Consider the following 114,595-nt stretch of genomic DNA (forward strand, 5'->3'; position numbering starts at 1 on the left):
TACAGTCCTTTTAATTGTTCGTCTATATAACTTCCCTTTTCTTCTTTCAATGTTTCAAGGTCTAGTTCTTTGGTTACTTGTTTTGGTAGATAGTATTTTATGAAGTCTTTTGTTATTTCTTTGTCTCCAAATGCGTATTTAAAGAATGCGTCATGTGGATTGTCTTCTTCCCCCATTTCTCACCTCTATTATACCAAATTTTTATTAAAAAACTATTTATGCATATGTTTGTATAATTATATCTGTTTTTGTCAAGTGAGAAAAATATGTAGGGGTGCCCCTTGTGGGTACCCGTGTAAAATGCGTTAAAAATATATTTATTTTTTCCCATCCTCAAAGAATTTGAACACTCTTTAATTTTCTTCGAAAATTGACTTATTAGATCTCTCCATGCGATGCTGGCGCATCTTAGTCGAGATGACATACGAAAAGATTTTTAATAATGTTTTTTCCAACAACCAGCAACAAACAACAGAAATTGTGAAACAATTTCTATCCTTATGTCACTCTGATCCTGTTGAAGAGTCTATTTTTAGCTAAATTAAAATTTGCTACCAAACTTTACTTTTACACATTAATAATGAATAATTATGGTTTATTTGTAAAAAAAAAGATTATATAAAAACGCTCATACTAAAAATTGATATGAGCCATTAATTAATCACCTTTATTTTCATAAAATTTATTAATATTTAAAGTGGGAATAATCAAAGGCGGAAAGCCTGACATAGAAGTAATATTTGTAATTATATTCCTAATGTAAGGAAATAAAATAGCCATTGCATTTTTCTCAAATATTTCTTTATCTTCTATATTTTCAGAAAACTCAAAAATCCCCCTAATAGCTAAACTTAATTCAAAAGGAGCATTAATTTCATTTTTAAAAACATCTACAATAACCAATAAATTCATAGAATTATTATTATATTCTACTTCTTTATTAATATCAAAATCAAACTTAATTCTCTGATGATTTGAAATATTTTTAATTTTAAAGTCTATATTTTCTACTAAATATTTTTTAAATTGAAATATTGATGTATTATTCATTCTAAGCTGCCTTACTCAGGTCTTCATTCTTCTTATATTTTTCTATATTTTCATCAAATGATATTTCCATATTATACATTTCATAATTTGTATTCCAAAAATTATCATATAATTCATCATTTTCTTTAAAATCAATTCCAAAGCTTTCCATTTCTTCTTTTAACTCTTTATTGGATAATGTGTCTAAATATTTAATAAAATCATCTATATTATTAATCATAAAAATACCTCCTCTATAGTAACATTTTCATTATTTATAATATCTGTTCTTTTTATACAAACTTGAATATGATGTTTATTGATTCTTGTAAAATCTTCTTCGCTCAAACAATTCAAATAATCATTTTTTAAATCAAACACTGCTGAAACAAGTTTAATTTTTCGATTCATAGAACAATAATAATCAATTATGTAACCGTCATAAGGCTTTTTAATATTAGGTATTTCTTTCTCATTTTTAAATCTTTCTTCAAAATACTTCAAAAGTTTTATATATTGATCTCTATCTTTTACCTTTAACAAATCAAATACTTCATCCTCTTCTAAATCTAAAATTAGTTTAATAACAAAAATACTATCTTCTTTATCTTTTCTGATATTATATTTGGCCCAATTTTCAGCTTCTTTTTCATCATCTCTAAAAAAGTAAATCCCACTTCCTAAATAATGCCTATAACCTTTACTATAATAAAATTTGTTAGTTTCATTATATTTATCTATTTCATATTTATTAGTTCCTCTAAATAAAAGATAATTCATAATTTATCTCCAATTAAATTATAATATAATATATTATACATTAAAAATAATAAAATTTTAAAATTTACTATCATTTAGTAGAAATCTTTGATTTCTACTTCTAAAGTTTTAAATCCCCCTAAATGTATTAGGAAAAGCTCTTATGCTCTTGATTTTCCTCCAAATTCCAACTTCATATCCTTCCAACAAAAATGCACTGTCACTCTGAGCCTGCCGAAGGGTCTAAATTCGCTCTGTCACCCTGAGATTGTTGAAGAACCTGTATGCACTGTCACTCTGAGCCTGCCGAAGAGTCTAATACTTTGTCACTCTCAGCTTGTAAAGGGTCTAAATTATCCATTAGAATTATAAATTTTCCTATAAACCTCTCTAATATCATTAACCCTGTCCTCTCTTGCCACCAAAATCCCGTTCTCCGTTTCTATAATCACAACATCGTCCACCCCAACAACTCCAACATTCTTGTTCGACTTAACAAAAACATTCTCGCTGTCTACAAGATGAACATTGTCTTTTCCGTCTGAATATCCTTCCATCTCTCTAACAGATACCCAGTTCCCAACATCAGACCATTCATAATCTGCCATAATAGTAAATACTCTTTCAGATTTTTCCATCAAAGCATAATCTATGCTTATCTTTCTTATATCCGAATACACTTCTCTTATCTCTTCTACATCTCTTGGGTTAATATCCTTCAATGTATTATATATATCTTCATTATATCTTTTCATCTCTTCTAAAAACACATCTTTCTTCCATAAAAACATCCCGCTATTCCAATAATAGTTCCCTTCTTTCAAATATTCCAACGCTGTTTCATGATTTGGTTTCTCTCTGAAGTTATCCACTTTCATAACTCCACTTCCAACTTCTTCCCCTGCTTCTATATACCCATATCCTGTTTCTGGTCTTGTTGGTTTTATTCCCATAGTAACCAAACCATTGTTTTCTTCTGCTGCCTTTATTCCTCTTTCTACTACTTCCCAAAACTTCTCTTTATTTGGAATATAATGGTCTGCTGGTAAAATAAACACTACCTCGTCTTCTTCTGCCACCAAAGAACCAACAAAACAAGCTGGTGCTGTGTTCCTTGCAACAGGTTCAAGAATAACGTTACCAATGCCCAACTCTGGTAATTCTTTCAATGTTTGTTCCCTGTGTTTTTCTGCAGTAACAACAAAAATATCTTTTGGTTCTAATCTATAATTCAACCTTTCAAACGTTTCTCTTATTAATGATTTATCCGAAAATATCTCTAAAAACTGTTTTGGTTTTTCTGGAGTACTCAACGGCCAAAATCTTTCTCCAGATCCACCTGCTAATATTACTGCTTTCATATTCTAGACCTCCTGTTTTTTATCTCTGTCTATTTAAAAAGCACCTGAATTTTATTCAGATGCTTTGTATTTAGTTTAATGAAAATCTTTTTAACTTTCTATATAATAAATAGAATAATACAACAACACCGATTATTCTAATGGATAAATATTCTTGAAAAACTATAAAAAATATAGTTATAGAAAAAGAACTTATAATAGCGAACAAATGGAATTTTAACCCAAAAACCTTTGTTTTTATAACCCTTGTAGTGAAAATATAATGAAAAATAAATAAAAACATATACGATATTAAAGTAGTATATGCAGCTGCAATATAACCGAATCTAGGAACTAACCAAAAATTTAACCCTACATTTATTCCAGCAGATAACATTGTACCAAAGGATATTAGAGAAGTCTTTTTTAGAAAGAATTCTACATTAACTTCAAAAGTATATAAAAACTGAAAATAAATCCCTAAAAAAACTATAGGTAAAATAATTAATCCTTCCCAATAACTTTCATCAGCCATTATTTTTACTATTTCTGGACTTAATAAAAGCAATAACCCAAATCCAATAGTAAAAATATCCCTAAACATTTTTCCTTTATTTTTTATGTTAACATAATCTAATTTTTCCATCTTCTCATAAAACCAAGGAACCCATGCTGTATTGGTAGAAGCTAACAAAACAGTCACTATCATACTCAAATTATAAGCAAATGAATAAATTCCTGTTTCTGCACTTCCTACATATCTATCTATGACTATTCTATCAAACTGTGAATTGATTATATGAGAAATATTATGAGGTATTAATGGTATAGATAAAGATAAAGCAAATTTCCAATATTTAAAATCAATTAATTTTTTACCTTTAATTAGTATATAAAAAAGAAATATAATTCCTACTATAAAAAGTGGAGACATCTGACCTATTATTCTTCCATAATATTTATTTTGATCAAAAACATAAATAATTAAATATATTGAAATTCCGACAGCTATCAATGCTTTTAAAATCGTTATTATTGAGGTTGTTTTATATTTATATTCAAACCTGAATTTAGATAAAGTAAAATTCAAAACAAAAGTAAAATATGATCCAAAAATCATAAGATAAAAAAGTGTTTTTTCTAAACCTATCAATTTAGATAAATAATCTGAAAAAATAAATGATAAAGATAAAAAAATTGAAAATATAATTAAACTCAAAAATAAAATCGAAGAAGCATATTCGTCATATTTTTCTTTAAATTCTGTTTTTCCTCTTCCTACACTCCCCATTAAGTCTAGACTTATAATAACTGAAAAAATTCCTACCCAAGAAGTAAATAATGAAACAATTCCATAATCTTCAGTATTCAAAAGCCTTGTAAATATTGGCAAAGTCAAAAATGCTATTCCTTTAGTGAAAAAGTTGGTAATAGTATACCAACTTCCAGCTTTAACAACTTTATTACCAAACAATTTTTTAAAATCCATCTAAATTCCCTCTTATTCTTCTAAATTATTAATAAGCCTATACTTCAACTCAGCAAGTTTCCAATCAGTTTCTGTATCAATATCCTGCACTTCAATGTTATCAAGTATTATGGGATAAGATTTTTCCATATATACTTTATTCTGTATATAAAATTCTTTTACATCAAAAAAATAAAATTGACCTGCATCATGATATGTTTTTTCTAAATCTTGGGATCTTTTATTCATATTCTCTGGCCATTTCATTTTTAGATATCCATTTTCTATCCTTAATGATCTCTGAATTGGAAAACTATATTCTGTTACTGTGAAAACAGTATCAACATTTTTTTCTTCTAATATTTCGTTTGCTTTTTTAAGTTTTTGTTCATCAACAAAAGGTGCTGTAGGTAATATCATACAAACTTTATCAAAATCTATACCCTTATTCTTATAATTTTCTAGAACTTCTTTTGCTACATCTATTAATGGAGCATGATCATCTGCAGATTTTTCGCTTCTAAGAAAAGGTACCTTAGCTCCATATCTTTTTGCTATTTCTGCTATTTCTTCACTGTCCGTAGATACCATGACTTCATCGAATATATCACTTTTTATTGCTGCTTCTATTGAGTATGCTATTATTGGTTTACCTAAAAAATCTCGTATGTTTTTTTTTGGTATCCTTTTACTTCCACCTCTTGCTGGTATTATGGCTATTTTTTTCATTTTCATATCTCTCCTATTATTTCTTTGGCTATTCTTTTTGCTCCTTGTCCGTCAAAAAGATTAAATAATCGCTTTATTTTTGTATTTTCTTTGCTTGTTATCTTTAATATATCTTTTTCTAAATCATAATAATTTATTTTATCATAATTACCTAAGTTTTTTATTCCATAATCCTCTAATTCTTTTGCTATTAGTTTTTGGTTATCTGCTAGTGTATATATTATTGGTGTTTTATTTAGTGTCATTATTTCATATATAGTAGAACCAGCTGCAGTTAATATATAATCAGAACTTTGAATATAATTTTTTAATGACTTTGGTTTGTATATTATCTCATAATTATCGTCATTCTCTATTTCTTTTTCTATTTGTTGTATGTATTCTTTTTCATACATAGGACCTATTATTATTTTTTTGTTCATCTTCAATTCTTTTAATGATTGGATAAATTTAATCATTATTTGGTTGAAATCTGCTCCACCAGTCGTTATCATTAATGATTCTTTTTGTTTTGATTTTTCTGTTTTTTCGCTATTATACCAATACTCTTCTCTCATTACTAAATAATTAGGACCCAAAAAATGTTTTTCTTTGTTTGAATAGTTTAACTTTTTTGCATGTATATTCCCATTTATTATTACATCTGGTATTTCAGAGTTGTATATATCGTTGTTATCGTCAAATATTATGAGTTTTGTTATTTGTTTTAAATGTTTTAGATATCCATCATTTGCAAGATATGAGTCGAATATTATTATATCTGTTTTTTGATCATTAATAGTTTGAATATCTTCTTTGTTAAATTTATCTGAGCTTATGAATTTGTAATTATTTTTTTGTATTAGTTCTATTGTTTCTTTGTTGGATATGAAGATAATTTCTATATCATTTTTTTCTACTTTTTTATTTTCATCTTTTATTGCTTTTGCTAATGATAGGCATCTGTATACGTGACCTAAGCCTATGTTTTTTCCACCATTTGTTCTAAATACTATTTTCATTTTTCCACTCACTTTTATAACATGCCATTCTTATTACATCACGAAATTTTCCATTTTTAAATATTTCTTCTTTAAAAAAACCTTCTTGTTTAAATCCTATTTTTTCGTATAGTGATTTTGCTCTTATATTATCAGAAAATAACTCTAAATATACTTTCCTTATTTTTAAATTACTAAATACATAATTTAATAATAATTTCGAAGCTTTATAAGCTATTCCTTTCCCTGAATATTGAGGCTCTAAGGCTATTCCATATTCACACTTTTCATTTAAATAATCTATTTTTGTAATATTTATTATTCCAACTTTTTCATCTTTATTTTTTATTATTAGATGTATATCGTTTTTATTCATTTGATTCAACCATTTTATGTGTTCAAAATCATATATTGGAGGGTTACTAAATAGGTTTTCATTTATTTTCTTTGTGTTTCTAATATTTATTATATATTCTGTATCTTCTTTGCTTATTGGAATTAATTCTATTTCTTTATTTTTTAACATTTTACCCCTCCATTTCTATTTGGCTTAATTTTAACGGTTCTCCTTTTTTCATATCTTTTTTAGCTCTTTTTCCTATTATATTCTCGTAATATTTTGGATGTAATCCGTATCCTGGTCTAACTGATCTTATGTTGTTTTCGGTTATTTTATCCCCTTTTCTAATATCTTCATTTACAAATAAAGACCTCATAAGTTCTCTACTTTTTTCTTGTTTTTCATATAATTCATAATTTACTTTTCCTATTGCTTTTTCTGCATCTCTTACAGAATCTACCATTTGTTTGAATTCTTCTGGTTCTAATGAGAAGCTTGAATCTGGTCCCCCAAGTTTTCTATCCAAACATATATGTTTTTCTATTATTTTTGCTCCAAGAGCCACTGCGGTTATTGGAGTCACTATTCCTGGTGTATGGTCAGATAAACCAGATACTATATCGAATGTGTCTCTCATATTTGGTATTGTTTTTAAGTTTGCCTGTTCTATTGGTGCAGGGTATGAACTCGTACATTTTAGTAATGCTATTTCTTCTACTTTGTTTTTTTTCATTGTTTTTATTGCCAGTTCTATATCTGATATTTCTGCTACTCCATTTGAAAATATTATTGGTTTTCCTTTTTTTGCTATATAGTCTATTAAGGGTATATCATTTATTTCAAATGATGCTATTTTATATACAGGTACTTTCATTTCTTCTAAGAAATCTACAGATGTTTTGTCAAATGGGGTTGAGAAGAATTCTATCCCTTCTTCTCGGGCTATTTTTTGTAGTTTTGGTTGCCATTCCCACGGTGTATACGCTTCTTTGTATAGGTCGTATAATGTTTTCCCATCCCATATTGTTCCTTGTTTTATTTTGAAGTATTCATTTTTTACGTTCATTGTTATTGTATCTGGTGTGTATGTTTGTAGTTTTATCGCATCTGCTCCTGCTTTTTTTGCTTGTTTTATTATTTGTACTGCTTTGTCATAATCTTGTAGATGGTTTGCACTCATTTCCGCTATTATGTATGTAGGTTCGTCTCCTCCAACTTTTCTGTTTCCTATTTTGAATTCTTTCATTTGAGATACCCCCCTCTTTATGCTAAAAATAAGGCGATGTTTTCGCCTTATTTTGTTAGTTCATTTATTGTTTTTATTACATATTCTTGTTCTTTTTCTGTCATTTTTGGATACATTGGTATGGATATTTCTCTTTCGTAGAATTGTTCAGATTTTGGATAATCTCCATATTGGTATCCGTAATTTTCTTTGTAGTATGGTTGTGTGTGTACTGGTATATAGTGTACCTGTACATATATTTCTTTTTCTCTTAGTTTTTCAAATATTTCTTTTCTTTTTTCTTTTGGTACTTGTATTGGATATAGATGGTACGCGTGTCTGTTATTTTTATCTTTTGGTGGTGTTTGTATGTTTGGATTATTTTTGAATGCTTCATCATATTTTTCTGCTATTTCGATTCTTCTTTTTATGAATTGTTCTATTTTTTTTAGTTGACTTGAACCTAATGCACATTGTAGGTCTGTTATTCTGTAGTTGTATCCAAGGTCTTGCATTTCATAGTACCATGGACCTGGATTATAGCTCATGTTTTCTTTTGTTATCCCGTGTGTTCTGAACATTTTCATCTTTTCGTAGTATTCTTTGTGGTTTGTGGTTATTATTCCACCTTCACCTGTCGTTATGTGTTTTACTGGATGAAATGAGAACATCGTCATGTCTGCTTGTGACCCTACTTTTTCTCCATTTCTTTCTGCTCCAAGCGCGTGTGCTGCATCTTCTATTACTACTATGTTGTGTTTTTTTGCTATTTGGTTTATCTTTTCTATGTCAACCGGATATCCTGCATAGTCTACAGGTACTATTACTTTTGTTTTTTCTGTTATTTGCTCTTCTATTTTTTCTATATCTATACAGTATGTTTTTTCATCTATGTCTACAAATTTTGGTGTTGCTCCAATGTATATTCCTGAGTTTGTTGAAGCTACGAATGTTATGGGTGATGATATTATTTCATCTCCTTTAGTTACTCCTGTTGCATACATTGCCCCATGTAATGCTGATGTTCCTGAATTAAATGCTACTGCATATTTAGCTCCAACGTATTCAGCTATTTCTTTTTCAAATTGTTCTATGTTTGGACCTTGAGTTAACCAATCACCTTTTAACACTTTTTCCACTTGTTTTATATCTTCTTCATCTATCCATTGCTTCCCATATGGTATTCCCATTTTTATCATCCTTTTATTCAAGATTTAATTTTCCTAACCTTTTTTTCAATTCTTCTACTGATAACCATTCTTCATTTGTTCCTGAATTGTATTCAAATCCATCTTCTATTGGTTTCCCACCTTCTGTAAAATATTTTTCACTGTTCCACCAATCAAAATGTGGATATATTATATAATGATTTTCATATTCATATGTGTTTCTTGAATCATCTTTTGTTACCATTACTTCATGTATTTTTTCTCCCTCTCTTATTCCTACTTCTTTTAATTTACAATCTTTTTTCATCGCTTTTGCAAGATCTGTTATTTTAAATGATGGTATTTTTGATATGTATGTTTCTCCACCTTTTGACTCTTCTAATGCTTTGAATACTAATTTCACTCCTTCTTCAAGTGTTATCCAGAATCTTGTCATTCTATAGTCTGTTATTGGTAGTTCATTTTTTCCACTTTCTATTATACTTTTGAAGAATGGTATTACTGATCCTCTACTTCCCGCTACATTTCCATATCTTACTACTGAAAATATTGTTCCTCTTTCTCCTGAATATGCGTTTGCCGATATGAATAGTTTATCTGATACTAACTTTGTCCCTCCATATAGGTTTATTGGGTTTACTGCTTTGTCTGTTGATAACGCTACTACTTTTTCTACTCCTCTGTCTAATGCTGCATCTATTATGTTTTGTGCTCCATGTATGTTTGTTTTTATTGCTTCAAATGGGTTGTATTCACACGCTGGTACTTGTTTTAACGCAGCCGCATGTATCACTATATTTACTCCATAGAATGCTCTGTATAATCTATCTTTATCTCTTACATCTCCTATGAAGAATCTTAATTTTGAGTATTGTTCTTTTGTTAGTTCTTTTGAAAATTTTTGTTTAACTAATCCTTGTTTGTATTCATCTCTTGAATATATTATTACTTTTTTTGGTTCATAATTTGCAAATATCATTTCTATGAATTTTTTACCAAAGCTTCCTGTTCCACCTGTTATTAATATTGTTTTATTGTTCAGCATCATCTAAACCTCCGTTAAAAGATTCTTTCAATATTCTCTTATAGTTATCATTTTTTATATCATATATTTTTTTATTGTATATCTCTTTTAAAGTATACTTTTTCTTGTTCATTAGATAAAAGGCTTCATCTAGAAAAGTTAATATAAAATTTATTTCATCAGGTGTTTTTACCTTGTCAAATCCCCAGTAATAATTACATATCTCTTTTTGTTCTCTAGTAATTTCAAAATTAATTTTTGAAAAAGCCTTGTATAATTTATTTTTTATTTTTTCAGTTGATTCAAAATCTCTATCACCAAATTCTTTTTTGTAATCTTTTTCTGAATTAGCAATGACTTTTAATTCTTGCTTATAAATATATTGTGGTCTATTTAAATAGTTAACGTACCCTATATGAGTTCCAATATTATTTGAAATAACGAAATCTGATAATAATATGTACTTTTTTAAATTATTTAAAAAGTACTTGTTTTTTTTATGACCAGCTGTAATAACATTGAAATCTTCTTTTTTATAAACCTCATCTAATTTATTATTGATGTCTACCCAATAAAGGCAAATATTGACTGTATCAAAATTATAAGCTTTTTTTATTTTTTTTATTAAATTTATAAAATCTTTAATATTATATCTCCACTCTATAGACTCTATTGAGTGTGAAGGGAAAACTAATAAATTTTTACCATATTTTTCTTTTTCTTTTTGAATAAAATTCATATTTATTTTTTTTGAATAATGTATATAAGGTCCTATATCAAATATAAATTTATTTTTATTAAGCAGAATTTTTTTTCTATATTCACTTAACGTTATAATAGCAGGGAGAAAAGAATTGCTCGTTTCGAATTTATTATAATGATTACCGATATATAGCCCATGTTCTATTGAAGCTTTAATAGATTTATTATTTTTACTATAAATTTTCAGGTTTTCTGAATTGCCATAAGCTTCGTTCATATGATATATTTCTTTTTTAAAGTTGATTGGTTCTTTTATTTTTTTATTATTTTTATAATTTGAAAAAAACGTTTTTATTTTAATCAAAAAAGTTTTTGTCTTATAATACCTTAATCCATCTTTAAATATTAACTTTAGTAACTTATCTATAATCTTATTTATTTTTACCACTTCCATTTATAAAAATATTTTAAAAAGTAAAAAAAGATTTTATATTTTAGTTCAATATTATTTTTAATTTCAAGAAACTTTTCAAAATGATATTCTTTAATCTTATTTTTATCAATTGTATTTTCTTTAAAAAATTTAAAAGCAGAAAGAAATAATCTTGAATAAAAATTTTTTAACATTTTATTTTTATTTTTTTTGTATAGCAAATAATTTCTATAAGATGAAATTAATAATCCTTCATATCTTTTCAAATCTTTGTTGTTTTCTGTTAACGAGTTTTGATTATGCGTTCTATAATAGAAAGTTTTATTATAGAGAGAAATTTTATTCGCTTTTAAAATAACTTTTGGTGTAAATTCATTATCTTCATGAAGAATACCTTTATAAAAAAACAGATCATTATTTATTAAAAAGCTTCTTTTATAAACCCTTGAACATGCTGATACAATTAAATTATTATTTTTAACAAGAACATTAAAAAATTCTTCACCATTTAAAATTTTTTTATTTAGTTTATTTTGTATTTTTTTCTTAATATAATAGCCAAGATATTTTAATTCGTTTTTTGAATAATAGTTTATAATTCTTCCTTCAATAATATCTAAATTTTTATTTCTAGCATACTCTACCATTTCTATTAAGTTTTCCATATTAATAAAATCATCAGAATCTAAGAAAAAAATGTAATGACCTTTGGCCAAATTAATACCTCTGTTTCTCGTTTCTGATAAACCCTTATTTTCTTGATTATATATTCTAATATTATCATATTTATTATATTTGTTAATAATTTCTAATGTTTTATCCTTAGAACCATCATTTATAATGATAATTTCATATTCATATTGATAACCTATTATAGAATGTATACATCTATCTATAAATTTCTTTGCATTATAAGCTGGGACAATAATACTTAATTTCATATCTATATCCTTTCATTAATTTTAACGTTAATTAACCCACTTGACAATATAAACCAAAAAATAATCGCACCTTTTGGCAAAATAAAAAAGCCAATAAATAAGCTATAAATAATAACTAAAAAACTATATTTTTGATTATATGATCTATATCTTCTAATAAAAAAATATCCAATAATTATTATTATAGAAAAAGATAGAAAAATACCTAAAGTCGAAAACATAGCGCTAAAATAATTAAAAGTGCTAATTACCCAAGAATATCCTAAGTCAGAAGTAAACATATTAATTTTGTCTCTCAAGTTTGTAGGATTTGTAGGAAATAAAAATGATATAGGATTTAAAATAATTGCAAAATCAGGTATATTCCTCCAAGATCCAAAAGCTTTATTAATTAAAAAAACAATGTTTAAAGAATTTATAGAGTTAATTTGATCAATAATTTTGCTTATCCTATCAGAAAAAACAAAAAATCCACTGATGAAACTGGTAGAAATTATAAAGGTATTAAATATATCTAATTTTGAAAACAATAAAAAAACATAAGGTAATATAACTAAAACTGAAATACTTTTAGTGGCAATAACTATCAAAATTGCAAATATAAAAGTTTCTCTTTTTATTCTTATTTTCTTTAAATAACTTTCACAATTTATATAATAACCATGTTGGAGAAAAATATAAATAAACAGCGGCAATGCCATGAATGAAGGTTCAATTTGAAAACCTGCACCTCTTAAATTTCCAAACCTCATTATTGGGAATAAATTAACCCATAAATCAGAAGAAAACCACTGTATATAGGAAATTAAAACCGTCAATGGAAATATACTTCTATTTAATTTAAAAATACTATTTTCAAAAAATATATTTTTATCTTTTTTTAAAGGGTATATAAAAATTGAAATTCCTATAATTACAATCATTAAATTGAAAATATAGTATTCAATAGAAGGGATTAAAAGTCCTATAAAAAAAATTAAAAACCATGGTTTCTTAGTTAGTAAAACTAATAGAAATATTTGTATTAAAAAAGTTAATGTAAATGGATTTGGCAAAAAAGATATAAAAAACACCTGAAAGTTAATATATATTAATATAGATATTGTTAAAAGAGATATTATTTGTATATTTCCAAAAAATTTTCTAAGCATTTTTAGATATTAAACCCTTCATTAAATTAATTTGATTTTTATAATAAAAATTATCCATGAAATAATTTCTACAGTTAGTTTTTATGTTATTATCTTCAATTATTAAATCTATTTTTTTTAAAATCTCTTCATTAGTTCCTCTCTCAAGAACAAAGCCATTATAATTATTATTAATAAATTCTTTAAAACTTCCTATATTAGAAGCCAAAGAAGCTGTACCAAACATCATAGCTTTTGCCAAGACTCCTGATTGAGTAGATCTTGAATAATTATTCCAAACAGCATAACTTTTTAAATATCCTTCATTAATTTCTTCGTTAGTTAAAGGTTTACCATGCTTTACTTTCACTATACCTTTATTAATTAAGTTCTGTATTTTGTTTATATTATAATCATCAACTTTTCTTCTAGAATATATCAAAAATTTGAGATTGGAGTTTTTTTTATTCGCATAAGTACAAAAGTCTATAAATTTTGAAATATTTCTATTTTTTGTAGCTGTACCGATAAATGAAAAATATTCTTTTTTCGTATTTTTTATTTTATTTATACCGCATTCATCATCAAATATTAAAGGAAAAAAAGAAACATTATTATTATATTTAAAATCATATTTTTTATACATTTTAAGAGCATATTGAGAAGGAACCAATATTTTATTGCTGGCCTTCAACATTTTCTTATTGTAATAATGAGCTCCATACATTTTCAGAGAATTTTTAAAAGATTCTTTTAAATATTTTTTAATTCCATCCCATGGTTCATGAAAGTTATAAATAATATAACTATTTTTATTTATCTTATTTGCGAATTTATGATTAAGAATACTAGGATTTTGAAATAAATAAATATCATAATTATATATATCTTTATCTGTGCTATAGTAGATAATATTTTCTATATTTTCATCTTTTAAATATTTTTTATACTTTTCATCTAGTAATAAAAAAACCTCAGAATATAGACTAAAAAAAAGCTTATAGAAAGCTATTAAATGAGATATATGCCCAGGTGAAAATTTTAATGAAACTACCGCTACTTTTTTATTTTCCATCCTCAATCCCTCTCATAAAGATCTCTTGTGTATACTTTATCTTCTACTTCTCTTAGTTCTTCGTGCATTCTGTTTGTTATTATTATGTCCGATCTTTTTTTGAATTCTTCAAAGTTTTTTATTACTTCTGAATTATAGAATGTTTCTTCTTTTAATTCTGGCTCATATACTACTACTTTTATTCCTTTTCCTTTTATTCTTTTCATTACTCCTTGTATAGATGATTGTCTAAAATTATCTGAGTTTGTTTTCATTGTTAGTCTGTATATTCCAACTGTTTTTGGATGTTTTTTTATTATCATGTCTGCTATGTGGTCTTTTCTTGTTCTATTCGCATCTACTATTGCAGATATTATGTTGTTTGGTACGTCTTCATAGTTTGCCCTTAGTTGTTTTGTGTCTTTTGGTAGACAGTATCCTCCATATCCAAACGATGGGTTGTTATAATGACTACCTATTCTTGGATCAAGTGATATTCCTTCTATTATGTGTTTTGTGTCTAGCCCTCTTATTTCTGCGTATGTGTCTAGTTCGTTGAAGAATGCTACTCTCATTGCAAGGTATGTGTTGGCAAAAAGTTTTATAGCTTCTGCTTCTGTTGAGTCTGTGAATAGTGTTGGTATTTCTTTTTTTATCGCTGCTTGTTGTAGTAGTTCTGCGAATTTTTCTGCTCTTTTGCTTTGTTCTCCTATTACTATTCTAGATGGGTATAGATTGTCGTATAGTGCTTGTCCTTCTCTCAGAAACTCTGGTGAGAATATTATGTTTTTTGTGTTGAATTTTTCTCTTATTTCTTTTGTGTATCCAACTGGTATTGTTGATTTTATTATCATTGTTGCTTCTGGGTTTATTTCCAACACATCTGTTATTACACTTTCAACACTTTTTGTGTTGAAGTAGTTTTTATCTGGGTCGTAGTCTGTTGGTGTTGCTATTATTATATATTCTGCATCTTTGTATGCTTTTAGTTTATCTATTGTTGCTGTTAGGTTTAGTTTTTTTGTTTTTAGATATTCTTCTATTTCTTTGTCTGATATCGGGGATTTTTTGTTGTTTATCATGTCTACTTTTTCTTTTATTATGTCTAGTGCTACTACTTTATTATGTTGAGACAATAACACTGCTAATGATAACCCCACATATCCTGTTCCTGCTACTGCTATTTTCATTTGGCTTTACCTCCGAATCTATTTGATCTTTAGTATTTTTGACATAATGTCTGTAAATAAATAAAAAGAGCTTTTGATTACTCCAAACTCTTCTGATTTTCTATACATTTCCCAATTGTATTTAATTAAATCCATTTTATTAGAAGATATAGAATCATTTCTAATTATATACTTGGTTAAAACTTTATTTAACCCATATCCTTTAGAATGATTTTTTAATATCTTCAGCCACATAGCATAATCTTGTCTTTTTCTAAGATCAGGCATAAATATTTTCCCTAAATTTTTTTGATTGTATATTACCGTTGAAGTTCCTATATGGTTATATAATAATTGTTTTTTGTATGTAAGAATTTTTGGTGTTCTAATTTTTCTTAATTCATTTCCTTTTTCATCTATTTGAATATAATCAGTATATGAAAAATTGTAGTTATTTTCTAACATAAAACTTATTTGTTCTTTTAATTTGGTTTTTTCCCAAATATCATCAGAATCAATAAAAGCTATAAAATTACCTTTAGCATTTTCTATACCAACATTTCTTGCTACTGCTGCACCAGAATTTTTCTCAAGATTTATTAATTTAATTCTTTTATCTTGATTTTGATATTTTTTAATGATTTCAGGCCCTTTATCTTTTGAACAATCATTTATAATTATAAGTTCCCAATTATTATATTCTTGATTAATAACAGATTCAATTGTATTTGAAATATATTTTTCTGCATTATATAATGGAGTTATAATGCTTACAAGAGGTTCTTTCTTCAACTACATTGCTCCTCTCTTCCATACTACTGCTTCCACAGTTTTTAGTATTATTTGTATATCTAAAACAGAGTTTCTGTTTTTTACGTAATAAAGATCATAACTTAGTTTTTTCTTTGATTGTTCCAAGGTTGCTGCGTATTGGTACATTATTTGAGCCCAGCCTGTTAGGCCTGGTTTTAGTTTATGCCTTGCGTAGTAGAAAGGAATCATGTCGTTGTATTCTTTTACGAACTTTAGTTGTTCTGGTCTTGGTCCAACAAAAGACATAGCTCCACGAAGTATGTCATAAAATTGTAATGTTTCATCCAATCTTATAGGTCTAATAATTTTACCTATTTTAAGAACTCTATCTTGTTCATCAGTTGCAAATTTTGCTTCTTCATTTTTTCTATTTTTCATACTTCTAAATTTATGCATTTTGAATGATTCCTCATGCAAGCCAACTCTTTCTTGAGTGAAAATAATAGGTAATTTATCTTCAAAAAATATCATAAGAGCTATTATAAGCATAAATGGTGAAAGTATTACCAAAGCAACAGAAGATATTAACATATCCAATATTCTTTTGGTTGGAGTTTCTCTGACATTTTCAAAAGTAACTCTATAATACTCATTAAATCTATCAAACACTTCAAGAGGTATTCTTTTTAAATGTTTTTCAGCCATATTAGGAAGATATTCTATTTTTATTCCTCTTCTTTTTAATTCTTTTATATTGTCAAAAACTAAATTTTCAAGTTTTGGATCTGTAACAACTATGGAATTCAATTTATTAGTAGATATTGTATTCAATATTCTATTATTTTCAAAATCAAATTCATCTGTAAGAATCTCTATCAATTTTTCAGATGATGGATTTATATATTTAACAAACTTATACTTACCATGAGTTTTTTTGCTTATTTCATCGAGTATATGACCTATTTCATTCTTTCGTCCTATTACAAGATATCTTTTTTCTGGAGCTTTTTTTATATATATCATATATTCTATTTTATGTATTGTTGGAATCAATATTATGTTGAATATAAAATTATATAAAAATACTTTTGAAATAGAATATCCCAATATAGAATGAAATAGAGTAATACCGATAATAGATACAAAATTACCGGCAATTACTCTTATTATTGTTTCATTTAAGCTATTCATAGTTTCTGTGTCATAAGTTCTGAACGCATATATTCCTATGAGAAATATTGAAGATATTATAAGTGAAGTGAGCGGGTTTAATCCAATTATTAAGTTGAAAATAAAAAACAAAATAAAATCGAGTATCTTTACCAATCTTTTCATTTGTACACATCCCATGTTATTATAAATAGTTTATAAAAAATAAAATAAATAAGTCCAAGCTAAAATTATTTTATCATAAAATTTATTTCAAATCATTACTTTACAATATTTTGACCGATTATTTATAAAAAATTAATATATCATTTGAACTGCTAATAATAAGCTATAATTAAGGTTTTAAACTTTCTATTTTATATTATATCATTTTTTTTTTGATTTTGTAAGTTTTTATTAATTATAATGTTCCTAAACATTAACTGAATATTTTATGTTTATTTTTTTATTTTATTAACATTTCTTAACAAAAATATTTTTTTTTAATTTTATATGAGATTAAAATTATTTGTATATATTAATGTGAAAAGAAATAAAAAGTATTAATAAGTTTCTATGAGATTATTATAGATTTTTTATTTTAAAATTGAGTATTTATGAGTATACCTTTTTATTAACTCTTAATCATGGTATACAAAAGTATATTTAAGAGTTATAATTTTTAATGAATGTTTTAAAGAGACGGACTTTTTTTATTCTAAAAAAGGAGGGATCTATCATTGATTAATGGTTATGAATCTTTGAAAGAGAAGCTTAAGAAATTGTCAGATGATGAATTAATTACTATTATAAGAAGTGATGATGAAAGATCTGAAATCGCCAAGAGTATTATTTTTGAAAGGTACAGGGGTTTAATCATTAAGATGGCTTATGGTATTTCAAGAAGAATTGGAACTGATTCTGAGGATTGCATAGGTAATTTTAATTATTTGCTTTTACAAGCAATAAATAGATATGATATGAAGAAGTCTAAAGATAGTTTTAGTGGTTATTTACTTTATTTTTTTAGGCTTAAGCCTATAGATGATATAGGAAAGAGAAAAGGTAGAATGGTTGGAGTTCCTCGTGAAGCTCCTTTTTATTTTAGAAATTGGGATGGGGTTATAATCAATGATGATTTGTTTGATGGTATGTAGAAATAGGCGGAGTTTATCCGCCTATTTTTTTATTAATGTATTCACTTTTTGTATTTCAATTTTCATTCTTTCATTCCAAAATAATATTTGTTCATTTTTTTCTCTATTTAAATTATATAATAAATTATTTTTTATTTCCTTTAATTTTAATATGGCTTCTTCACTAAAATTTTCTGGTTTTATATAATACATATTTTCATAGTTTAAAATTTCAGAGTTATTTTCATCATCTGTAGCTATAGTAGGTATATTTAAATAGGCTGTTTCTATTACTTGATTTCCTGTATTCGCATAATCGTTTAATATTAAAACTGTGTCACATATACTGTAATATTCTATCATTTTTTCATATTTTATTTGCCCAAGCCAAATTATATTATTATCAACTTGTAAGTTTTTAGCGTATTGTTTGACTGATTCTTGAGTTGGCCCACCAAGTCCCCCTATTAATAATAAAGGATTCAATTCTTCATCGATTGCTTGTTTTAAAAGATAAATTGCACGATCTATTCTTTTGAATGGATAAAATCTATTGAATATTCCCATGATAAAATAATCTTTATTATTGGTAATTTTGTTTCTTAAAGTTTCTATTTGATTTGATTCTACTTCTTTTTTTATTCTTTCATCAAGTCCATTAAGAATAAATAATATTTGTTCATTTTCAAATCCAAGTTTTTTTAATACTTTATCCCCTTTAGTACCATCATTTGCTATAACTACAAGGTTTGATTTTATTTCATAAGCTTTTTTATGAAATTTAGTTCTTTTAGATTCGATATTTTTATAATCGATAAATGTTCCTTGAAATCTCTTAACAAACGGTATTTTGTATAAATTGCTTATAATTTTTCCTGTTTTTACCGAAAAAACTTCATAAGAATATATTATATCTGGTTTTATGAACATTGAATATAATATAACCCTTATAGTTTCAAATAATGTATATATTTTACTAAAAATAAAATGAAATTTATTTACTTCTGATTCTGGCATTACTATTTGATTTGGTTCCGGTATTTTATATTGCTTGTTATTTTGTTTTTTTATTTTTATTAGTTTTTTTAAATTTCTAAATGAATCTAAAAAACTTGATATTCCTATAAATTTATAGTTATCATAATTATCAAAATATGAATTATCATATTTTTTATTATTTTTGGAATAAAATGCAAAATGGTATACATTATATCCTTCATCAAGATATGCTTTTAGAGTATTAAAAAAAGATTGATTGCTTGATTTAACAGATCCTATTGGTCCTGTTATAAAGAACATATTTTTATGATTCATAAGTCTGAACCTCTTCTTGTGAATTTAGATATATAAAAATTGCTTGTAATATACTAAATATATGTAGAAAAACATATATATTTGTAAATGATTCGAGTGTTATGCCTGAGATCAAAAGATGTATCATAAATATATAAAACATCATATTGAACTTATTATTAAAATTTTTAAATATTTTCCTAAAAAAATAAAAAAAGTATATTATATATAAAAATATTCCAACTGCACCAAAGTTGTTAATCCACATAACATATTGATTATCCCAAATTGGTTTTGAATTATCTACATTTCCAAAAGTAAAATTTATAAATGTTTTGAAATTATCCTTACCATAATTGTCTTCCATAGTTTGACCAATATAATAATCTTTTCTATATCCAAAAGATTTATCTTTTTTTACTAAATTTATCAATGTTTTTATGTCTAAACTATTCATTCCACCATATGTTTTATCTGTTGATCCAAGGTAAAAATTTGCACCTAATAGAAAAACAATGAATAAGATTAAAGCTTTCATTATATATTTTTTCTTTGTTTTCATTATTAGATATGTGATAAAAAATATAAAACTTGTTATCAAAAAACCAAATATTGCTGTTCTTGAAATAGTCAAGACCATTGCTCCAAGTGATATTAATATTATTAATACATATAACATTGATTTAAAAAATTTTTTTTCATACATAAATTCTAAAAGATATATATAAGCTGTGAATGAAGAAAAAATACCTGATAATGAACTTGATGTTCCTGGTTTAAAAGGTATTCTTGCTCTTATTCCACCCATTATCTGAAAAACACCATCGGCAAGTATAAATAATGCATAACTAAAAAAAAGTATTTTAATTATTTTTATAATTTTATTATGATAATTTGGAATATTTACAAGTAACATATAAAACGTAATAAATATCATAAAAAATTCTATTTGTTTAGCTAATAAAAAATACTCTTTAGTATTTAACGGAGCTTTTAATATACTAGCTATGAAAAGCCTATATGTAAAGAGTATTATTGGTATGGTCATTATTAGAAAATCTTTTTTTATCCAATTCTTATTTTTATTAAAAATTATTAATAATAAAAATAATCCTACTGTTAATAATTCTGATAAGTATATAACATCATCACCAGTTATTAAAACTGGTAACCAAAAAAATCCTATCAAAGTTATTATAGTCAATATTTTTAAATACCTCATATTTTAAACTCCATTAATTGATTTTTTCCCAACCTTTAAATTGTTTGTCATCTTTATATATTCTATAATCTAAAGGTATTATTAAATCTGTTATTAAAAATTTAAGTTTTGGAATAAAGTACATTATAATTAAAATTAAAATAAATAACAAAAAATATTTATAATTTAGCCATAAAAAAATATTTATAACTATTAATGGCAAATAATACCATCTAAGAAATTTGTGTATAAATAAAAAGAAAAAAGCTTTAAAATTGTTTACAAAAAGACTTTTCCAAAGTTTTTTATATACTTTTATACCACCTTTTATTATTCTTCTCTTCTTTGTATTATAGTTTTTTATATCTAATTTTTCTTCTTCTACTTTACAAACTATTTTATCTTGTTGAAAAACCTTTCCTTTTTTGTTTAGAACTGCTAAAGGTATATATAAGTCATCAGCTATGATATTTTGTGGTATATGATCAAAGTATGTTCTTTTTATAAACATGAATACTCCACTTGCTACAACAGATGTATTAAATTTACTTTCAAATTTTCTTATTAAAAAATCCATATTCCAATACTCATGATTCCCTGGTAAATCTTTTGTCAATATTAATGAACTTATCATTTCCTTTGAAGAATTTAAAGCTATATTTATTGCTTCATTTGTTATTATTTCTGAATCTGCATCCGTTATAAGAATATAATCTCCTTTAGAAAATTCAAACATTTTATTTATTACAGAAGCTTTTCCTGATCTTTCTAAATCCAAAACTTTTATATTATCATATTTTTCTGATAATTTTACAGACAGTTCAACTGTTTTATCAGTTGAACCATCTGAACCAATTATTATTTCTAATTTTTCTTTTGGATAATTTAAATTAAAAATATTTTTAATTTTATTTTCTATGTTTTTTTCTTCATTATAACATGGAATTAAAACACTAATAAATGATTTTGAATCATTATTTTCAGTATTAAAAATTTCATCTGAATGTTTTTTATCAAATAAATTATTAAAATAAGATAAAATTATTAAAATAGGATTTAATAATATTATTATTAAAGATAATATCTTAATGTATATCATTAAAATTTTATTTCCCTTCTTTAGAAATTATTATTTATTTATAAATATAAATTCTGAATTTTCATTTTTTTGATACATATCTATATCTTCGAGTTTAGTATCATCTTGAAGAACTAAAATGTATAATATATCTATTTGATTTTTATATATATATAGTTCTTGTTCATTATTTATATTAAATAACATTATTTTTTTATTGTCTATATTTTTTATTTCTTGAACTGTTTTTTCATATTCTGTTTCTTTGTTTAAATTTAATATTTCTAAATCTGGAATTATTTTTAAATTTTTTATTATCTCATTTTCATGTATTTTATTATCGAAAAGAATCATAATTCCGATATTTTTGTTTTTTTGATTTATTATTTCACCAACAAATTTTCTATAATCTTTTTTATTTTTTACAAAAACTTTATAATTATCATAATAATGTTGAAATTGGTATATATCTTTTATTTTTTTATCTTTTGATTCTTTATAAAAAGCAAATAATATTCCAATTATTATTCCCATTAAAATAGAGATTGCTATAGTTAAATTTACATTTGGAGATGAAGGTCTTGTTGGTATAAATGAATCTGATATTACATTAAATTTATTTTCAAATAAATCTTTTTTTAATTTTTGTTCTTCAAGAGAACTTAGTACAGTTTTATATTTCAAATCAATTATATTTTGATTCTTTTTAAGATTATAATATTCATACAGTATTGGTGATTTACTTTCTAATTCCGTATCTATGAGTTCTAACATTGATTTATATACTTGTTTTGTTATATCAAACATTTCAAGTTCTGTTTGTACTTGTAAATAATCGTTATATGTATTGCTATCTACTAAAGAAATAAATATTTGATCATTTGATAATATTTCATTTATTCTTTCACGCAATTTTTTTTGAATAACTTTTATTCTTGAATCTATTTCACTTATTTGAGGATTATTAGGCGTATTTAATTTTAATGTTTCTAATTTTATTTGTTCAGTTACTATTTGACTTTTCAAAGATTTTAATATAGGATCTGAATTTTCAATTGCTATTTCTTTCATATCTGGATTCATTGAATATATTATACTTTCTATTTTATTTTTCTTTATTTCAAGATTATTTTTTTCTATATCTAATTGTAGATATTTCATATAACTTTCAGAATAATATTTTAATAGTTCATTCATAGTACCATTATTATCAGATATTTTATTTTCGTTTTGAAATTTTATTATTTCTTTATTTATTTCATCATAATCATCAGATATTTGATCGAACATATCTTGCAATTTTTTTGAATATTCATTTATATTTTTTGTATAAATTTCTTTTGAAAAATCGATATAATAATTATAAAGCATACTAACAATTTTTTGAGCATCTGTAGCAGAAGAATCTTCATATGAAATTTTTATTATATTTGTTTTTTCAACAGGTTCTATGACTATTCTATTTTTTAAAGAATTTATAAGATCTCTTTCTGTGTAAAAATTTTTGAATAATCTATCTTTAAATCCTCTATTATTATTTGTTAATTCAACAAGATTCATTTCTTGAACAATTCTTCTAATTATTTGATCTGACTTCATTCTTTGAATTTCATTTAAAACATTATTATTGTTTAATCCTGAACTTCCAGTAAGTAATGCAATCGTACTAACACTTGATGTTGATATTGAAGATCCGGAATCATTTGTATATTCTATAACCATTTCTGAAACATAATCTGGTGTTGATATATATAGATATAAAACTGCTAATAATATTACTGCTACAAATCCTATTAAAATAGATAATTTTCTTCTTTTTAGTATCCTTTTTATATTTTCCAATGATAAGTCCATTTCTTTATTTTTCATTCAAATCCTCCCAATCTGTATATACTTCTTAATTATTATATCATTTATTTAATTATTTTATATATAACATTATTAGAACTATTAGCATACATAAACATTAACAACTTTTATATTTCAAATGAAAACTTTATTCCAAGTATGGTTTTATTTTTTATTGGTGAATATATTTTCCAATTTTCTTTTTCTTTTTTTCTTTCATCATTATAATTTGTATCTAAATTTATGATTCCAATATTATAATTTTCGATTGTGAGTTTTATTTCTATGTTTTCTTTATACAGATCTAAGCCAAATAAAAATCCATTCATATCATTTCCATAGTCAAATCCCATAGGTATTTCTATGTTGTCATATTCTGCTGTAAATTTTAATAATTTTTGCCATCTGTTGTACATCCATGTATAAATAGTATAGTATTCTATTTTTGGCGATATATATATATCATTTATTTTATTTACATATCTACCTCCAAAAGCATAAGCTATTGCTGTTGGTTTATATCCTTCTGCACCTGCTTCTGTTGCTCCAACAACTATATCATCTTGAGCATATTCAGCATATATTTGAAATCCTTTATATGGTATTAAAGATAATTCAGCTGCAAGCATTGCATTTGAATATCCTTCTCCATAGGTGTTATGAAGTATACCAAGAGGATTGATATCTACAAGATCTGGAAATTTTCCTCCTACAAGATTTATTTCAGAGAATGAGAATCTCATGAAGTCCCATGGATTAAATTCGATTGAATGTATTATATATGTCTTATATGGTTCTGAATATCCTGAATTTTTATATATTGTATTTATTAATGGAGCTCTATCTGAATTTGAGTCTATTGCAGGGTTTTGTTGTATCAATAATTCTTGTTTTGTAAGATTTGGTGAAAAAAAGTATACTCCACTTGTTATATTTATTCCTTCTGTATGATATCCAGTTGTTATTCCATTTACATATGGTAATGAATCTGAAAGATATAGACCTCTTTCAAAGTTTGACCAATCCGTTATATATTGTCCTCCAATTATGAACAATGGGTTTTGTATTATATATATAGATTTATTTTTATAATTGATTTGATTTTTGAAGTTTGTTGGATATGGTTTTATATTTGTTATACTTTTTCCTTGATATATATTTTTTATGATATTAAAATTATTTGTATTTATCGAAGCAAATATAATTATTGATGATATTATCATCATAAAAGTTATAATTTTTTTCATTTTTTGCTCCTTTTTTAAAGTTGTATATCCAAATCAAATATATAATGTATACTTATGATATTTTGATGTTTTTCATTTAGGTTGAGGTTTATATATGATAGTTTTATGTCTCCATATTTTAGTTTTATATATGTGTTTAAGTTTAGATTGTTTATCTTTCCTTCTTTATTTTTTCCATTATCATATTGTATACTTATTTTTAGGTTTTTATTCTCTATATTTAAATTCATGGCTATCATGTTTGAATCTTCTCCATATTTAAATCCAAATGGATAATTGAACATTAATCTTGCTGGTGGAGTATTAGACAGTGAAAATCCCCTGTAATAAAGTTGTTTATATGGGTCTTCATCATGGTATATATTTTTTGAAATATTATAATATTCTATTGTTGGAGTTATTTGTAAATTTAATATATCAAATATTTTATTCATTCCAAATGCAAATGATGATTTTAGATTTGAATAGTTTATAGTGTATTCTGCATACATATTTATGAATGTTTTATATTTTATATATGTTGATAAAAGTCCTGTTTCTGATTTTACTATGTCTAAAGGTGAGGGTAATCTTCCTGCTATATGATTGAGTGTTTGTAATGCATATTCAAAATTCTGATCTTCATGGTATATTTTTTGAAATATGTCATTTCTGTATGCAGAGAAATTTCCTTTTGAAAATTTATATTCATATTCTTGTTTAGATAAGAATGGAAATGATGATATGAATGCCATTTGATAATTTATTTTGCTTAGTTTTATTTTTATATTTAAATTATCATAGTATGGTGCATTATTTGATAAGGTTATTGGATATATTAAATTGCCTGATTTTATTTTGGTTCTTCCAAGTGTTATTTCATAATTTTTATCTTTATAATTTAGATATGAATTGGTTGGAAAGTCCAATGATATGTATGTAATATCTTTTAAATTATATATATTATAATTTTTATAATTATAATAAGCCGTTTCTGAAAGTCTTAAATCTGCTATAAATTGTGCATAGAATTTTTTATCATACTGACTTTTGAATCCTATGCTTATTAATTTTGCATTGTATACAGAATAATCTCTTAATATACTATCATTTATCCATTGATTTTCATACCATCCATGTGATGGTTTGTAATCATTTTTTATTCTGTTTTCATATTTTATATCTGTTCCTATATATATATAATTTTGAAACTGTGAATATATAGTTATATTGATCATAATAATCATTAAAATTATTATTCTTTTCATTTTTTGCTCCTTTAATGAGAAAGCGGCTTACAATAAAAATTGTAAGCCGAATTATTATTTTATATATGCTTTAACTATTTTAGGTTCTTTTTTTATTGTTTCTTCTATCATTTGTAATTCAGATAGTTTTTCTTCTACAAAAATTATTTTTTTATCCATATGTTCTTCATATAGTATATATGATGGACTTTCTATACTTTCAAATATTATTATTGCTTTTTCTTTAGTTTTTATATCTTCAAATTTTTGTATTTTTGTTTTCAAATTTATTTCATCTTTAGGTTCTTCAAATTCTACAGTATTATCTACTTCTTTTATTAATTCCTTTAATTTATTTATTATTCGTTTCTGTTTTGTTGAATTTTTATCTACTATTATTCCAACTTTTTTAAAATTATATTTATACATATAATTATATATTTTTTCTGCATCTTCTACTTTGTTTATATTCAAATCTATTTCTTTAAAAAGTGATTCAAACTCTCTTTTATCTTTTAATTTTTTATCTGAAGATTCTTTTATAAATACTAATAATATACCAAGAAATATACCAAGGACTAAACCTATTGCAAGTGTCAGTTTTTTATTTGGGGATATAGGTCTTTGTGGTACATATGAATCTTCTATTATGGAGAACTTTGGATTATACAATGATTTTTTTAATTGTTCTTGTTCTAATGTGTTATAAAAAATGTTATATTTGCTTTCTATTATTTTTTGCTCTTTTAACATTTGAAGATATTGATATATTATTGGTGATTTTTTATTTATTTCAGAATCTATAACTTTTAACATTTGTTGATATACTTCTTTTGTAACATCAAAAAGTTCAAGTTGTGTTTTTGTTTGTATATACTGTTGAAATTTTGTTCTATCAGTTATAGAAAGATATTTTAAATTATCATTAAGTATTTTATTTTGCTGTGTTGTTAGTTCTGTTTGAGTAATCTTTATAGAATTTTCAAGTTCTATTATTCTCGGTGAATTTGGTTGATTTAATTTTAATGTCTCAAGTTCTATTTGATAATTCACAAGTTGATTCTTTAATGAGGATAAATTTGCTTGTGAAGAAGTTAATATTATCTCTTTCATTTCTTCACTTGTTTCTATTAAAGTTTTTTCAATAGTTTCAAGAGTTATTTCGAGTTGTTGTCTATCTTGATCCATTTTTAATAGTTTTAAATAGGTATCTTCATAATACTTTATTAATTCTGTTTGTACAGCATTGTCACTTATCTTATTTTCTACTTTATAATCATATAATTGTTTTGTCATTTTATTATATTGATTTTCAAGATCATTAAATACAGATTTTATCTGAATTATCGTTTGATCTGAACGTTGTGTTGTTAACTGTTCATCATATTCAAGATAATAATCATATACCATATTAACTATAGATGCTGCTTGTGTTGGATTTTTACTTTCATAGGATATTTTTACAAAACTTGTATCTTTTATCGAAGTTATTTTTAAATCTTGTCTTAATGAATCTATAAAATCTCTTTTTTTATAATCTATTTTTCTTATCTTAGCGAGTAAACCTTTATTATTATTTGCTTTTTCAACCATATTTAATTCATCTACTATTTTTCCAAGTACATAATCCGATTTCATTCTTTGTAGTTCGTTTGGGAGATCACTTGATCCGCTACTTGGAAGTGCTATTCCAGCCATAGAGGCAAGTCCTGCATATTGACTTAATGATGATGTTGATGTTTTTCCTTGATATTCAATAGTTGTTTCTGCCTTGTAAATTGGTTTAGTAAAGAGTAATAAATATAAAACAGTTATTATAAATACTATTAGAACTGTTGCATAAAATATTCCTCTTCTCCTTTTGAATATTCTTATTATGTCTGAAAATGTAAGCTCCATCTCTTGATTTTCCATTTATTTACCCCCACTTTTTTTATGTTATTCAATTTTATCATAATGTCTTTAATTTTATTTAAAATTCTATATATTGTTTTGTTTTATATTATTTTTTTGATTAGTTTGTTAGTTAAATTTATAAACTAATAGTAAAAAACTTTATAATAATTAATTAAAGCTGAAAATAGAGAATTTTTATTCTCTATTTTTTCTTTTGTATTTTAAAAAAATGATTTTACAAAAAAAGAAATAAAATATTAATTTTATATAACTAACTTTAATCGTTCTCTAATATCTGTAACAATATTCTCCTGTTTATATTATGTTTTTTGATTAATTTTTTATTTTTTTATTTTATAAATTTTACTTATTTGTATTTTTATGTTATAATATTATTATATAAAAATTATATATATGCCTGCTTATATATTTTAAATAATTTTAAAGTGCTTTCTCAGGTTTGAGAAGGTACTTTTTTGTTATAGATGAAATGATTATTTTTAGGAGGCGTTTTTATGAATAGTATTACTGTTATTGGCGGAGGAAGTAGTGCTCATGTTTTAATACCACTACTTTCTAAAAGTGGTCTTGAAGTTAATTTGATAACTTCTAAACCATATCGGTGGAATGATGTTGTTGAATTGGAGTATCGGGATAAAAAAGGAGAGGTTATTGATAAGTTCAGAGGTGATTTGAATATTATAACTGATAATCCAAATGATGTTATTCCAAAGTCAGATATTATTATTTTATGTATGCCTGTTAATAGGTATAGAATAGCTTTGAATGATATAGGTGGTTTTATTCCAAAGGATAAGAAAGTTTTTATTGGTACTGTTTATGGTCAAGGTTTTTTTAATTTGATGGTTGATGAAATGATAGATGAATATGATTTAAAGAATGTGGTAAAATTTTCTTTTGGTTTAATTCCTTGGATTTGTAGAACTAAAGTTTATGGGAAAGTGGGTATTTTATATGGGGTTAAAGATTTTAATCTCATTGCTATTGAACCAAAATCAGAATTTGAAAGTTTGAATGATGAATTTCTTCGTTTTATAAGTGATTATTGGTTTGGAAGAGGATCTTTTAAATTATCCGATAATTTTATTTCTTTATCTTTATGTACTGATAATCAGATTATTCATCCTTCAAGACTTTATGATCTTTTTGAGGAATTTGGAGGTAAATGGAGTAATTTTGATGATGTTCCATATTTTTATAGTGATTGTTCTGAGAATACTGCCAATATTTTGAGTTCTCTTGATGATGATTATTGTAAAGTTAAAGATAAGATTAAAGATTTGTATTCTAATATGAACTTTGATTTTATGCTCGATTATTTAAGTTTTAATAGATTTTTTAATAAATCTGAAAGTAATAAAAATTTTTTGGATTCTCTTTTAAATTCTAATTCTTTGAGTAATATTGCAACTCCTGTGATTAAAGATGATGATTTTTTTGTTATTGATAAGAATCATAGATTTTTTCATGATGATATTTTTTATGGTTTATGTATGGTTAAGTATTTGGCTCAAAATTTAAATTTAGATGTTTATAATATAGATAAGTTGTTGTATTGGGCTCAAGATTTATTGGGAATTTCTTTGATAAAAAATGATAAACTCGTTTTAGACGATGTTTATAATGATAAGTTTAAATATGGTGTTTCTTTATTTATGAAATATGATAATTTAGATGATATTATTAAATAAAAAAGGGATTGTTCTTTTGAACAGTCCCTTTTATATATAGTTTTTTTCTTGATCTGGAGTTATTTTTTCATCTAATCTTAGTTTTTTTAATTCTTCAAGTTTTTCTTTTATTTGTCTTCCTTTGTATCCTTTTTCTTTGAGATCTTTTCCAGTTGTTTTTAATTTTATTTCTTTTACTTTGTTTAAGTAGTCTGTATATTCTTGTTTTTTGTTGTCTGATACTTTTATTCCTGTATATATTATTTGTTCATTATTGAATGTACAGAGTATTTCATAGTATTTTGAATTACTTATTTCTTTTTGTTCATTTATTGTTTGATAAGCTTTTTTTGCTTGATCTAATTTTTCAAAGAATTCTCCAGGTAAACCATATCTTTGTTGTATTTCTTTTAATGAATTGTTGGGAGTATATTGTAATAGTATATAGAATAATAAGTGTAATTTTCTTACTTTGTATGTGTATATTGGTGCTTTGTGTTTTATTATTTCATAGTATTCGAATAGTTTTTCTACATCTTTTTCAAGTGTTGGTGTGTAGTATGTGTATGGGAATAGATGGGTTATTATTTTGAATTCACCCATTCTTTTTATTGCTTTTAATGGGTTTGGTTCTTTTAATATTTTTTCTATTTCTTCTCTTAGTCTTGGTCCAGTAACTTTTTCAAGGTAATTACCTTCTACTGTTCTTCTTAGATAGTCTTCTGTTTGTTTATTTATTTTGAATCCATATCTTTGTTCAAATCTTATTGCTCTGAGTATTCTTGTTGGATCTTCTACAAAAGATAATGGATATAGTGTTCTTATTATTTTGTTTTCGAGATCTGATTTTGATGTGAAAAAATCTAATAGCATTCCAAATGTTTCTTGATTTATTCTTATCGCCATCGTATTTATTGAGAAGTCTCTTCTATATAGATCTTTTTTTATGGTGCTTACTTCTACTTTTGGTAATTCCGCTGGTGCTTCATAATATTCTGTTCTCGCTGTTGCTACGTCTATTCTGAATCCATCTTTGAAGTATAATGAGCATGTATTGAATTTTTTATGTGGTATATATTTTATCATTAATTGTTCTGCAACATATTTTCCGTATTTGTTGGCATCACCTTCTACTACTATATCTATGTCATAATTTTCTAAGTTTAATAATAAGTCTCTCACAAAGCCACCAACTACATATGTGTGCATTTTTAATTCTGATCCAAATGCACCAAATAATCTGAGAAGGTTCATTATTCTTTTTGGAAGTCTTTCTTTCATGAGTTGTGATATGTTGAATACATTGAATTTTTCTTTTAATATTGGATTTGGTGAGAAATCAAATACTCCACTTGATGCATGTAGTATGTCTGATCTCGTTATTATTCCCACTAATACTCCTTTTTTTAATACTGGTAATCTTCCTATATCTTCTTCTGCCATTATTTTTCTTATTTGACTTACTGATGTTTCTGTATCTACAACTTTTATTTTTTTTGTCATCACTGCCTTTATAGGGGCATTTGATAGTTTGTGTTTTATTGCTTTTTCTATATCTTTTTTTGTTACGAGGCCAACTAGTTTGTTATTGTCTATTACTGGTAGTCCTGAATGACCTGTTTGTTCCATTATATTGTATGCTTTTTCTACTTTTTGTTGTGCAAGTATTGTTCTTACTGGTGATGACATTATATTTGATGCTTTTATTACTGGTATGAATGAATTTTTTAATTCTTTTTCTATTTTGTTTATTACTTGTTGTATGTTTTTGTCTTTTACTTTGGCAGATCCAGCTTTTTTGTGTCCTCCTCCTCCAAAGTGTTCTAATACTTTATTTAAATCTATTTCATTGGTTTTAGATCTTGCTACTATGTATATGTTTTTTCCCATTCTTACTACTGTAAATAGTATGTCTGGAGTTAATGTTTCAAATATTTTATGAGTTATTATATTTAGTCCACCTATGAATTTTTCTATTTCTGAATAAGCTATTTGTACATTTAATTCATTTAGATATAGTTCTTGTATGTTGTTGTACAACATATCGAATAGTTCTCTTTGTTCTTCTGTCATTTCGAGTGCTACAAATTCTTCTACTTCTTTTAATCTTGCTCCTCTTTTTAATAATTCTGCCGCAACAAGATGATCTTGTTCTGTTGTTGTTGTATACATGAAATTTCCAGTATCTTCATGTATTGCTATTAAAAATAATGTTTCTAAGGTGTCTGGAAGATCTGATTTTTGATTTAGTAGTTGTTTTACTACAAGTGTTGTTGCAGCTCCCATTTCTTCGGAGTAATTATTTCCTTTTATATTATTTTCTCTCATTTTTGGATGATGATCATATATATCAGTTTCTATACCACTTTCTATTAGTTTTTTTATTGTTGGTGGTATTCTTTGTATATCTGCTGTGTCTACTATTACTATTTTTTGAAAGTTTTTGTTTTCTATTTGTTGTTTGTATTCTTCAAGGAATTGTTTTTCGGTGAGATAAGGGATATCATATATATTTATAAATTCTGTGAGGTTTTTAGCGGGTTCTCCTTTTATTATTATTTGTGCATCTTCATATATTAATTTTGCGGCATATGCTGCTGCAAATCCGTCAAAATCTGGATTTTTATGTGTTGTTATTATTGTTTTTAGCATTATTTTTTCTCCTTTTTTGTTCTATATTTTATTTTATCATTTTTTAATAATATTTTTATTAAAAAAAGACCTTCTCAATTTAATGAGAAGATCTTTTTTTTACTCTACAACAAGGGTGTATATTTTGAAAGGGTTGTATTCCAGCTTTATTATTCCATTTTCTTCTTTTAATTCTTGTTTATTGTTTTCTAATAGGTTTGTTTTATATATTTTTTTGTGTGGTATATTTATTTTTATTTCTGCTGTTCCAGATCCTCCAGCCATTTCTACAAGTCTTATTGTATTACCTTTTTCTTTTGCTTGTTTTATTGCTGTTATTTTTAATGTTGTTTTATTTGTTTGCATTATTGGGTTTTGTTGTATTTCTGAATTTATTTTTGTCATTAGAGGTTTGTTTAGTTTTTCTGATTCTTCTATTACTGTTTGTATATCTGAATTGTTGTGAGGGTATATTGAGTATGTAAATTCATGTTTTCCTTCATCTGCAAAGTATGCAGGGTATATTGGACCTCTTAAAAGGTTTATAGATATTTCATTTTGATTTATTTTGTATCCATATTTGGAATCGTTTAATAGTGCATATCCATAGTTGTATTCTGATAAGTCTATCCATCTGTGAGCAAGTACTTCAAATCTTGCTTCTTCCCAGCTTGTATTTGTATGTGTTGGTCTTTCTATGTATCCAGCTGATAGATCGCATTTTGCATTTCTTGTGTGTACATTGAAAGGCATTTTTGCTCTTAACATAGTTCTTCTTGTATGCCAGTCTATTTTTGTGTTTATGTCTAATCTTTCTTCTTTTAATGTGTAATTTTGTATTATTGTTGTTCCTTCTGATTTGTAGGTTACTTGTATTGTTTTTTGTATTTCTCCATCTTCTATTAGTTTTATTGAGTCGGCTTTTATTATTGTTTCATATTTTTCATAATCATGTTCTATATCCCATGCATCCCAATATGTTGGTACATCTTTGTACATGGCGAGTATGTTTCCTTTGTTTTTGAATGTTTTTCTGTTATTTGTTTTATCTGTTATTTGTATTGTTCCATCAGGATTTACTTCGAGTTTTAATTTGTTGTTTTCTATTGTTGTTTTTTGTTGTATTTTTTGTTCTTGAATATTTGTTTTATTTGTTATGTTTAGTATTATTGTCTGGAATGGTTTTATTGTTTCATCTGATGTGTATATATATGTTTCTTCATCTATTTTTTGCATTTTTAATTGTGTTCCATTTTGAGTTTCTATTATTTTTCCATTCGTTTTTGCTGTGAATTCTATTTTTCTTTCATATGATGTGTCATTTATTATTGTTATTTTTGAGTTGTTTGGTTTTGAGATAGAGTTTATTGCTTGTTTTATTATTTCATCTGCATTTTGTATTAGTTGTGTTAATTCTTTTTCTGAGTCTTGATATACTTCTTTTATTGATGATCCTGGTATTACATCATGGAACTCTGTATGTAAAAGTATTTCCCATAATTGTTGTATTTTTTGTTCTGGGTATTCTATTTCATTTTGTGCAATTACTGAGTAGTATTCAGCTTGATATAGTTTGTATTCAGCTATTTTGTGTAGATATTTTGTTTTTGACTGAGATGTGTATGTTCCTCTATGTAATTCTAAGTAGAGATCTCCATCCCATGTTGGTAGTGTTTCTTCTATTTTTAAATTTTCGAAGAAGTTTTCTACTGTGTCTATTTTTAGTTGTGGTACTCCAGCCCAATTTTTTGCTATTTCATATTTTTCTTGCATTTCATCTGTTGGACCTCCACCACCGTCTCCATATCCAAATGAGAGAAGTGTTGTGTCTACTTTATCTTTTTCTCTATGTGCTTCCCAAGTTTTTATTAGTGATTCTGGATCTGTGTTTCCATTGTATCCTCCAATTGGATTTGCATATGAGAAGTATATTACTTCTGATCCATCTATTCCTCTCCATTTGCATACATCATGTGGGAATTTGTTTTTTTCGCTCCAATTTATTTTTATGGTTACAAAGTTTTCTATTTCTGATTCTTTTAATATTTGAGGTATTATCCAATTGAATCCAAATACATCTGGAAGCCAACATGTTTTATTTTTTGTTCCAAATTCTTTTTCAAAGTATGTTTGACCATAATAGAATTGTCTTATTAAAGATTCTACATTTCCTATATTACAGTCACTTTCTACCCACATACCTCCAGCAGTTTCCCATTTTCCTTGTTTTACGAGTTCTTGAATTTTTTTGTATAGTTCTGGATATGAGCTTTTTAAGTCTTTATACATTTGTGCTGATGATTGACTGAATTTGAATTCTGGATATGTTTCTATCATTCTTACAGCGTTTGCAAATGTTCTAACTATTTTTCTTTTGGTTTCGGCATATGGCCATAACCATGCATAGTCTATGTGTGCATGTCCTATTAAGTTTAGTTTTCCTTGTTTTTGATGTTGTTTATTTAATTGTGTCATTTTTTCATCTAGTTTTTCTGCTGCATTTATTATTGTTTGTTTGTCTTCATGATTTAGTAACATACCTGAATTTTCTGGAAATTTTTCTGGATTCCATATTCCATTTACCATTTCATATATAGCTGGATTGTCTTTTGTTCCTTTGAAGTAATTTTCTGAATTTCTCGGTATATGTATTTGTTTTATTCCTTCATCTAATTGTTTTTTTATTTTTTCAGCTAATGTTTTATCTGGTGTTGCAGCCATTATTTCTATTGCTGTTTTGAATTTTAATAATGATGTTTGTATGTTTTTGTCTATTGTTAATATTTTTGATGTTGTTAATGTAGGTGTTTTTTGATGTTCTCCAAATAATTTTTTTGGTACTGTTTGTATTTTTATTTTATGTTCTTTACCATCGGCGAATTTTGTTATGTTTAATTGTCTATGGTATGGATTTATTTCTCCATATGGAAAATCGTCTATTATTACAAGACTTTCTCCACCCATCCATAGATCTAAGTATATCCATTGATCTTTTTGAGGTTTGTCTATTTTTATTGTGTTTTCAAAATATACGGGGAGTTGTTTATCATCCCATGTAAATCCTTCGTTTATGTTTTGTTTTGTTTCATCTTTTGAACTGTATGTCCAGTTGTTTAAATTTTCTCTTTTGTTTATTGTGTATGGGAGTATTTCACTTATCATTGCAAGGTATCTATCTTTTATTTGTTCTGGTTTTAAGTACATTTTTTCGCCTCCTCGTTTTTAAATGCTTGTTGATTTTCTTTTTTTTATTTGTACTGGTATTTTTATTTCTTTTTGTGTTTTTTCATTTTTTAATATTTTTATTATTGTTGATACAGCATTTTCACCTATTTGTTCAAAGTTTTGTTTTACAGTTGTTAATTCTGGATATAACATTATAGCAGTTTCTATGTCATCAAATCCCGCAACTTTTATCTGATGCGGGATGTTTATTCCGTTATATATTAATGTGTTATGAATTTTTATAGCTGTTGTATCATTACAAAAGAATATGAAATCAATTTTTTCTTCTTTTATTTTTTTTAAAAGATCATGTGTGTTTATTTCTTCTGAATCTATATTTTGTATTTGTTTTCCATATTCTTCACAGAATCCTATATATCTACTTTTTACTGATTGTATTTGAAAGTCTCCATGAGTTATGAATATTGGATTTTTTATTTTTAATTCTTTTGCATGTTGTGCCATTATTCTTCCACCTTCTTCATTATCACTCCATATCAATGGTATTTCATAATGATTGGGTAGAGGTCTGTCTACAAATACTATTGGAAAACTTTCTTTTATTAAACTTCTTAGTATTCCATTTGTTAATGATGATGTTGTCGGTTGTAATATTAGTCCATCTATTTCTTTTTCTAATAAGTCTATTATTAGTTTTTCTTCTTCTTTTACATTGAATGAATAATCTAATGCATATGTTTTTATTCCATATTTTGATGTATTTTTTATTATTCCCCTTACTATGTCATTGTTTTGTACTATTACTCCAATTTTTTTTCTTGAGAGTGGATCTGAACTCGTTACGAAAGAGCCTACACCTTTTAATTTAGTTATTAATCCTTCATGTTCGAGTTTTGAGAGTGCTTTTCTCACTGTCACTCTTGTGGTTTCAAACATGTCGGCAACTTCTTTTTCAGATGGTATTTTTTCTCCGGCTTTAATTTTTTCTTCAATTATTAATGATTCGAGGTAGTCATATATTCTTTCGTATTTTGGTTTCACCTTTTACACTATCCTTTCATACCTTGTATTTTTATTCCTTCTATTAGGTATTTTTGTGCTATTAGGAAGAATATTAGTGTCGGTATCAGTGATATTGTAGATGCTGCCATAGACCAGTTCCAATGTGTTTCATATTTTCCTTGAAATAATGGTAATCCAAGTGCAAGCGGGAATAAATTTTCATCGTTTAAGTATATTAATGGCATAAAATAGTTATTCCATGATCCGACAAATTGTTGTAATGCTATAAGAAATAATATTGGTTTAGATAATGGTAACATTATTTTTCTGAATATTGTAAATTCACTTGCACCATCTATTCTTGCCGCTTCTAATAAAGCATTTGGCACGGTTTTAAAGAATTGTCTTAACAAGAATATGAAGGCTGGTGTTCCTGTGAATGCGGGTATTATTAATGGTAAATATGTGTTTATCCAACCAAGTTTACTGAATATAACGAATGTTGGTATCATTGTCACTACCATTGGTAGCATCATGGTTCCAAGCATCATGTAAAAGAATATATTTTTGCCCCACCAGTTTATTTTTGAGAAACTATAGGCTATCATGGGACAACTTATTAATGATCCTATAACACATCCAAATGTTATTATAATACTGTTACCAAAATATTTCCAAAATGGAAAGTAATTTGTAGCCTGAACATAATTGTCCCATATTGGTTTATCTGGTAACCATTGTGGGGGAAATGCCATTATTTCGGCATCTGTTTTTAAAGATGTTGTTACCATCCATATTAATGGTAATGCATATATTATACATACTAATATGGTTATTATTCTCATTATATTTATTCTTGTTTTTTCTTTTGTTTTGGCTTTCATATATGTCACCTCTTATTTTTATCCAAAATAATTTACCCATTTTTTTGATGTTCCAAAGTATATTAATGTAAATACTATTGCTATTAGGAACATTATCCAAGCCATTGCTGATGCATATCCCATGTTCATGTATGAGAAAGCTTGTTTATAGAGGTACATTGAATATGTTAATGATGCATTATTTGGACCACCTTTTGTCATAAGCATAGGAAGATCGAATATTTGTAATGCTCCAAATGTTGCTGTTATTAAATAGAATAGAATACTTGGTGTTATTAAAGGTAATGTTATTTTCCAAAATTGTTTCCATCTCGAAGCTCCATCTATTGATGCAGCTTCATATAGTTCTTTTGGTATGTCTTTTAGTGCAGCCATCATTATTAATGCAGTTCCACCAGCACCCCATTGAGATAGTAGTATTATTGTAGGTTTTACCCAATTTGGATCATTTAACCATAATGGTCCTTCTATTCCGAATTGTGCCAATAGATTGTTTACAAATCCAAGATATGGATGAAAGAAAAATAATGATATTACAGCAAATGCATATCCAGGCACTATACTTGGAAAGTATGTTAATGCCCTGTATGTTGCAACTTCTTTGAATGGCTGTACTAAGAGAATTGCAAGACCTATTCCCACAATTAAACCCACTGGTACAAGAAATATTGTATAGAATAATGTGTTCGTTATTGATTTTAAAAATATATTATCCTGAAACATTTTTATGTAGTTTGAAAATCCTACAAATTTAGGTGTGTCTGTTATATGATACTCTGTGAATGAGTAGAATAAAGATGCACATATAGGATATAGTACAAATACTAAGAATCCTATGAGCCATGGTAATGCAAATAACAGTCCTATTGTATTTGTTCTTGTACGGCTTTTCATTTTTTTATCACCTCAGGTTTATATCTGAAGAAGAGCCCTCTCATTTAGAGAGCTCTTTTTCTATTTTTTCCATTTCATCATTTAATACTTTTTGTGCATGTTTTAATGTTTCTCTTACATCTGCACCATCTAATATTTGATCTCTTGCTTTTGTTAATTCATCCCATGCAAGTGATCCAATTGGTACTGCTGGTCTTGATTTTGCATATGGAAGTACATCTGTGAATGGTTTTAATGATGGATCTTTTTCTATTAATTTTGGTACAGCTTCTTTTATTGTTGGTAAGTATCCTCTGTCTACTGCATATTCTATTTGTCCTTTTGTTGACATGAAGTATATGAATTTTGCAGCTTCTAATGGATGATTTGCTTTTTTAGGTATTACCCAACCATGTCCACCTGCCCATGTTGATATATGATCTGGATCTGTTCCAGGGACTGGTGCTATTCCATAGTTTATACCAAGATCTTGTATTCCTCTTAATGACCAGTTTCCATCTACCATCATTCCCATTCTGTTTGCTTTGAATGGATTTAAGTCTCCCGCATTCATCGATATAAAAGCATCTAAACTATTTTTGTCATGGTTTTTTGCATATTCTTTTTGCCATTCAAATGATTTTATTACATTTTCATCTTCTGCAAATATGAATTTTTTTGTGTTTACATCATAAAATTCTCCACCAAAAGCCCATCCATATGTATATGGCCAACCTTGATATGCCCATGGTATGAATCCTATTTGTACTACTCTTCTTCCAATTTTTTTAGTTATTTTGTTTGCAAGTTCTTCAACTTCTTTTACTGTTCTTGGTGGTTTTTCTGGATCTCCACCTGCAGCTTTTATTAAGTCTTTGTTGTAGAACATTACTCTTGTATCTGTTTCAAATGGAAGTCCATATAATGCTCCATTAAATTCACATTCTGCTATTGCAAAATCAAAAAATTCATTTTTGATTTTTTTTACATCATATCCAGCTTTTTCTAATTGTACATCTATTGGTTGTACAACTTTGTTATAAGCTCTTTGAGCTATTACAAATCTGTCTATATAATATACATCAGGTACCTGTTGTGCAGCAACTGAAGCTATTAATTTTGTGTCATCTCCATCATTGTTTCCAATTGATGCCTGTAATCTTACTGTTATTCCAGGATTTTCTTCTTCAAAGTCCTTAACAAGTTTATCCAATACAGCTTTTCCCTTTGGATCAGTAATTCCATGCCATACTATTATTTCTGTTGAGTAGGCAAATATTACCATTAAAATTACTAATAATGAGAGTATCCCCTTTTTCATTATTAACACCTCCTAATCTTTTCATGTATATTTTTTCATTGAAACAGTTTTTATGCAAATTTTATCACGGTTGTATTTACTTATATATACATGTATATTTTTATTTAGAGGCTAAAATCTTTTGTTTTTTTATTTTCTATAATTAAATTAAAAAAGCGGAGATTTTATTGATGATCTCCGCTTTTTGTATGTTTTTTTATGAATTTATTTTTATATGTACATTTTTTACATAGTTCTTCTATTGCAATGTTTTGAGAAAAGTTGTCATATATAGCTTTAGATCTTTTTGAGTTGATTATTTCTGAAAATTCTTGTTCATTTAAGTTTCCAAGATTTATAATTCCATTTTCATCGAGACAACATGGAACAACTGTACCATCATTAAGTATTGCTACATGATCTCTTAGGCCATAGCAAAATCCTTTTTCTGTTTGTTGTTGTTCTGTTATATCTGGCCATTGAAATTCTTTATCATAATTTATATATATTTTGTCCTTTATTTTATAGTAGTCTCTTTCATTGTTTTTTATTGGTATTTGTATTTTGTAGTATTGTTCTATGTATTTTAATATTTGTTGTGTCTGTTGATTTTGTTTTCTCCATATTCTTAAAGATATGTAGCTATTTTTTGATGCATTTTCTATGAATTCAATTATTTGTTTTGTATATTGTTCAGAATTTATTTTATACGGATTTTGTTGCATATAGCTATGAAGTGATATATTTATTCTATATATTGCTGTGTAGTCTGTTATTTTTTTTGCTTTTTGTTGTATATTGTATCCATTTGTAGATAGTGTTATTTTTTTATTGTTTTGTTTTGCTATATCGAGTATTTTTTGTAATTCTGGGTGTAATAATGGTTCACCTTTTACATATAAGGTGTAATAGTCTGTATATTTGGATGTTTTTTGTATGTATTTTTGAAATTTTGATATTTCTATGTGTTTTTTTGGTCTTTTATCTATATTACAAAATGAACATTTTAAATCACATATATTTGTTATTTCTATGTATATTTTTTTGAATTTTTTATTTTTTATTTTTATCACCACTTTTTTATATGATATTTATTTTATCATATTATTATGAAAAACCGGCTTTTAGCCGGTTTTTTTGGTGAGATTTTGCATCTAATATATATATTTTCACAAGGGGATTATTCGTATTCTACTATTAATTTTTGATATATTATATCTAAGTATGTGAGGGAGTATATCATACTTCCTCTTACCATAGTTAAATCCCAGTCTGAGAAGTATTTTTCATATTCTGTTCCACTTTTGTTTATATAGAGTTTTGATATAGTTTCAAAATTTCTTTGATCTGATTTTCCATTGCCTATATCATAATGATCTTTACTTATCACTATATTGTCTGCATCTACAAGTGTATGTGCAAGTCCAAATGATACTGCATATATTTTTCCACCTGATATTTCTGCTCTGTATGTGAGTGGTAATAAATATGATTCTTGTGTCAATACTGCAAGTAATAGTTCAACAGGTATATGATCGAAGTATATTTCTTTTTTCCATAATTCTGATTCACTTATACTTTGATTTAGCATTATGTCGGAATGTGTGTATGTATATGCCATTTCTACTATGTATTGAGCATATTCTTTTATTTGTTGATTTGTTAGACTTTCATTTGGAGTTATTTTTGGATATGTTTTTCCAGATTCTGTATAATCTTGTCCATAGAATTTTAACCATACATCCCAAAATCTTCCCTTTTCTGATGTGTATTTTATTATTTGTTCTACTTTTTCAGTTAACATTTCTTTTTTATCGAAATTTGTTATTTTCTTAGGATTTAATTCTTCAAATGTTCTATCTGTACTTTGAGGTTTTACTGGTACTTCTTGATCTACATAGTCTATTAACCAATTTGTTGATGATCCATCATCTGCATTTTTTATTATGTTTCCAACATAATTTCTTAATCTAAAATCAGTTGGACTTAATCTTTCTCCAAAGGCTTTACTTATTGTTTCATCTAAGGTTATTTCATTCATGAAGTATTGATAGTATGCAAGTACTTGTTTAGTGTTATGCATTTGTGATTCTTTTTCTTTTAACTCTTGATATGAACATTCAGCACCTTGATTATATGCTGCATATATCAGTTTTACAAGTTCATTTCTTGAGTTTGTGTTCAATTTTGAGAACTTTATATCATCTTCATATTTCTTTAATTCTTTTTCGTTTAATATACATGAGCTTAATAAGATTAGTATACTTAGAGTAAGTAATATGTACAGTATTTTTTTCATTTATATCCTCCATTTTTATATTTTTTATCTCTATATATTATTTCTATTTATGATTTGATAACCCTTTTACGGTTTTTTTGTTTTTTCTTTATTTTTTTGCTTTTTGATTTGTTTATCTTTACTTTTTGTTTAGATATAATTTATATTTTTTTAATATATTTTTTTTGGACAATTTTAAGCATTTAAAGTCGAGATATTTTTTTTGAATAATGTAAGATTCTTATAAGCATGAGGAGGTTTTGTTTATGGAGTGGACTGAATGTATTAGTAAGGCTATTAATTATATAGAAGATAATATTACGGAAAATATTTCAATTGAAGATATTTCAAAGCATGTGATTATCTCTCCTTTTTATTTTCAAAAAGGTTTTGCAATGCTTTGTGGATTTACAGTTGGTTCTTATATAAAGAAACGTAGATTAACGCTTGCCGGCAGCGAATTAGTTTCTTCTGATAAGAATATTATAGATATTGCTTTTAAATATGGTTATGATTCACCCGATAGCTTTACAAAAGCTTTTACAAGATTTCATGGTGTTACTCCAACTTCTGTGCGAAATGGAGAAATTATGATTAAGTCTTTTGCTCCATTGAAAATAAAATTTGTATTAGATGGAGGTTATATTATGGATTATAAGATTGTTGAAAAAGATGAATTTACTATTATAGGTGTTTCTAAGGTTTTTAAATACAATGATGCAGAAAGAGAAGTTCCAAAATTTTGGAAAGATTTTTATGAATCTGGAAAGAGTAAAGTTATTACAAGTATGTATGGTATTTCTATAGATGAAAATATGAATGGAGATGAATTTGAATATTTAATAGCCGATAATTATAATCCTATTGATGATATTCAAGATGGTTTTGTTACAAAAATTATTCCTAAAAGCACTTGGGCTATTTTTGCAGAAGTTAATGCTATTGGTACTCCAGCTCCAGGGTGTACAGAACTTCCTGCAAAGTATAGGTTTTCACAGTATTTGAATTTGTTATGTGGTCTGAAATAATTACTTTGCAATAATGTTGGTGCAAGCCCAAAAGTAGCTCCATTCATAGCATTGAAATTGCTTTCAAAATTATTTGGTGTATATATTTTTTCTACTTCTACTAAGTTTTCTATGTTTTCAAGTCCTTTTTTTGTTTTTATTTTGTCATATATTATTTTTTTGTATTCATTTATTTCATCTGAAGTCCATTTATGTCCTCTCGTTTTTAATTCTGGTACTGGTGCAAGTACATATAATGTTTCTTTATCTTTTGGAGCGAGTGTTTCATCTATTTTAGTCGGTATATACATATATATTGAAGGTTCTTTTGGATCATTTCCATTGAATATGTCTGATATGTTTTTTTCAAAGTCTTCTGCAAATATTATGTTATGGAGTCTTGTATCATCACTTATTTTTTTGTTTAATCCAAGATACATTAAGAAACATGAGCATGAGTAATCCATATTTTCTATTTTTTTGTTTGTGTATTTTCCTCTATTTTTTTCATTTTTTATTAGATTTTTCATAGCATAAGGGAAATCTGCATTTACAATTATATAGTCTGATTCTATTACTTCTCCATTTATAACTATTGCTTTTGCTTTATTATTTTCTATTATTATTTCTTCTACATTTGATTCTAAATGTATTTTTCCCCCAAGTTCTTGAAATAGTTTTGCCATAGCTGTTGCCATGGTGTACATTCCACCTTTTATATACCATACTCCATATATTGTTTCTATCATAGGTATTATTGTTTATATTGATGGACCATTATGAGGTGATATTCCTATATAAAGTGTTTGAAAACTTAGCATTTTCATTAGTCTTTCATCATCTACATATTTTGATATTTCATTGTATGCATTGTTAAATGTTTTTAATTTTAGAGCATTTAAGAGTGTTTTTGGATTATAGAAGTCTTTTGCCGATCTGAATCCTTTTTCTTGTATTTGATACATTTTTCCACCTATTTTGGGATTTTTTTCAAAGATTTCAACATCATATCCATTGTTTTGAAGTCTTATTCCTGCTGCTAAACCTGCTGTTCCTGCACCAATTATTATAACTTTGTTTAACAATTTTAATCCCTCCCTGTCCCCTGTATTCATTTTTTGTTTTAATTTAAAGAAAACCTCTCTAATTTGAGAGGTTTTTAAAATTCTTTTAAGAAATGATCTATAAATTTTTTGTCATATATTATCCATTTTATTTCTTTTATATGTTCAGGATTTTGATTATCAAAGTTGTCTACAGCTTTTTTATATTGTTTTACAGCTTTTTCAATTGGATATCCAAATATTCCAGCCGATATCGCAGGGAATGCTATAGAATTTAATTGTAATTCTTCAGCTCTTTTTAATGAGTTAAAAATTGCCATATATAAGTATTCTGCTTCATCTTTGCTTCCACCATACCATATCGGTCCTACTGCATGTATTACATATTTTGAAGGTAAATCGCCAGCTGATGTTACACCTACTTCACCTGTTCTTATTTTTCCTTTTTCTTTTATGTATTGATCTGATTCTTTTTGAAGATTTCCTTTATCCGATATTATTTTTGCAACACCACCACCATGTTGTAATGTTGAGTTTGCAGCATTTACTATCGCATCTGTCTTTTCAATTGTTATATCTCCAATTATTATTTTTATTATGATATTTTTAAGTTTTATTGTTTTTATCGTTTCGTTCATATTTAATCCCCCTTTTAGAATTTTAATTACATATCTAATTCTATTATATCATTTTTTTAGTTTTGATTTTTAAGGGGATTTATTGTATTTCTTTTAATAGTATTTTTAATTTTACATATGTTTGTATATCGGGAGTTTCTATAAGATTTTGACATAATTCTGATATTTTTGTAAATCCTATTTCTTTAAATATTTTTGTATAATATTTAAATTCTTTTATAAATTCAGGGTTTAGTTTTTCTATATTGTTTATTCCTATTTCTGATATTTGTTGTAATAGTTTATTTAATTGGATTATTAATTGTGTATTATCCATTTTTTCCTCCATTGATATTGATTTACAGTAAAGTAAATCAAATAATCACTTCTGCTTCTATTTTTCTTTCATTATTTTGAAATTTCACAAGTATTTTGTCTATATTTTTTGTTTTTAGCATTTTTTCCATAATGTTTTTTTGTTCTTCTGAGTAGTTATAGTATATTGTTGTTTCTTCTATTTGTAACTCTATTCTTTGTTTTATTTCATTGAATTTGAACATTTTATTTTGAGGATTTTTTATTATATGATATTGAATATTTTGTTTTATATATTGTTTTTTTGATTGTTCTATTGTTTTGATATATTGATCTATATCTATTTTATTTTCTATTATTTGTATTTCCATTTTGTTTGAATTTAATATTTGTGTTTGATTTTTTATTTGGACCATTTGAAATTAATAATGAATAATTCCAAGAATATTTTAAATCGGCTTCATTTGTACCTATATTGCCTTGTATTGTGTTCAATGAATCATTACATATAGCAGCAGTTAAAAGTTCGCTGAGCATTGTTTTAGCTGTTCCTGGGACACCTGTTAACAGTAGTCCCCTGTCTGTTGCAAGTGTAACTATTGATCTTTCTACTATGTCATCATTTCCATATATTTTTTTGCTTATTTGTAATTTTTCATCTCCAAGTATGAATTTTTTTACAGATAATGGAGACATTTGCCACCCTTCTGGTTTGTCTTCTTTTTCATTTTTTATAAGTTTTTGTATTTCTTCTTTGTATTGTATTTCCATTGGTTGTTTTATTATTTGCATTTATGCACCTCTATATAATATTAGTCAAGTAGTAATTTTTACCACTTGACTAATTATTTTATTTTATTACTTCATCTAATTGGTTTAATACAGCATTTAGAAATTTTTTGTCTACATTTTTTATTTTATATGTATTATTTTCGTTTAGGTCATCATATAAATAGGATCCTCTTTCTATTTCTTCTTTTTTATAGAATGCAAGTTCTTCTATTTCTGTTGTTTCATCAATTCCACCTATGTATAAATCAGAACCATGTATTTGTGCTCCATATTTAAGTTCATCAAATTGTAGATGAAATCCACTATATCCACCACCATCGGTTATTGAATTTTTACTCCATCCCAATTTTTCTAATCTATTTATTAGGGTTGCAACATACATTTTTTTACCTTTATATCTTTTTAAAAAGTGTTTTTCTTGTTCTTCTTGAGTTAATTTTATTAGTTTTATGTTTAATTGATTTACAGGTTGCTCTATTTCATTGTCTTGTAAATTTTCTTTCCATTCATTTATTTGTTTTTCTGTTATATCAAATGGATGTATTAGTACTATTTGATCTTCTGATTTGAGTTTTATTTGATCATATTCTTGGTTTTCGAATGTTCCATCTTCCATATATCTGAATGTTTTTTGTATTTTTTGATTTTGGTCTATTATTCCCCATATAAGTCCTGTTGCAAATATATGCATTATTGGATTGTCTTTGAATACTTCTTTGAATGTTTTTGAATTCCATTTTCTTGTTATGAATATTGCTCTTTCTAATCTTAATTTTTGAGATTCTATAACCGTTTTTAATTGTTTTTTTAGGTTTGTAAATTCTTTTTTTGTTGTTTTTGCTATTTGTTCATCATCAGATTTATTTGGTTTTGGAAGAGTTTTTAATTTTTTTCCTTCTTGATCATATATTTGTATTGTTAGATCTTTATTTAATTTTCCTATGAATTTTCTATTTCCATAATTTAGTTCTATTTCACCTTTTGTATTGAATCCAAGATTGGGTATTACTTTATCTGAGAGTTCTTCAGAGGTTAATCCCATATTTTTAGCTGCTATATAAAAGTATTCTTTTGCAGTTTCTTTTACTTTTTTGTGTTTGTATTTTCTACTTATTGTATCGAGTTGCATCAGTGCATAATCACTTCCATGAAATGATAATGCTTTTATTCCTTCCGCTGCTATTGCACCTCTCATATTTAAAGCCCAATCGTCTATTTGTTTTTTGAATTCTATTATGAATTCATCATCACAGTTATAAACAGCAAATACCATAGCCATTTTTTCTTTTGCTTTTGCTCCATTGTTTTGCCATATATTGTATACATATCTTCCTAATGTGTTTAAATCATTTTTAGATAATTTTTCTTTTATTTCATTTGCAAGTAAAGGTAGTTCCACTTTTGGACTTAAAAGGAATGAGGATATGTAATATTTTATAACTATTTCATCTATATATTCATTTTTTTGTTCATATTTTATTTTTGGTATATCTATTATATTTAATTTTTCTAATTTTTTATCTATTATTTTTGGATTGTATAATTCTTTTATCAGATTGACTATTGAATTGTTTTTTGTATCGAATTTGTTTATTTTATTGTATGTTATAAGATATTCTAATTCTTCTTTGTTTGCTTTGGGTAATTTTTGTTTTGAAAGTTTTTGTAGTTCTTCATCATATTCATTTTTTCCTTTTAAGTTTTCTATTATTAAATCTCTGATTTTTTTGGATTTTGAATTTAATGATTCAACTATTATTTTTTTGTTTATTATTGGTTTTTTTATGTAGTAATTGAATATATCTTTGTATATTATATAATTTGTATTTTTGTTTAATTTTTTTTCTAATAGTTCATTTTTTTCTATGTATTCTAAATAATCTTTTTTTATATCATCACTTAAATTTTGAACATGTATCCAATCACTTTCTATTAAGTTTATTATATATTCTTGATTTTCACCTATTGATATTATTTGATCTATTACATTTTTTGATTGATATTTTAGTCCTATGATGTTTAATATGTATTCACTTAAGTGATAATTTAGTTTTATATAATTTCCACATATATTTGATTCTTCTAATAATAAGTAAGCTGATATTTCAAAATATAATGAGTATGATAAATCATGTATGAAATAAGATATTTTTTGATAATCATGTTCTAATATATTTTTTGTTTTTAATAATTGTTTTATTTCTTGATATTCTTTTTTTTCTTTTAATGCTTTAAATATATTGTTTATAAATTTGTCTTCAAAATATTTTATGTGTTTTTCTGTTTTTATATTTAGATCTTTTGCTTTTTTTATTAGGTATGCATGTATTATTAGTGTTTTTATCATATCTTCTTTTTTGTCAAAAGTTTTTATTATTTCTAATAGTTGTTCTATATATTCTTGATTTATCTGATGATTCATAAGTTCTTTTAATATCTTTTTTTCACCATAACTGAATATTATTACATTTTTTAAGAATGTTTTTAATAGTTTTTCATTTAATTTCATTTTTGTTGATAAGTCATTGAATTCGTTCATATAAAAATTCATTCTTTCTATTGAAGAATATGAGATATTTGAATATATTGAGTATATTGTTGTTGAGTGATTTATAAATATTTGTTGTATTTTTTCTTCTATTTCTTTTCCATGGATTTTGTTTATTTTGTATAATGTGTAAGTTATCAACATGATGAAATCTTTTTGTTTGTTTATTTTTGATAAATTTATAATTTTTTTTATTTCATCTAAGTATTTTTCATTTTGATCATGTATGTATTTTATGTATAATATTTGTATTTTTAAATCGTTTGAATTTGTTGTATTATATATTTTATCCATATTTTTTATATGTTTTTTATATTCTTTTTCATCATTTAAATTTTTTGGAATTTCTTTGTTTATAAGTATTTGTTTTGTATATTTTATTGTGTTAATTATTATATTTAAATATGTGAAGAATGTTTCATCTGTTTTTTCTATATATTCAATATCTAGATTTTCATTGCTTTCTTTCAATATTTCTAAAGCTAAGTCTACATCATTTGTAATTAAGGAAAGTATTTTAAATACTTTGTAATAGTTTTCTTTTAATTCTTCTTTTGGAGTGTATAAGAAAAAATTGAAGTATGAAAAATTTGTATTTGTTTTTATCTTATTTTTAGTTTCTATGAAATTTTCTGAATTTTTGTAGTATGATTCTAATATGTTTATTTCTTCTTTGTTGAGTTTATTTTTTATTGGTTCAAAATATTTTTCTTTATAATTCAATATTAGTAACTCCCTTTTTTAATTAAAATAATTTGTTCATGTTTATCTTTTGTTCTTTTTTTTGTTTTTCATTCAATTTTTTATAGCAGTCTCTACACACAGCTATATATTTATCAAATCCACCTATATCTATTTCTCCACCATTTTCAATGGTTTTATAAGATATAGTTCCTGTGTATTCTCCACATTCGTGACATACTGCTTTTTTCTTTATTACTTCATCTGCATATCCCATTAATATACTTGTTGTTGGAAATATATTGTTTTTAAAACTTAAGTCTAATCCTGAGCAGAATACATCTATTCCTTTATCAATTAGATTTAGTATTATGTCTTTTAATTCTTCTGATATGAATTGTATTTCATCTATAAATACTGCTTTTTCATTTCCTTCAAGTATTTTAAATATTTCTTTTGGTTCTTTTATAGGATATGCTTTTACTCTTGTATTGTTATGAGATACTATGAATGTTTCATCATATCTGTTATCTATTGATGGTTTGAAAGCTTTGTAATTCTTTTTTCCTAAATGATATATTTCAACATATGATAGTAATTCAGATGTTTTTCCAGAGTACATAGGTCCTACTATTAATACAAGTCTTCCACTTTTCATTTTATTACCCCTTTCGAATTTTTTTATTGTTTATAATTTTTATAGTCTCTTATATATATATGGTAGTAGTGATAGTGATATGATGTTGATAGTTGAAAAGTGATTCAAATTAGCTTGAATTCTTATTAAATTAAGTCTATAACTTATCAACTTATTATTATTGTTATCAACAAAAATGAGTTGATAACTTATAAGTACACTTTTGTATATTATTATCATGTTGATAGTTTTTTGTATCAACATAATTATCGACTGAGTTATCGAAAATCATGTTGATAACATAGTTATAGACATTTTTTGTTGATATTTTTTTAAATTTAAAAGTTCATAACTTATTAAATATTGTATTTGAGATATTTTTGAAAGTTATCAACTAAATCAACTTATCAACGTTGATAGTTTATAACTTAAATCTTGAATAAAAATAAAAAAAATGTAAGTATTTTATAAACTATCAAAGATTTAACCAATGTCGATAAGTTGATAAGTTTTTTTATATGTCATTTGATTAATAATTTATAAAAATTTTATTGCTATTATATTTTACAATAAAGTATGAAAAGAAACACATCATTTACATATGAAAAAAAATTCAAAAATAATTTACAATAAGTAATTTTATTCATTTTTTATTAAAAATTGATTTTTTTATTTTAAAGTTGTATAATAATATAAAGTTAAGATTATTAATTTTTTTTGAATTTTATATGTTTTGAATTAAATGAAAATTCAAAAATTAAAGAGAAAGTCATAAAAATTACTCACTAAGGAGGGATTTAAGTGAAAAAAGTACTTTTCGTGTTGGGGTTATTGGTCTTAAGTTTTTTACTTATAAGTTGTAATCCTGAAACTCAGGATAAGATTGTTGAAAACTTTTTAGTAAAAGATATTCCAGATCAACAGACACTTACCAATTATGAATTTGTTTTGAATTTAAAAGATTTTGTCGTTTATGATGAAGATTTTCCTGTAACTGTATCCAAAAAAAGTGGAGAGGGAACTTTGGATGGATATTTGTTTAAGTTAACACCTTCAGAATCAAAGACTTATGAAGTTGTTTTAACTTTTAATAGTGTTGCAGGTACAAAAGATGTTAAGTTTAATGTAAAATCATATACTAAGAATACAGAAATTATGATAAATGCTGTTGAATTTGTTTCTGGTTCTTTTAATGAAAATGTTAAATTTAGTATTTTTAATGAAAAAGAATATTTGCTTCCTTCTATGCAGTCTGTAGTAGAAGAGAATGGAGTTAAATATTATAAGGTATTAACATCTATTAATGAATCTACTGAATATGTGAATATATTAGCTAAAAAAGTTAATCATGGTCTCAGTAGAGTTCAAGGTTTAAAAGTTGAAAAGGATTCAGTTTCAAAGGTTGATATGGTTGTTATGAAATCATCTATAAATTCGAATCCTGATAATACTAAACTTGCAGATTTTAAAGTAATAATGTTTGATGAAAATGGAAAAGAAACTTTAAATGTAAATAATGGAGCAGATGTTAATGTTTATTATGATCATTATAAAAAAGGTGCTTTAAAACAATTTATAATATACTCTCCTTTACTTGATAGGATACCAGGTTCTGGAAGTATGGTTTCTGATAGATCTTCTACATATGAGGATAAAAAGATCTTTAATTTAAATACGAAACCTTATGAAGATGGAGAACATGTTCTTTATACAGTTGCATATGACCATAATAATAATAGGATAATGGATATAAAGTATGTGAATGTTACAAATAATAAAGAAGCTCTCACAAAAGACTTTATTTATAGACCTATGAATATGACAACTATAAATGCAACTACCGTTGAAAGACAGTTATATGATGTTTATTCATATACAAGAAGAATGGGTTTAGAGTTCTATTCTGATGATAATTCTATTTATTCAGAAGCAGATATGAAGGGAACAAATCTATATAATGTACTTTATTGGTTGGATTATGATTCAATAGTTAAACTTGGTGCTAATATGGTTGATACGCAAAAACCTTTAGGTTATAACATTTATAGATCATTTGATAATGGTGAAGAGAAAACTTATGAAAAGATAGGTTATGTAAGTTCTGATTTTGTTTCAGGCCTTGCTTATGACTATTATATGTACAGATTATCTCTACAATTAGATTATGCTAAATATTATTATAAACCAATGTTCGTTGATAGTTCATCAGAACTTCAACCAGGAAAAACAGCTTATTATTCTGTATCAGCTGTTTATAATGCAACAGAAGGGTATGAATCTGTACCTACATATCTTGGATCAGTTACACCTTTAGAACAATTTAATGTTGAATTGATGACACCTGCAGATAGTTCTGTTGATGTTGATAGAAATACAGCATTCATTTGGGATACTACAAATGATTTGTCTTCTGTTGATGGAACTGTTGAATATATATACAATATGTTTATTTATGATAAAACTCAAGCAAGTAATGGACTTATAACTCCACTTGAAAGTCCTACTTCTTCGGATCCAGCTTATGGCTTTGATTTATACAATATTCCTAATATAAATGGACTTGCAACTATAAACTTTACAGGAAATGTTGCAGATGTTGGAACTGGAGTTAAATGGTATAATCTTGATGAATATTCATTGAATATTACCGAATATGCTTATGATAAACTTCAAGCTAATAAGACCTATGCTTGGGGTGTAAATGTTGCATATGCCAAAGTTGAAAAAGATGAAACCGTTGTTGAAGATCAAAATTCCTCTACAAGACAAACAATAGCTCTTTCTATTGCTAATGACTATAGATTGAGAGATACAAGTTGGTCTTTAGATCCATTCCAATCATCTGAACCTGATTTGCATGCTGATTTTACAACAGGTTCATCAGATGAACAATAAAGGGGGGATTGAAAAATGAAGAAAAGCATAATTTTAATTTTTAGCATTTTGATATTGATGTTTTTGTTGAGTTCTTGTATGTTTGATAAGAAGAATAATGATGATTCAAATAGATTTAATTCTGATTCTACAGAAATAAAAACTAATATAAAACAAACTGGTGAAGAAGTAATTATTTCTTATAATGATGATTTTGATATTGAAAATTTAAAGAGTTTAGGCTTTAATCAATATATTGATTTAAAAGGAATGAAAAAATTAATAGTAAAAACTAATTATGAACCTAAAAAAGTTAAAGGAATTTTAGAAAATAATTCTGTAAATGGTGTAACAAAAATAGAACCTAATTATATTTACAAAAATGAAATGAAAGCGCCTAATTTGAATATTGAATTTGAAGATCCAGATTTAGTGAAATCACTTAATAATAATCCACTTTCAATTTATCAATGGGCATTAGATGATGAAAAAGATAAAAATGGAAATTTAATACCTGGACATTTTGATGCTGAAAATGTTTGGAAATTATCAACAGGTAGAGATGTTTTGGTTGCTGTAATAGATACTGGTGTTGATGGAAGTCATCCAGATATAAGACCTAATATAGAATTTGCATGGGATACACCTAATTCTACAGTAACTACACCTGATAAATCAAAAGCTTATCATGAACATGGAACACATGTTTCTGGAATAATTGCAGGTGTTGATAATGATACAGGTATAGTAGGTCTTGCTAAAGATGCTAAAATAATAGCGATACCTTATTTGAACGTTCCTGGTGGTATAACTTATGGTCAACTTGCTGTTGCTATTGAATGGGCAGTTGGAAAAGGTGCCAAGATTCTTCAGAATAGTTGGGGTGGACCTGGTTATGGTCAAGAATTAAAAGATATGTTTGATTATGCTTTAGAAAATGATGTATCTGTTATAGTATCTACAGGAAATACTCATATAGATGAAAATTGGGGATTCCCTAATACCATTCCTGGTATAGTTGGTGTTGGTGCAAGTGATGCAAATGGTGATTTAGCAGGATTTTCTTCAAGAGGAGATTCAGTTTCTGTAATAGCTCCTGGAGTTAAGATATTATCTACAGTAAGTAGAGGAACAGCTGGAGATTTTGAAGGTTATGCAGAAGAACCTTATCAATTTATGCAAGGTACATCTATGGCATCTCCATACGTTTCAGCTTTAGCTGCTTTATTGTATGAAAAATATCCAAATGCAACTCCTTATCAAATAAGAAAATTGATGGAAAATACAGCTTCAAATGATGGTAGCTGGAATGTTGATGATGGATATGGAGTTATAAATCCTTTGAAAGCATTAAAAGCTTCATTACCATCTGAAGAAGGAGCAAATTTTATTGTTGAAGTAACAAATTCTTTTGGTAAAGGTGTACCAGCTGCGTTTGTTTCTTTGAAAAGAAATGGCAAACCTTCATATTATGCTAAAACAGACGCAGAAGGAAAAGCAAAATTTGTTCAAATAGATCCTGATACATACGATGTTATTATTGGTGGACCTGATTATCTTGATTTGAATGCACCTAATTTGAGAATGGAAGAAGAAAGACAAATAACTGTTGATGACGTTGTTGTTGTTGATGGTGAATCAACTCAGTCTGTACAGTTTACATCAACTTTTGAAGCAGTTATAACAAAACCTCAAGCTCAAGGTGATTATACTATAAAATTAAAAGGTACCATGGGTGAAGAAATTTCAACTCATCCTATTACTGGAGATTCTGTAACTATAACAAAACCAGCTACAAGTAAATTCTTTATGGAAATAGAATCAACTAATATGCCTGAATTGCCTGCACCTAAATTAACAGACGATTTTGAAACAGGAGATTTTTCAGGTCCTACATTGGCTAGTACAGATGCAACTGTTTCAAGTTGGAAATTGGGTGGAGATGTAGATCCAGTAATAACTCCTATATTGACAGGACAAGGCTATTCTGTAGCTTTTGGTGGAAAACCTTTAAAAATTACAAATCTTACAGACGAACAAAAATCAACATTGAGTTTAGATTTAGAATTACCTGAAGCTACAAATGGATATATTTTGAATTTTATTTATCTTGTATCTACAGAAGAAGGTTATGATTATTTAACAGTATATGTTGATGGAGAAGTTAAGTTTCAAGTATCTGGTGAAAAATCTGGTGATGCTGGTGTAGCATTATCTGCTGGAGAACATACAGTAGTATTTGAATATGCTAAAGATCAGGCAACTTCTGCTGGATATGATTTAGCAGTAATTGATAATGTTTCTCTTGTTAAAATTCCAGATGATTATGAGCAGTTTAATGTTCCTGTAAGTGTAAATTTAAATGGAAATACAATTAGTTTTACACATAATTTATATAATGGAAGTACTTTAGATGAATTTGAAACAAAAGATGCTTATTGGACTGTTTTCTAATTATTTAGATATATAATTTGTTAGGGGAGATTTTATCTCCCCTTTTTAATTATTATTTAATTATTTTTTATATAATTTAATCGATCGGAGGTGAGATCATGGATATGAAATTGATTTTTTTGATCGGTGGTGTTGTCGTTTTATTAGGGGGATTGGTTTTTTTGGGTAATTTAAAAGATGATAATAGTGATAATTTAAAAAAAGAAAACCCTAAGGTTAAGACTTTTGATGTTGAGGGTGATAAGTTTGAATTGAAGGATATGAATGATATGGGAGAAGTTTTGGATTTGGATTATGAGATTGTTGATAAAAAATCAAGAAGCGAATTACCTGAAATTTTAATAGATGAGAATGGTAGGTTGATAAGTGTTTGTATTGGTAAGAAAAGTACAGGTGGTTATGATTTGAGTGTTGATAAGATTTATATTAATGATGATATTATAACTGCTGAAATTAATTTAAAGGAACCTGGATCTGAACCAGTGACACAGGCTTTTACATATCCTTGTATTAGTTTTAGAATTTTGACAGAACTCGATAAGGGTAGGTATCAGATAAAGGTTATTTTGAAAGATAAGTTGATGAATCAGAATATGTTTAAATTTTTTGATTATGAATAAAATTAAAACGGATAAGTTTATAACTTATCCGTTTTTTATGAGTTTATTTTTCAATTATTTTTAAACAATTGTTTTGAATTTTTTTAAGACTTTTTTTTAAGTTATTTTTTTCATCTTCATTAAAATCATTTAAAATTAATTCTTCTGTTTTTTCTTGCAAAGGCCATAGTTTTGAAAGTATTTCTTCCCCTAAAGGTGTTATTGCGATTTCTTTTTCATGATCAATTATTAAATTTTCTTCATATAATTTTTTTAGGAAAAATTCTAATTTTTCATCAAAATATCCAAATTGCTCTTTTATTTGTTCTTTTGATATTTTATTTTCTCTTTTTAAAACCATTAAAAAAATAATTTGATCTCCTGTATAATCACTTACTTCTTTCAGCTTTATATTAAAAGCTTTTCTTATTAATTGTGAAGTTACATTTATTTCTCTTCCAAGAGTTGAAATTATTTTTTCTGATAACATGGTTAAGATCTCCTTTAATTTTAATTCATAAATACTAATACCAGAAGCTACCCCAACATTCAATGATTCTATTTCATTTGACATAGGGATTTGAACGATATGATCTGCAGAATTTAAAACTTCTTTAGATATTCCTGAGGTTTCATTACCAACTACTAATACGATAGGTTTTTTTTCTAATTTTAAAGTAGATTGTAGTGATTTTCCATGTGGACTTGTTGCAATAATTTGATATCCATTTTCTTTTAAGTATTTTATAACATTTTTTGATGAATTAAATCTTTGAAAATTAACTTTAAAAACAGTACCTCTTGAAGCATCTATTGTTTTAGGTGTGTAAGGATCAAAATCTTCATTAGTATTTAAATAATTATTTATACCATAAGCTTTGCCAGTCCTTATAATTGTTCCAATATTTCCATAATCTTTAACATCATCGAATAAAATAGCGAAATCTTCAATTGGTTTTATTTTTTCATTTTTTTTAGTTATCCCAATACAAGGAAAACTATATTTTGTATTTGTAATTTTTTTCATTATTCCATCAGAAGTTTTATATATTTTTTCTGTATATAATTTATAGTTTTCGAAATCTTCAAACTCATTTATTATTATATACTCGATTTCTAATTTTGAATCTTTTGCCCATTTAATTTGTTCTATACCTCTTAATTGTATTTTTTCAGAATTAATTCTATTTTTAAATTTTGATAGTTCTTTTGCTTCTTGAATAATAGGATTTTTAAGTTTTTTAATAAGTTCGATCAATCTTTTTTCCTCCAATAAAAATAAAAATTCAGCTATAATAATTTTAACATTATTATAGCTGAATGATTTATTATTTTAAAATAGATTTTTGTTAAAATATAATAACTTTTTTATGAATTTATTTTTGATATTATTTCTTCTCTTGTTGGTATAGATGTTTGAGCACCTTTTTTTGTGACTGAAATTCCTGCCGATACTGCTGCGAATATTAGACTTTTTTCTATTGAATTTTTGTCTGAGAGTGCTGATACAAATGATCCATTGTATATATCTCCTGCTGCAGTTGAATCTACTGCTTTTACTTTTATTGATTTTATTGTTGATAATTGATTTTTTTCATCTATTAATAGACTTCCTTTTGATCCCATTTTCATTATTAGATTTTTTACTCCAGTTAATTTTTTGAATAATAATCCTTTTTCTCTAAGGTCTAAATCTATTTTATTTGAGACTTTTCTGAATAAATATTCAAATTCTGTTTCATTTGGAGTTAGAAAGTCTATATCTTTAAGATTTTCTATATTTGTTGCTTCTTTTGGTGCTGGATCATATATTATTTTGATGTTTTTTTCTTTTAGTTTTTTTATTGCATAGTTTATTGTTGTTTCTGGCATTTCGTTTTGTATCATACAGTATTTTATTTTGTCGGAATATTTTTCTAAAAAGTTATCAACTTTTTGTGTTGATATTTTATCATTTGCTCCAGGATGTATTATTATTCTATTTTCTCCTTCTTGTGAGACCTCTATATAAGCTCTTCCTGTGTTGGTGTCTTTTTCTATGCAGTATCCTTTTATATTGTTTTTTTTGAATTCTTTTTCTATTTTTTTACCGTATTCATCATCACCAATAACTGTACAGAAATATACTGGATTTTTTGTCAGTTTTGCCGCAGTTATTGCTTGATTGGCTCCTTTTCCACCAAAATTTGTATCTATTATATCTGATTTTTGTGTTTCACCAGGTGCGGTGAAGTGGTGTACACTTAGTACTATGTCTATATTTGTACTTCCTATAACTCCTATCATTTTTTTCCACTCTCCCGTTTATAGTTTGAATTTTTCTATCATTTCGGTTAGTTCAAATACAAGTTTTGAAAGGTTGTTTGATGATTCAGCAATTTCTTCATTTATATTTGTTTGATTTGTTGCTATTTCTTGTACTTCATCTGATGTGTTTATTGATTCTATTATCGAATTTTTTATTGAGTCATTCGATATTTTTACTTTTTGACTGTTTTGATTTAGTGTTTTTATTATTTCATTTTGCGTTTTTATTTGTTGATTTATTTTTTGTATAGAACTTAATATTTCTTCAAATGTTTCATTGGTATTGTTTATTATTTTTATTCCCGATGATACATCATCTACAGATTGTTTCATGGAGTTTTGAATTTTATTGGATTGTTTTTTGATGTTTTCTACTATTGAATTTATTTCTTTTGTGGCTTTGGATGCATCTTCTGATAGTGTTCTTATTTCTTCTGCAACTACTGAGAATCCTTTTCCGAATTCTCCAGCTCTCGCTGCTTCTATGGATGCATTTAATCCAAGTAGGTTTATTTGTTGTGATATGTTTTCTATTCTGTCTACTATTGATCCTATATTGTTTGTTAAGCTTGAGAATTCTGTTATTAATTTGTTTGAATTTTCTGTTGATTGATTTATGTTTTTTATTTGATTTATTGATTTTTCTATATTATTTTTTCCTTTGTCTGATGATGTTAGTATTAAATTTGTGTTTTGTTCTATTTTTTGTGATTGTGTATTTAATATTTTTATTTCATCTAAGAATTCTTCTAAGGTTGATTCAGAATTTTGAATTTTTTCGAGTTGTGTATCCATGGCTTGTTTTATTTTTTCTATGTTGTTTGAAACTATTTTTGAGTTTGCACTTCCTTCTTGAGTTGCAGATGAAAGTTCTTCACTGGATGATGATACTGTTTCTGAACTTTGTTTTATGTTTTCTATTATTATTGATATGTTTTTTATCATTTTGTTGAAGGATTGTGCAAGTTGTCCTATTTCATCTTTTCTTGTTTGTTCTATTTTTTGGGATAGGTCTCCATTTGATATTGATTGAGTTATTTTTACCATGTTTTTTATTGGGTTTGTTATTGTTCTCGTTATTATTATAGCTATTGTTATAACTATTACTATTATTATTATAGCTATTATTAGTAATTTTTGTATGAATGAATTTAGAGTTTTGAAAGCTTCGTTTTTATCTACTTGAGTTGTTATTGTCCATTTTTTGTTTTCGTCTATGTTCAAAAGAGAATTTGAGGTTATTAATTCTTGGGAATTGGTGTTTGTTTGTATTTTTTCATTTATTTTTTGATTTTTATAAGGTGTTTTTAGAATTGAGTTTGAGTTTGTTATATAGCTTGTATATTTTTTGTTTTCTGTATTTTGTATTATTTGATTTATTTTTTGTTCGGGTATTTCAAGCATTACCCATCCTGCAAATCTTCCATATGAGTTTATTGGAGATATTATGTATATATAGTTTTGATTTTGTATTTTTATATAGTCTGATATGTTTGTTTTTTCTTGTGATATGTCTAATAGTTGTTTTATTGTTTGATTTGTTTCGTTTATGTTTTGATTTATCATTTCATTTTGTGTCGTATTGTATAGTATTTGACCGCTTTTTTCTATTAGTATTATATCTGAATATTGATAAGATGTTATATAGTTATCGAAGAAGGGTTTGAAGTCTTTTAATGCATTTTGATAGGAGCTGCTTTCTTTTCCACCAAGTCTTAATCCACCTTTGAACATAGTGAAAGCATCTTGTGTTTCTTTTATGTTTGTTATGTGGTTTATATCTGTTTTAGCTTTGTTTAATATGTTTTCTATTTTTTGTAATTTTTCATCATTTATTGAGTTTAATGTTTGATATGTGTCGTTTTTTAATATTTCGCTTGTTTCGGTGTATTGCATATATATTAGTAAGGTTATAGGTATTATAGATATTATTAGGAATGATAGTAAGATTCTTGTAAATAATTTCATTTTCATGCTTTTACACCCCCGCTTTTGACATTAAGTCGATAGCGGAGCTAAAAATAGCTCCGCTTTTTATTTATTTTACAAGTTTTAAGTCAACAGGGAAGTATACTGTCATTGTGTTTAGATATTCTACTGCTTTTGTTACTGCGAGTCCTCCCATTTTTTCTGGTTGTTGGGCTATTGTTGCAGCCATTTCTTTGTTTTGAACAGATTTTATAGCATCTGGTACTGCATCAAAACCTACTACTACTACATTTTTTAGTTTTCCAGCAGATTTTAAAGCTTCTATTGCACCTAATGCCATTTCATCATTTTGAGCAAATACTGCATTTACATCTGGATTTGATTGTAATAGATTTTCCATTACTACTAATCCTTCTGCTCTGTTGAAGTTTGCTGTTTGTCTTGCTACAACTTTTATATCTTTGTATTTTGATATTCCTTGATCGAATCCTGCTCCTCTATCTCTTGCTGCAGATGTTCCAGGTATTCCTACTAATTCTATTACTTTTCCCTTTTGATTTAATTTTTCTGCTATAAATTCAGCAGCCATTGCTCCACCAGCTATATTGTCAGAAGCTATATGTAATAATACTTTTCCACCATTTGAGCCTCTGTCTACAGTTATTACTGGTATATTTGCATCGTTTGCTTCTTCAACTGATGATGCTATTGCATCTGAGTCTGTAGGGTTTATTATTATTAGATCTACTTTTCTTTGAATCATATCTTCTATATCATTTAACTGTTTTGCAGGGTTATCTCTTGCATCTGCAACTATTAGATCTATATTTAATTCTTCAGCTTTTTCTACTGCACCATCTTTTAATGCTACAAAGAAAGGGTTGTTGAGTGTTGATACGGATAAACCTAATGTGAATGAGAATCCAATACTCATGATGAGGGTTAAGGCTAATAATGTTAATAATGTTTTTTTCATACTGAAAACAACCTCCTTATATTAGTCTTCTTTTTCAAGAAGTACCGCTATTAGTATTATTACTCCTTTTACTGCATCTTGATAGAATGGAGATACGTTTAACAAATTCATTCCATTGTTTATGGTTCCGAGTAGCAGTGCTCCAAATAATGTTCCAAATACTCCGCCATATCCACCAGCTAATGAGGCTCCACCTAGTACAACGGTTGCTATCGCATCTAATTCATAACCTGTTCCAAATGTTGGTTGAGCAGAGTTTAGTCTTGCTGTAAGTATGATTGCACTGATTGCTGAAAATAATCCACTTATCATATATATTATTATTTTGTATTTGTCTACATTTACTCCAGATAGTTTTGTAGCTTCTTCATTTCCGCCTATTGAGTATGTATATAGTCCAAGTCTTGTTTTTTTGAGTATATAATAGGTTATGAAGAATACTATGAACATTATTATTATAGGCATTGGTATTCCAAGAAAGTCACCTCTGCCAAGAAATCTGAATCCTGAACTGAATCCTGATATCGGTATTCCTTCAGTGAATCCAAGGGTTAAACTTCTTGCTATTGCCATCATTGCGAGTGTTACTATGAATGGTTGTATTTTTCCTTTTGATATTATTATTCCATTTAATGCCCCTATTGCTGAACCAACTAATAAAGCAACTATTATTCCAAGTATTGGATTTCCAGCTTTTACAATACTTGCCATTATGACTGCACTTAATGCGAATGTTGATCCAACAGATAAGTCTATTCCACCAGTTAGTATTACAAGTGTCATTCCAAATCCAATTATTGATATTATCGATGTTTGTCTCAATATGTTTGTTATATTGTATATGCTTAAAAAGCTGTCAGATATTATGGATAGTATTATAAATATTCCTATAAAACCAACTAAAGCTGGATTTTTTCTTAAGAATGTTAAAATTTTATTTTTTGTCATTTTCTGTCAACCCCGTTCCTGCTTTTAGTATTTTTTCTGGATCCATATCTTTGGAGTTTATTATTCCAGATACTTTTCCTCTGTGCATCACCATAGTTCTATCGCATAGTCCAACTATTTCAGGAATTTCTGAAGATATTAGTATTACTACTATTCCCTGATTTGCAAGTTGATTTATGAGATTGTATACTTCTATTTTTGCACCAACATCGATTCCTCTTGTTGGTTCTACGAATATTGCAAGTTCAGGTTGTCTCATTAAGTATTTTGAGATTACTACTTTTTGTTGATTTCCACCAGATAATTTTTTTAATTTTTGTCTTTGATTAGGTGTTTTTATTCTGAATTTTTGAATTTCTTCTTGAGCTGTTTTTTCAGCTTTTTTCCAATTTATGGAGTATGAAGTTCCAAATTTTTTTATGTTTGGTAGTATTATGTTTTTTGTTATATCTAATCCTGGTATTATTCCTTGACTTTTTCTTTCTTCTGGAATTATTATTATTCCATTTTTTAACGCTTCTAAAGGATTTTTTAAATGTTTTATTTCTTTTGATTTTATGATCATTTTTTCAAATTTGTTTTTCATTATTCCAAAGAGTCCCATTGCAAGTTCTGATTTTCCACATCCAACAAGTCCCGTTATTCCAAATATTTCACCTTTTTGAATTTTGAAACTTAAGGGTTTTATATGATTTTCTACTTCAAAATTTTTTAGTTCAAATATTATTTCGTCTTCTATTTTATTGAATTTTGGATACATGTCTTTTACTTCTCTTCCAACCATCATTTTTATTAAAGTGTCTTTTTCATAGTTTTTTAGTTCACCAGATCCTATGAATTCTCCATCTCTTAATACTGTTACTTTGTCTGATATTTCATATACTTCATCCATTCTGTGAGTTATAAATATTATGGATATACCTTCTTTTTTTAGATCTTTCATTATTTTGAATAGTTTTTTTACTTCATGTTCTGTTATTGTTGCTGTTGGTTCATCCATCACTATTATTTTTGAATTGTATGATAATGCTTTAGCTATTTCTACGAGTTGTTTTTGGGATACATTTAAATTTTTTACTTTTTCTGAAGGGTCTATTTCAAAGCCAAGCATGTTTAAGTATTTTTTTGATTCTTGTATCATTTTTTTTATGTTTGTGTTGAATATGGTTCCTATTTTTTTGCCAAGAAATATATTTTCAGCTATGCTTAAGTTTTCGGCGAGCATAAGTTCTTGATGAATTATGGCTATACCTTTTTTTTGTGAGTCTAAAGGATTTTTGAAGTTCATTTTTTGATTTTCTAAGTATATTTCACCTGAAGTTGCCGTATATACACCACCAAGTATTTTTATTAATGTGCTTTTTCCAGCTCCGTTTTCTCCAAGTAATGAGTGTATTTCTCCTTTTTCGAGTTGAAAATCTACACTTTTTAATGCTTTTACACCTGAAAAATCTTTGCAGATTTTTTCCATTTTTAACAGCATTAGAATATTACTCCTGAGATTAACATTATATTTGAGTAAGGGCTGGCTTCTCCTGTTCTTATGAAGAATCTTGAATCTTTTGCATGTTTTTTAAATTCTTCATGTGTTAGTTCTTTTATGGTGGTTTTTATATTTTTTGTTATGTATTCATATTGTTCTTTGTTTTTTTCTTTTATTTCTGATGCTATTATTACTTGCTCTATTTCTAATTCTTTTAGAACTATTTGAAGCACCTCTTTGAAGGAGGGTTTCCCTTTGTCGAGTACTATATCGACATATTTTGATTCTTTTGGTATAGGATATCCCATATCAACTATTGTCAATATGTCGGTATGTCCCATTTTTGCAATTTCTGAGGATATTATTGAGTTGTATATTCCAGTTTTTTTCATCTTTTCACCTCATTTTCTTTTTAATACGCTGTTTCTTAGTATTAATTCGTTTTTGAACATTTTTATAGGGTTTTCTTTTACTTTTTTTTGTAATATTTGTATTACTATTTCTGAGGCCGTTCTTCCCATTTGATATATTGGTTGTTTTATGGTTGTCAATGGTGGGTTGAACATTGCACTGAATAGTATGTCATCATATCCTGTAACACTTACATCTTTTGGTACATTTATTTTTCTGTTTTTTAGACCTTGAATTATTCCATAGGCCATTAAATCGTTTGAGCATACTATTGCATCTGGTATTGTTTGAATTTTTTCTGCAATTCTTATTCCCGATTGGAATGTGTAATCAGCTTGTATTATTTGATTTTTTATTTTATGTTTTTTTGAAAAATCTGTAAATGCTCTGAGTCTTTCACTTGCTGAAAATATGTTTTCATCTCCGGAGATGAATATATATGTTTTATGATTGTTTTTTAGAAGATAATCGAGTAATGTAGTCATTCCTTGATAATTGTTTGATACTATGTATGATGAATTTGAGTTTTTTTCTATTCTGTCTATGTATATGATCGGAGTTTTTATTTTTTTGAATTTTTCAAGATTTCCAATACCAGCATATAGTATTGCATCTACTTTTTTTTCGAGTAGTAGTTTTACTATTTTTTCATCTTCTTTTTTATTATCTGAATTACATATTATTGTTGAATAGTTTTGTTCTCTTAGATAGTCTTCTGATCCTTTTACGAGCATAGAAAAAAATGGGTTTGATATATCTGGAATTATTATTCCTATTGTTTTTGTACTACCCATTCTCAAACTTCTTGCCAATGAATCTGGATAGTAGTTTAATTCTTTTATTGTTTTTATTATTATTTCTTTTGTTTCTTTTTTTACTGGTAATGTATCATTTAGTACTCTTGAAACTGTAGAGGTACTTACACCAGCTTTTTTAGCAATATCTTTTATTGTAATTTTTTTATCCATAAGTATTCATCCACCTTAATAATAATATACAAATATCATGCAATCGATTTCATAGAGGGATTAAAAAAATGAAAATACTCTATTGAATAGGTTTTTAAAGGATTGATTAATTTTAATAATGATATGCAATCGATTTCAGAATGTTTTCAAATTTATGTTATCATGATAATTTTTTGTTTTCTAAGTTATTTATATGTTATTGTGATTGATTATTTTTGTATAAGACTACTTATTTGCATTTATTTTATTTTTTCTTAGTTTTATTTGAAAATATTTTTACCATACTGTTTTGTATAGTTTCATGAGTTCTTTTGGATTTTCTATTTTTATATATTTACCATAATATGTTATTAAACCAAGTTTTTTTAGTTCATTTATCGATTTTGTTATGGTTATTCTTGATATTCCAAGTGCGTTTGCAATTTCTTGATGTGTGTATGGATATGGAATTATTTTGCTTTCTTGTGTACATTTTTGACCATGTTGTGCTATTAAAGCAATGAGAAAACCAGCTAATTTTCCAGTTGAGTCGTTTGATAATGAATTTACATAGTTTAAAGATATTATTCTAAATTTTCTTATTATTGAATGCATAAAACACCAGTATAATTCTTTGTCTGTGATTAACATTTCTTCTATTATTTTTCTGTTTACTGCGGATATTGATGAGTTTTCTTCTAATGATTTTACTATTCCAAAGGTTTTTTGATTATCAAAGAAATCCATTTCTCCAAATATTGTTCCAGCGTTTAATCTGTAAAAACTTATTTCCTTTCCTTCAGGAGAGTATACGAGTTTTTTGAAATAACCATTTGTTACTATGTATATGTGATTTGAGTCGCATATTTCAACTATTTGATTTTTTGAGTAATTTTTTTGTTTGCCAAGAGGGGCTATATAATTTAATAATTTATCCGTCATTTTTTCTTGTAATTTTTTACTGAACATTTTGTTGAACATATCAGCTTCTTTCATATTTTTCCCTCCATAGAATATTTTTTTTATTATACCATTTATTTTGTTTTTAAATAAAAAAATTAATCGAGCTAATTGATAAGCTCGATTAGATAATTTTTATATTTTAGTTTATATTTTTTTTAATATATTAATATATTTCATTAGTTGTGATATATAGGATTCTTTTTCGATTATATTTTTTATATATAGTTCATTTAAACCTTTTAGAGTCCAAAATATGATATTAGATTTTTCTGTTGATATATTGCATTTTTTTATGATATCAAAAAAATATGTATTTGATGTTTTGATAATATTTTCATGTATTATTTTTTCTTCTTTGCATGAAGGATATAAAATTATTTTTTCAAATAATGAGTATATTTTTGGGTTTTCTTTGTAAAAATCATATTCCCATATTGCATATGTTATGAGATCATCATATATATTATTTCCTTTAAATGAGGGCATATTTTTTAGTATTTTTTCAGTAGAAATATTTATTATATATTCAAATAATTCAAATTTTGAATCTATATATTTATACATGCCTCCTTTAGATATATCAACTTTTTTTATAATTGTATTTAAGGATGTATTTTTATAGCCATTTTTGGAGAATTCTTCAATAGAGATTTTTATAATTTTGTTTTGTTTTTCTTCTGATATATTATAAAAGGCTTTTTTCATTTGATTACTCCTTAAAAAAATTTATTATTGTATTTTCATAATTTTGTTTTTCTTCTGCCATTAATGCATGTCCGTATTCTGATTGGTATAATAAAGAGTTTTTTATTTCGGAGTTCATAAAAATAGCTTCTTTATTTCCTACTATTTTATCATTTTTTCCCCCTATTATTAAAGTAGGAGTATTTATTTTATGTATTATGTTTTCAGTATTATGATTTATACAGGCATTGATTTGTATTAAAAATCTTTCATAGTTTATATTGAATTTTAATAGTTTCATTAAAGGAAAGTATTTTCTTTGTTTTTTTAGTTCATTTTCTGTATATGAATATTCAGAAGAACTTTTCATGAGTTCATAACCGTTTTTTTCTTGAGCAAGTTTTTTCCAATAATTACATATATATTTTAATGTATCATATTTTCCAGTGAAAGTAACGGCTAAACATAATTTTTTTAATTTTTTTGGATGATTTATTGCAAAATATTGTGCTATTGCACCACCCATAGATGTACCTAATAGATTGAAATGATTTATATTTAATTTTTCTATAAAATTATTTAAATCATTTGCCATGTCTAAGGTACTATAATTTTTAGGCATATTTCTCTTTCTTGAAATTATATAGACTTTGAAATTTTTTTTGAATTTTTTTAATGAGTGAGAAAATATTAAACCTTTTCCTTTAACTGAAGAAAATCCATCATCGAGTCCAGGAATCATTATTAATATATTATCTCCTTTTCCAAAAGTTAAATAATCAAAAATATCATTTTTTATTTTTAATACTTTACTCATTTTATCCCTCCTTATAGAGACCGTATGGTCTCTATAAAAGTATATCATAAAAATATGATATTTCAAAATTATTTATATAATAAAAAAACCCCCTTTAAGGGGGCATTTGGATGATATTAATGGAGTTTTCCTCCAATTGTTTTTATATCATCTTTATACTTTATAGCGGCTTTTACTGCTGAGGTTAAGCCTATTATTATATCATTTAAGTTCATGTATGGTGTATTTCTTTTATCAATAACTTGTTCATTTATAAAAGGTACATGTATGAATCCACCTTTTATGTTTGGATATTTTTTGTTTATTAAATATAATAATGAGTACATTATGTGATTACATACGAATGTTCCCGCTGTGTTTGATATTGAAGCTGGAATATTTTGTAATTTTATTTCTTTGACCATTGCTTTTATTGGAAGAGTTGAAAAATATGCTGGATCACCATCTTCGAATATTTTTTGATCTATTGGTTGATTTCCTTCATTGTCTTTTATTCTTGCATCATCTATATTTATTGCAACTCTTTCAGGGGTTATTTCAAATCTTCCTCCAGCTTGTCCTATACATATCACTATATCAGGATTATGAATTTTTATATTTTCTTCGAGTTTTTGATAAGATTTTTTGAATACTGTAGGTATTTCTATTTTTATTATTTCTGAGTTTTCTATTTCATCTGGAAGTCTTTTTACAGCTTCATAAGCAGGGTTTATTTTTTCTCCACCAAATGGATCAAAACCTGTTATTAATACTTTCATTTTTTCATCTCCTTTTTTTAGAAAGCCCAATAATACATTAATAGTATATGAGTTATTAATAATGCTATTGCAATAGGAAATTGAGAGATTATAACTCTATTTTTATTTTTTGTTTGTAATATTGCTGCTGGAACTATATTGAAGTTTGCTGCCATTGGTGTCATCAATGTTCCACAATATCCTGCAGTTAGAGCTAATGATCCTGCAATTGCAGGGTTTGCACCTTGTGAATATACAAATGGTATTCCTATTCCAGCTGTTATTACTGCAAATGCGGCGAATGCATTTCCCATTATCATTGTGAATATAGCCATTCCAAGGCAGTAGGCTATTACTCCACCAAGTATGTTTCCTTGTTGTACAAAATTTCCTATTCCATCAGATATTACAGTTCCTACTCCGGCTTTTGTGAATAATGCACCAAGTGCTGTTAATAATTGTGGAAGTATGCTTGCAGCTCCTATCTGTAATAATAATCTTGAGCTATCGTATGTAAATTCTTTTGGTTTTGCTTTTGTTATAAAGAATGAGATTATTGTAGCAGCTAATGCACCAAATCCAAGACCAACTAAACCACCAAGTGAAGGTATTCCTTGGGCAACAGCAAAGGCTATTATTCCTATTGTTAAAGCAGGTATGAATATTTTTCCCCCAATTAATTTTGATGATTTTTCTCTGAATTCTTCTGTTGAGTTTATGAGTGAACCAAAAGTTACTCTTTTGGTTGCCGTTAATATACCCATTATTAGTATTAGTATTCCAACTATCCATGAGGGTATATATTTTCCAGCTATAAATATAAATCCAAATATTGACCAGAATAATGCAGTTTCTAATCTATGAGGGTGTTTTTTATCTTTTAAACTGTAAAAAGCCGCTGTTATTGATATTAGTCCAGATATTATATAAAATATTTCTAATAATGTATTTTTCATTTTTATTTACCTCCATTTTTTTTGGATAGTTTTTTTTGTATTTTTTTATCCAAAATATAATGTTGTATTACTCCGTATAAGAAAGCAAATATTGCTATTGGTATAGAAGCTTTTGCAACATCAAGAGGTTTTATTTCTATTCCTTGTTCTTGTAGAGTTGCAACTATTAGTAATACTCCACCTGCTGCAACGAATACATTTTGGCCAAAAAAGTTTCCAAGATTTTCTGCCATTGCGGAGAATCCTTTTATTTCGTCTTCTGTTTTTTCATCGATATCACCATAATTTTTTTCTGCAGCACCATATGCCATTGGATTTACAAGAGGTCTTATAAATTGTACATGACCACCAAGTCTTAATGAAAGAGCTGCTGCGAGTTCTCTTATTAATAAGTATATTGTTAAAACTCTTCCAGTTGTAACTGATTTCATATTTTTTATCATGTCTGCAGCCTTTTCTCTTAAACCATATCTTTCAAGTACCCCTATTACAGGAAGGGTTAAAAGAAATAATGACATATATCTCGTATCTATGAAGGTTTGACCTATTATACTTAATATTTCCATAATGCTAAGTCCACCTGTTAAACCAGTTATAACTCCAGCAACAAGAACTACGGCTATTGTATCTAATTTTAATATGAATCCTATGATTATTATCGCTACCCCAATCAGCGAAAGCATGTTGTTCCCTCCTTTTTTAGTGATTACGTTAATTTTGAGTTAGTATATTATTACAAATTATACCTCAATATTTTTTTATTTTTTGTAAAGTAGACTACAATGTTTTTTATTTTTTAACATAAAATTAGTTGCAATCGCAACTAATTTTGTGTATAATTTTTAAATAGTTGTAATCGCAACTATTTTGGCTTGTACGGAGGGATTTTTTATGGATGATTTGAAATATATAGGGAGAAGATTGTCCTGTTTATCGAGAAATTCACATCATGTTTTTTTGGATATAATAGGTAAATACAATCTTGGAAAGGGACAGATTCATTTTTTAATTTATTTGGTTAGAGAAGAGGATGGATTGACTCAAGAAGATTTGAGTCGGATATTGGAAATAGATAAATCTAATACTGCAAGAGCTATTAAGAAACTTATGAAAGAGGGTTATGTTGTTAAGAAGGTTGATGATAAAGATAAGAGAAAGAATAGAATTTATGTTACTGAGAAAGCCATTAAATATGAAAAACTCATCAGAAAAGAGATAATTGCATGGGAAAATGCTATAACTAAAGGAATTTCTGATGATGATATTGAAAAATTTTTGAATACTTTGGATATTATGATAAACAATATTTTAGAACTTAATAAGAGTGATACATGAGGAGTGTTTTTTATGACAGATAGAGAAAAGATGATGGAGAATGAATCTATTGGAAAGCTTCTTTTGAAGCTTTCCTTGCCAGCTACAATTGCTATGATGGTTCAGGCTCTTTATAATTTTGTTGATACTATTTTTATTGGTAGAGGAGTTGGAACTTTAGGAATTGCAGCTATTTCAATAGGATTTCCTATTCAAATGGTTGTTATGGCTTTTGGGCAGATGATAGGTATTGGTGGAGCTTCTATTATTTCGAGAAGTCTTGGAGCAAAAGATAAGGATAAAGCAGAGCTTACTTTTGGAAATATGGTTTCTACAGGTATTGCTATGGGTTTGATTATAACTATTTTTGGAAGTTTGTTTTTGGATCAGCTTTTATCTTTATTTGGAGCAACTGAAACTATTTTACCTTATGCTAAAGATTATATGCAAGTCATAATATATGGTAGTGTATTTTTTGTTTTGGGTATGATTTTTAATAATACCGTAAGAGCAGAAGGTGCTGCTAATATTTCTATGTTTAGTTTATTGATTTCTGCTGGTATGAATATTATTCTCGATCCTATTTTTATTTTTACTTTTGATATGGGTATAAGAGGAGCAGCTCTTGCAACTGTTATTTCTCAAATTATTGGTTTTAGTTTTTTACTTTTGTATTATCTTACAAATAAAGGTATTTTGAATTTTAATTTTAATCCGTTTAAATGGAATTTTAAGATCATTATCGAGACTTTTGCTATAGGTTCTTCTGCTTTTGCAAGACAGGTTGCAGGAAGTGTCATGGCAATAGTTTTGAATAATTTGTTAGCTGTTTATGGTGGAGATTTGTCTATAGCTATTTATGGAGTTATAAATAGACTTATAATGTTTACTTTGATGCCACTTTTTGGTGTTGCTCAAGGTTATTTACCTATTTCAGGCTTTAATTATGGTGCTAAGAAATTTGATAGGGTTAAAGAGGTCATGAGCCTTTCTATGATTGTTACGAGTATTTTTTCTACAACTGGATTTATTATTTTACAGTTTTTTCCACATTTTTTAATAGGAATTTTTAGTAAGGATTTGGAACTTATTTCTCAAGGAGCTCCAGCTTTGAGAATAGCTTCAGCTTGTATATGGGTAGTTGGATTTCAAGTTATAGGTTCATCACTGTTTCAGGCTATTGGTAAAGCTGGACCAGCATTGATTTTATCTATGTCAAGACAAATTTTAATTTTTATTCCTATGGCATTTTTAATGTCCAATTTATTTGGACTTTTAGGTATTTGGTTATCATTTCCAATTTCAGACGGTCTTTCAGCTCTTATAACACTTTATTTTGTGTTGAAAGAGAATAAGATAATGAAAACTAAAATAGCTAATGATCCAGTGTATTCTGAAAAATAATTTTTTTGTTATCATACCTTAACAGGGTATTATTTAATATATTTTTTTCCTGTGATATATTTTGTTTGATTGGATTTTTTTTGCAGGAGGAGTTTATATGTTTAAAATTTTATCTAATGAAATGATTGCTGAAAATATTTATAAAATGGATATTTTAGCACCAAGGGTTGCTAAATCAGCTAAGCCTGGGCAGTTTATCATTGTTAGAGTTGATGATAAAGGTGAAAGAGTACCTTTGACTATTTCAGATTTTGATTCTGAAAGAGGTTCTGTTCAGATTGTTGTTCAGGCTTTAGGTCATTCTACTAAGAAATTGGTTTCTCTTGGTTCTGGAGAGTTTGTAAAGGATTTTGCAGGACCTTTGGGAAATGCCTCAGATTTTATTTCTGAAGATTTTGAATTATTGAGAAATAAAAAAGTAGTTTTTGTTGGTGGTGGAGTTGGAGCGGCTCCAGTTTATCCACAAGTGAAATTTTTTTCTGATTTAGGTATTTGTACAGATGTTGTTTTAGGCTTTAAAAATGAAAATTTTGTTATTTTAAAGAATGAGTTTGAGAGTCTTAATGCCAATGTTCATTTTTGTACAGATGATGGTAGTTTTGGATTTAAAGGACTTGTTACTGATAAACTTGAAGAACTTATTAAGTCTAAAAATATTGATATTGTTGTGACAATTGGACCGATGATTATGATGAAGTTTGTTGCTGAACTTACAAAAAAATATGATATTAAAACTATAGCAAGTCTTAATACTTTGATGGTCGATGGTACTGGTATGTGCGGCGGATGTAGAGTTTCAGTTAATGATGAAATTAAGTTTACTTGTGTGGATGGGCCAGAGTTTGATGCACATTTGGTAGATTTTGACGAGGCTATGAGTAGACAATCTACTTATAAGGAAGAGGAAAATCATAAATGTAGATTGGATGGTGATTTGAATGTCTAAGATTGATAGAGTACCAGTTAGAGAACAGTCACCAGATATTAGAAGATCTAATTTTGAAGAGGTTTCTTTTGGTTATAATGAAGAGGAAGCTGTTTTAGAAGCATCGAGATGTCTGAATTGTAAAAGACCTATGTGTGTTTCTAAATGTCCTGTTTCTATAGATATTCCAGGTTTTATAAGTTTTGTCAAAGAGAGAAATTTTGATAAAGCTTATGAGATTTTGAGTAAATATACTTCTTTACCAGCTGTTTGTGGAAGGGTTTGCCCACAAGAGGTTCAGTGTGAGAGTAAATGTGTTTTGGGTATTAGAGGTGAACCTGTTGCCATTGGAAAACTCGAAAGATTTGTAGCTGATTGGGCTCTTGAGAATAATTTTAAAGTTGATTCTGATATAGTTTTCAATGGTCATAAGGTTGCTGTTATAGGGAGTGGTCCTTCTGGATTAACATGTGCTGGAGATCTTGCAAAACTTGGTTATGAAGTTACAATTTTTGAAGCACTTCATGAAGCAGGAGGAGTTTTGACTTATGGAATTCCTGAATTTAGACTTCCAAAAGATAAGGTTGTTAAGCCTGAAGTTGATAAACTTAAAGATCTTGGAGTTAAAATAGAAACTAATGTTATTGTTGGTAGAACTGTTACTATAGATGAACTTATTTCTGAAGAAGGTTTTGAAGCAGTTTATATTGGTTCAGGTGCAGGATTACCGAGATTTATGAATATTCCTGGTGAGAATGCAAAAGGAGTTTTTTCTGCCAATGAGTTTTTGACTAGAGCTAATCTTATGAAGGCTTATAGAGATGATTATGATACGCCTATAAAGCCTGGTAAAAGGACAGCTGTTGTTGGTGGAGGAAATGTGGCTATGGATGCTGCAAGAACGGCTTTGAGACTTGGAAGTGAAGTTTATATTGTTTATAGAAGAAGTGAAGAGGAACTTCCTGCAAGACGTGAAGAGGTTCATCATGCAAAAGAAGAAGGAATTAATTTTGAACTTTTGACTAATCCTGTTGAAATTTTATCTGATGAGAATGGTTGGGTTAAAGGTATTAGATGTATCAGAATGGAGTTGGGAGAAGCGGATTCTTCAGGTAGAAGAAGGCCTGTACCAATAGAGGGTTCTGAGTTTGTTATAGATGTTGATTCTGTTATTATGTCTATAGGTACTACACCAAATCCTTTGATATCTTCTACTACATCGGATATTGAGACAAATAAAAAAGGATGTATTATTGCAGATGATGATGGAAGAACATCTAAGAATAAAGTTTTTGCTGGCGGAGATATTGTTACTGGTGCAGCTACTGTTATTTTAGCTATGGGTGCTGGTAAGAGTGCTGCAAAAGCTATTGATGATATGATAAAAAATAAATAATAAATAATTAATATAGTGAACTGTTGGAATTTTTATTTTTAATTCCAACAGTTTTTTATTTTTAGTATAAAGGTGTATAATTTATTAAAAGTTTTGAAAAAATTTTATATAATTAGTAAAAAAGGGGGGAAAATATGAGTACACATCATGGAGGTCCAGTAATTTTAAAACCTATTGATGAAATTGCTAAATATATAAAAAAATTGATACCAGCAAATATACCTGAAAATTACTCTATAAATCCTATGTTTAAGGATATTGCAAATGAAAAAAGTATAAGAGAAGGTATTATTGCTTACAGGAATTTTTTATATTTATTTTGTGATCATTTAAATTCAGATGGGCATTTATATTTTAGTTTGAAAAAGAAACCAGTTAATGAAACAGATTATCCATTTTTGTATGAAATAACAGATCTTTTATCTAATATTGGTTATCATAGTAAATTATCAGATAATAATAATTCATTATTGGTAACTGAATTACCATCATTTATCGCAGTTATTGATGATAATGGAAATAAAATCAAGCCTAAGAATTCTGGAACTAAGTTGATTAAGTGTTTGAGGTTTTTGGAATTTTGTGGTTTTGTTTTTAATGGCATTGACTTAAAAGAAAAAAAGGTTAATATCTCAGATTTAGAGTTTTTAGAAGTATCATATCCAAAAAATCCTATTTTATTAACGGGATTAAAAATCATGTCTATTGCAGATATAGAATTGCGAAAAAAGAGGTATAAGCATGATTTTAATCATGATAATCTTTTAATTTGTGATTATAGATTAATAAAAACGGAAGATACTGATGTAATAGATATTTTGAAAGATTTTTTATATTCATTGCCTGAAAAAGTTCAAGAGATGTCTTTGAAGTTACATAGACATTGTATAGATATGGGAATGGTTTGTGTACCTATAATATCTATATTTGAAGTTCATTTTGCTTATTCTTATATAAAGAATAAAAATAGGAAATTATCTGTAAAAGATATATATCAAATGCGAATGTGGGAGTTTGCTTTATCTGTCAGACATGATTATTGTTTAGTTGTAAGATCTAAAAAAACAGATAAATATTTAGATGTAATTGAAAAATTTCCTTCAGTTTTGCAGAAAAAAATTGAAAAGGGATATGGTTGTGATAGAAAATTATATAATGAACCTTGTCAACGAGGATGTCAGGGATTTCGTTTTTCTTTGGATGATTCAATATTAAATATTGGTGATAGTATTGAAGTATGGCTTGATAATGAATTTTCGACTTATTTTAAAAAATGATTATTATATTGGAATTTCAATTGTGACTTTTGCACCATTGTTTGAATTTTCTAATATTAGATTCCCTTTGTGAAGATTTGTTATCATAGTTGCCGTATATAGTCCTATTCCATAATGGCCTTTTGCACTTCTACTTTTATTTTCCATATAAAATTTAGTTTTTGCGTATTTTAAAGCTTCTTTTGAGAATCCCTTGCCATTATCTATTATTATAAATTTTAAAGTATTTTCTTTTTTTTCTATATTTAATTGTATAGTAGTATTTGCTGGTGAATTATTTATAGCATTATCTAATATGTTTATTATTGCTCTGTAAAGAAGAGATTCATTTGCTTTAAATTGTATTGGGATGTTTTTTTTGTTTAGTATTATTTTTATATTTTTTACTTTTGTCAATGCTTTGGTTTTTAAGTATAGATTTTCTATAAATTTTAAAGAGTTTATTTTTTTGAAATCTATGTTTATATTTTTTTCATTTTTCGTTATGTTTAATAGTGTTTTTACATAAGATTCTATTTCTTTTGAACTTTCTAATATAGCGTTTATGTATTCTTCAAAATTTTTTTCTTGACTAATTTCTTTTAATAGTTCTGAATTTCCTCTTATTATTGTTAAGGGGGTTTTTATATCATGGCTTAGCATTGATATTTGATCATTTTTTAGTTGTTCTGTTGACCATTGCTTTTCTAAAGATTCTTTTAAATTATTTTTCATATTTTCTATAGAATCTATTATATTGTTGAATTCTTTTATTTTTGAATATTTTATTTTGAAATCTAGATTTTTTTGTTTTATTTTTTCTGTTGATTCTATGAGTGGCTTTAGTTCTTTTTTTAGATATTTAGCAAAAATCATAGATATGAGTATTATGAGTATTATTGTTTTTAGTATTATTATTATTAGAATTATTCTATCTGGGTTTGGTAGGTATTTGTTGAGTTTTTCATTTGCATAGTTTGGTTGAATATAGAATTGTATTATTAATAATTCATCTTTTCTTTTTATTAATTTATAATTTTTCTTTTTTCCCGTGTTTGTTATTTCTCCTTTAGCATATTTAATTGCTTCTTTTATTTCTTGTTCTTTCATGTTTCCTTCTTTTGGAGTTAAATCTTTTTTTAGAATTATATATGAACTGTATTTTGGTAACATTTGCTGTTGAATTTTTGGAATTTTTGATAGAATTTCTATGTTTTTATTTATTATATTTTCTGTATAGTTTGCGGGTAGTATTATTTCAGCATTTATTAATAAGTTGTATATTAAGAAGGGTATTATTACAGATATACATATTATTAGGAATGATATTATTAAATATATTAAGAATATTGATTTTAAGCTTATTGTTCTTTTTTCCATTTGTATCCTATCCCCCAAACAGTTTCAATTGGATCTATTTTAAATTTTTTTAGTTTAGCTCTTATATTTTTTATGTGTTCTGCTATTGTTGATAATTCACTTTCTCCTTCATAACCATATATTTTTTCATATATTTGTTCTTTTGAGAATACTTGGCCTTTATTTTTTGAAAGGAATTCACATATGTAGTATTCACTTTTTGTAAATGGAATTTTTTTATTATTTATTAGTATTTCTTTGCCTAATAGATCAAAACATAGTCCATTATTTTGGATTGTATAGTTTTTTTCGCGTGTTTCTCTTCTTAAATGGGCTTTTATTCTTGCTCTTAACTCATTTACTCCAAATGGTTTTGTTATATAGTCATCTGCTCCTATGTTTAATCCATATATTATGTCATTTTCCATAGTTTTTGCAGTTAGAAATATTATTGGATTATCGAATACAGTTCTTATTTTTTTACATAAAGTAAATCCATCTATTTCTGGCATCATTATATCTAATAAGATGAGATCATATTTTTTTAGATTTTTAAAATCAATCTTTTCTGGATTGCTTTTTAGTGTGATTGTATGTGAGTCTATTTGCAGTGCTTTTTGTATTAATTTTAGTATTCTTATTTCATCGTCTATAACTAGTATTTTTGCCATTTTTTATTCTCCAATTTTATTCATATGATTTTTTTCCTTCCCATTTATTGAACCAGCAAAGGGTTATAATTATTGATATTAATGTTGATATTAGAATTATTATTATACTAGTTTTTATGTTTGGGATTATATTTGTATTGTTTGTTTTTATTGTTGTTTTAAATATTATATAATCACAGAATCTCATTGCCCATGACCAAGGCATTATATGCCATATTTTGTCTCCAAGTCCTGTTTGCATTAGAGCTGATATTAGCATTCCTATTATTCCAATACCTATTGAACTTGCTTTTCCAAATTTTAAACTTATCATTAGATGTAAATTGTATAAGAATATATTTGCTGTAAATATTGATAATACTATTTTTATATAAAAAATTGTATTGAATTGTTTAAATCCAATTGCAAAGATTCCTAAGGCTAAAATTATTGATAATATAGATAGTATTAGTAGTGTTATTAATTTGCTGGTATATGATATATATTTTAATTTATTTATACAGAACATATTTTGAAAATTTCCTGCTTTTTCTTCTTGTTCTGTGATTATTCCTGTTATTATACCTATTAATAATGGAAATAATATAGTTATTATTTGTATATATATTGTTATTTTTGTGTTTGTATTAAGATTCGAGAATGAATAATATGATAAAAATGTTAAAGCCCCCAATATTGGAATTATTATATGAATATATATTATAGGAGTTTTTTTTAGTTTAAAAAAGTCAGATTTTATATTTTTTAAAAGCATTTATTTTGCCTCCTGTGTTTTGAACCAATTTGAGGTTATAAATGTTAAAATTATTAATATTAAAGTTGATAATATTATTGTTATTGGTATTGAAATAGGATTTGCTAATGGATTTCCTTTTTGTAGAGGTGTCCCATTTGGATTTATTTTTAAGAAAGCAGCCATTGAACGTGATGTTAATGTATATGGTGATAAGAACCATAATTTTGAATCCACTATTAATATATTAAGAAAAAAACCAAGTCCAAAGTTTATTAGCAATGTTCCTGCAACTTTTATTTTTTTGTATAAGAACATTGAAAATGGTATTTGCCATGATATTGTTATTATCATAATTATTGAGGCTATTAATCCTTGTGTGATTGATATATTTATCGGTAATTTTAATATATATCCTGTTATTTTTATGAGTGTTATAAGTATTATATGAGATATTAATAAATATTCTATTATTAATATTATTTTTGTTATCCATATTTTTTTAAGGTTTATATTTAATGAATATATAGCTCTATAAGAAAGTTTTTTTTCTTCTTTTTGAATTACTAATGTTGTCATCAAAGTTAGTGTTCCAGGTAATATTATTATATACCAAAAGTTGTAACTGTTTATTTCAAACCATATTGGTGATAATAATGCTATTAATATTGTTATTATTGGATTTAATATTATTAGTTTTTTTATGATGGTTCTTTTATATTTTAAATTTTCTGCTTTTAAATATTTTAACATTTTAATATCTCCTCAGAATTTTTTATTACATTCATAAATATTTTTTCTAAGTTTTCATCAGGATTTATTTTTTTGTCATATTTTAATTGACCATTGTTTATTATTCCTATGTATTGAGCTATTTGTTCTATTTCTGTTAGAATATGACTTGATATTATTACTGTTATACCTTTTGATGGGAATGTTTTTATTAAGTCTCTTAATTCTTGAATTCCTAACGGATCAAGTCCATTTGTTGGTTCATCTAATATTAATAATTTTGGTTTGTTTAGGAGTGCTAAAGCTATTCCTAATCTTTGTTTCATTCCCATTGAGAATTGTGAAGCTTTCTTTTTTTCTGTATTTTTTAGTTTAACTATTTCTAATACTTCATTGATTCTTTTTTCTGATATATTTAATAATGTTGTTCTTACTTTTAGATTTTCTTTTGCGGTTAAGTTTTCATATAAAGGAGGATTTTCTATTAAAGATCCTATGTTTTTAAGATCTTCTCTACTCCACTTTTTATCATTAAATATTATTTCTCCAGATGTTGGATTTAGTATTCCAGTTAACATTTTTAAAAATGTCGATTTACCTGCACCATTTGGTCCAAGTAAACCATAAATTGTATTTTCTTTTACGGATATTGAGATGTTTTTTACTATTTTTTGTTTTTTGAAAGATTTGCATAGATTATTTGTTTTTAATATGTATTTTTCCATTTGTTTTACCTCCGATATTTTTTGAAGTTTTCAAATGGATTATAATAATAAAGTTTAAGGATTTTATAAGGATAAAAAACACCTTTTTGATTTTTTATCAAAAAGGTGTTTTTTGTGATATTTTAAAATTTTATTGTATATATTTTTTTAGTATTGATTTTAAAGTTTTATTATTTGAGTTTATTATTTGATTATATATTGTATTTCCTTTAGAGTTTTTAAGATAAGGGTCTGCTCCATTTTTTAAAAGGTATTCAAATATTTCACAATTTTCCATTATGAGCGAAGTTTCTAAAGGAAGTCTTTGATTTGAATCTCTTTTGTTTAGGTCTATGCCATTTTTTATCATTATAGTTATTTCTTTTTTATCATTTGAAATTATTTTTTGATTTAGTATATCTATTTGATTTTCTGATAAAGCAATTATTCCAACAATAAATAATAATAACAATATAAAATATTTTTTCATGAGAAATCCCCCTTAATCATTTTATTTTAAAATTATATCTCCCGTAGTTGTTCTTATTTCTATAGTTTTTTGTCCATTGCCATATTCGAATTGTTTTTCAAAGTTTCCATAAGGTGTTTTTATATCTCCAATAGAAGTATTTATTCTTATTTTATACTGGTTTAGATCTAAATTATTTATCATTATTTCTCCAATTGTTGTAGATAATTCTATGGTTTCTGGATTATTGTTTAGGTCTATGTATATGCTTCCTGTTGTTGTATTTATCTTTAATTTATTTGTGTTTGAATTCTTTACTTTTATTTCTCCAATTGAAGTTCTTAAGTTCATTATATCTGCTTGTGTATTTTCTATTTCTTGATTGCCAGTTGTTGTTTTTGTGTATAATTTTTTAGTTTTTGTATTTGATATTTCTTGTTCTCCTGTTGAACTTTCTAGGTCTATTATTTCTGAATTTGTTCTTTCAATTTCGATGTCTCCTGTAGAACTTTTTAATTCTATTTCTTTATAAGTTGTTTCATATAGTTCTTGATCTCCTGTACTTGTTTTTATTTTTATATATTCTCCATTTGAATCGTATATTTCAATATCTCCTGTACTTGTGTCTATATCAGTTTTATAAGAGTATATATTTTTTATTGTTATATCTGATGTTGCTCCTTTTATATCCATATATTCTTGATCATAATAGGTATTTATTATAAATTCATTTTTTGGTGTATAGAAGTTAAAGAATTGTGCTCTTTTGCTTTCTATTAGATTGAATTTATTGTTTGATACATAATAATCATATTCTATTTTATCATTATCTTCATAACTGTAGAATAATTTATTATTATTTGATCCTATTATTTCTAAATCTGCTATTCCAAGATCTACTCTGATTTTTTCAAATTTTTCTAAGTTTAATTCTCCAGTTATCATTTTACTGCTATTACCTATTATTGCAATTATAGCTATTAATGAAATCATTATAATTTTTTTCATTTTTTCACCTCCAGCTTTATTTTAGTATGTATTAATTTTTTTTGCAAATGCTTTTTGATGAAAAGGCTTTTTTGAATAATTATCTGTCATTTTATGATATTTTCAAATATAATATTTTTATATATTTAAAAATTATTAATAATATGTTATAATTTAAAATGATATAAAGGAGGCGAATATGTTGAACTCTAAAAAACCCATTTTGCTTGTTGAAGATGATAGAATAGATGCTATGAGTGTAAAAAGATCTCTTCAAGAGCTTAAGATTGTTAATGATTTAATAATAAGAAATAATGGTGAAGAAGCATTGAAATATCTTCTTGATTCCGAAAATGAAATTCCTTGTATTATATTACTTGATTTGAATATGCCAAAGATGAATGGTATTGATTTTCTTAGTGAGAGAATAAAATATGATAATTTAAAATTAATACCAACTGTTGTTTTAACTACTTCAAGGGAAGAACAGGACAGAGTTAATTCTTTTTCTTTGGGAGTTTCTGGATTTATGATAAAACCTGTGGATTATAAACAGTTTGTTGATGTTATTAAAACCATAGATTTATATTGGAGTCTCAGCGAACTTCCCTGATTTAAGGGGGTTATAATATGAATTCTTTGAAGATTCTTTTTGTAGAAGATAATATAATAGATTTGAAATCTTTTAAAAGATTTATTGAAAGAAGCAATTTTAAGTATATTGTTGATTTTTCTATGAGTTATGATGATGTTGTTGATAAGCTTAAGTATAATGAATATGTTGCAATAGTTACAGATTTTAATCTTGGTATTAATACGGCTTTTGATTTTTTTGATTTTGTTGATGATATCCCAATAATAATTGTTACTGGAGCTGGTAATGAGGAAATAGCTGTACAAGCTATGAAAAAAGGTGCTTATGATTATGTAATCAAAGATATGGACTATAATTATTTTAAAACTATTGAAATAACCATAGAAAATGCGATTAAAAATAAACAGAATGAAACTGAACTTGAAAATTATAAAAAACATCTTGAATCACTTGTACTTGAGAGAACTAATAATCTTATAGAGGAAATTCATGAGAGAAAAAAAATAGAAGAATCTTTAAGAATTTTACAGGAAAATTTTAAAGATGCAAAAAATGCATTGATTCTTTCTTTAGCAGAGCTTACCGAATCTCGCGATTATGAGACGGGTCTTCATCTTATTAGAATTAGAGAGTATTGTAAACATCTTTCTATTCTTCTTTCAAAAAATTCTAAATTTAAAAGTATTATAGATACAATTTTTATAGAGGATATTTATGAATCAAGTATTTTGCATGATATTGGTAAGGTTGGTATTCCTGATTCTATTTTGCTTAAACCGGGTAAACTTACTGATGAAGAGTTTGAAGTTATAAAAACTCATACTTTGATAGGGGCACATACTCTTGAAAAAGTTATTTCTAAGTATCCTGATTTTACTTCTTTGAAAATGGCTTATGATATTGCTAAGAGTCATCATGAGAAGTGGAATGGAAGAGGATATCCAGAAAAACTTTGTAAAGAAGATATACCTTTGAGTGCAAGAATTGTTAGTTTTGCAGATGTTTTTGATGCTCTTACAAGTAAAAGGATTTATAAACCTGCATTTACTTATGAAAAAACTTTTGAAATAATGAAAGAAGATGAAGGCGAAGCTTTTGATCCTTATATTTTCAAGGTTTTTGAAGAAAATTACGATGATTTTGTTAAGATAAAAGAATTCTATAATTCAGAGGAATGATAGCATGAATAAATTTTTTGTTTTTGTTTTTTTATTTTTATTTTCTATTTTTATTTTTTCTCATGATAAAGTTTTTGAATTTTTTGTATTAAATACTAATCAAGATCTTTCTAATAGTAATGTTAATGCAATTTTAGAAGATAAAAAAGGATTTATATGGTTTGGTACTAATAATGGTCTTAATAAATGGGATGGAAATAAAATGACTGTTTATAAAAAATCGAAAGATAATAGCAATGGTATAAATGGAAATTTTATAAATGATCTCATTTTATGTGAACAAGGAAATATTGTATTAACTACAAGGGATAGTGGTATTTCTGTATACGATCAAGAAAAAGGAACTTTTAGATATTATAATGTTGAAAATGGAAAACTTCCAGATAATAATGTTACTTTTATGACTTTGAATAAAAATACTAATATATTATGGATTGTTATAAAAAATCATGGACTTTTTTATTTTGATAAAGATACTGATTCTTTTATAAATGTCGTTTTTTTGAATGATATTAATTCTGTGGCTTTTAGAGAAGATGAAGTTTGGCTTGGAACAAATTCTGGAATTAAAATATACAATGATGGTAAGATTAGAAATTTTGATTTATTAAATGGATATAAAATAAATGATATTTGTATTGAATGTGAACATTTTTATTTTGCAACCGATAAAGGACTTTTTTTCTTGGATAATGAAAATAATGAGTTAAAAAATATATTAAAAGAATTATATATTTCTACTTTATTTTTAGATTCTAAGAAAGATCTTTGGATAGGGACACATTCGAGTAGTATATATAAAATTGATATGCATTTAGATCTTGATATTATAACTTATGATCTTAAGATTGAAGATTCTATAATTAATACAAATATTATGAGTATTTTTCAAGATAGTTCTGGATTGATGTGGCTCGGAACTCAAGGTAATGGAGTTATATATTTCGATCCATATGTTGAAGACTTTAAAAATTATACAAAATCAATTGGACAATTATCTCATAATACTATTGCAGGCATGTTGGAAATTGATACAGGTCTTATATGGATAGGTACAAGAGGTGGAGGGTTAGATATTTATGATCCCGAAACTTTGAATTTTTTTGAAAATGATGAAGAGTTAATTAGTTATAATGTTTGGTCTTTAATGCAAGATTCTAAGAGAAGAGTTTGGATAGGAACTGATAAAGGGGTTCAGATATATGATCCAGATTCCTTGAAAAATATTTTGATTATAGAGGATTTGAAAAATTATGATGTTTGGGCATTTTATGAATATTCTGAAGGTATTTATTTGATAGGAACTCGTTATAATGGATTGTTTGTTTACGATTATGATAAAAGAAAACTTTTGGATAATTTTAAGTTTGATATGTATTTTAATTTCAATTCCAATACAAGTCCAAATTTTATATATAATTTTTTTAAAGATTCTAAAAATAGACTATGGGTTGGAACAGTTGGTGGAGGTATTTATCTTTTTGATATAAATAATGGATTTGTGGATATTTATAATTCTGATAATAGTAATTTTTTAACGAATGATTATGTAGTTAAAATAGATGAAATTGATGATGGAACTCTCATAATAGGAACTTATGGGGGTGGAATTAGTTTTTATAATCCAGATAATAATGAATATAAAGTATATACTGAAAAGAATAGACTGTTGAGTGATCATGTATTGGGTTTTTTGATAAATGGCGATGATATATGGTTTAGTACTAATTCAGGGCTTTCTAAATTCAATATAAAAGATGAAATTTTTATAAATTATGATTCAACTAATGGCATTCTTAATGAACAGTTTTTTGGTAAATCTTATTTGAAAGATTCTAATGGTATATTTTATTTTGGTGGAGATCATGGATTAACTGTTTTTGATCCAAATAATATAATACCTGAAGATTATGATTCTAATGTAGTATTAACTGATATTTATATTTTTAATGAAAGAATTTTTCCGGGTATTCCATATGATAATCATATTTTTTTGGAGAATAGTATTTATTATACAGATTATATAGAACTTCCTGAAAAATATAATATGATATCTTTTGAATTCTCTTCTTTAAATTTCTTATCTCAAAATGTTTATTCTTATAAAATGGAAGGTTTTGACAAAAATTGGATTTATTCTGGAAATAGAAATATGGCAGTTTATACCAATTTAAATCCTGGTTCTTATACTTTTAGAGTTAGAGGAACTGATAGATATGGTTCTTGGAGTAATAGAGAAGTTATTTTGAAAGTAAAAATAGTTCCACCTTTTTATAAGACTATATGGTTTTATCTTTTAATGATTTCTTTAATAGCTTTTTTTGTATTTTTATTTATTGAATGGAGAATTTTCAAGGTTAAAAAGTATAATGATGAACTTGAAGAAAAAGTTATGGAGAAGACTATTGAGTTGAGAAATAATAATGATAAACTTGTTCAATTGAATGATGAACTTAAAGATTTTGCCTATATTGTCTCTCATGATTTAAAAGCTCCTTTGAGGGGAATAGGACAGATAGCCCAATGGATAATTACTGATTATCATGAATCTTTAAATGACGATGGAAAAGAACTTCTTGATCTTTTGTATAATAGAACTAAGAGGATGAATACTCTTATAGAGGGTATTTTGAGTTATTCACGTGTTGGAAGACGTGTTGATGATATAGAAAAAGTAGATACAAATGAAGTTGTTGAAGATATAAGAAGTAATATTTATAATGATGAGTATATAGAAATAATTATAGATAATGAACTTCCAATTGTTGAGGTTGATAGGACTAAGATTACTCAACTTTTTCAAAATATTATTTCTAATGCTGTTAAGTATAATGATAAAGATAAATGTGTTATTAATATAGGGTGTAATTCAAAACCAGATTATGATATTTTTTATATTAAAGATAATGGTCCTGGTATAGATGAGAAGTACCATGAAAAGATTTTTAAAATATTTCAAACGCTTTCTTCTAAAGAGGATAGTGATAGTACTGGTATAGGACTTGCCATAGTTAAAAAAATAATTGATAGTTTTAATGGTAAGATATGGGTTGAATCTCAGCTTGGTAAAGGAACTGTTTTTTATTTTTCTATAAAAAACAATAAGAAAAAATGATAGATAATGATAAATTATAAAGGTGATTTGAGAAATCAAATCACCTTTATTTTTATTTTACATTCAAATATTCTATTCCAAGGTAGTATAAATTTTTCTATTTTTAACGATTTTAGGTTCATATTTTTCATCAATTTTATTTTTAAAGGTTCTAATTCTCTTAAAAAAATGTTTTTATAAAAATAATCTAAAGTTTCTTTTTTTACATCATATATATTTTCATTTTTTTCTTGAATTATTTCTTTTAAAATGCTTCTTGTTTTTGTCTGATATAGATAATCTTCTAATAAACATTCTAAAAGAAATTTTTGAGATTCTTTTTCATTATGATTATTATTACAAGCTATTATCATACTTATAATAGTTCCCAATCTATTTGAAATAGTGTTCCAAGAACTATAAAATTTGATTTTATTTAATAATTTTTTATTTATAAGAAAATTAATTAATTTTTCATTACATTTATTTACATTTAAAGCATCTAAAATATATATTTTTTTATTATTTTGAATTTCATTTAGAATAAGTTTTTTTCCATTTTCTATATTTTTGTTTATTATTATTAAAGTATTTATTGAGTTTTTTGTTATCTTTATATTGTGCATGATTAGACGTGTTTTTAAGTTTTTTTCTAAAGGTCTATCTTCATAATCATATATATTTTTTAATGTGTCTGTTTCATCTGTCAATATATTAAGATCTACGGAATTATTTTTTATGATATGAGAAAATAATTCTTGAGATATTTCATCAGCACCATTGTATATGAATGTTTTTGAATTGTAATATTTTGAATTTTTAATTAATTCTAATTCTTCCTTTTTTGTGGGGCTATGTTTAAAAGTATCTTCAACCCCAAATATAATTTTTTTTACATTCTTTTCATTTTCATATTTTAATACTTCTAAATTTATTATATGATTTCTTTTTCTAAGTTTTTTATAATCTTCTTTGAATTTTGATGGGAGATTTTCAATATATTTTTTATCTTTAGTTATAAAATATTTTTTTAATTCATTGTATAATATTTCATCTTCTTTATTTTTTACAGAAATTAGAGCTCTTCTTATTATTGAATATATGTATATATCTTTTTTATAAATTTTTATTTTTTGCAAATTTTTTAAAGCATTTTCTAAAGTTATTTTATCAAGTCTCGAATTTATTAATCCGCCATATACTAACATATCTATTGAAATTATTGCTATATCGTATTTTTGATTTTTTGACCATTCGATTATTCCATTTATATTTGCAGGAGTATAAAAATCATCAAGAAATTTTTTTGGTGGATATATTAAGGTATTTTTTGAAATTTTTGATAATTCATATACATAATCTATATTTACTGGTCTTGAGTCAAGAGGTATTAAGAGTATTCTTTTCATTTATATATAATGCCCCTTTTATCTAAAATATTTTTAATATCTTTGTATGAAGATTCTTCTATTTTAGAATTTTTAATATATGTATAAGCTATTATTCCAGCTGCTTCACCAGTAGCACATGCAAGTGGACTTGTACGAATTGCAGAAAAAGCTTCTGATGTTGCAGAAATAGCTCTTCCAGCTAAAGATATATTTTCAATAGTTTCTGGTATTAAAGCTTCAAAAGGTATATAATATTCTTCGGATGTTTTTTTTGTAATTATTTTATCTGATCCTGAATCGTGTATATCTATTGGATAAGCTCCAACTGCTATAGAATTAATATTTATATCTTTTTTTAATAAATCTTTATATTCAATAATTTTTTTCCCTTTTACATGAAAAGTTTCTCTTATACCTATTATTGAAGAGGTTTCTATTGAATTAATATTTTCAAATCCGTATATTTCATTTTTTAAAAAAGATTCGAAATTTTCAGTGTCTTTAAATGAATTTAATTGATTTTTTGTTTTTTCATATGGATTTGTTCCATCAAAATTATATCTTGAAGTATTCATCAATATTTCATCTGGAGAAAAAGGTATTTCAAAAAAAAGAAGTCTATCTCTTTTAAAATTGATATTATAATCTTTAAATTTTTTGATTTCATTAAAATATCCAGATATTGCAAGATATTCTTTTAAAGCAGTGGTATTCTCATTTAGTGTAAAATTTTTTTTATTTTTTAATACATAATCTTTAATTTTTTCTTTATTTATTCCTTTTATTTTATATACCATAGTTGAAGGTTGCGGTGTTGAATTTTGAGTTATTTTTTTTGCTCCCGCTTTCACAGAAAAGTTTCCATCTCCTGTTGCATCTATATAAAATAATGATTTTATATGTTCTTCCATATATTCATTTATTATACTTATGTAATTGATTTTGTTTTGCTCAATTTTTATTTCATTAATAATTACTCCAAATACTGTATCAATTTTATATTTTTTTATTAGATTTGATAAAACTAATTTCATTTTTTCTGGTTTGAAAGGTGTAATACTTTCAACAAAACCTATAGGATCTTTTAAATGACCGTATGTTCCCTTAACTTTTTTTAATTCTTCAATTATTTCTTGGCCTATACCTTGTATGGTTTGTCTTTTTTTACTGTGAAAAGTCATCATTGGCATTACATTACAATTAGTGAGTACTCCACCAGGATTGTTATTTTTTTCTATTATTAATGTTTTTAATCCAAGTTTTGAACAAGAGATTGCTGCAGAAATCCCAGAAATTCCACCACCAATTATTATTACATCATATTTTTTCAAGTTTTTCACCTCTTTTTTATTTTAAAGAGCTTGATATAGATATATCTATAAAATATTTTTGAAGTATTATAAATATTATTAAAACAGGAATTATTGTTAAAGTTGTTGCTGACATTAGAGGACCCCAATCGGCTGAATTTTGGCTTTTAAAAATTTCTAAACCAAGTTGCAAGGTTCTCATCGAATCATCATTTGTTATTATTAATGGCCATAAAAAATCATCCCAAGCTTGAGTGAATGTAAATATTGCTAATGCAGCTATAGAAGATTTTCCAATTGGAAAAAATATTTTAAAAAATATTATAGATTCACTAGCACCATCAATCCTTGCTGATTCTGCAAGTTCTTTTGGAATTTGTAAATAAAATTGTCTCATCATAAAAACACCAAAAGCAGACATTATATGTGGAATTATTAATCCAGCATAGGTATTAAGAAGTCCTGTTCCACCATAACCAAATAGGTTATTCCCTCCAATGAGTGGGAAATTTTTGGCAATTAAAAATGTTGGTATAAGAGTTATCTGTATTGGAATCATCATTGTTGCAAGTAATAAAAAAAACCAAAAATTTTTGTGTTTAAATTCAAGATGAGCGAAAGCATAACCAGCCATGCTACAAAATAAAACATTTATTATTACAGATAGTCCGGAAACTATAATACTATTAAAAAAATAGCCTGAAAATCCTTTTATATTTAAAACATAGTCATAGTTTTTTATAGTAAAATTTTTAATTATTAATGATGGCGGAAATGAAAATAGTTCATTATCTGGTTTAAATGAAGATGTAACTGTCCATATAAAAGGGAAAGCCATTATTATTCCAATTATTATTAATAGAATGTATAATTTTATTTTTTTTGTCAATTTAAACACCTTCATTATTTTTTGAATTTAATTTAAAACTCATAAAAGATAGGATTAAAATTATTATTCCCAGTATAAAAGACATTGAAGAAGCCATACCCATATTCATATATTCAAAAGCTTCTCTATATATTAAAAGTCCAACTGTTGTAGTTGATTCTAAAGGTCCTCCACCAGTCATAACGTACATTTCAGTAAATGATTGAAATGTACTTATTATTCCCACTATTAGTACATAAATATGCACAGGTCTTAGAAGTGGAAGAGTTATTTTCCAAAAGCTTTGTATTTCTGTTGCACCATCTAATTTAGCGGCTTCATAAACATTTTTTGAAATATTTTGTAAACCTGCAAGATATATTATCATATTCCAACCTACACCTCGCCATATTCTCATTACAGATATAGAAGATAACGCTGTCGAAGAATCAGCCAAAAAATATACAGGAGGTATATTAAATAATGATAATAAGAAATTTATTATTCCATATTCAGGATCATATAGCCATACCCATATTATGGAAACAGCAACCATTGGAGTTATTACTGGAAGATAATATATACCTCTAAAAAAACTTATTCCTTTAATTTTATTATTTATCATTATTGCAAGAATTAAAGAAATTAACATATTTAATGGAAGTACTTCTAAAGCAAATATTCCGGTCCTTAAAATAGAATTTCCAAATTCTTGTGATTTTAATAATTCAAGATAGTTTTTAATACCTATGAAAATTGGAGATGAAAATCCGTCATAGTTTGTAAAGCTAAGTATTAAAGAATAAAATATTGGAATTATTTTGAATATTATATTGTATATTATTACTGGCATTATGAATAAAATAGCTGTTTTTACTATTTTCTTTTTTGATTTTTTAGTCATTATATTCCTCCGAATAAATGACCGGAAAACCGATCATTTTATTTGAGTTTTATTATTTCATCATATGCTTTATTTAAAGCTTCTTCAGAAGTTTCAACTTTTTTAATAGCTCTTTCGAGATGTTTTATTAGAATATCTCTTGCTTGTGACCAATAAGTTATATTTGGATTTCCAAATGAAAAATAAGATCCTTCAATGTATTTTTTTATGGTTTCATCATTTGAAAATTCTGTATATAACAAGGAAGACTGTCTTGGTGGAAGTGTTCCTAAAACCTTATTAATAGAAACAATGTTATCTTTTGAAGTTAAAAAATTTAAAACTTTTATTTTTGTTTGGATTTTTGTTTTATTGTTTACTACCATGAATCCAGCAAAAGAATAAAATGTAGATTTTTTTTCTTTTTCAGGTGGAAGTAATATTTTTAATTTGTCGTATTTATCAGGAGAATATTTTTCAATATCTTTTAAATCTTCTAAAGTTAAAAAACTCATTACAGATTTTTCTGCTGCTATAGGTTTTATAGTTCCTATTGAAGAAACACCATATTCTGGGCATACATCATTTATTAAGGATGAATAATAATTTAAAGCATCAATTCCTTTTTTGTCATTAAATACTGGATCTGCATTTTTGTCAAATAATTGACCACCATTTTGATATAGAAAAGAACTCCAAACTTGTTGTAAATCTATTCCTTGAACAGGTAGTTCTAAACCAGATCTTGTGATTCTTTTACCGGTTTTTATGGTTACTTTCTCAGCAATATTTTTAAGATCATTCCAATTTAAAGGATTATTTATATTTGGTATATTATTTTCATTTAAAATATCTTCTCTTACTACAAGAAGTCTTCCACTACCGAATAAAGGTATAAAATAGTGACTATTATTGTATAATCCTGTATCTATGCTATTTCCAAAATCTTTGTAATCTTCTATATCTTTTAAATATTTATCTAAAGGGATTAAAATATCTTTTTCAGCAAATCCAGCGATAGCAGCTTGTCCGTGCATAAATATATCAGGTCCCATATTTCCAGCAAAAGATGTTGTCAATTTTGTAGATAATTGACCCCAAGGTATAAATTCAACACTTAATTTTATTTCGGAATTTTCTTTTTCAAATTTTGGTATTAATTCATCATTTACAAGATCCATTAATTCTTTTTGAGTTTCAGCAAACCAAATTTTTATTGTTTCTGAGAAACTAAAAATAGTTATAGAAATTATTAATACTATAAAAAATTTTTTCATTTTAAATCCCTCCATTTTAATATTTATAATTTTTCAATACAGTTTTTTATTTCAAAAATTTTTTTTGAGAATGTTTTTATTTCAGTTGTTGTTACTATTGGACCAATTATAAATCCTTTGGCACCTATTTTGATAAATTCTTTTAAATCATCATATTCCATTATTTTTTGTGAAGGAATATATACTGGTAATTTTGTATTTGATATAATTTTTTTAAATTTGAGAATATCTTTTATAGTATAATTTTTTCCATATTCTGATGGATTTATTATTGAAGCTTCTATTATATCTGGATTAAAATGTTCTATTTCTTTTATTAGTTCTAAATCATCGTCATAATTTATTGCAAACATTTTTTTTAATTTTGTGTTATTCATCCATATAGGATAATACTCAATATAACAATCTAAAAAATCCAATTTAAAATCTTCAAATTCTTTGATATCCTGTTTTGAACACATTAATTCAGCTCCTGGAACTATTCCAACTGGAATATTTAAAGTATTTATAATTCTTTGAGTTTCATTTTTTATTGAATTCCAGGAATCATGAATTTTTTTAGTAACTCTGTGTTTTACATTTATATGCAATTTGACAGCATCAGCTCCCATTTTTTCTGCTTCTAATGCATATTCTAAAGTGTTTTCAGGTAAACTAACTATTAAATTTCTTTTTGATAAATTTAATTCCATTATTTTTCATCTCCCATAAAATATATTTTACTAATTTGATTTTATGCAACATTTATGCAATGTTTTTTTTATTATTTAATCGGCAGAGTTTATCAACAAACTATAAAAATATAAAATTCATTTATTAGTTATTGTATTTTAAAATAAATGAATAATAATGATTACAGTATTTTTTCTTAATTTATTAATTGTTTATTAACAAATTAATAGAATTTTTTAATTTATTGAGAATATAAAAATCATTAAAAAATACTTGAATTAATAAATTTGATAGTTTATAGTGAAGTTTTTAATTAAATTAAAAGAAGATAATGAGAATGGAGAAGTTTTTAATAAAAAACTGCATGACTTTTTAACATGTCATGCAGTTTGTTTTTATTTTATTGCTATTACTTCTATTTCAACATCGGAGTCTTTTGGTAGTTTTGCTACTTGGAATGCAGATCTTGATGGATGGTTTTCCGTAAAAAATTTTCCATATATTTCATTCATTTTTGTAAAATCGTCCATATTTTTTAGGTATACTGTTGTTTTTAAAACTTTATCCATAGAACTTCCGAGTTCTTCGAGTATATTTTTTATGTTTGTTAGTATTATTAGTGTCTCTTTTTCAACATCATTTTTTACCATTTCTCCTGTTTCCATATCAACAGGTAATTGACCAGAAAGGAATATAAGATTATTGTATTCATTTGCTATAGAGTAAGGCCCTATTGCTTTTGGAGCAGATTTTGGATTATGTGTTTTTTTCATTTTTATTTTTATCCCCCTTTTTTTATTGTATTTTTATTATAATATATTTTATATTATTTTTAAAGCTTCATCTAAGTCATTTATTAGTAATTGAGGGTCTTCTAATCCAATGTGTATTCTTATTAGAGGTAAAAGTTCTTGTGATATGTTATCAGTTGTAACTGCATAAGGCATTATTAAACTTTCATATCCTCCCCAGCTAACAGCTCTTTTGAAATAATTTATTCTGTTTGTAAATTCTATTACTTTTTCTATTTTATTTGTTTTTAATTTAAAAGACATTAGACCAGATCCACCTTTCATTTGTTTTTTTGCAAGTTCATATTGTGGGAAATCTGGATCGAATGGATATAATACATTTTCTATTTTTGGATGTTGTTTTAAAAAGTTCATTATTTTTAAAGCATTTTCATAGTGTTTTTCAAGTCTTATATGTAAGGTTCTTATTCCTCTCAGTATTAACCAAGCCATGAATGGATCTGGTACTGTTCCGATGTTTTGAAATTCCGTTTGAAATATATGTCTTATATCTTGTTCTTTTCCAATTATTATTCCTGCTACTACATCGGAGTTTCCACCGAGATATTTTGATGCTGAATGTACTACTATATCTATTCCATAGTCTATTGGGTTTTGATATATTGGTGTTGCCCATGTGTTATCTATGATTGTTTTTATATTTTTTGATTTTGCAAAGTCTGATATTTCTTTTAAGTTTTGCAGTTTGAATGTAAATGTTGTGGGACTTTCAAGGTATATTATTTTTGTGTTTTCTTTTACAGCATCTATTATTTCTTGTGTATTTGTTCCTTCAACATATGTATGAGTTACTCCAAATCTTGGAAGGTATTTTTCTAAAAGATTTTTAGTCCAACTATAAGAATCTTTTACACATACTATATGATCTCCTGATTTTAGAAAAGAAAGTATAGAATTTGTTATTGCTGATATACCAGAACTTACGAGTTTTGCTCTTTCTCCATGTTCTAATTTTGCAATTTTTTCTTCTAACAGATTTACTGTTGGATTGTTTCCGCGAGAGTATATATAATTATTTGGTTCATCTGATATAGCTTTTTTGAAGTCTTGAAAATTTTTATAGCAAAATATTGATGTTTGATATATTGGAGGATTTACGGCTCCAAAAGGAAAGTCGTTTTCTCCGAGATGATGTAATATATCTGTTGTATTTAATTCGTTCATTTTTTCCTCCTTTAGCCTTTTACGGCTCCATCAGTTAATCCCTGAACTATGTATTTTTGTGTAAATGCAAATATTATCATTGTTGGTAGAAGTGCAACAACTATTCCAGCACTCAATACACCCCAACTTACCCCTGCTTTTGATATGAAGGAATTTAAGGCAACTGGAATTGTCATTTTGTATGAAGAACTCATGAACATTGCAGCAAGGAAAAGTTCATTCCATATGTTTACAAAGGCAAAACTAAATATTGCAGCAAGTCCTGGTAATGATAAAGGTATTACTATTTTTATTATTGTTTGCATATTATTGCAACCATCTATTAATGCTGCTTCTTCAAGAGCTACGGGAATTCTATCAAAAAAACCTTTTCCCATTATTGTTGAAAAAGCTATCATTGTTGAAATGTATATTACCATCAATGAAAATAAGCTATCCGTCATTCCAAAATTGGCAAATGATGTGAATAATGGTGCCATTATCATGAATGTTGGTATCATTTGTGAGAAATACATTGCTAATAATAAGGTGTTTTTTGCTTTGTTGTATTTGAATCTCGAAAGAGAATATCCACTAAATATAGATATTATCATCGCACCTAATGCGGATATTAGGGATATTAATACACTATTTTTAAAGTATATTCCAAAATTACTTATTTCAAATAGGTATTTATAATTTTCAAAATTTATTTTTGAAGGTAAATATTTTATTGGAAATGTATATATTTCTTTATAGTCTTTGAATGAAGTTACTATAACCCAGTATAGAGGAAATAAAGCCATTATTAAGAATAATAATAATAATATTATTTTTAATGTGCTTTTTATTATTTTCATATATTATCATTCCCTTTTTTGGAGGATATTTTTAAATAAATTATTGCATAAGTTAATAGTATTGCTATTATTACTACTCCATATGCAGATCCTTGTCCATAATCGTAGAATTTTAATATTTTGTTTATCATTTGTGTTGCAAGTATATTTGTGCTGTTTGCTGGTCCACCATTTGTCATTGCATATATTATGTCTGGAAAATTCATTATCCAAATAGTTCTTAATAGTGTTGTTGATATTATTGTTGGTTTTATGTAAGGTATTGTTATTGAAAATAGTTGTTTAACAGGTCCAGCACCATCTATTTTTGCAGCTTCGTATAATTCATTTGGTACTGATTGTAATGCTGCAAGTAGCATTATTGCGAAGAATGGTACACCATACCAAATATTTACCACTATTACAGATATCATCGCTATTTTTGGATTTGATAAAAAGCCGATATTTGAATTTATTAATCCCAATTTTAATAAAATGTCATTTATTACACCAAATTGTCCATTGAACATCCAAGCCCATATCAATCCAATGGCAAATCCTGATAATGCCCAAGGGTAGAATACTAAAGCTGAATAAAGTCCTCTTCCTTTGAAGGGTTTTTTCATCAATAATGCAAGTATGAATCCAAGTATGAATTGAAATAATAAAGATATTACAACCCAGATTATTGTGTTGAATAGTATTTGTATAAATCTAAAGTTTTGATCTGTAAATATGTTTTTGAAGTTTTGAAAGTTATTGAATTGTGTATTGGATAGATCAAATAATGTATAGTTTTTGAATGATATGAATATACCTTTTATAACTGGAAAGTATATGAATAATCCAAGAAATAAGAATGCAGGTATTAATATATATATTAAGAATTTGTTTTTTTGAGTATGACTTTTTTTTAGCATTTTTGCACCTCTTAAAATTCAAGGCTTGCTTTTCAGCAAGCCTGAAGTATTTTTTAGTTCCAATATGCTTCCCATTTTTTTAGGACTCTTTTTAATTCTGTATTTCCAAGTAAGAGGTTTTGCATATCGACTTCATGAATTTGGCTCCAGCCAGGCCATCTTTCTGAGTCTAAAGGGTATGTTTTAAATATATATTTTTCTGAAACCATTTCTTTTCCATATGCAGCATATTTTTCATTTTTGAAATGTTCATTATTTTCATATGTCGATTTATGTACTGGTAAAGCTCCATAGTGTTCATTGAAATATCCATTTTGTTCTGGTGAGTTTAACCATTTTATGAAATTCCAAGCTTCTGTCTTATTTTTTGAATAACTTGGTATTCCTACTCCAGTAAATCCATAATCGAGGTATGTGTAGCCATGAGGTCCTTCAGGAATTGGTATTACTGTATATTTATTTTCATCCATTAAGTTGTTTATCAAAGGTATTGCATCTGAATCTTGTATTAAGAAAGGTGTCATTCCTGATACGAAACTGTTTATTTGTTCATTGAATCCCCAGTTTACACCGTCTTTTGGTACAGCTTCTTTGAATAGTTTTATATATTTTTCCATTCCTCTTTTATAGTCTTCAGTGTTAAAAAATTCTTTTTCAGTAGAATATATATATTTTTCATTTTTTATGTTTTCAACTTCTGCAGATGCAAATAGATCTGAATATTTGAATTCTGAAGATTTTCCTCTCCATGTGAATCCATATTGGTTTTTTGATGGATCTGTTATTTTTATAGCTATATCTATTAATTCGTCTATTGTTTTTGGTAATGTATTTATTCCATTTTGTTTTAATACATCTTCTCTAACAAAAAGAGCTTTTATGAATATACATTGAGGTACGAGATATGGTTTATTGTCTAATGTATAAGCTGCTTTTTTTGCAACGGCTGTCAAATCTTCGGCATCTTTCCAATTTTCAAAGTATTTACTCAAATCTTCGAGTTTTCCATTGTTTACAAATTGTTTTAATGTATAGTCTCTTATTTCTACTATATCGAGTTTTTGATTTGTGTTTAACATTAAAGTTGCTTTTTGATCTGCTTGTTCATAAGGTGGTGATATTAAGTTTATTTTGATATCTGGATTTTCTTTTTCATATTTTGATATCATATCTTTTAATAATTTTGTTCTTTCAGGACTTGTCATAACTTCTAAATAATTTAAAGTCACGGTTTTTGAAAATGAAATACTGAATAATAATACTAAACATAGTAATAATAAAGTTAATTTTTTCATAATTTTTCTACCTCCCCGTTTTGATAATACTATTTTTATTTTAGTGTTTTTTTTAATTTAGTCAAAAGTATATACCAATAATTATTTGTATATACTAATAATTATTGTGATTTTTTTGTAAAAATCTTTTAAATTTAAAGTTATACTCGTTTACAATATGAAATATTATATTTTCTACATAAAAAAACGAGTTTATTCGAAGATAAACTCGTTTTTGATTATTTTATTTTGTCTTTTATTCCACATGATTCTCTATATATTATTTGGGTAGGGATGTATATTTCTGATTCTATTATATTTTTTTTATTTATTAAGTCTATTAGTATTTGAGCAGATTTTATTCCCATTTCTTCAAAATTTTGTTTTATTGAGGTTAATTTGGGTACTATTAGTTCTCCAATTTTTCTGTCATCAAATCCAACTATTTTTATATCATCTGGTATTTTGTATCCTTTAGATTGCATTATTGATATTAAGGCTACTGCTATAGTGTCATAACAGCAAAATATTGTATCATAGTCATATTCTATTAATTTGTCCGCTATATTTTCTAATTGATTTTCTTTTATTATGTAGTAACCAGTTTTTGCACCAAATCTTTTTGTAGCATCTCTTATTCCCATTAATCTATCTCTGACGGTGCTTAATACTACTTCATCATATGATATGAAGGCTATGTTTTTTGAGTTTCCAAATTTTATTAGATTTTGTGTTAATTCATATGTGCTTTGATAGTTTTCAGATTGAACTACTATTTTATCTGTGTATCCAACAGCTCTATCCATGTATACGAGTGGAAAATCTGATTCTAAAAGATCTGAAAAGTCTTCTATATCAAAAAATTCCATTCTCGGTATTGCTATTAGACCTTTTAAGTCTCTTTTTAGTAGTTCTTTTACCTTTTTTTTGTTTAATTCTATATTTTCATTCATGAATTCTACTATTGGAGTATATCCATGTTCTCTGAGTACTTGTTCTATTCCAACCATCGTTTCTCCTGATAGATAATCTGATATGTAGGATAATATCAGTCCAATGTTTTTTGAGTTTTTTACATCTTCATTTACGAAAGATCCAATTTTTCTTTTTCGATATATATAGTTTTCTACTGTTAGTTCGTCTAAAGCTTTTCTAACTGTTGTTCTTGATGTATTGAATTTTTCTACGAGTTCTTTTTCTGTTGGAATTTGTTCGCCTGGTTTTAATTCTCCCGTCTTAATTTTTCTTAATATGTATTTTTTTATTTTTTTATGTAATGCTTCTTTCATTAAATCACCTCTTTTTGTGTATACATTTATTATTTTACTATAAAATTACATTATTTTTTCATTTTTTTAGTAAAATGGTATAGAAATTAGTGTATTATTAGATATTCTAATACTTTTTAAGGAGATGAAAATTATGTCAAAGAGGCTTACTGTTTTATTGTTTATTATTTTTACTTTTATTTTGTCTTTTGGTAGTTCTTATACTATGAATTCTTTTGATAGTTCTGAATTGAATAGGATAAATTCTGCCATGAGTACTGATAAGGGGAATTTTTCTTTGAATGTTGCAAAGGTTATTTATGATTTTTATAATTTTGATTGGGCTGGCAATGAATATTTGTTGAGAGATCTTGAAGATATCATGAATTTGTATTCTGAGGATATATATTCTGAAGATTTTGATAGCGAATTTGATGATGAAGATTATTTAGAAAAACTTGAAGAATTTTTTAAGAGTTTAAAAAGTTCTGATGTTTATGATTTAATGGTTTCTATTAAAGATGAATTGAAAGATTTGGATGAGAATAAGGATTCTTTGGTATTTTTATCTAAGGAAGCTTATGATGATTTTGTGAAGTTTATTAATGTTGATTCTGATCCATATTTTGTAGAATTTGATTATGAAACAGTTGGTAGCTTTGCTTTTGATTATAGAACTCTTAAGATATTAGACATTTTAGCAAATACTTTTGTTTATATGAATGATAATCCAAGTATGTTGGAGTATTATCATAACTTTTTCTCTTATTTTGAATCAGATCCAGATGAGGAAGATTTAATAAGACCTGAAGCTAATTCTGTTTTTTCTCAAATGGAGTATGTAGAACCAGAGGATTTTGAACCTTTATTGAAAAAATTAGCTGCTGTAGATGGTGATTCAGAATGGATTTCTTTGAGAGATATATTTATTCCAGAAATTTTGATTCTTCCACCTTCTTATGAATATTTTACTATTTCTGATTATGCTATGAGAGGGATGTTGTTGATAGATGATTTTGAAACTTCTGATTTATTTATTAATAAGAGATATGCAGATTTAGTAGATTATTTTATGAATACATCTGAAGCAGATGATTTTGTTTATTATTATTATCCTGATTCTTATGGGATTAAGGAAGATTTTGATAAAGTTTTGAAAGAGAATTATAATTTTAGATATGCTAATCCAATTTTAGGCTTTTTGAATGTTTCTTTTGATGAATTTTTGATGGAAGAAGATTTGGAAGATATTGTATCTGAATTTTGGATGTCTATTAATGGTGTTAAAGTTTATAATTTTAGAGATTTTGTTGAAGAATTTTTAAATTCTTATAAGGATGTTATGAACTTTAAGTTTAGAATGATGTTTAATATTGATATGAGTACTGGTTATGAAGAACCAGGAGAAGTTGTAGAGCCGTTAGTTTTAGGTTTGGATATGAATATGACATTTAATTATCCAGCTTATAAGGATCCTTTTGATGTTGGGGCTATGAATTTAAGGTTTAAACCTGAGATTTTTAATGTTGTTATGTCTGAATTTGCTAAGCTTGAACAAGGTTATTTCAATATATCCGAGATAGTAAGTAATATTTCTGAATATACAGATTTTTTAAAGGTTGAAAATAATGATTTAGTTTTTTATTTAAATGTAGATAATTATTTTGATTCTGAGATTAGTTTTGTTAATTTTATGAGTGATGATATTGTTAATTTACTTTCTATGTTTTTGATGACGGCTATGTCTTCAGATTATAATTATTGATTTTGAAAATAATAAACGGGCTTTTAAAGCCCGTTTTTATTTTAATGTGAAGAGTTTTTTAAGTTCTTCATTGGTTAAGTCCCCTATCCATTTTTCGGATGTTGTAATTATTTCTTTTGTTAATCTTTCTTTTTTATTTATTATTTCATTTATTTTTTCTTCGAATGTTCCCGTAGTTATTAGTCTGTGTACTATTACATTTTTTTCTTGTCCTATTCTAAATACTCTGTCTGTTGCTTGATTTTCTACGGCAGGATTCCACCATAAATCATAGTGTATTACATGGTTTGCAGCGGTTAAATTTAGTCCCGTTCCACCAGCTTTTAATGATATTATCATTACTTTGTATTTGGATATTGTTTCGAATTTTTCTATCATTTCATTTCTTTGCTTTTGGTTTAAAGATCCATGAAAGAATAGTATTTCCATTTTAAAGTATTCTTTTATTAATTTTTGTAGTATATTGCCCATTGTTGTGTATTGTGTGAATATTATTACTTTTTCTTCATTTTCTATTATGGTTTGTAGTATGTCTATAGTTTTTTGCATTTTTCCTGATGAGTTTATTGTTTGTATAAAATTTTTGTCATAATTAGTTGGATGATTACATATTTGTTTTAATGCTGTTATTAGAGCAAATATATGAGCTTTTCTTTTTTGGTGATTTTTTTCTATGTTTGAAAATTTTAGATCCATTATTTTTTGATAGTATTTTTTTTGAATTGGTGTTAAATATACGTATTCATCGTATACGAATTTTTCTGGTAAGTCTTTTATTATTTTTTTATCTGTTTTTAATCTTCTCATTAAAAATGGTTCTATGGCATTTTTTAAGTATTTTTTTTCTGCGTTTCTACTTAGCTTTTCTATTGGATATGCATAATTTATTTTGAAGTCTTCTTGATTTCCAAGAAAGCCCGGCATTAAGAAATCGTATATTGACCATAATTCTAATAATTTGTTTTCAACAGGTGTACCTGTAAGAGCTACTTTGTGTTGTGAGTTTATTTTTTTTACCGCTATACTTTGTGATGTATATGGATTTTTAATGTTTTGAGCTTCATCTATTACACATATTTGAAATTTTATTTTTTGAAGTTTTTCTATATCCCTTCTTATTATTCCATAAGATGTTATTATTAGTTCATTTTCTTTTATTTTTTCTATATCTCTTTCATTTCCATGGTATATATGTGTTTTTATTTCTGGTGTAAATTTTGATGATTCTTTTTCCCAGTTTGCAAGTAATGATGTTGGACATATTACTATTGATGGATTTGTTAATTTTTTATTTTCTTTTATTTTTTGTATCACAGATAGTATTTGTATTGTTTTTCCAAGACCCATATCATCTGCAAGACATATGTTGAATCCTTTTTCAAAGTTTGTGTATATCCATTTATATCCTTTTTTTTGATAGGGTCTTAATGTGGCATTTAATTTTTTTGGTATGTTTATTTGTTTATATTTTTTAAAGTTTTTTATGTAATTTTTTAGGTTTTCATCTATTATTATGTCTATTCCAAATATATTTTTTGATAGTATGAATTTGAATAAACTTATGTTATCTAATTCTTTTATTTTTTTTACTATTTGTTTTATGTTTTCTATTGCATGTTTTTCATATACGAAGTATTGGTTTTCTATTTTTTTGATTCCATTTTCTGTATTATATTTTTTTATGAATTCTTCGAATTCTATTTCTGTACTTCCTATTTTGAAATTGAAATCAAAGTTTAATTGTTTTGATATGGTTTCTAAGGTTATATCTTTTTCGGTTGTTTTTGTTTTTATTATAAGTTCAGGGGTATATATTTTTTCCATTCCAATTGGATAGTTTATTCGGCTGTTTAATAGTTTTATTATGTTTTTAGTGTTTATTATTAAGTCTGAAAGATCTGATGGTTCTATTATTAGATCTTTGAATTTTAAGTTTAAGTATTCCATTATAAATGGAGAATATTTGGATATTATTGCAAGTTTTTTTAATATTGTTTGATCATTGTTTTGTCTTAGATGTTCTCTCAATTCTTTTGTTGTAAAGGGATCATCTTTTTTTGCTATGTCTATGGATAATGAGTATTTGCTTTTGTAATTTTTTATGTTGAATATAAAAAATTCATTTGCATCTATTGTTATTGGTTCGAGATAGTTTTTTATTGATGTATACGTGTTTTTTTCATCAAATTTTTTTGGTTTGTATATATAATTTGTAAAAAATAATTCATGTATTTTGTTTTCTTTGGGTTCTATTATGTATTTTATTTTGTTTTTTATGTATAGATTGAAGAGAAAATTTATTATGAAATCTTGATCTGCTATTTCATTTTTGTTTTTTATTATGGGTTCTTTTATTAAAGATTTTAAGTATTCATGGTATTTTTTATATGTTTCATTTATTGTATATGGTTTATAAGTTATATGGAAGTTTGTTTCATCTATTTTTTGTGCTTGAGGTAAAAAGGATTTTGTATATTTTATTATTTCAAAGTATTTTAATAGTTTTGAAAAGAATTTTATGTTTGAATCTTCTAAGTTGTAATAATTAGCTTTTTCGAGTATTTCAAAGAAATCATAGTAATTGTACTCATGATTTAAATAGTCTATATTGGTTTTTAATTGTATTTTGGGATTTTGTTGATTATAATTTATTTTTATTTCTAAGTCTGTTAATTTTAAGTTTTCTATTTTTATGTTTTCTTCTTGGTTTATTTCTTCATATAATTTTTTTAAATCTGATTTTAGGTCTATATTTGTGAATAGTATATCATCTGGAAGTAGATTTAATAGGTTTTGTATTTCAAGCGGTTCTGCTATTATTTCTGGTTCTTTTATTTCTTTTTTTATTTTGAATTGTTTTGAGAATTTTATTATATTTTCTTCGCTTTCTTCTACTATTTCTGATTTTTTGAGTCCATGAAGTTCAAATATAAGAAAAGGGTTTTTATCGAATTCATGGGCAAAAGAATAGAAAACAGCTGCAAGGTGTTTACAAGGATTAGCCCTATCCGGACATGAACATTTTGATAGTATATCAGCCCATTTTTCTGGAAATAAATGTATTTGTGATTGGGTTAATATTTCAAATAAGTCTGGAGGAAAAAATCCTATTAATAGTTGTGCCATAAAATCTTTTCTGTTTTTTAATATGGCTTTTATTTTATTTTTTTCATCTTTTTTGAAAGCATTCAATTTTATTGTTTGATTATAATGGTCTTTGTAATTACCTTTTACTTTTGATATTATCATTCCATCTTTGTAGTTTATGTCTATTACATTGCCTTTATTGAAATAAGTTCTACCACGTGGCAGTCTATTTTTATTTTTGTCTATGTTTTCAAGCGATTCTATCCATTTTAGACCCCACCAAGTTTTAACTATATTTTTTTTGTACATTAATTTTTCCTCCGAATTTTTTAGCATTATTATATTATATCAAATTATTGTATTTGTAAAAAAATAAAGATGCCAAAGCATCTTTATTTTGATATTGAGTATTGTATGAATCTTTCCATATAGTATAAGAATATTTGATTATAATATCCTTCAAAGTATATATCGTTTGCATGGCCAGAGTATGGAAAATATATTGTCATTATTTTATTGTTTTCTGAGTATTTTTTTTCGAATTGTTTTATTATTTCTTCTGGAACGAAGGTATCTTTTGTTCCTTGATATATCAATATGGGAATGTTATTTTTGTTTATTAATTTTTCTGGTGATATTAGTTCTTTTTCTCCTTCTATTCCTATTTTTGAAGCTATTGTATACGCTGGATATAAAGGTATTATACCTTTTATTTTTATGTTTTGATCATACCAGTTTTTGTATTTTTCATTTTCATAGCTTAAAGCAATTGCCGTTGCAAGTTGTCCTCCTGAAGATCCTCCACTTATTATTACTTTTGAGGTGTCTGCATTATATTTTTGTTTGTTTTGTTCGAGGTATTTTGTGAAATATCCTATATGTTTTATCATATCATCTATTGTGAAATTGCCAGTTCTATTTTTTGTTTTTTCTGAATTTTTTGAGAATATGGATGTATTTGTTAATCCATATTGTATATCAAATACAGTGTATCCTTGTGATGCAAAATATTTGTTTATTTGTAGCATATTATAGAATCCTTTGTTTCCTCCAACCCATGAACCACCATGTATTCTTATTATTACAGGATTTTCTTTATTTTTGTTTTTGGGTATATATGCATCAAATTTTAGTTCTATATTGTTTTCATAACCTTTTGTATCTTTATAATAGGTAATATCTTTTTTTATTTCTATTTCTGGTATTTTTATTCCAAGTAGATAATCTGTGAATGAGAAATGAACTTTTCTGAATTTTGAGTTTTGTTGATTTCCAAATGTATTTGAAAATTTTAGATCTATTTTGTTTATATTTGTTAGATTAGCTATTAATGGTATTGTTAATAGTATTGAGAATATTATTATGAATATTACAGAGATTTTTTTGTTTATTTCTGATTTTGGATTTGTAGAGTATATAAGTAATCCTAAAGGTATAGTTATTATTGCAAAGGTTATTGAGAGTTCTGGTATTATCATTTCAATGGTTGAAACATATATTTTTGTATAAGTTATTATGGTTATTGCGATTATTATTAATATGTATATTAATGATATTAAATTTTTTATTATGTTTTTTTTGCTATTGTTTATTTTTATGAAGTATTTATTGTATCCAAGTGTTTTTATGTTGTTGTATATAGCACTTATGAATATTGAGTAGTATCCTATGTATATTATAGACCATATATGCCATGTTTGTTTTATTTGGGATGAATATGAAGCCCCTTTTAAGAAGTTTCCTGCGATTATCATTAATAGACCTATTATAGATGTTTTTAAAAATATTCTTGGATATTTATATGCTTTTAATCTTTTAAAATTATATAAGTATACTATGAAGTAGTTTAATAAGAGTGTGAATGGTATTGTTATTGTAGCTATTATTTCTATTATTTGATTTGGATAGTATATTCTCAATATGGGATATATTATACATAATATGTTTAATAATAGAGATATTTGGTTTATTTGACGTCTCATTTTTAACCCCCATTTTATAATGTATTTACTTATATTATATCGTATTTTTTGTTGGAGGATTTAAATTTCATTTGATATATAAAAAAATGGACTTTTTCTGATTTGATTTGTATCAGAATAGTCCATTTTAATTTTTAGTTTTTAAATATTCTTAAGGAATTGAATACTGCTATTAATGCTATACCAACATCTGCAAATACGGCACCCCATATGTTTGTCATTCCAAGTGCACCGAGACTTAAGAATACTATTTTTACTCCAAGTACTATTATTATGTTTTCCCAAGTGATTTTTGCAGTTTTTTTGGATACTTTTATAGCATCTACAACTCTTTGTATATTATCATCCATAATAACTGCATCTGCTGCTTCTATTGCGGCATCAGAACCCAATCCTCCCATAGCTATACCTATATCAGATCTCGTTAGTACGGGTGCATCATTTATTCCATCACCTATGAAGGCTATTTTTTTATTTGTTTTTATTTGTTCAAATTTTTGAACTTTTTGATCTGGTAATAATTCTGCATAGTATTCATCTATACCTACTTCTTTTGTTACTGCTTGAGCTACTTTTTTATTGTCACCTGTAAGCATTACAGTGTTTTTTATTCCAAGTTGTTTTAATTGTTTTATAGTTTGTTTTACACCGTTTTTAATTTTGTCTGATATTTCTAAGTATCCAGAATATTGACCGTTTATGGCTATATGTACTATTGTTCCAGAGTTATTGTTTTCTTTGTAATTTATTCCAAATTTTTCCATTAATTTTGAATTACCAGCGAGTACAGTTTTTTCTTCTATTTTAGCTTTTATTCCATGTCCTGATATTTCTTCATATTTTTTTATTTTTGTTTCATCTATTTGTTGATTGTATTCTTTTTTTATTGATTGAGCAATGGGATGATTTGAATGTTTTTCAGCATATGCAGCTGTTTTTAATAATTCTTCTTTTGTTATGTTCTCTGGTTTTATTTTTACAACTTCGAAGACTCCTTGTGTTATTGTTCCTGTTTTATCAAATACTATTGTATCGAGGTCTTTTATGGTTTCTAAATAATTTCCGCCCTTTATTAGTATACCTTTTTTTGATAGAGTTCCTATTCCTGAAAAGTATCCAAGAGGTATTGATAAAACGAGTCCACAAGGACATGATATTACAAGGAATATTAAAGCTCTATAAAGCCAATCAGAAAATGTTCCGCCCATCAATACTGGTATAGTAGCCAGTCCCAATGCAAAGAATACTACTGCCGGAGTATAATATTTTGCAAATTTTGTTATCATTTTTTCTGTTTTAGCTTTTTTTGCAGATGCATTTTCTACCATATTTAGTATTTTTGATACTGTCGATTCTGAAAATTCTTTTTCAACTTTTATTTTTATTAGTCCATTTTGATTTACGAATCCACTTAGTATTTCATCGTTTTCTTTTACTGTTCTTGGTACTGATTCACCTGTTATTGCAGAGGTATCCATCATTGTTTGACCTTGTATTATTTTTCCATCCATAGGGACTTTTTCTCCAGGTTTTACAACTATTATGTCATTTACTTTTACTTGTGAAGGACTTACTTTTTCTATGTTTTGTCCTTTTATTAGGTTTGCATAATCAGGTCTTATATCTAAAAGAGATTTTATGGATTTTTTTGAATTATCAACGGCTAAGTTTTGTAAGAATTCTCCAATTTCATAGAATAGCATTACTCCAACTGCTTCGGGATATTCTTTTATTGCAAAAGCTCCTATAGTAGCAATTCCCATTAGAAAATTTTCATCGAATACATTTCCTCTCATTATATTTTTTGCAGATCTTATGAGTACTTTTCCACCTATTATTAGGTATGCTGCAAGATATAATGATATTTTTATTATCATTTGTTGATTTGTTATTATTGCTGCTATAAAAAATATTAATCCAATACTTATTCTTATAATTTCTTTTTTTAGATTGAAATTTCCATGTTCATGAGTATGGGTATGAGAGTGTTCATGTTCATGAGAATGTTCATGGAACTCATTTTTTCCTTCTTCATATACTTTTACATCTGGTTCTAATTTGTTTACTATTTTTTTTATTTTATTTATATCTTCTGTATTTGTGCTTTCATAAGAAAGGGTTTTAGTTATAAAGTTTAATTCTACATTTTTTATTCCATCTAAATTTTTTACTTTATTTTCTATTTTTGCAGCACAATTAGCACAATTTAAACCATCTAAGGATAATTTTGTTTTTTGAGTTTTTTCCATTTTTTCACCCCTTTAAATATGTACATATGAACATTTATTCATATATAAGATATAATAAAAATTATATCAATTTTTTTATTTTTTAAAATGTTTCTTCTGTGATATGTTCCATTCCAGTATTGAATATTTGTTCTATATGTTCATCATCGAGAGAATAATAAACAACTTTTCCATCTTTTCTGTATTTTACAACTTTTGCTTGTCTTAAAACTCTTAATTGATGAGATATAGATGATTGTGACATGTTTAATGCTATTGATATATCACATACGCATAATTCTTTTGCTTGAAATAATAGATTTAATATTTTTATTCTTGTAGTGTCTCCAAATATTTTGAAGAAATCTGCAAGATCGAATAGTATTTCATCTGCAGGTATTTTATCTTTTATTTGTTCTAGTATGTCTCTATGTACAATGTTATTTTTACATACATCTGTTTCTTTTTTTTCTGGTTTATTTATTTTTTCCATTTTTTCACCTCTATATATGAGCATATATTCATATATATTTTAATATTTTTTTTATTTATTGTCAAGTGGTATAATTTTATAGTTTGTTATTATTTTTTTGTTATTATTATGATATATATATAAATAATGAGAGGTGTTTTTATGATAAATATTGATTATAATACTTTTATAGAATATCTTACGGGTAAATCTTCTCATAAGAGATATGCTTTTTTTATTGGTTCAGATTTGAATGAAAAAACTAATGAAGTTTTTATGGGGTATATTGCAAAATTTTGCGAAAAAACAGATAGTAATATTTTAGTTAATTCATATTTTTCAAAGTATTCTGAAGAGGCTTTTTATAAATATACTGATGTTAATCCTGTTGTTTGTTCAAAGGATTCTATTTCTATATTTTTATCTTTTCCCACTGATAAACCTACTATCATAAATTTGAACACTGATTTGAATTCTGATATTTTATCCCATAATTGGGCTAATACTCTTGATAGTATTTTGGCTAATTATACTCCTGTTTTAATAGGAGTATCGAGTGAGGATAGGGCTTTGAAGAATTATTTTAAGGAATATTATGAGACTGATATTTATTTTGTAGGTGTTTTGGATGATCTAGCTAAGATGCTTAATAAAGAGTATTTGAAATTTTTAAAGGTTGAAGATTATTCTATTTTTGTTAAAAAATTGTGTAAAGATATTTTAGGTATAGATTCTTTGAGTATGAATTCTTCAAGGGTTGAATTTTATTGGAAGAATGAATATGAGAAGATAGAAGAATATAATAGTGATTTTGTTAAAGCGAATGAAGAGATAAGTGAACTTGTAGATTCTTTTTTTGATGATGAAGATGTTAAAAAAGCTTTTTTAGAGGAATCTGATATAAGAAGAGCAGCTTTGATTTTGGAGCTTTCTGCTGAAAAATTTGATAATGATTTTGAGGTTATTTTTAATTATGCAAGATTTTTGCATTTTAGTCTTGGTGATCTCGATAAGGCAAAAATTTATTATGATAAGGCTTTAAAGATTGATGAATCTTCATATGTTTACGAGAATTACGCTCTTTTGATGTATGATTATGGAGATTTTGATGAAGCTAATAAATTTTTTAATAAATCTGTAGAACTTTTTGATTCTGATGAAGATAAGAATCCTTATCTTTTGATTAGATACGCTATTTTTTTGAGAGAGTATGGCGATTTTGATAAGAGTATGGATATGTTTTTGAGATATAAGGAATTTGGTGATTTAAATAATTATTTTTATTATGAGTATGCTCTTTTATTGAATGATTTTAAAGAGTATGAAAAAGCTATAGATTGTTTAAAGAAGGCGATTGAAGAAGATGATACTAATTATCTTTATTTTGGTGAGATTGCTAAATCTTATGCTTTGATAAATGATTTTAGGAATGCTAAAGAGAATTATTTGAAGGCTATTAATTTGTCTCCGGATAATATTAGTTTATTATATAATTATGGTATTTTTTTGGTTAATTTTGGATTTTATGATGAATCTACTGATTATTTTAAAAGGATTATAGATATAAATCCTAATTTTTATATGGCTTATAATGAGTATGCACTCGCTTTGGAAAAGTTGGAAAGATATGATGAAGCTGAGAGCGTTTATAAGATGGCAATTGGTAAAAATCCAGATTTTAAGAATATTTATAATAATTATGGTATTTTATTGGAAAAAACTGGAAGAGAGGATGAAGCCGAGAAATTTTATAAGAAGATTATTTCTGATTTTCCTGATTATCCTCATGCATATTATAATTATGCACTTTTATGTCAGAAGAGAGGAGATTTAAATAAGGCTGAAGAATTTTATAAGAAGGCTATAGAAAATGATGGTTCTTATGTTATGGCTTATATGAATCTTGCATTACTTTTGACTGATTTGAACAAGTTTGAAGAGTCTATTTATTATTATGAGAAAATTTTAGAAATGGATGATACTAATATTTTTGCTTTTAATAATCTTGCTTTATTGTATGAACATCTTGATGATTCTGATAAGGCTTTGAATTTTTATAAAGAAGGTATGAAGAAATTATCGTTTTTTGATAATATACATGTTAATTACTTATTTTTCTTACAGAAATTTTTTCCAAAAAAGGTAGATAAGGAGTTTAAAAAATTTATTAAAAAATTTCCAGATAGTGCTAAACTTTTTTATGAATATGCCAAGTATCTTGAAAATGTTGGCGATTTAGATGGAGTAGAGGAATTTTATGAAAAGGCTTTGGAAATAGAGGTTTTTCCAGATTTGATAATTAATTATGCTATTTTTTTAGAGAAGAGTAATAATTTTGAGAAGGCTGAATTAGTTTATGATAAAGGTATTGAAAGTTTTCCGAATAATGCATTTATTTATTATAATTATGGAGTTATGTTGGATATAATTAATGATCATGATAGGTCTAAAAAACTTGTTAAGAAAGCTTTGAGGATAGATAATACAAATCCAACTTTTAATTATTTTTATGCGAAAATTTTATTTTTTCAGGAGAATAATTATAAACTTGCTAAGAAGTATCTCGATAAGTCTCTTAAGGTAGATCCTTATAATTATTATGCTAATGTTTATTATGCTATGGTTTTGAAAGCTTTGAAGAATTATAATAAATCTAAGATTTATTTTGAGAAGGCGATTGATATTATGCCTGATAGTTATTATGCTTATTATCAGTATGCTTTGGCTAAATGGCAGAATAATGAAGTTATAAGGGATATAATGGATTTGTTTGATAAGGCTGTTGATATTGGTTATAATTATTATGTTTTTTATGATTATCTTTATTTTTTAGCACAGAATCTTCAATTTAATAGATTTGAAGAGATAAAAGATGAAGCTCTTGAAATTGAAGGAGATTCTAATCCAGAATTTTTTACACATCTTGGGTATCTTTATTTTTATTTTATAAGAGATTATGATAAATCTAAAATTTTTTATGAAAAAGCTATTGATATGAAATATTCTTTTGATTTTTCTGAATATGCCGATGTTTTAAGGAATTTAGGTAGATTTGATGAAGCCGATAAATTTTATAAGAAGGCATTTTCTGCAGGTTTTTTGAGTTTGAATTTTTATATAAATTATGGTGTTAATTTTTTGAATCTTAAGAAATATGATGAGGCTCTTGAAATGTTTTTTAATGCAGCAGATTATGATAAAGAGTATGAGGGTTCTGATTTGTTTGTTAATATTGCTTTTACTTATGATTTGATGGGTGATTATGATAAGGCAAATGAGTTTTATATCAAAGCTGAGAAAGTTTCTAAAGATAATGTTTATTTTTCTGGTAATTATGCAGGTTTTTTGTTTAAAAGAGGTTTGAATTATGATAAAGCTTTGAAGCTTTTGAATTCTTCTATTTCTAATAATTCTTTTGATGATATTCAACTTCTTGAATGCTTTATTTATATGTTGATATATACAGATGATTTTGCTAAGGCTTTGAAAAAACTTGATTTTTTTTATGATAAGGGTATTAGAACTACTACGGATTTTTCAAGTCATTTGAGAAAGGCAATTGATATGAATCATGATAGACTTGATTTGATAAAGAGTTATTTAGATAAGCTTTGCATTTAATTTTAAAGACATGGTCAGTTTTTCTGATCATGTCTTTTTTATTTTATTTTTTTTATTAAATTTATGTATATTTTGAAAGCTTTTTCACGCTTTTTTTCTGGAAATATATTCCATAATGCTTTATTTACATCTTTATTTTTGAAGTGTTTGTTTTTTGGTAAAGGGTAGAGATTTTTCATTTCATAATTTGTGTCTTTGAAACGTGTTATTCCAAATATTATTTGACTTAGAATTTTTCTTTCTTGAAGATTTATATCTTGTGTGTAGTATTCATATATTTTGTATATGGTTTTATTGTCTATTTTTTCAAAAGCTTTTTTTACAAGATCTTTTCTTGCTTTTACAAATGAAGATTCGAACTCTTCGGTAGCTTGTAATAGTATTATTTTGTCGGATATTTTTAATTTTTTTATATCTGTGTTTTTTATGGCTTTTATGAGTCTTTTTAATCTATTTAAATTTGGATCTTCTAGGGTCATCATTGTAGAGAGTATATTTATTATTATTGTTTCTTTTTTTATTTTTTTTGCATTGAATAGAATTTCTTCGATATTTTCGTCTAATATTATTTTGAATCTTTCTTGTTCTATTTGATTTTTGAAATATGTTTCATCTTCTTCCATTATTTTATATATCGTTTGCGATTTTATTCTTTTTGTTTCTCCATTTAGAATTTTATAAAGAGTTCTTCTGGATAATCCAAGATTTTTTGCCGTTTTTGAAAGATTATTTTTTTTTATATATTTTTTTATTTCTATTATATCTTCATTTGTTATTGAATAAGAACTTTTGTCTATTTCTAATTTTTTTATAGTTTCTTTTGTGTCTGTATTTATTAGATTTTGTTGAAATTCATCTTTTTCATTTTTTATCATTAAAGAGAATATATATAGTTCCATATAATATATGAAACTATCATTTTCTTTTAAAGTATATATATATTGTTGATAAGCATTTATTATTTTTCTATTAGTTGAAAAGTAATAGGATGCATAGTATAGATTTATTTTTGATATTATGCATTTTAATTTATCGCTTTTTTCTAAAGTTAAAAGATTGTTCAATGATGCGTTTATTAAAGATGGATTTGGTATTTTTTTGGCTTTGACGGCCACTTCAGAGAGTATTTTTTTTCTTTTTGATATATTTGTATATCCATCAGCCTTTCCAAATAAGAAGTTTATATAAAGATAATCATCTGATGAAAAACTTCCCCAGAATTTGCTTTGTTTTAATCCCCCATTTCTTGATTCTATGTATAGAAACATACCTTTTAATATATCTCTTGACATTGGAGGCATTTTTTTTTGTGATTTTTTTAGTATTTTGTAATATACTATATAATCGAGATCCTTTATGCTGAATAGAGACATCATTTTTAATCCAAGTAACATATAGTATATGTTTTTGTTTTTGATTTTGGATATATTTTGATTTATTTTTAGTATTGTATTTTCGAATTCATAGACATCGTATATGTTTTTTATTTGTATATACATTTTCAAATCTTTATTACAAAAATTTTTGCTTAAATAATCCCTCAAATTTTGTGCAAAAAAACCATATTTGTGTATTTCATATATGGCTTTTTCTATACTTTTCATTGGCCCCACCTCTTAATTTAAGTATGATATATTTTTAAATCTTTTTTATACTAACAAATTGAGTGTATACATTATATGAGTTTTTTTGATGTAAATTTTTTTTTAATTGTTATAACGTTATTCTGGATTATATTTTAGAAAACATGTTTTTTTGTTATATCATTTTATATAATGTAATATTTAGTTGTGTATACATATATAGTTTATTATTCTATTTTTATTATATTTTTATAGGGGTCCGGAAAGAGGTTTTTGAATGATATCTTTCTTTTTAAAGCATATTAAAGGCTATGTGGGGATGAAAAACTTTATAAATGATCAAAAAAAGCTGAATAAATTTTTTTCTGATTCAGAAGAGGTCCTTTATATTGAAGATTATCTGAGATTTTTAAAAGATTTTTTGAATAATTTTTTTGATGTTGATACTATGGGTTTTTATTTTTTGAATCAAGATTGCAATATTTTATTTAATTCTGAAAAAGATGATTGCAGTTATTTTTTTAATGAAAATATTAGTTTCTTCATGAAAAATATTATGGAGAGTAGTAAAAGTATTGTTGTTGATGATATTTCTATTTTTAAAGATGATGAGTTTTTGTCGGATTTTTATGGGAATGGAAATAAATCTATGATGGCTGTACCTATTATTAATAATGGTGATTTTTTGGGTGTTATTAGTGTTTTTAATTATGAAGAATCATTTTATGATAGTTCTTATTTATATATTTTTGAGTTGTTTACTAATGTTATAAAGTATAGCCTTTTGAATAAATTTATGGCTTTTAAGATGGTTAATACGACGATGAACGGACTTATTGAAATTCTTGAAACAAGAGATCTTGAAACCGGTGCACATGTTAAGAGGGTTGCACATTATTCAAAGATTATCGCTGAGAGACTTTTTGATAAAGGTATTATAAATAGTAAAGATTTGATCAAAGAAATATTTTGGTTTGCACCTTTACATGATATTGGTAAGATAGGAATTTCTGATAGTATTTTGCTTAAACCATCAAGACTTACCGAATCAGAGTTTGAAGAGATTAAAAAACATGTTTTGATTGGTTATGATTTATTGAAATCTATTGAGAAGAATATGCATCCCGCTATCGATATGAATTTTTTTAAGACTGCTGAAGATATTATTTTGCATCATCATGAAAATTATGATGGTTCTGGCTATCCAAATGGACTTAGAGGTAATGATATTTCAATTTCTGGTAGAATACTCGCTGTCGCTGATACTTTCGATGCACTTTGTTCTGAGAGACCTTATAAAGATTCTTTTTCTTTTGAAGATAGTTTAAAAATAATAATTAATGAACGTGGGAAACAATTTGATCCAATTATAATTGAACTGACCCATGTCAAGTAGACACAAAAATTAATAAAAAATTATATACAATTGGATGCTTGGTTTCTGAACTCAACAGGAGCCATGCATCCAAGTTT

Annotated in this window: 95 protein-coding genes and 1 pseudogene; 17 read left to right on the forward strand and 79 right to left on the reverse strand. The window is 26.0% G+C overall.

Going from position 1 to position 114,595, the window contains the following annotated elements; translation table 11 throughout:
- The 19 genes from PWP28_RS13795 to PWP28_RS01295 form a co-directional block, all read right to left on the reverse strand.
- Nucleotides 1-176, reverse strand: a 176-nt coding sequence (locus tag PWP28_RS13795; protein ID WP_374045473.1) for an Rpn family recombination-promoting nuclease/putative transposase, incomplete at its 3' end; no start/stop codon positions are given.
- Nucleotides 177-657: 481 nt separating this feature from the next.
- Entirely contained in the window at nt 658-1,050 is a 393-nt protein-coding gene (locus PWP28_RS01210) for a protein-export chaperone SecB (protein ID WP_305081256.1), read from the reverse strand.
- 1 nt (nt 1,051) lies between these two features.
- The gene (locus PWP28_RS01215; RefSeq protein WP_308644077.1) at nt 1,052-1,270 is read right to left on the reverse strand and encodes a hypothetical protein; all 219 of its coding nucleotides are present in this window, start codon (nt 1,268-1,270) and stop codon (nt 1,052-1,054) included.
- Nucleotides 1,267-1,809 (reverse strand): hypothetical protein, encoded by a 543-nt coding sequence (locus PWP28_RS01220; protein WP_308644078.1) that lies wholly within the window; start codon nt 1,807-1,809, stop codon nt 1,267-1,269. The genes PWP28_RS01215 and PWP28_RS01220 overlap by 4 nt, the downstream gene beginning before the upstream one ends.
- A 332-nt stretch (nt 1,810-2,141) precedes the next feature.
- On the reverse strand, nt 2,142-3,149 hold the full coding sequence (locus PWP28_RS01225; RefSeq protein WP_308644079.1) for a mannose-1-phosphate guanylyltransferase: 1,008 nt from the start codon (nt 3,147-3,149) through the stop codon (nt 2,142-2,144).
- A gap of 70 nt (nt 3,150-3,219) precedes the next feature.
- Complete coding sequence (locus tag PWP28_RS01230) at nt 3,220-4,617, reverse strand: oligosaccharide flippase family protein (RefSeq protein ID WP_308644080.1); 1,398 nt, start codon at nt 4,615-4,617, stop codon at nt 3,220-3,222.
- Nucleotides 4,618-4,629: 12 nt separating this feature from the next.
- On the reverse strand, nt 4,630-5,325 hold the full coding sequence (pseF, locus tag PWP28_RS01235) for a pseudaminic acid cytidylyltransferase (RefSeq protein WP_308644081.1): 696 nt from the start codon (nt 5,323-5,325) through the stop codon (nt 4,630-4,632).
- Nucleotides 5,326-5,327: 2 nt separating this feature from the next.
- On the reverse strand, nt 5,328-6,326 hold the full coding sequence (gene pseG / locus PWP28_RS01240) for a UDP-2,4-diacetamido-2,4,6-trideoxy-beta-L-altropyranose hydrolase (protein WP_308644082.1): 999 nt from the start codon (nt 6,324-6,326) through the stop codon (nt 5,328-5,330).
- Complete coding sequence (pseH, locus tag PWP28_RS01245) at nt 6,310-6,831, reverse strand: UDP-4-amino-4,6-dideoxy-N-acetyl-beta-L-altrosamine N-acetyltransferase (RefSeq protein WP_308644083.1); 522 nt, start codon at nt 6,829-6,831, stop codon at nt 6,310-6,312. The genes pseG and pseH overlap by 17 nt, the downstream gene beginning before the upstream one ends.
- 1 nt (nt 6,832) lies before the next feature.
- Entirely contained in the window at nt 6,833-7,891 is a 1,059-nt protein-coding gene (pseI, locus tag PWP28_RS01250) for a pseudaminic acid synthase (RefSeq protein ID WP_308644084.1), read from the reverse strand.
- Between the two features lie 47 nt (nt 7,892-7,938).
- The gene (gene pseC, locus PWP28_RS01255) at nt 7,939-9,060 is read right to left on the reverse strand and encodes a UDP-4-amino-4,6-dideoxy-N-acetyl-beta-L-altrosamine transaminase (protein ID WP_308644085.1); all 1,122 of its coding nucleotides are present in this window, start codon (nt 9,058-9,060) and stop codon (nt 7,939-7,941) included.
- 13 nt (nt 9,061-9,073) lie between these two features.
- Nucleotides 9,074-10,084 (reverse strand): UDP-N-acetylglucosamine 4,6-dehydratase (inverting), encoded by a 1,011-nt coding sequence (gene pseB, locus PWP28_RS01260; protein ID WP_374045474.1) that lies wholly within the window; start codon nt 10,082-10,084, stop codon nt 9,074-9,076.
- On the reverse strand, nt 10,071-11,042 hold the full coding sequence (locus PWP28_RS01265; RefSeq protein ID WP_308644087.1) for a hypothetical protein: 972 nt from the start codon (nt 11,040-11,042) through the stop codon (nt 10,071-10,073). The genes pseB and PWP28_RS01265 overlap by 14 nt, the downstream gene beginning before the upstream one ends.
- Nucleotides 11,043-11,206: 164 nt before the next feature.
- Complete coding sequence (locus tag PWP28_RS01270; RefSeq protein WP_308644088.1) at nt 11,207-12,139, reverse strand: glycosyltransferase; 933 nt, start codon at nt 12,137-12,139, stop codon at nt 11,207-11,209.
- A 2-nt stretch (nt 12,140-12,141) separates the two neighbouring features.
- Nucleotides 12,142-13,290, reverse strand: a complete 1,149-nt coding sequence (locus PWP28_RS01275) for a hypothetical protein (RefSeq protein ID WP_308644089.1) — start codon at nt 13,288-13,290, stop codon at nt 12,142-12,144.
- Nucleotides 13,283-14,344 carry a glycosyltransferase gene (locus PWP28_RS01280; RefSeq protein WP_308644090.1) on the reverse strand — a complete coding sequence of 354 codons (1,062 nt, stop codon included), beginning with the start codon at nt 14,342-14,344 and terminating at the stop codon, nt 13,283-13,285. The genes PWP28_RS01275 and PWP28_RS01280 overlap by 8 nt, the downstream gene beginning before the upstream one ends.
- A 2-nt stretch (nt 14,345-14,346) precedes the next feature.
- Complete coding sequence (locus tag PWP28_RS01285; protein WP_308644091.1) at nt 14,347-15,513, reverse strand: nucleotide sugar dehydrogenase; 1,167 nt, start codon at nt 15,511-15,513, stop codon at nt 14,347-14,349.
- Nucleotides 15,514-15,531: 18 nt separating this feature from the next.
- Nucleotides 15,532-16,284 (reverse strand): glycosyltransferase family 2 protein, encoded by a 753-nt coding sequence (locus PWP28_RS01290; RefSeq protein ID WP_308644092.1) that lies wholly within the window; start codon nt 16,282-16,284, stop codon nt 15,532-15,534.
- Nucleotides 16,285-17,580, reverse strand: a complete 1,296-nt coding sequence (locus PWP28_RS01295) for an exopolysaccharide biosynthesis polyprenyl glycosylphosphotransferase (RefSeq protein ID WP_308644093.1) — start codon at nt 17,578-17,580, stop codon at nt 16,285-16,287. It lies immediately after the preceding gene.
- Between the two features lie 554 nt (nt 17,581-18,134).
- Here PWP28_RS01295 and PWP28_RS01300 point away from each other — a divergent pair.
- Complete coding sequence (locus PWP28_RS01300) at nt 18,135-18,551, forward strand: hypothetical protein (protein ID WP_308644094.1); 417 nt, start codon at nt 18,135-18,137, stop codon at nt 18,549-18,551.
- A gap of 21 nt (nt 18,552-18,572) precedes the next feature.
- On the opposite strand, the gene PWP28_RS01305 is transcribed toward PWP28_RS01300, so the two are convergent.
- From PWP28_RS01305 to PWP28_RS01335, 7 genes are all read right to left on the reverse strand, one after another.
- On the reverse strand, nt 18,573-19,844 hold the full coding sequence (locus tag PWP28_RS01305) for a glycosyltransferase (RefSeq protein ID WP_305081281.1): 1,272 nt from the start codon (nt 19,842-19,844) through the stop codon (nt 18,573-18,575).
- The gene (locus PWP28_RS01310) at nt 19,834-21,045 is read right to left on the reverse strand and encodes an O-antigen polymerase (RefSeq protein ID WP_308644095.1); all 1,212 of its coding nucleotides are present in this window, start codon (nt 21,043-21,045) and stop codon (nt 19,834-19,836) included. Before PWP28_RS01310 ends, PWP28_RS01305 begins: the two co-directional genes overlap by 11 nt.
- A 13-nt stretch (nt 21,046-21,058) precedes the next feature.
- Nucleotides 21,059-22,123, reverse strand: coding sequence for a glycosyltransferase (locus PWP28_RS01315; protein ID WP_308644096.1), 1,065 nt, complete (start codon nt 22,121-22,123; stop codon nt 21,059-21,061).
- Between the two features lie 30 nt (nt 22,124-22,153).
- Entirely contained in the window at nt 22,154-23,971 is a 1,818-nt protein-coding gene (locus tag PWP28_RS01320; RefSeq protein WP_305081284.1) for a Wzz/FepE/Etk N-terminal domain-containing protein, read from the reverse strand.
- A 107-nt stretch (nt 23,972-24,078) separates the two neighbouring features.
- Nucleotides 24,079-25,197, reverse strand: a complete 1,119-nt coding sequence (locus PWP28_RS01325) for a hypothetical protein (RefSeq protein WP_308644097.1) — start codon at nt 25,195-25,197, stop codon at nt 24,079-24,081.
- Nucleotides 25,198-25,211: 14 nt separating this feature from the next.
- The gene (locus PWP28_RS01330) at nt 25,212-26,444 is read right to left on the reverse strand and encodes a hypothetical protein (protein ID WP_308644098.1); all 1,233 of its coding nucleotides are present in this window, start codon (nt 26,442-26,444) and stop codon (nt 25,212-25,214) included.
- A gap of 54 nt (nt 26,445-26,498) precedes the next feature.
- Nucleotides 26,499-28,337, reverse strand: a complete 1,839-nt coding sequence (locus tag PWP28_RS01335; protein ID WP_308644099.1) for a GNVR domain-containing protein — start codon at nt 28,335-28,337, stop codon at nt 26,499-26,501.
- A 497-nt stretch (nt 28,338-28,834) separates the two neighbouring features.
- Here PWP28_RS01335 and PWP28_RS01340 point away from each other — a divergent pair, with 497 nt between their 5' ends.
- The gene (locus PWP28_RS01340; RefSeq protein ID WP_308644100.1) at nt 28,835-30,031 is read left to right on the forward strand and encodes an NAD/NADP octopine/nopaline dehydrogenase family protein; all 1,197 of its coding nucleotides are present in this window, start codon (nt 28,835-28,837) and stop codon (nt 30,029-30,031) included.
- A 30-nt stretch (nt 30,032-30,061) separates the two neighbouring features.
- Here PWP28_RS01340 and PWP28_RS01345 read toward each other — a convergent pair whose 3' ends face one another.
- The 8 genes from PWP28_RS01345 to PWP28_RS01380 all read right to left on the reverse strand — a co-directional run bounded on the left by PWP28_RS01345 (nt 30,062) and on the right by PWP28_RS01380 (nt 42,185).
- Nucleotides 30,062-32,662: a CBS domain-containing protein gene (locus PWP28_RS01345; protein WP_109604685.1), complete on the reverse strand. Its 2,601-nt coding sequence runs from the start codon at nt 32,660-32,662 to the stop codon at nt 30,062-30,064.
- A 99-nt stretch (nt 32,663-32,761) separates the two neighbouring features.
- On the reverse strand, nt 32,762-35,845 hold the full coding sequence (locus tag PWP28_RS01350; RefSeq protein ID WP_308644101.1) for a glycoside hydrolase family 38 C-terminal domain-containing protein: 3,084 nt from the start codon (nt 35,843-35,845) through the stop codon (nt 32,762-32,764).
- 18 nt (nt 35,846-35,863) lie between these two features.
- On the reverse strand, nt 35,864-36,868 hold the full coding sequence (locus PWP28_RS01355) for a GntR family transcriptional regulator (RefSeq protein WP_109604682.1): 1,005 nt from the start codon (nt 36,866-36,868) through the stop codon (nt 35,864-35,866).
- An 8-nt stretch (nt 36,869-36,876) separates the two neighbouring features.
- A complete protein-coding gene (locus PWP28_RS01360) occupies nt 36,877-37,713 on the reverse strand; it encodes a carbohydrate ABC transporter permease (RefSeq protein ID WP_109604681.1) in 837 nt (278 codons plus the stop codon).
- A gap of 18 nt (nt 37,714-37,731) precedes the next feature.
- On the reverse strand, nt 37,732-38,607 hold the full coding sequence (locus PWP28_RS01365; protein ID WP_109604680.1) for a carbohydrate ABC transporter permease: 876 nt from the start codon (nt 38,605-38,607) through the stop codon (nt 37,732-37,734).
- A 40-nt stretch (nt 38,608-38,647) separates the two neighbouring features.
- Nucleotides 38,648-39,907 carry an ABC transporter substrate-binding protein gene (locus PWP28_RS01370; protein ID WP_264149375.1) on the reverse strand — a complete coding sequence of 420 codons (1,260 nt, stop codon included), beginning with the start codon at nt 39,905-39,907 and terminating at the stop codon, nt 38,648-38,650.
- A gap of 164 nt (nt 39,908-40,071) precedes the next feature.
- Nucleotides 40,072-40,959: a radical SAM/SPASM domain-containing protein gene (locus PWP28_RS01375; protein WP_308644102.1), complete on the reverse strand. Its 888-nt coding sequence runs from the start codon at nt 40,957-40,959 to the stop codon at nt 40,072-40,074.
- Nucleotides 40,960-41,066: 107 nt separating this feature from the next.
- Nucleotides 41,067-42,185: a hypothetical protein gene (locus PWP28_RS01380; RefSeq protein ID WP_308644103.1), complete on the reverse strand. Its 1,119-nt coding sequence runs from the start codon at nt 42,183-42,185 to the stop codon at nt 41,067-41,069.
- 245 nt (nt 42,186-42,430) lie between these two features.
- Here PWP28_RS01380 and PWP28_RS01385 point away from each other — a divergent pair, with 245 nt between their 5' ends.
- Nucleotides 42,431-43,192: a helix-turn-helix domain-containing protein gene (locus PWP28_RS01385; protein WP_374045472.1), complete on the forward strand. Its 762-nt coding sequence runs from the start codon at nt 42,431-42,433 to the stop codon at nt 43,190-43,192.
- On the opposite strand, the pseudogene PWP28_RS01390 reads toward PWP28_RS01385, so the two are convergent.
- The 7 genes and pseudogenes from PWP28_RS01390 to PWP28_RS01425 all read right to left on the reverse strand — a co-directional run.
- Nucleotides 43,081-44,286, reverse strand: a pseudogene (locus PWP28_RS01390) (phytoene desaturase family protein); the annotation flags it as partial. The gene PWP28_RS01385 and the pseudogene PWP28_RS01390 overlap by 112 nt on opposite strands.
- Nucleotides 44,287-44,330: 44 nt before the next feature.
- On the reverse strand, nt 44,331-44,873 hold the full coding sequence (locus tag PWP28_RS01400) for a macro domain-containing protein (protein ID WP_109604675.1): 543 nt from the start codon (nt 44,871-44,873) through the stop codon (nt 44,331-44,333).
- A gap of 79 nt (nt 44,874-44,952) precedes the next feature.
- A complete protein-coding gene (locus tag PWP28_RS01405; RefSeq protein WP_109604674.1) occupies nt 44,953-45,189 on the reverse strand; it encodes a hypothetical protein in 237 nt (78 codons plus the stop codon).
- Nucleotides 45,190-45,226: 37 nt separating this feature from the next.
- The gene (locus PWP28_RS01410; RefSeq protein ID WP_308644106.1) at nt 45,227-45,538 is read right to left on the reverse strand and encodes a hypothetical protein; all 312 of its coding nucleotides are present in this window, start codon (nt 45,536-45,538) and stop codon (nt 45,227-45,229) included.
- On the reverse strand, nt 45,513-45,959 hold the full coding sequence (locus tag PWP28_RS01415; protein WP_308644107.1) for an AAA family ATPase: 447 nt from the start codon (nt 45,957-45,959) through the stop codon (nt 45,513-45,515). Before PWP28_RS01415 ends, PWP28_RS01410 begins: the two co-directional genes overlap by 26 nt.
- 58 nt (nt 45,960-46,017) lie before the next feature.
- On the reverse strand, nt 46,018-49,230 hold the full coding sequence (locus PWP28_RS01420; RefSeq protein WP_308644108.1) for a DUF4132 domain-containing protein: 3,213 nt from the start codon (nt 49,228-49,230) through the stop codon (nt 46,018-46,020).
- A 22-nt stretch (nt 49,231-49,252) separates the two neighbouring features.
- Complete coding sequence (locus PWP28_RS01425) at nt 49,253-49,846, reverse strand: thymidine kinase (RefSeq protein WP_109604668.1); 594 nt, start codon at nt 49,844-49,846, stop codon at nt 49,253-49,255.
- A gap of 780 nt (nt 49,847-50,626) precedes the next feature.
- On the opposite strand from PWP28_RS01425, the gene PWP28_RS01430 reads away from it, so the two are divergent.
- From PWP28_RS01430 to PWP28_RS01440, 3 genes are all read left to right on the forward strand, one after another.
- A complete protein-coding gene (locus PWP28_RS01430) occupies nt 50,627-52,720 on the forward strand; it encodes a hypothetical protein (RefSeq protein WP_305081302.1) in 2,094 nt (697 codons plus the stop codon).
- Nucleotides 52,721-52,735: 15 nt separating this feature from the next.
- Nucleotides 52,736-55,153: a S8 family serine peptidase gene (locus tag PWP28_RS01435; RefSeq protein WP_305081303.1), complete on the forward strand. Its 2,418-nt coding sequence runs from the start codon at nt 52,736-52,738 to the stop codon at nt 55,151-55,153.
- Between the two features lie 98 nt (nt 55,154-55,251).
- On the forward strand, nt 55,252-55,773 hold the full coding sequence (locus PWP28_RS01440; RefSeq protein ID WP_305081304.1) for a protease complex subunit PrcB family protein: 522 nt from the start codon (nt 55,252-55,254) through the stop codon (nt 55,771-55,773).
- Nucleotides 55,774-55,816: 43 nt separating this feature from the next.
- Here the strand turns inward: PWP28_RS01440 and PWP28_RS01445 are convergent, their stop codons facing one another.
- From PWP28_RS01445 to PWP28_RS01510, 14 genes are all read right to left on the reverse strand, one after another.
- A complete protein-coding gene (locus PWP28_RS01445) occupies nt 55,817-57,010 on the reverse strand; it encodes an RNA methyltransferase (RefSeq protein WP_308644109.1) in 1,194 nt (397 codons plus the stop codon).
- 110 nt (nt 57,011-57,120) lie between these two features.
- Nucleotides 57,121-58,038, reverse strand: coding sequence for a ribokinase (locus PWP28_RS01450; RefSeq protein WP_308644110.1), 918 nt, complete (start codon nt 58,036-58,038; stop codon nt 57,121-57,123).
- An 18-nt stretch (nt 58,039-58,056) separates the two neighbouring features.
- A complete protein-coding gene (locus PWP28_RS01455) occupies nt 58,057-60,033 on the reverse strand; it encodes a methyl-accepting chemotaxis protein (RefSeq protein WP_308644111.1) in 1,977 nt (658 codons plus the stop codon).
- 64 nt (nt 60,034-60,097) lie between these two features.
- Complete coding sequence (gene rbsB, locus PWP28_RS01460) at nt 60,098-60,964, reverse strand: ribose ABC transporter substrate-binding protein RbsB (RefSeq protein ID WP_308644112.1); 867 nt, start codon at nt 60,962-60,964, stop codon at nt 60,098-60,100.
- 21 nt (nt 60,965-60,985) lie between these two features.
- On the reverse strand, nt 60,986-61,912 hold the full coding sequence (locus tag PWP28_RS01465) for an ABC transporter permease (RefSeq protein WP_109604661.1): 927 nt from the start codon (nt 61,910-61,912) through the stop codon (nt 60,986-60,988).
- Nucleotides 61,899-63,395, reverse strand: a complete 1,497-nt coding sequence (locus PWP28_RS01470) for a sugar ABC transporter ATP-binding protein (RefSeq protein ID WP_308644113.1) — start codon at nt 63,393-63,395, stop codon at nt 61,899-61,901. Before PWP28_RS01470 ends, PWP28_RS01465 begins: the two co-directional genes overlap by 14 nt.
- Nucleotides 63,395-63,787, reverse strand: a complete 393-nt coding sequence (rbsD, locus tag PWP28_RS01475; RefSeq protein ID WP_109604659.1) for a D-ribose pyranase — start codon at nt 63,785-63,787, stop codon at nt 63,395-63,397. Before rbsD ends, PWP28_RS01470 begins: the two co-directional genes overlap by 1 nt.
- Before the next feature lie 9 nt (nt 63,788-63,796).
- Nucleotides 63,797-64,774: a LacI family DNA-binding transcriptional regulator gene (locus tag PWP28_RS01480; protein WP_109604658.1), complete on the reverse strand. Its 978-nt coding sequence runs from the start codon at nt 64,772-64,774 to the stop codon at nt 63,797-63,799.
- A 276-nt stretch (nt 64,775-65,050) separates the two neighbouring features.
- Nucleotides 65,051-65,749 carry a Crp/Fnr family transcriptional regulator gene (locus tag PWP28_RS01485; protein ID WP_308644114.1) on the reverse strand — a complete coding sequence of 233 codons (699 nt, stop codon included), beginning with the start codon at nt 65,747-65,749 and terminating at the stop codon, nt 65,051-65,053.
- Between the two features lie 111 nt (nt 65,750-65,860).
- Nucleotides 65,861-66,421 (reverse strand): TetR/AcrR family transcriptional regulator, encoded by a 561-nt coding sequence (locus tag PWP28_RS01490; RefSeq protein WP_308644115.1) that lies wholly within the window; start codon nt 66,419-66,421, stop codon nt 65,861-65,863.
- A 4-nt stretch (nt 66,422-66,425) separates the two neighbouring features.
- Nucleotides 66,426-67,217: an alpha/beta fold hydrolase gene (locus PWP28_RS01495; protein WP_158274812.1), complete on the reverse strand. Its 792-nt coding sequence runs from the start codon at nt 67,215-67,217 to the stop codon at nt 66,426-66,428.
- Between the two features lie 116 nt (nt 67,218-67,333).
- On the reverse strand, nt 67,334-67,975 hold the full coding sequence (gene pcp, locus PWP28_RS01500; RefSeq protein WP_308644116.1) for a pyroglutamyl-peptidase I: 642 nt from the start codon (nt 67,973-67,975) through the stop codon (nt 67,334-67,336).
- 17 nt (nt 67,976-67,992) lie between these two features.
- Complete coding sequence (locus PWP28_RS01505) at nt 67,993-68,910, reverse strand: DUF979 domain-containing protein (RefSeq protein WP_109604653.1); 918 nt, start codon at nt 68,908-68,910, stop codon at nt 67,993-67,995.
- Between the two features lie 2 nt (nt 68,911-68,912).
- A complete protein-coding gene (locus PWP28_RS01510) occupies nt 68,913-69,593 on the reverse strand; it encodes a DUF969 domain-containing protein (RefSeq protein WP_109604652.1) in 681 nt (226 codons plus the stop codon).
- Nucleotides 69,594-69,801: 208 nt separating this feature from the next.
- On the opposite strand from PWP28_RS01510, the gene PWP28_RS01515 reads away from it, so the two are divergent.
- The 5 genes from PWP28_RS01515 (at nt 69,802) to PWP28_RS01535 (ending at nt 75,226) form a co-directional block, all read left to right on the forward strand.
- Nucleotides 69,802-70,245 (forward strand): MarR family winged helix-turn-helix transcriptional regulator, encoded by a 444-nt coding sequence (locus PWP28_RS01515; protein ID WP_109604651.1) that lies wholly within the window; start codon nt 69,802-69,804, stop codon nt 70,243-70,245.
- Nucleotides 70,246-70,257: 12 nt separating this feature from the next.
- Nucleotides 70,258-71,628 carry an MATE family efflux transporter gene (locus PWP28_RS01520; protein ID WP_264149354.1) on the forward strand — a complete coding sequence of 457 codons (1,371 nt, stop codon included), beginning with the start codon at nt 70,258-70,260 and terminating at the stop codon, nt 71,626-71,628.
- A 97-nt stretch (nt 71,629-71,725) separates the two neighbouring features.
- Nucleotides 71,726-72,574, forward strand: coding sequence for a sulfide/dihydroorotate dehydrogenase-like FAD/NAD-binding protein (locus PWP28_RS01525; RefSeq protein ID WP_109604649.1), 849 nt, complete (start codon nt 71,726-71,728; stop codon nt 72,572-72,574).
- Nucleotides 72,567-73,949, forward strand: a complete 1,383-nt coding sequence (gene gltA / locus PWP28_RS01530; RefSeq protein WP_308644117.1) for an NADPH-dependent glutamate synthase — start codon at nt 72,567-72,569, stop codon at nt 73,947-73,949. The genes PWP28_RS01525 and gltA overlap by 8 nt, the downstream gene beginning before the upstream one ends.
- 134 nt (nt 73,950-74,083) lie before the next feature.
- The gene (locus tag PWP28_RS01535) at nt 74,084-75,226 is read left to right on the forward strand and encodes a hypothetical protein (RefSeq protein WP_308644118.1); all 1,143 of its coding nucleotides are present in this window, start codon (nt 74,084-74,086) and stop codon (nt 75,224-75,226) included.
- Between the two features lie 3 nt (nt 75,227-75,229).
- On the opposite strand, the gene PWP28_RS01540 is transcribed toward PWP28_RS01535, so the two are convergent.
- From PWP28_RS01540 to PWP28_RS01570, 7 genes are all read right to left on the reverse strand, one after another.
- The gene (locus PWP28_RS01540) at nt 75,230-76,585 is read right to left on the reverse strand and encodes a HAMP domain-containing sensor histidine kinase (RefSeq protein WP_308644119.1); all 1,356 of its coding nucleotides are present in this window, start codon (nt 76,583-76,585) and stop codon (nt 75,230-75,232) included.
- A complete protein-coding gene (locus PWP28_RS01545; protein WP_308644120.1) occupies nt 76,567-77,235 on the reverse strand; it encodes a response regulator transcription factor in 669 nt (222 codons plus the stop codon). The genes PWP28_RS01540 and PWP28_RS01545 overlap by 19 nt, the downstream gene beginning before the upstream one ends.
- Before the next feature lie 16 nt (nt 77,236-77,251).
- A complete protein-coding gene (locus PWP28_RS01550) occupies nt 77,252-77,989 on the reverse strand; it encodes a lantibiotic immunity ABC transporter MutG family permease subunit (RefSeq protein WP_308644121.1) in 738 nt (245 codons plus the stop codon).
- The gene (locus tag PWP28_RS01555; RefSeq protein ID WP_308644122.1) at nt 77,990-78,721 is read right to left on the reverse strand and encodes a lantibiotic immunity ABC transporter MutE/EpiE family permease subunit; all 732 of its coding nucleotides are present in this window, start codon (nt 78,719-78,721) and stop codon (nt 77,990-77,992) included.
- Nucleotides 78,715-79,425 (reverse strand): lantibiotic protection ABC transporter ATP-binding protein, encoded by a 711-nt coding sequence (locus tag PWP28_RS01560; RefSeq protein WP_308644123.1) that lies wholly within the window; start codon nt 79,423-79,425, stop codon nt 78,715-78,717. The genes PWP28_RS01555 and PWP28_RS01560 overlap by 7 nt, the downstream gene beginning before the upstream one ends.
- Before the next feature lie 130 nt (nt 79,426-79,555).
- Nucleotides 79,556-79,894, reverse strand: coding sequence for a hypothetical protein (locus PWP28_RS01565; protein ID WP_308644124.1), 339 nt, complete (start codon nt 79,892-79,894; stop codon nt 79,556-79,558).
- 21 nt (nt 79,895-79,915) lie between these two features.
- Entirely contained in the window at nt 79,916-80,881 is a 966-nt protein-coding gene (locus tag PWP28_RS01570) for a DUF4097 family beta strand repeat-containing protein (protein WP_308644125.1), read from the reverse strand.
- Nucleotides 80,882-81,059: 178 nt separating this feature from the next.
- On the opposite strand from PWP28_RS01570, the gene PWP28_RS01575 reads away from it, so the two are divergent.
- From PWP28_RS01575 to PWP28_RS01585, 3 genes are read left to right on the forward strand one after another with little or no spacing between them, the layout of a single operon-like run.
- Nucleotides 81,060-81,473 (forward strand): response regulator, encoded by a 414-nt coding sequence (locus PWP28_RS01575; RefSeq protein ID WP_369426063.1) that lies wholly within the window; start codon nt 81,060-81,062, stop codon nt 81,471-81,473.
- A gap of 17 nt (nt 81,474-81,490) precedes the next feature.
- Nucleotides 81,491-82,633: an HD domain-containing phosphohydrolase gene (locus tag PWP28_RS01580; RefSeq protein WP_109604644.1), complete on the forward strand. Its 1,143-nt coding sequence runs from the start codon at nt 81,491-81,493 to the stop codon at nt 82,631-82,633.
- A gap of 4 nt (nt 82,634-82,637) precedes the next feature.
- Nucleotides 82,638-85,748 (forward strand): two-component regulator propeller domain-containing protein, encoded by a 3,111-nt coding sequence (locus PWP28_RS01585; RefSeq protein WP_308644126.1) that lies wholly within the window; start codon nt 82,638-82,640, stop codon nt 85,746-85,748.
- 35 nt (nt 85,749-85,783) lie between these two features.
- Here PWP28_RS01585 and PWP28_RS01590 read toward each other — a convergent pair whose 3' ends face one another.
- From PWP28_RS01590 to PWP28_RS01645, 12 genes are all read right to left on the reverse strand, one after another.
- A complete protein-coding gene (locus PWP28_RS01590) occupies nt 85,784-87,136 on the reverse strand; it encodes a DUF4127 family protein (RefSeq protein WP_308644127.1) in 1,353 nt (450 codons plus the stop codon).
- Nucleotides 87,133-88,449 carry an FAD-dependent oxidoreductase gene (locus PWP28_RS01595; protein WP_308644128.1) on the reverse strand — a complete coding sequence of 439 codons (1,317 nt, stop codon included), beginning with the start codon at nt 88,447-88,449 and terminating at the stop codon, nt 87,133-87,135. The genes PWP28_RS01590 and PWP28_RS01595 overlap by 4 nt, the downstream gene beginning before the upstream one ends.
- A 16-nt stretch (nt 88,450-88,465) precedes the next feature.
- A complete protein-coding gene (locus PWP28_RS01600; RefSeq protein ID WP_206050540.1) occupies nt 88,466-89,317 on the reverse strand; it encodes a carbohydrate ABC transporter permease in 852 nt (283 codons plus the stop codon).
- A gap of 1 nt (nt 89,318) precedes the next feature.
- Entirely contained in the window at nt 89,319-90,200 is an 882-nt protein-coding gene (locus PWP28_RS01605; protein WP_109604639.1) for a carbohydrate ABC transporter permease, read from the reverse strand.
- Nucleotides 90,201-90,238: 38 nt separating this feature from the next.
- A complete protein-coding gene (locus tag PWP28_RS01610; RefSeq protein ID WP_308644129.1) occupies nt 90,239-91,456 on the reverse strand; it encodes an extracellular solute-binding protein in 1,218 nt (405 codons plus the stop codon).
- A gap of 23 nt (nt 91,457-91,479) precedes the next feature.
- Nucleotides 91,480-92,148, reverse strand: a complete 669-nt coding sequence (locus PWP28_RS01615) for a hypothetical protein (protein ID WP_109604637.1) — start codon at nt 92,146-92,148, stop codon at nt 91,480-91,482.
- A gap of 375 nt (nt 92,149-92,523) precedes the next feature.
- The gene (locus PWP28_RS01620) at nt 92,524-92,901 is read right to left on the reverse strand and encodes a RidA family protein (protein WP_264149346.1); all 378 of its coding nucleotides are present in this window, start codon (nt 92,899-92,901) and stop codon (nt 92,524-92,526) included.
- A 48-nt stretch (nt 92,902-92,949) separates the two neighbouring features.
- On the reverse strand, nt 92,950-94,104 hold the full coding sequence (gene aar / locus PWP28_RS01625) for a bifunctional L-alanine/L-glutamate racemase (protein ID WP_308644130.1): 1,155 nt from the start codon (nt 94,102-94,104) through the stop codon (nt 92,950-92,952).
- 11 nt (nt 94,105-94,115) lie between these two features.
- Nucleotides 94,116-94,943, reverse strand: a complete 828-nt coding sequence (locus tag PWP28_RS01630) for a carbohydrate ABC transporter permease (protein WP_305081316.1) — start codon at nt 94,941-94,943, stop codon at nt 94,116-94,118.
- Nucleotides 94,940-95,842 carry a carbohydrate ABC transporter permease gene (locus tag PWP28_RS01635; RefSeq protein ID WP_109604633.1) on the reverse strand — a complete coding sequence of 301 codons (903 nt, stop codon included), beginning with the start codon at nt 95,840-95,842 and terminating at the stop codon, nt 94,940-94,942. The genes PWP28_RS01630 and PWP28_RS01635 overlap by 4 nt, the downstream gene beginning before the upstream one ends.
- Nucleotides 95,843-95,895: 53 nt before the next feature.
- Complete coding sequence (locus tag PWP28_RS01640; RefSeq protein ID WP_109604632.1) at nt 95,896-97,137, reverse strand: sugar ABC transporter substrate-binding protein; 1,242 nt, start codon at nt 97,135-97,137, stop codon at nt 95,896-95,898.
- 218 nt (nt 97,138-97,355) lie between these two features.
- Nucleotides 97,356-98,405 carry a GntR family transcriptional regulator gene (locus tag PWP28_RS01645; protein ID WP_308644131.1) on the reverse strand — a complete coding sequence of 350 codons (1,050 nt, stop codon included), beginning with the start codon at nt 98,403-98,405 and terminating at the stop codon, nt 97,356-97,358.
- Nucleotides 98,406-98,538: 133 nt separating this feature from the next.
- Between PWP28_RS01645 and PWP28_RS01650 the strand changes: the two genes are divergently transcribed.
- Nucleotides 98,539-100,149 carry a hypothetical protein gene (locus PWP28_RS01650; protein ID WP_308644132.1) on the forward strand — a complete coding sequence of 537 codons (1,611 nt, stop codon included), beginning with the start codon at nt 98,539-98,541 and terminating at the stop codon, nt 100,147-100,149.
- A 36-nt stretch (nt 100,150-100,185) separates the two neighbouring features.
- On the opposite strand, the gene PWP28_RS01655 is transcribed toward PWP28_RS01650, so the two are convergent.
- From PWP28_RS01655 to PWP28_RS01670, 4 genes are all read right to left on the reverse strand, one after another.
- Nucleotides 100,186-103,545, reverse strand: a complete 3,360-nt coding sequence (locus PWP28_RS01655; RefSeq protein WP_308644133.1) for a DEAD/DEAH box helicase — start codon at nt 103,543-103,545, stop codon at nt 100,186-100,188.
- Between the two features lie 83 nt (nt 103,546-103,628).
- The gene (locus PWP28_RS01660) at nt 103,629-105,218 is read right to left on the reverse strand and encodes an alpha/beta hydrolase (protein ID WP_308644134.1); all 1,590 of its coding nucleotides are present in this window, start codon (nt 105,216-105,218) and stop codon (nt 103,629-103,631) included.
- Nucleotides 105,219-105,352: 134 nt separating this feature from the next.
- On the reverse strand, nt 105,353-107,467 hold the full coding sequence (locus PWP28_RS01665; protein ID WP_308644135.1) for a heavy metal translocating P-type ATPase: 2,115 nt from the start codon (nt 107,465-107,467) through the stop codon (nt 105,353-105,355).
- Nucleotides 107,468-107,549: 82 nt separating this feature from the next.
- Nucleotides 107,550-107,939 carry a metalloregulator ArsR/SmtB family transcription factor gene (locus PWP28_RS01670; protein WP_109604626.1) on the reverse strand — a complete coding sequence of 130 codons (390 nt, stop codon included), beginning with the start codon at nt 107,937-107,939 and terminating at the stop codon, nt 107,550-107,552.
- A gap of 141 nt (nt 107,940-108,080) precedes the next feature.
- Here PWP28_RS01670 and PWP28_RS01675 point away from each other — a divergent pair, with 141 nt between their 5' ends.
- Nucleotides 108,081-111,539, forward strand: coding sequence for a tetratricopeptide repeat protein (locus PWP28_RS01675; protein WP_308644136.1), 3,459 nt, complete (start codon nt 108,081-108,083; stop codon nt 111,537-111,539).
- A gap of 38 nt (nt 111,540-111,577) precedes the next feature.
- Here PWP28_RS01675 and PWP28_RS01680 read toward each other — a convergent pair whose 3' ends face one another.
- The gene (locus PWP28_RS01680; RefSeq protein WP_308644137.1) at nt 111,578-113,143 is read right to left on the reverse strand and encodes a hypothetical protein; all 1,566 of its coding nucleotides are present in this window, start codon (nt 113,141-113,143) and stop codon (nt 111,578-111,580) included.
- 298 nt (nt 113,144-113,441) lie between these two features.
- Here PWP28_RS01680 and PWP28_RS01685 point away from each other — a divergent pair, with 298 nt between their 5' ends.
- Nucleotides 113,442-114,518, forward strand: coding sequence for an HD domain-containing phosphohydrolase (locus PWP28_RS01685; protein WP_308644138.1), 1,077 nt, complete (start codon nt 113,442-113,444; stop codon nt 114,516-114,518).
- Nucleotides 114,519-114,595 lie beyond the last annotated feature (77 nt).

It is taken from the genome of Oceanotoga sp. (assembly GCF_030445905.1).
GTDB lineage: Bacteria > Thermotogota > Thermotogae > Petrotogales > Petrotogaceae > Oceanotoga > Oceanotoga teriensis.

Bases quoted from the DNA above. Each gene is read 5' to 3' on its own strand.
- PWP28_RS01495 (WP_158274812.1), bottom strand. From the start codon at position 67,217: ATGAGTAAAGTATTAAAAATAAAAAATGATATTTTTGATTATTTAACT.
- PWP28_RS01405 (WP_109604674.1), bottom strand. From the start codon at position 45,189: ATGGATAATACACAATTAATAATCCAATTAAATAAACTATTACAACAA.
- pseI (WP_308644084.1), bottom strand. From the start codon at position 7,891: ATGAAAGAATTCAAAATAGGAAACAGAAAAGTTGGAGGAGACGAACCT.
- PWP28_RS01575 (WP_369426063.1), top strand. From the start codon at position 81,060: ATGTTGAACTCTAAAAAACCCATTTTGCTTGTTGAAGATGATAGAATA.
- PWP28_RS01535 (WP_308644118.1), top strand. From the start codon at position 74,084: ATGAGTACACATCATGGAGGTCCAGTAATTTTAAAACCTATTGATGAA.
- PWP28_RS01645 (WP_308644131.1), bottom strand. From the start codon at position 98,405: ATGAAAGAAGCATTACATAAAAAAATAAAAAAATACATATTAAGAAAA.
- rbsB (WP_308644112.1), bottom strand. From the start codon at position 60,964: ATGAAAAAAACATTATTAACATTATTAGCCTTAACCCTCATCATGAGT.
- PWP28_RS01505 (WP_109604653.1), bottom strand. From the start codon at position 68,910: ATGAAAAATACATTATTAGAAATATTTTATATAATATCTGGACTAATA.
- PWP28_RS01230 (WP_308644080.1), bottom strand. From the start codon at position 4,617: ATGGATTTTAAAAAATTGTTTGGTAATAAAGTTGTTAAAGCTGGAAGT.
- PWP28_RS01285 (WP_308644091.1), bottom strand. From the start codon at position 15,513: ATGAAAATAGCAGTAGCAGGAACAGGATATGTGGGGTTATCATTAGCA.
- PWP28_RS01265 (WP_308644087.1), bottom strand. From the start codon at position 11,042: ATGAACGAAGCTTATGGCAATTCAGAAAACCTGAAAATTTATAGTAAA.
- pcp (WP_308644116.1), bottom strand. From the start codon at position 67,975: ATGAAAGTATTAATAACAGGTTTTGATCCATTTGGTGGAGAAAAAATA.
- PWP28_RS01370 (WP_264149375.1), bottom strand. From the start codon at position 39,907: ATGAAAAAGGGGATACTCTCATTATTAGTAATTTTAATGGTAATATTT.
- PWP28_RS01225 (WP_308644079.1), bottom strand. From the start codon at position 3,149: ATGAAAGCAGTAATATTAGCAGGTGGATCTGGAGAAAGATTTTGGCCG.
- PWP28_RS01610 (WP_308644129.1), bottom strand. From the start codon at position 91,456: ATGAAAAAATTTTTTATAGTATTAATAATTTCTATAACTATTTTTAGT.
- pseF (WP_308644081.1), bottom strand. From the start codon at position 5,325: ATGAAAAAAATAGCCATAATACCAGCAAGAGGTGGAAGTAAAAGGATA.
- PWP28_RS01525 (WP_109604649.1), top strand. From the start codon at position 71,726: ATGTTTAAAATTTTATCTAATGAAATGATTGCTGAAAATATTTATAAA.
- PWP28_RS01590 (WP_308644127.1), bottom strand. From the start codon at position 87,136: ATGAAAAGAATACTCTTAATACCTCTTGACTCAAGACCAGTAAATATA.
- aar (WP_308644130.1), bottom strand. From the start codon at position 94,104: ATGAACGAATTAAATACAACAGATATATTACATCATCTCGGAGAAAAC.
- PWP28_RS01580 (WP_109604644.1), top strand. From the start codon at position 81,491: ATGAATTCTTTGAAGATTCTTTTTGTAGAAGATAATATAATAGATTTG.
- PWP28_RS01455 (WP_308644111.1), bottom strand. From the start codon at position 60,033: ATGAAAATGAAATTATTTACAAGAATCTTACTATCATTCCTAATAATA.
- PWP28_RS01210 (WP_305081256.1), bottom strand. From the start codon at position 1,050: ATGAATAATACATCAATATTTCAATTTAAAAAATATTTAGTAGAAAAT.
- PWP28_RS01545 (WP_308644120.1), bottom strand. From the start codon at position 77,235: ATGGCAAAAATACTAGTTATAGACGATGAAATAAGAATACTAAAATTA.
- PWP28_RS01450 (WP_308644110.1), bottom strand. From the start codon at position 58,038: ATGATAGGAGTTATAGGAAGTACAAATATAGACATAGTACTAAGTGTA.
- PWP28_RS01310 (WP_308644095.1), bottom strand. From the start codon at position 21,045: ATGAGGTATTTAAAAATATTGACTATAATAACTTTGATAGGATTTTTT.
- pseC (WP_308644085.1), bottom strand. From the start codon at position 9,060: ATGGGAATACCATATGGGAAGCAATGGATAGATGAAGAAGATATAAAA.
- PWP28_RS01275 (WP_308644089.1), bottom strand. From the start codon at position 13,290: ATGCTTAGAAAATTTTTTGGAAATATACAAATAATATCTCTTTTAACA.
- PWP28_RS01520 (WP_264149354.1), top strand. From the start codon at position 70,258: ATGACAGATAGAGAAAAGATGATGGAGAATGAATCTATTGGAAAGCTT.
- PWP28_RS01565 (WP_308644124.1), bottom strand. From the start codon at position 79,894: ATGAAAAAATATTTTATATTGTTATTATTATTTATTGTTGGAATAATT.
- PWP28_RS01335 (WP_308644099.1), bottom strand. From the start codon at position 28,337: ATGGAAAATCAAGAGATGGAGCTTACATTTTCAGACATAATAAGAATA.
- PWP28_RS01560 (WP_308644123.1), bottom strand. From the start codon at position 79,425: ATGGAAAAATACATATTAAAAACAAATAATCTATGCAAATCTTTCAAA.
- PWP28_RS01630 (WP_305081316.1), bottom strand. From the start codon at position 94,943: ATGAAAATAATAAAAAGCACATTAAAAATAATATTATTATTATTATTC.
- PWP28_RS01360 (WP_109604681.1), bottom strand. From the start codon at position 37,713: ATGAAAGCCAAAACAAAAGAAAAAACAAGAATAAATATAATGAGAATA.
- PWP28_RS01340 (WP_308644100.1), top strand. From the start codon at position 28,835: ATGAATAGTATTACTGTTATTGGCGGAGGAAGTAGTGCTCATGTTTTA.
- PWP28_RS01330 (WP_308644098.1), bottom strand. From the start codon at position 26,444: ATGAAAAGAATAATAATTTTAATGATTATTATGATCAATATAACTATA.
- PWP28_RS01615 (WP_109604637.1), bottom strand. From the start codon at position 92,148: ATGGAATTAAATTTATCAAAAAGAAATTTAATAGTTAGTTTACCTGAA.
- PWP28_RS01220 (WP_308644078.1), bottom strand. From the start codon at position 1,809: ATGAATTATCTTTTATTTAGAGGAACTAATAAATATGAAATAGATAAA.
- PWP28_RS01660 (WP_308644134.1), bottom strand. From the start codon at position 105,218: ATGAGACGTCAAATAAACCAAATATCTCTATTATTAAACATATTATGT.
- PWP28_RS01480 (WP_109604658.1), bottom strand. From the start codon at position 64,774: ATGGATAAAAAAATTACAATAAAAGATATTGCTAAAAAAGCTGGTGTA.
- PWP28_RS01400 (WP_109604675.1), bottom strand. From the start codon at position 44,873: ATGAACGAAACGATAAAAACAATAAAACTTAAAAATATCATAATAAAA.
- pseH (WP_308644083.1), bottom strand. From the start codon at position 6,831: ATGTTAAAAAATAAAGAAATAGAATTAATTCCAATAAGCAAAGAAGAT.
- PWP28_RS01325 (WP_308644097.1), bottom strand. From the start codon at position 25,197: ATGAAAAAAATTATAACTTTTATGATGATAATATCATCAATAATTATA.
- PWP28_RS01270 (WP_308644088.1), bottom strand. From the start codon at position 12,139: ATGAAATTAAGTATTATTGTCCCAGCTTATAATGCAAAGAAATTTATA.
- PWP28_RS01490 (WP_308644115.1), bottom strand. From the start codon at position 66,421: ATGAAAAAAGCCTTTTATAATATATCAGAAGAAAAACAAAACAAAATT.
- PWP28_RS01550 (WP_308644121.1), bottom strand. From the start codon at position 77,989: ATGCTTTTAAAAAATATAAAATCTGACTTTTTTAAACTAAAAAAAACT.
- pseG (WP_308644082.1), bottom strand. From the start codon at position 6,326: ATGAAAATAGTATTTAGAACAAATGGTGGAAAAAACATAGGCTTAGGT.
- PWP28_RS01380 (WP_308644103.1), bottom strand. From the start codon at position 42,185: ATGAAAAAAATACTGTACATATTACTTACTCTAAGTATACTAATCTTA.
- PWP28_RS01415 (WP_308644107.1), bottom strand. From the start codon at position 45,959: ATGCAAATAATAAAACAACCAATGGAAATACAATACAAAGAAGAAATA.
- PWP28_RS01555 (WP_308644122.1), bottom strand. From the start codon at position 78,721: ATGTTAAAATATTTAAAAGCAGAAAATTTAAAATATAAAAGAACCATC.
- PWP28_RS01675 (WP_308644136.1), top strand. From the start codon at position 108,081: ATGATAAATATTGATTATAATACTTTTATAGAATATCTTACGGGTAAA.
- PWP28_RS01320 (WP_305081284.1), bottom strand. From the start codon at position 23,971: ATGAAAAATAAAGAAATGGACTTATCATTGGAAAATATAAAAAGGATA.
- PWP28_RS01315 (WP_308644096.1), bottom strand. From the start codon at position 22,123: ATGATATACATTAAGATATTATCTTTAATAATAATATTATTAAATCCT.
- PWP28_RS01435 (WP_305081303.1), top strand. From the start codon at position 52,736: ATGAAGAAAAGCATAATTTTAATTTTTAGCATTTTGATATTGATGTTT.
- PWP28_RS01635 (WP_109604633.1), bottom strand. From the start codon at position 95,842: ATGCTAAAAAAAAGTCATACTCAAAAAAACAAATTCTTAATATATATA.
- PWP28_RS01410 (WP_308644106.1), bottom strand. From the start codon at position 45,538: ATGGAAATACAAATAATAGAAAATAAAATAGATATAGATCAATATATC.
- pseB (WP_374045474.1), bottom strand. From the start codon at position 10,084: ATGCTGAACAATAAAACAATATTAATAACAGGTGGAACAGGAAGCTTT.
- PWP28_RS01365 (WP_109604680.1), bottom strand. From the start codon at position 38,607: ATGAAAAGCCGTACAAGAACAAATACAATAGGACTGTTATTTGCATTA.
- PWP28_RS01680 (WP_308644137.1), bottom strand. From the start codon at position 113,143: ATGAAAAGTATAGAAAAAGCCATATATGAAATACACAAATATGGTTTT.
- PWP28_RS01620 (WP_264149346.1), bottom strand. From the start codon at position 92,901: ATGAAAAAAACACATAATCCAAAATCTGCTCCAAAAGCAATAGGGCCT.
- PWP28_RS01665 (WP_308644135.1), bottom strand. From the start codon at position 107,467: ATGGAAAAAACTCAAAAAACAAAATTATCCTTAGATGGTTTAAATTGT.
- PWP28_RS01305 (WP_305081281.1), bottom strand. From the start codon at position 19,844: ATGAATCATAAAAATATGTTCTTTATAACAGGACCAATAGGATCTGTT.
- PWP28_RS01655 (WP_308644133.1), bottom strand. From the start codon at position 103,545: ATGTACAAAAAAAATATAGTTAAAACTTGGTGGGGTCTAAAATGGATA.
- PWP28_RS01510 (WP_109604652.1), bottom strand. From the start codon at position 69,593: ATGCTTTCGCTGATTGGGGTAGCGATAATAATCATAGGATTCATATTA.
- PWP28_RS01585 (WP_308644126.1), top strand. From the start codon at position 82,638: ATGAATAAATTTTTTGTTTTTGTTTTTTTATTTTTATTTTCTATTTTT.
- PWP28_RS01515 (WP_109604651.1), top strand. From the start codon at position 69,802: ATGGATGATTTGAAATATATAGGGAGAAGATTGTCCTGTTTATCGAGA.
- PWP28_RS01650 (WP_308644132.1), top strand. From the start codon at position 98,539: ATGTCAAAGAGGCTTACTGTTTTATTGTTTATTATTTTTACTTTTATT.
- PWP28_RS01540 (WP_308644119.1), bottom strand. From the start codon at position 76,585: ATGGAAAAAAGAACAATAAGCTTAAAATCAATATTCTTAATATATTTA.
- rbsD (WP_109604659.1), bottom strand. From the start codon at position 63,787: ATGAAAAAAACTGGAATATACAACTCAATAATATCCTCAGAAATTGCA.
- PWP28_RS01295 (WP_308644093.1), bottom strand. From the start codon at position 17,580: ATGAAAAGATTGGTAAAGATACTCGATTTTATTTTGTTTTTTATTTTC.
- PWP28_RS01465 (WP_109604661.1), bottom strand. From the start codon at position 61,912: ATGACAAAAAATAAAATTTTAACATTCTTAAGAAAAAATCCAGCTTTA.
- PWP28_RS01425 (WP_109604668.1), bottom strand. From the start codon at position 49,846: ATGAAAAGTGGAAGACTTGTATTAATAGTAGGACCTATGTACTCTGGA.
- PWP28_RS01470 (WP_308644113.1), bottom strand. From the start codon at position 63,395: ATGCTGTTAAAAATGGAAAAAATCTGCAAAGATTTTTCAGGTGTAAAA.
- PWP28_RS01640 (WP_109604632.1), bottom strand. From the start codon at position 97,137: ATGAAAAAATTAACTTTATTATTACTATGTTTAGTATTATTATTCAGT.
- PWP28_RS01280 (WP_308644090.1), bottom strand. From the start codon at position 14,344: ATGGAAAATAAAAAAGTAGCGGTAGTTTCATTAAAATTTTCACCTGGG.
- PWP28_RS01605 (WP_109604639.1), bottom strand. From the start codon at position 90,200: ATGACTAAAAAATCAAAAAAGAAAATAGTAAAAACAGCTATTTTATTC.
- PWP28_RS01215 (WP_308644077.1), bottom strand. From the start codon at position 1,270: ATGATTAATAATATAGATGATTTTATTAAATATTTAGACACATTATCC.
- PWP28_RS01350 (WP_308644101.1), bottom strand. From the start codon at position 35,845: ATGTACTTAAAACCAGAACAAATAAAAGATAGATACCTTGCAATGATA.
- PWP28_RS01440 (WP_305081304.1), top strand. From the start codon at position 55,252: ATGGATATGAAATTGATTTTTTTGATCGGTGGTGTTGTCGTTTTATTA.
- PWP28_RS01345 (WP_109604685.1), bottom strand. From the start codon at position 32,662: ATGCTAAAAACAATAATAACAACACATAAAAATCCAGATTTTGACGGA.
- PWP28_RS01570 (WP_308644125.1), bottom strand. From the start codon at position 80,881: ATGAAAAAAATTATAATGATTTCATTAATAGCTATAATTGCAATAATA.
- PWP28_RS01385 (WP_374045472.1), top strand. From the start codon at position 42,431: ATGGAGTGGACTGAATGTATTAGTAAGGCTATTAATTATATAGAAGAT.
- gltA (WP_308644117.1), top strand. From the start codon at position 72,567: ATGTCTAAGATTGATAGAGTACCAGTTAGAGAACAGTCACCAGATATT.
- PWP28_RS01685 (WP_308644138.1), top strand. From the start codon at position 113,442: ATGAAAAACTTTATAAATGATCAAAAAAAGCTGAATAAATTTTTTTCT.
- PWP28_RS01670 (WP_109604626.1), bottom strand. From the start codon at position 107,939: ATGGAAAAAATAAATAAACCAGAAAAAAAAGAAACAGATGTATGTAAA.
- PWP28_RS01485 (WP_308644114.1), bottom strand. From the start codon at position 65,749: ATGAAAGAAGCTGATATGTTCAACAAAATGTTCAGTAAAAAATTACAA.